The 109,643-nt window shown below is 70.4% G+C and carries 120 protein-coding genes (2 of these 120 only partly in view); 57 read left to right on the top strand and 63 right to left on the bottom strand.

Features of this window, described 5'->3' with window-relative positions; translation table 11 throughout:
- Together EL493_RS16600 and EL493_RS16595 are read right to left on the bottom strand one after the other, a co-directional pair.
- Positions 1-428 carry the 5' portion of a nuclear transport factor 2 family protein gene (locus EL493_RS16600; protein ID WP_019050508.1) on the bottom strand. It extends 55 nt beyond the left edge of the window, so the window shows 428 of its 483 coding nt (coding positions 1-428); the start codon lies at positions 426-428; the stop codon falls past the left edge of the window.
- Positions 429-477: 49 nt separating this feature from the next.
- Positions 478-849, bottom strand: coding sequence for a hypothetical protein (locus EL493_RS16595; protein ID WP_019050507.1), 372 nt, complete (start codon positions 847-849; stop codon positions 478-480).
- A 222-nt stretch (positions 850-1,071) separates the two neighbouring features.
- Here EL493_RS16595 and EL493_RS16590 point away from each other — a divergent pair, with 222 nt between their 5' ends.
- The gene (locus tag EL493_RS16590) at positions 1,072-1,470 is read left to right on the top strand and encodes a hypothetical protein (RefSeq protein WP_022565690.1); all 399 of its coding nucleotides are present in this window, start codon (positions 1,072-1,074) and stop codon (positions 1,468-1,470) included.
- 14 nt (positions 1,471-1,484) lie between these two features.
- On the opposite strand, the gene EL493_RS16585 is transcribed toward EL493_RS16590, so the two are convergent.
- The gene (locus EL493_RS16585) at positions 1,485-1,811 is read right to left on the bottom strand and encodes a DUF4333 domain-containing protein (protein WP_022565691.1); all 327 of its coding nucleotides are present in this window, start codon (positions 1,809-1,811) and stop codon (positions 1,485-1,487) included.
- Between the two features lie 185 nt (positions 1,812-1,996).
- Between EL493_RS16585 and EL493_RS16580 the strand changes: the two genes are divergently transcribed.
- Positions 1,997-3,049 carry a fatty acid desaturase family protein gene (locus EL493_RS16580; protein ID WP_019050504.1) on the top strand — a complete coding sequence of 351 codons (1,053 nt, stop codon included), beginning with the start codon at positions 1,997-1,999 and terminating at the stop codon, positions 3,047-3,049.
- Here EL493_RS16580 and EL493_RS16575 read toward each other — a convergent pair.
- Entirely contained in the window at positions 3,037-3,945 is a 909-nt protein-coding gene (locus EL493_RS16575) for a hypothetical protein (RefSeq protein WP_022565692.1), read from the bottom strand. The two genes, EL493_RS16580 and EL493_RS16575, sit on opposite strands and share 13 nt — an antisense overlap.
- 101 nt (positions 3,946-4,046) lie before the next feature.
- Positions 4,047-5,144, bottom strand: coding sequence for a mechanosensitive ion channel family protein (locus EL493_RS16570; protein WP_019050502.1), 1,098 nt, complete (start codon positions 5,142-5,144; stop codon positions 4,047-4,049).
- Between the two features lie 200 nt (positions 5,145-5,344).
- Here EL493_RS16570 and EL493_RS16565 point away from each other — a divergent pair, with 200 nt between their 5' ends.
- Positions 5,345-5,896 (top strand): TerD family protein, encoded by a 552-nt coding sequence (locus EL493_RS16565; RefSeq protein WP_019050501.1) that lies wholly within the window; start codon positions 5,345-5,347, stop codon positions 5,894-5,896.
- Between the two features lie 7 nt (positions 5,897-5,903).
- Here EL493_RS16565 and hpnE read toward each other — a convergent pair whose 3' ends face one another.
- Both hpnE and EL493_RS16555 read right to left on the bottom strand, forming a co-directional pair.
- Positions 5,904-7,268, bottom strand: a complete 1,365-nt coding sequence (gene hpnE, locus EL493_RS16560; protein ID WP_019050500.1) for a hydroxysqualene dehydroxylase HpnE — start codon at positions 7,266-7,268, stop codon at positions 5,904-5,906.
- Between the two features lie 24 nt (positions 7,269-7,292).
- The gene (locus EL493_RS16555; protein ID WP_232017240.1) at positions 7,293-8,156 is read right to left on the bottom strand and encodes a helix-turn-helix domain-containing protein; all 864 of its coding nucleotides are present in this window, start codon (positions 8,154-8,156) and stop codon (positions 7,293-7,295) included.
- Between the two features lie 151 nt (positions 8,157-8,307).
- Between EL493_RS16555 and EL493_RS16550 the strand changes: the two genes are divergently transcribed.
- Complete coding sequence (locus tag EL493_RS16550) at positions 8,308-8,835, top strand: hypothetical protein (protein ID WP_126405735.1); 528 nt, start codon at positions 8,308-8,310, stop codon at positions 8,833-8,835.
- A gap of 28 nt (positions 8,836-8,863) precedes the next feature.
- On the opposite strand, the gene EL493_RS16545 is transcribed toward EL493_RS16550, so the two are convergent.
- Positions 8,864-9,250, bottom strand: coding sequence for a beta-sandwich lipoprotein (locus EL493_RS16545; protein WP_019050497.1), 387 nt, complete (start codon positions 9,248-9,250; stop codon positions 8,864-8,866).
- A 96-nt stretch (positions 9,251-9,346) separates the two neighbouring features.
- On the opposite strand from EL493_RS16545, the gene EL493_RS16540 reads away from it, so the two are divergent.
- Positions 9,347-10,255, top strand: coding sequence for an oxidoreductase (locus tag EL493_RS16540; RefSeq protein ID WP_019050496.1), 909 nt, complete (start codon positions 9,347-9,349; stop codon positions 10,253-10,255).
- A gap of 26 nt (positions 10,256-10,281) precedes the next feature.
- Here the strand turns inward: EL493_RS16540 and EL493_RS16535 are convergent, their stop codons facing one another.
- Together EL493_RS16535 and EL493_RS16530 are read right to left on the bottom strand one after the other, a co-directional pair.
- Positions 10,282-10,470: a DUF1918 domain-containing protein gene (locus tag EL493_RS16535; protein WP_019050495.1), complete on the bottom strand. Its 189-nt coding sequence runs from the start codon at positions 10,468-10,470 to the stop codon at positions 10,282-10,284.
- A 197-nt stretch (positions 10,471-10,667) separates the two neighbouring features.
- Positions 10,668-11,282 carry a DUF2637 domain-containing protein gene (locus EL493_RS16530; RefSeq protein ID WP_022565694.1) on the bottom strand — a complete coding sequence of 205 codons (615 nt, stop codon included), beginning with the start codon at positions 11,280-11,282 and terminating at the stop codon, positions 10,668-10,670.
- A gap of 210 nt (positions 11,283-11,492) precedes the next feature.
- On the opposite strand from EL493_RS16530, the gene EL493_RS16525 reads away from it, so the two are divergent.
- The 6 genes from EL493_RS16525 to EL493_RS33880 all read left to right on the top strand — a co-directional run bounded on the left by EL493_RS16525 (position 11,493) and on the right by EL493_RS33880 (position 14,375).
- Positions 11,493-12,008 (top strand): hypothetical protein, encoded by a 516-nt coding sequence (locus EL493_RS16525; protein ID WP_019050493.1) that lies wholly within the window; start codon positions 11,493-11,495, stop codon positions 12,006-12,008.
- A 25-nt stretch (positions 12,009-12,033) separates the two neighbouring features.
- Entirely contained in the window at positions 12,034-12,591 is a 558-nt protein-coding gene (locus EL493_RS16520) for a TetR/AcrR family transcriptional regulator (RefSeq protein WP_019050492.1), read from the top strand.
- Positions 12,592-12,631: 40 nt separating this feature from the next.
- Positions 12,632-12,997, top strand: coding sequence for an ArsR/SmtB family transcription factor (locus EL493_RS16515; protein ID WP_019050491.1), 366 nt, complete (start codon positions 12,632-12,634; stop codon positions 12,995-12,997).
- Complete coding sequence (locus EL493_RS16510; RefSeq protein WP_019050490.1) at positions 12,994-13,521, top strand: SRPBCC family protein; 528 nt, start codon at positions 12,994-12,996, stop codon at positions 13,519-13,521. The genes EL493_RS16515 and EL493_RS16510 overlap by 4 nt, the downstream gene beginning before the upstream one ends.
- A gap of 40 nt (positions 13,522-13,561) precedes the next feature.
- Positions 13,562-13,930, top strand: coding sequence for a VOC family protein (locus EL493_RS16505; RefSeq protein WP_019050489.1), 369 nt, complete (start codon positions 13,562-13,564; stop codon positions 13,928-13,930).
- Between the two features lie 265 nt (positions 13,931-14,195).
- On the top strand, positions 14,196-14,375 hold the full coding sequence (locus EL493_RS33880; protein ID WP_030201970.1) for a hypothetical protein: 180 nt from the start codon (positions 14,196-14,198) through the stop codon (positions 14,373-14,375).
- 10 nt (positions 14,376-14,385) lie between these two features.
- Here EL493_RS33880 and EL493_RS16495 read toward each other — a convergent pair whose 3' ends face one another.
- Positions 14,386-15,222 carry an LLM class F420-dependent oxidoreductase gene (locus EL493_RS16495; protein ID WP_022565698.1) on the bottom strand — a complete coding sequence of 279 codons (837 nt, stop codon included), beginning with the start codon at positions 15,220-15,222 and terminating at the stop codon, positions 14,386-14,388.
- Positions 15,223-15,332: 110 nt separating this feature from the next.
- On the opposite strand from EL493_RS16495, the gene EL493_RS16490 reads away from it, so the two are divergent.
- A complete protein-coding gene (locus EL493_RS16490; RefSeq protein ID WP_019050486.1) occupies positions 15,333-15,953 on the top strand; it encodes a TetR/AcrR family transcriptional regulator in 621 nt (206 codons plus the stop codon).
- Here the strand turns inward: EL493_RS16490 and EL493_RS16485 are convergent.
- From EL493_RS16485 to EL493_RS16475, 3 genes are all read right to left on the bottom strand, one after another.
- Positions 15,946-17,010: a lipocalin-like domain-containing protein gene (locus EL493_RS16485; RefSeq protein ID WP_019050485.1), complete on the bottom strand. Its 1,065-nt coding sequence runs from the start codon at positions 17,008-17,010 to the stop codon at positions 15,946-15,948. The genes EL493_RS16490 and EL493_RS16485 overlap by 8 nt on opposite strands.
- Positions 17,011-17,027: 17 nt before the next feature.
- On the bottom strand, positions 17,028-18,266 hold the full coding sequence (locus EL493_RS16480) for an oxygenase MpaB family protein (RefSeq protein ID WP_019050484.1): 1,239 nt from the start codon (positions 18,264-18,266) through the stop codon (positions 17,028-17,030).
- A gap of 72 nt (positions 18,267-18,338) precedes the next feature.
- Positions 18,339-19,214, bottom strand: coding sequence for a helix-turn-helix domain-containing protein (locus EL493_RS16475; RefSeq protein ID WP_019050483.1), 876 nt, complete (start codon positions 19,212-19,214; stop codon positions 18,339-18,341).
- Positions 19,215-19,305: 91 nt separating this feature from the next.
- On the opposite strand from EL493_RS16475, the gene EL493_RS16470 reads away from it, so the two are divergent.
- From EL493_RS16470 to EL493_RS16460, 3 genes are all read left to right on the top strand, one after another.
- Positions 19,306-20,097: an SDR family oxidoreductase gene (locus tag EL493_RS16470; RefSeq protein ID WP_019050482.1), complete on the top strand. Its 792-nt coding sequence runs from the start codon at positions 19,306-19,308 to the stop codon at positions 20,095-20,097.
- Between the two features lie 11 nt (positions 20,098-20,108).
- A complete protein-coding gene (locus EL493_RS16465) occupies positions 20,109-21,209 on the top strand; it encodes an NAD(P)H-dependent amine dehydrogenase family protein (RefSeq protein WP_022565699.1) in 1,101 nt (366 codons plus the stop codon).
- Positions 21,210-21,343: 134 nt separating this feature from the next.
- Positions 21,344-22,000: a hypothetical protein gene (locus EL493_RS16460; RefSeq protein ID WP_019050480.1), complete on the top strand. Its 657-nt coding sequence runs from the start codon at positions 21,344-21,346 to the stop codon at positions 21,998-22,000.
- Between the two features lie 13 nt (positions 22,001-22,013).
- Here EL493_RS16460 and EL493_RS16455 read toward each other — a convergent pair whose 3' ends face one another.
- The 4 genes from EL493_RS16455 to EL493_RS16440 are packed head-to-tail and all read right to left on the bottom strand — an operon-like array spanning position 22,014 to position 26,234.
- On the bottom strand, positions 22,014-22,790 hold the full coding sequence (locus tag EL493_RS16455) for an acetoacetate decarboxylase family protein (RefSeq protein ID WP_019050479.1): 777 nt from the start codon (positions 22,788-22,790) through the stop codon (positions 22,014-22,016).
- Between the two features lies 1 nt (position 22,791).
- Positions 22,792-23,592 carry an SDR family NAD(P)-dependent oxidoreductase gene (locus tag EL493_RS16450; protein ID WP_019050478.1) on the bottom strand — a complete coding sequence of 267 codons (801 nt, stop codon included), beginning with the start codon at positions 23,590-23,592 and terminating at the stop codon, positions 22,792-22,794.
- Between the two features lie 20 nt (positions 23,593-23,612).
- Positions 23,613-24,860 carry an NADH:flavin oxidoreductase/NADH oxidase family protein gene (locus EL493_RS16445; RefSeq protein WP_019050477.1) on the bottom strand — a complete coding sequence of 416 codons (1,248 nt, stop codon included), beginning with the start codon at positions 24,858-24,860 and terminating at the stop codon, positions 23,613-23,615.
- Positions 24,861-24,875: 15 nt separating this feature from the next.
- Positions 24,876-26,234 (bottom strand): flavin-containing monooxygenase, encoded by a 1,359-nt coding sequence (locus EL493_RS16440; protein WP_019050476.1) that lies wholly within the window; start codon positions 26,232-26,234, stop codon positions 24,876-24,878.
- Positions 26,235-26,343: 109 nt separating this feature from the next.
- Here EL493_RS16440 and EL493_RS16435 point away from each other — a divergent pair, with 109 nt between their 5' ends.
- Together EL493_RS16435 and EL493_RS16430 are read left to right on the top strand one after the other, a co-directional pair.
- A complete protein-coding gene (locus EL493_RS16435; RefSeq protein ID WP_022565700.1) occupies positions 26,344-26,961 on the top strand; it encodes a TetR/AcrR family transcriptional regulator in 618 nt (205 codons plus the stop codon).
- 38 nt (positions 26,962-26,999) lie between these two features.
- Positions 27,000-27,689 carry a GNAT family N-acetyltransferase gene (locus EL493_RS16430; RefSeq protein ID WP_019050474.1) on the top strand — a complete coding sequence of 230 codons (690 nt, stop codon included), beginning with the start codon at positions 27,000-27,002 and terminating at the stop codon, positions 27,687-27,689.
- Positions 27,690-27,707: 18 nt separating this feature from the next.
- On the opposite strand, the gene EL493_RS16425 is transcribed toward EL493_RS16430, so the two are convergent.
- Positions 27,708-28,409, bottom strand: a complete 702-nt coding sequence (locus EL493_RS16425) for an LppU/SCO3897 family protein (RefSeq protein ID WP_126405728.1) — start codon at positions 28,407-28,409, stop codon at positions 27,708-27,710.
- A gap of 206 nt (positions 28,410-28,615) precedes the next feature.
- Here EL493_RS16425 and EL493_RS16420 point away from each other — a divergent pair, with 206 nt between their 5' ends.
- Positions 28,616-29,224 carry a hypothetical protein gene (locus EL493_RS16420; RefSeq protein WP_019050472.1) on the top strand — a complete coding sequence of 203 codons (609 nt, stop codon included), beginning with the start codon at positions 28,616-28,618 and terminating at the stop codon, positions 29,222-29,224.
- 6 nt (positions 29,225-29,230) lie between these two features.
- Here EL493_RS16420 and EL493_RS16415 read toward each other — a convergent pair whose 3' ends face one another.
- The 6 genes from EL493_RS16415 to EL493_RS16390 all read right to left on the bottom strand — a co-directional run bounded on the left by EL493_RS16415 (position 29,231) and on the right by EL493_RS16390 (position 34,896).
- Complete coding sequence (locus EL493_RS16415; RefSeq protein ID WP_022565702.1) at positions 29,231-30,298, bottom strand: zinc-dependent alcohol dehydrogenase; 1,068 nt, start codon at positions 30,296-30,298, stop codon at positions 29,231-29,233.
- Positions 30,299-30,338: 40 nt separating this feature from the next.
- Positions 30,339-31,556 (bottom strand): MFS transporter, encoded by a 1,218-nt coding sequence (locus EL493_RS16410; RefSeq protein ID WP_019050470.1) that lies wholly within the window; start codon positions 31,554-31,556, stop codon positions 30,339-30,341.
- A 106-nt stretch (positions 31,557-31,662) separates the two neighbouring features.
- Positions 31,663-32,547 carry an intradiol ring-cleavage dioxygenase gene (locus EL493_RS16405; RefSeq protein WP_019050469.1) on the bottom strand — a complete coding sequence of 295 codons (885 nt, stop codon included), beginning with the start codon at positions 32,545-32,547 and terminating at the stop codon, positions 31,663-31,665.
- Positions 32,544-33,611: a maleylacetate reductase gene (locus EL493_RS16400; RefSeq protein WP_019050468.1), complete on the bottom strand. Its 1,068-nt coding sequence runs from the start codon at positions 33,609-33,611 to the stop codon at positions 32,544-32,546. Before EL493_RS16400 ends, EL493_RS16405 begins: the two co-directional genes overlap by 4 nt.
- Positions 33,608-34,012, bottom strand: coding sequence for a nuclear transport factor 2 family protein (locus EL493_RS16395; protein ID WP_019050467.1), 405 nt, complete (start codon positions 34,010-34,012; stop codon positions 33,608-33,610). The genes EL493_RS16400 and EL493_RS16395 overlap by 4 nt, the downstream gene beginning before the upstream one ends.
- Positions 34,009-34,896 (bottom strand): NAD(P)-dependent oxidoreductase, encoded by an 888-nt coding sequence (locus EL493_RS16390; protein WP_019050466.1) that lies wholly within the window; start codon positions 34,894-34,896, stop codon positions 34,009-34,011. The genes EL493_RS16395 and EL493_RS16390 overlap by 4 nt, the downstream gene beginning before the upstream one ends.
- A gap of 381 nt (positions 34,897-35,277) precedes the next feature.
- Here EL493_RS16390 and EL493_RS16385 point away from each other — a divergent pair, with 381 nt between their 5' ends.
- Complete coding sequence (locus tag EL493_RS16385; protein WP_022565703.1) at positions 35,278-35,997, top strand: helix-turn-helix domain-containing protein; 720 nt, start codon at positions 35,278-35,280, stop codon at positions 35,995-35,997.
- Positions 35,998-36,018: 21 nt separating this feature from the next.
- Here EL493_RS16385 and EL493_RS16380 read toward each other — a convergent pair whose 3' ends face one another.
- Entirely contained in the window at positions 36,019-37,227 is a 1,209-nt protein-coding gene (locus EL493_RS16380) for an acetyl-CoA C-acetyltransferase (RefSeq protein WP_019050464.1), read from the bottom strand.
- 18 nt (positions 37,228-37,245) lie between these two features.
- A complete protein-coding gene (locus EL493_RS16375; RefSeq protein WP_019050463.1) occupies positions 37,246-38,025 on the bottom strand; it encodes an IclR family transcriptional regulator domain-containing protein in 780 nt (259 codons plus the stop codon).
- A gap of 254 nt (positions 38,026-38,279) precedes the next feature.
- On the opposite strand from EL493_RS16375, the gene EL493_RS16370 reads away from it, so the two are divergent.
- On the top strand, positions 38,280-39,026 hold the full coding sequence (locus EL493_RS16370; protein WP_019050462.1) for a CoA transferase subunit A: 747 nt from the start codon (positions 38,280-38,282) through the stop codon (positions 39,024-39,026).
- Positions 39,023-39,673, top strand: coding sequence for a CoA transferase subunit B (locus tag EL493_RS16365; RefSeq protein WP_019050461.1), 651 nt, complete (start codon positions 39,023-39,025; stop codon positions 39,671-39,673). Before EL493_RS16370 ends, EL493_RS16365 begins: the two co-directional genes overlap by 4 nt.
- A gap of 129 nt (positions 39,674-39,802) precedes the next feature.
- On the opposite strand, the gene EL493_RS16360 is transcribed toward EL493_RS16365, so the two are convergent.
- Entirely contained in the window at positions 39,803-40,684 is an 882-nt protein-coding gene (locus EL493_RS16360; RefSeq protein ID WP_126405726.1) for a hypothetical protein, read from the bottom strand.
- Positions 40,685-40,856: 172 nt separating this feature from the next.
- On the opposite strand from EL493_RS16360, the gene EL493_RS16355 reads away from it, so the two are divergent.
- Positions 40,857-41,642, top strand: coding sequence for a hypothetical protein (locus tag EL493_RS16355; protein ID WP_019050459.1), 786 nt, complete (start codon positions 40,857-40,859; stop codon positions 41,640-41,642).
- Positions 41,643-41,652: 10 nt separating this feature from the next.
- Here EL493_RS16355 and EL493_RS16350 read toward each other — a convergent pair whose 3' ends face one another.
- The 4 genes from EL493_RS16350 to EL493_RS16335 all read right to left on the bottom strand — a co-directional run bounded on the left by EL493_RS16350 (position 41,653) and on the right by EL493_RS16335 (position 44,117).
- Positions 41,653-42,624, bottom strand: coding sequence for an Acg family FMN-binding oxidoreductase (locus tag EL493_RS16350; RefSeq protein ID WP_019050458.1), 972 nt, complete (start codon positions 42,622-42,624; stop codon positions 41,653-41,655).
- A 229-nt stretch (positions 42,625-42,853) separates the two neighbouring features.
- The gene (locus tag EL493_RS16345) at positions 42,854-43,147 is read right to left on the bottom strand and encodes a hypothetical protein (protein WP_019050457.1); all 294 of its coding nucleotides are present in this window, start codon (positions 43,145-43,147) and stop codon (positions 42,854-42,856) included.
- 8 nt (positions 43,148-43,155) lie between these two features.
- The gene (locus EL493_RS16340; protein WP_022565705.1) at positions 43,156-43,425 is read right to left on the bottom strand and encodes a hypothetical protein; all 270 of its coding nucleotides are present in this window, start codon (positions 43,423-43,425) and stop codon (positions 43,156-43,158) included.
- 143 nt (positions 43,426-43,568) lie between these two features.
- Positions 43,569-44,117, bottom strand: a complete 549-nt coding sequence (locus tag EL493_RS16335) for a DUF402 domain-containing protein (protein WP_019050455.1) — start codon at positions 44,115-44,117, stop codon at positions 43,569-43,571.
- A gap of 135 nt (positions 44,118-44,252) precedes the next feature.
- Here EL493_RS16335 and EL493_RS16330 point away from each other — a divergent pair, with 135 nt between their 5' ends.
- Positions 44,253-44,669, top strand: coding sequence for a hypothetical protein (locus EL493_RS16330; RefSeq protein WP_019050454.1), 417 nt, complete (start codon positions 44,253-44,255; stop codon positions 44,667-44,669).
- A gap of 246 nt (positions 44,670-44,915) precedes the next feature.
- Positions 44,916-46,046, top strand: a complete 1,131-nt coding sequence (locus tag EL493_RS16325; protein ID WP_126405724.1) for a GGDEF domain-containing protein — start codon at positions 44,916-44,918, stop codon at positions 46,044-46,046.
- A gap of 18 nt (positions 46,047-46,064) precedes the next feature.
- Here EL493_RS16325 and EL493_RS16320 read toward each other — a convergent pair whose 3' ends face one another.
- On the bottom strand, positions 46,065-46,550 hold the full coding sequence (locus EL493_RS16320) for a DinB family protein (RefSeq protein ID WP_019050452.1): 486 nt from the start codon (positions 46,548-46,550) through the stop codon (positions 46,065-46,067).
- Positions 46,551-46,879: 329 nt separating this feature from the next.
- Between EL493_RS16320 and EL493_RS16315 the strand changes: the two genes are divergently transcribed.
- Positions 46,880-47,149, top strand: a complete 270-nt coding sequence (locus EL493_RS16315; protein WP_019050451.1) for a hypothetical protein — start codon at positions 46,880-46,882, stop codon at positions 47,147-47,149.
- On the opposite strand, the gene EL493_RS16310 is transcribed toward EL493_RS16315, so the two are convergent.
- Complete coding sequence (locus EL493_RS16310; protein WP_019050450.1) at positions 47,146-48,273, bottom strand: NADH:flavin oxidoreductase; 1,128 nt, start codon at positions 48,271-48,273, stop codon at positions 47,146-47,148. The two genes, EL493_RS16315 and EL493_RS16310, sit on opposite strands and share 4 nt — an antisense overlap.
- Positions 48,274-48,386: 113 nt before the next feature.
- On the opposite strand from EL493_RS16310, the gene EL493_RS16305 reads away from it, so the two are divergent.
- Positions 48,387-48,818, top strand: a complete 432-nt coding sequence (locus EL493_RS16305; RefSeq protein ID WP_022565708.1) for a MarR family winged helix-turn-helix transcriptional regulator — start codon at positions 48,387-48,389, stop codon at positions 48,816-48,818.
- A gap of 24 nt (positions 48,819-48,842) precedes the next feature.
- On the opposite strand, the gene EL493_RS33570 is transcribed toward EL493_RS16305, so the two are convergent.
- Positions 48,843-48,974, bottom strand: a complete 132-nt coding sequence (locus EL493_RS33570; RefSeq protein ID WP_267890430.1) for a hypothetical protein — start codon at positions 48,972-48,974, stop codon at positions 48,843-48,845.
- A 159-nt stretch (positions 48,975-49,133) separates the two neighbouring features.
- Between EL493_RS33570 and EL493_RS16300 the strand changes: the two genes are divergently transcribed.
- The 5 genes from EL493_RS16300 (at position 49,134) to EL493_RS16275 (ending at position 54,796) form a co-directional block, all read left to right on the top strand.
- Positions 49,134-49,406: a hypothetical protein gene (locus tag EL493_RS16300; protein ID WP_030203072.1), complete on the top strand. Its 273-nt coding sequence runs from the start codon at positions 49,134-49,136 to the stop codon at positions 49,404-49,406.
- 171 nt (positions 49,407-49,577) lie between these two features.
- Entirely contained in the window at positions 49,578-52,934 is a 3,357-nt protein-coding gene (locus tag EL493_RS16290; protein ID WP_019050447.1) for a DUF4185 domain-containing protein, read from the top strand.
- A complete protein-coding gene (locus EL493_RS16285) occupies positions 52,931-53,806 on the top strand; it encodes a hypothetical protein (RefSeq protein WP_019050446.1) in 876 nt (291 codons plus the stop codon). The genes EL493_RS16290 and EL493_RS16285 overlap by 4 nt, the downstream gene beginning before the upstream one ends.
- A gap of 198 nt (positions 53,807-54,004) precedes the next feature.
- Positions 54,005-54,478 carry a DinB family protein gene (locus tag EL493_RS16280; protein ID WP_019050445.1) on the top strand — a complete coding sequence of 158 codons (474 nt, stop codon included), beginning with the start codon at positions 54,005-54,007 and terminating at the stop codon, positions 54,476-54,478.
- 90 nt (positions 54,479-54,568) lie between these two features.
- The gene (locus EL493_RS16275) at positions 54,569-54,796 is read left to right on the top strand and encodes a hypothetical protein (RefSeq protein ID WP_019050444.1); all 228 of its coding nucleotides are present in this window, start codon (positions 54,569-54,571) and stop codon (positions 54,794-54,796) included.
- A 69-nt stretch (positions 54,797-54,865) separates the two neighbouring features.
- On the opposite strand, the gene EL493_RS16270 is transcribed toward EL493_RS16275, so the two are convergent.
- Positions 54,866-56,101, bottom strand: a complete 1,236-nt coding sequence (locus EL493_RS16270; RefSeq protein ID WP_198041075.1) for a YncE family protein — start codon at positions 56,099-56,101, stop codon at positions 54,866-54,868.
- A gap of 236 nt (positions 56,102-56,337) precedes the next feature.
- Between EL493_RS16270 and EL493_RS16265 the strand changes: the two genes are divergently transcribed.
- The 3 genes from EL493_RS16265 (at position 56,338) to EL493_RS16255 (ending at position 60,839) form a co-directional block, all read left to right on the top strand.
- The gene (locus EL493_RS16265) at positions 56,338-57,705 is read left to right on the top strand and encodes a flavin-containing monooxygenase (RefSeq protein WP_022565712.1); all 1,368 of its coding nucleotides are present in this window, start codon (positions 56,338-56,340) and stop codon (positions 57,703-57,705) included.
- Entirely contained in the window at positions 57,702-58,685 is a 984-nt protein-coding gene (locus EL493_RS16260; RefSeq protein WP_019050441.1) for an NAD-dependent epimerase/dehydratase family protein, read from the top strand. The genes EL493_RS16265 and EL493_RS16260 overlap by 4 nt, the downstream gene beginning before the upstream one ends.
- 78 nt (positions 58,686-58,763) lie before the next feature.
- Complete coding sequence (locus tag EL493_RS16255; RefSeq protein WP_019050440.1) at positions 58,764-60,839, top strand: neutral/alkaline ceramidase; 2,076 nt, start codon at positions 58,764-58,766, stop codon at positions 60,837-60,839.
- Here EL493_RS16255 and EL493_RS16250 read toward each other — a convergent pair.
- Positions 60,826-61,866: an AraC family transcriptional regulator gene (locus EL493_RS16250; protein ID WP_030203089.1), complete on the bottom strand. Its 1,041-nt coding sequence runs from the start codon at positions 61,864-61,866 to the stop codon at positions 60,826-60,828. The genes EL493_RS16255 and EL493_RS16250 overlap by 14 nt on opposite strands.
- A gap of 223 nt (positions 61,867-62,089) precedes the next feature.
- On the opposite strand from EL493_RS16250, the gene EL493_RS16245 reads away from it, so the two are divergent.
- Entirely contained in the window at positions 62,090-62,545 is a 456-nt protein-coding gene (locus EL493_RS16245; protein ID WP_022565714.1) for a hypothetical protein, read from the top strand.
- Between the two features lie 12 nt (positions 62,546-62,557).
- Here EL493_RS16245 and EL493_RS16240 read toward each other — a convergent pair whose 3' ends face one another.
- A complete protein-coding gene (locus tag EL493_RS16240) occupies positions 62,558-63,862 on the bottom strand; it encodes a DUF1254 domain-containing protein (protein WP_022565715.1) in 1,305 nt (434 codons plus the stop codon).
- A gap of 140 nt (positions 63,863-64,002) precedes the next feature.
- On the opposite strand from EL493_RS16240, the gene EL493_RS16235 reads away from it, so the two are divergent.
- The gene (locus EL493_RS16235; protein WP_030203092.1) at positions 64,003-64,491 is read left to right on the top strand and encodes a nitroreductase family deazaflavin-dependent oxidoreductase; all 489 of its coding nucleotides are present in this window, start codon (positions 64,003-64,005) and stop codon (positions 64,489-64,491) included.
- A gap of 1 nt (position 64,492) precedes the next feature.
- On the opposite strand, the gene EL493_RS16230 is transcribed toward EL493_RS16235, so the two are convergent.
- Both EL493_RS16230 and EL493_RS16225 read right to left on the bottom strand, forming a co-directional pair.
- Entirely contained in the window at positions 64,493-64,792 is a 300-nt protein-coding gene (locus EL493_RS16230) for a DUF1905 domain-containing protein (protein WP_019050435.1), read from the bottom strand.
- 42 nt (positions 64,793-64,834) lie between these two features.
- A complete protein-coding gene (locus EL493_RS16225; RefSeq protein WP_030203095.1) occupies positions 64,835-66,190 on the bottom strand; it encodes a flavin monoamine oxidase family protein in 1,356 nt (451 codons plus the stop codon).
- Between the two features lie 108 nt (positions 66,191-66,298).
- On the opposite strand from EL493_RS16225, the gene EL493_RS16220 reads away from it, so the two are divergent.
- The 5 genes from EL493_RS16220 to EL493_RS16200 all read left to right on the top strand — a co-directional run bounded on the left by EL493_RS16220 (position 66,299) and on the right by EL493_RS16200 (position 73,059).
- On the top strand, positions 66,299-66,940 hold the full coding sequence (locus EL493_RS16220) for a TetR/AcrR family transcriptional regulator (RefSeq protein WP_019050433.1): 642 nt from the start codon (positions 66,299-66,301) through the stop codon (positions 66,938-66,940).
- Positions 66,941-67,076: 136 nt separating this feature from the next.
- Positions 67,077-68,411: a flavin monoamine oxidase family protein gene (locus tag EL493_RS16215; RefSeq protein WP_019050432.1), complete on the top strand. Its 1,335-nt coding sequence runs from the start codon at positions 67,077-67,079 to the stop codon at positions 68,409-68,411.
- Positions 68,412-68,500: 89 nt separating this feature from the next.
- Positions 68,501-70,378: a TetR/AcrR family transcriptional regulator gene (locus EL493_RS16210; RefSeq protein ID WP_019050431.1), complete on the top strand. Its 1,878-nt coding sequence runs from the start codon at positions 68,501-68,503 to the stop codon at positions 70,376-70,378.
- Between the two features lie 189 nt (positions 70,379-70,567).
- The gene (locus EL493_RS16205; protein ID WP_019050430.1) at positions 70,568-72,394 is read left to right on the top strand and encodes an acyl-CoA dehydrogenase; all 1,827 of its coding nucleotides are present in this window, start codon (positions 70,568-70,570) and stop codon (positions 72,392-72,394) included.
- 38 nt (positions 72,395-72,432) lie between these two features.
- On the top strand, positions 72,433-73,059 hold the full coding sequence (locus EL493_RS16200) for a TetR/AcrR family transcriptional regulator (protein WP_019050429.1): 627 nt from the start codon (positions 72,433-72,435) through the stop codon (positions 73,057-73,059).
- A 30-nt stretch (positions 73,060-73,089) separates the two neighbouring features.
- On the opposite strand, the gene EL493_RS16195 is transcribed toward EL493_RS16200, so the two are convergent.
- Positions 73,090-73,713: a hypothetical protein gene (locus EL493_RS16195; RefSeq protein ID WP_019050428.1), complete on the bottom strand. Its 624-nt coding sequence runs from the start codon at positions 73,711-73,713 to the stop codon at positions 73,090-73,092.
- Between the two features lie 499 nt (positions 73,714-74,212).
- Here EL493_RS16195 and EL493_RS16190 point away from each other — a divergent pair, with 499 nt between their 5' ends.
- A complete protein-coding gene (locus EL493_RS16190) occupies positions 74,213-74,974 on the top strand; it encodes a 3-hydroxyacyl-CoA dehydrogenase (protein WP_019050427.1) in 762 nt (253 codons plus the stop codon).
- Positions 74,975-75,028: 54 nt separating this feature from the next.
- Here EL493_RS16190 and EL493_RS16185 read toward each other — a convergent pair whose 3' ends face one another.
- The 5 genes from EL493_RS16185 to EL493_RS16165 form a co-directional block, all read right to left on the bottom strand.
- Positions 75,029-76,702, bottom strand: a complete 1,674-nt coding sequence (locus EL493_RS16185) for a bifunctional 3'-5' exonuclease/DNA polymerase (protein WP_019050426.1) — start codon at positions 76,700-76,702, stop codon at positions 75,029-75,031.
- A 90-nt stretch (positions 76,703-76,792) separates the two neighbouring features.
- The gene (locus EL493_RS16180) at positions 76,793-77,023 is read right to left on the bottom strand and encodes a hypothetical protein (RefSeq protein ID WP_022565718.1); all 231 of its coding nucleotides are present in this window, start codon (positions 77,021-77,023) and stop codon (positions 76,793-76,795) included.
- A 71-nt stretch (positions 77,024-77,094) separates the two neighbouring features.
- A complete protein-coding gene (locus tag EL493_RS16175; protein ID WP_019050424.1) occupies positions 77,095-77,739 on the bottom strand; it encodes a site-specific integrase in 645 nt (214 codons plus the stop codon).
- A complete protein-coding gene (locus EL493_RS16170; protein ID WP_019050423.1) occupies positions 77,739-78,116 on the bottom strand; it encodes a low affinity iron permease family protein in 378 nt (125 codons plus the stop codon). The genes EL493_RS16175 and EL493_RS16170 overlap by 1 nt, the downstream gene beginning before the upstream one ends.
- Positions 78,117-78,124: 8 nt before the next feature.
- Positions 78,125-78,364, bottom strand: a complete 240-nt coding sequence (locus EL493_RS16165) for a hypothetical protein (protein ID WP_019050422.1) — start codon at positions 78,362-78,364, stop codon at positions 78,125-78,127.
- Between the two features lie 316 nt (positions 78,365-78,680).
- On the opposite strand from EL493_RS16165, the gene EL493_RS16160 reads away from it, so the two are divergent.
- Positions 78,681-79,184 (top strand): DUF6328 family protein, encoded by a 504-nt coding sequence (locus EL493_RS16160; protein WP_019050421.1) that lies wholly within the window; start codon positions 78,681-78,683, stop codon positions 79,182-79,184.
- Positions 79,185-79,193: 9 nt separating this feature from the next.
- On the opposite strand, the gene EL493_RS16155 is transcribed toward EL493_RS16160, so the two are convergent.
- From EL493_RS16155 to EL493_RS16135, 5 genes are all read right to left on the bottom strand, one after another.
- Complete coding sequence (locus tag EL493_RS16155; protein WP_030203110.1) at positions 79,194-80,333, bottom strand: MFS transporter; 1,140 nt, start codon at positions 80,331-80,333, stop codon at positions 79,194-79,196.
- A gap of 228 nt (positions 80,334-80,561) precedes the next feature.
- The gene (locus tag EL493_RS16150) at positions 80,562-81,017 is read right to left on the bottom strand and encodes a MaoC family dehydratase (protein ID WP_019050419.1); all 456 of its coding nucleotides are present in this window, start codon (positions 81,015-81,017) and stop codon (positions 80,562-80,564) included.
- Positions 81,014-81,769, bottom strand: coding sequence for an SDR family oxidoreductase (locus EL493_RS16145; RefSeq protein ID WP_019050418.1), 756 nt, complete (start codon positions 81,767-81,769; stop codon positions 81,014-81,016). Before EL493_RS16145 ends, EL493_RS16150 begins: the two co-directional genes overlap by 4 nt.
- Entirely contained in the window at positions 81,766-82,524 is a 759-nt protein-coding gene (locus tag EL493_RS16140) for an SDR family oxidoreductase (protein WP_019050417.1), read from the bottom strand. Before EL493_RS16140 ends, EL493_RS16145 begins: the two co-directional genes overlap by 4 nt.
- Positions 82,524-83,747 carry an acetyl-CoA C-acetyltransferase gene (locus EL493_RS16135; RefSeq protein ID WP_019050416.1) on the bottom strand — a complete coding sequence of 408 codons (1,224 nt, stop codon included), beginning with the start codon at positions 83,745-83,747 and terminating at the stop codon, positions 82,524-82,526. Before EL493_RS16135 ends, EL493_RS16140 begins: the two co-directional genes overlap by 1 nt.
- A 112-nt stretch (positions 83,748-83,859) precedes the next feature.
- Here EL493_RS16135 and EL493_RS16130 point away from each other — a divergent pair, with 112 nt between their 5' ends.
- A complete protein-coding gene (locus EL493_RS16130) occupies positions 83,860-84,489 on the top strand; it encodes a TetR/AcrR family transcriptional regulator (protein ID WP_030203113.1) in 630 nt (209 codons plus the stop codon).
- Between the two features lie 42 nt (positions 84,490-84,531).
- Here EL493_RS16130 and EL493_RS16125 read toward each other — a convergent pair whose 3' ends face one another.
- On the bottom strand, positions 84,532-85,320 hold the full coding sequence (locus EL493_RS16125) for an SDR family NAD(P)-dependent oxidoreductase (protein WP_030203116.1): 789 nt from the start codon (positions 85,318-85,320) through the stop codon (positions 84,532-84,534).
- A 91-nt stretch (positions 85,321-85,411) separates the two neighbouring features.
- Positions 85,412-86,749: an oxygenase MpaB family protein gene (locus EL493_RS16120; RefSeq protein WP_019050413.1), complete on the bottom strand. Its 1,338-nt coding sequence runs from the start codon at positions 86,747-86,749 to the stop codon at positions 85,412-85,414.
- A gap of 93 nt (positions 86,750-86,842) precedes the next feature.
- Here EL493_RS16120 and EL493_RS16115 point away from each other — a divergent pair, with 93 nt between their 5' ends.
- Entirely contained in the window at positions 86,843-87,412 is a 570-nt protein-coding gene (locus EL493_RS16115) for a TetR/AcrR family transcriptional regulator (protein WP_019050412.1), read from the top strand.
- Between the two features lie 9 nt (positions 87,413-87,421).
- Here the strand turns inward: EL493_RS16115 and EL493_RS33565 are convergent, their stop codons facing one another.
- The 3 genes from EL493_RS33565 to sigJ form a co-directional block, all read right to left on the bottom strand.
- Positions 87,422-90,508 (bottom strand): protein kinase domain-containing protein, encoded by a 3,087-nt coding sequence (locus EL493_RS33565; RefSeq protein ID WP_019050411.1) that lies wholly within the window; start codon positions 90,506-90,508, stop codon positions 87,422-87,424.
- Between the two features lie 82 nt (positions 90,509-90,590).
- Positions 90,591-93,194, bottom strand: a complete 2,604-nt coding sequence (rph, locus tag EL493_RS16105) for a rifamycin-inactivating phosphotransferase (protein ID WP_019050410.1) — start codon at positions 93,192-93,194, stop codon at positions 90,591-90,593.
- A 111-nt stretch (positions 93,195-93,305) separates the two neighbouring features.
- The gene (gene sigJ, locus EL493_RS16100; RefSeq protein ID WP_019050409.1) at positions 93,306-94,199 is read right to left on the bottom strand and encodes an RNA polymerase sigma factor SigJ; all 894 of its coding nucleotides are present in this window, start codon (positions 94,197-94,199) and stop codon (positions 93,306-93,308) included.
- Positions 94,200-94,299: 100 nt separating this feature from the next.
- On the opposite strand from sigJ, the gene EL493_RS33745 reads away from it, so the two are divergent.
- The gene (locus tag EL493_RS33745) at positions 94,300-95,295 is read left to right on the top strand and encodes an NAD(P)H-dependent oxidoreductase (protein WP_019050408.1); all 996 of its coding nucleotides are present in this window, start codon (positions 94,300-94,302) and stop codon (positions 95,293-95,295) included.
- A 7-nt stretch (positions 95,296-95,302) separates the two neighbouring features.
- Here the strand turns inward: EL493_RS33745 and EL493_RS16090 are convergent, their stop codons facing one another.
- From EL493_RS16090 to EL493_RS16085, 3 genes are all read right to left on the bottom strand, one after another.
- The gene (locus tag EL493_RS16090) at positions 95,303-96,481 is read right to left on the bottom strand and encodes a PucR family transcriptional regulator (protein ID WP_019050407.1); all 1,179 of its coding nucleotides are present in this window, start codon (positions 96,479-96,481) and stop codon (positions 95,303-95,305) included.
- 294 nt (positions 96,482-96,775) lie between these two features.
- On the bottom strand, positions 96,776-96,943 hold the full coding sequence (locus tag EL493_RS32375; RefSeq protein ID WP_019050406.1) for a hypothetical protein: 168 nt from the start codon (positions 96,941-96,943) through the stop codon (positions 96,776-96,778).
- Between the two features lie 153 nt (positions 96,944-97,096).
- Positions 97,097-98,005, bottom strand: a complete 909-nt coding sequence (locus tag EL493_RS16085) for a DNA/RNA non-specific endonuclease (protein WP_019050405.1) — start codon at positions 98,003-98,005, stop codon at positions 97,097-97,099.
- 305 nt (positions 98,006-98,310) lie between these two features.
- On the opposite strand from EL493_RS16085, the gene EL493_RS16080 reads away from it, so the two are divergent.
- Positions 98,311-98,598 (top strand): hypothetical protein, encoded by a 288-nt coding sequence (locus EL493_RS16080; protein WP_019050404.1) that lies wholly within the window; start codon positions 98,311-98,313, stop codon positions 98,596-98,598.
- 144 nt (positions 98,599-98,742) lie between these two features.
- On the opposite strand, the gene EL493_RS16075 is transcribed toward EL493_RS16080, so the two are convergent.
- The 4 genes from EL493_RS16075 to EL493_RS16060 form a co-directional block, all read right to left on the bottom strand.
- Positions 98,743-99,366, bottom strand: coding sequence for a LysE family translocator (locus EL493_RS16075; RefSeq protein ID WP_019050403.1), 624 nt, complete (start codon positions 99,364-99,366; stop codon positions 98,743-98,745).
- A 34-nt stretch (positions 99,367-99,400) separates the two neighbouring features.
- Positions 99,401-99,859 (bottom strand): SRPBCC family protein, encoded by a 459-nt coding sequence (locus EL493_RS16070; RefSeq protein WP_019050402.1) that lies wholly within the window; start codon positions 99,857-99,859, stop codon positions 99,401-99,403.
- Positions 99,860-100,029: 170 nt separating this feature from the next.
- A complete protein-coding gene (locus EL493_RS16065; protein WP_019050401.1) occupies positions 100,030-100,416 on the bottom strand; it encodes a VOC family protein in 387 nt (128 codons plus the stop codon).
- A gap of 41 nt (positions 100,417-100,457) precedes the next feature.
- Complete coding sequence (locus tag EL493_RS16060; RefSeq protein WP_019050400.1) at positions 100,458-101,090, bottom strand: TetR/AcrR family transcriptional regulator; 633 nt, start codon at positions 101,088-101,090, stop codon at positions 100,458-100,460.
- Between the two features lie 88 nt (positions 101,091-101,178).
- On the opposite strand from EL493_RS16060, the gene EL493_RS16055 reads away from it, so the two are divergent.
- The 10 genes from EL493_RS16055 to EL493_RS16010 form a co-directional block, all read left to right on the top strand.
- A complete protein-coding gene (locus EL493_RS16055; RefSeq protein WP_022565722.1) occupies positions 101,179-102,849 on the top strand; it encodes an FAD-binding dehydrogenase in 1,671 nt (556 codons plus the stop codon).
- A gap of 147 nt (positions 102,850-102,996) precedes the next feature.
- Positions 102,997-103,227: a hypothetical protein gene (locus EL493_RS16050; RefSeq protein ID WP_019050398.1), complete on the top strand. Its 231-nt coding sequence runs from the start codon at positions 102,997-102,999 to the stop codon at positions 103,225-103,227.
- 137 nt (positions 103,228-103,364) lie between these two features.
- Positions 103,365-103,667, top strand: coding sequence for a hypothetical protein (locus EL493_RS16045; RefSeq protein ID WP_051719559.1), 303 nt, complete (start codon positions 103,365-103,367; stop codon positions 103,665-103,667).
- 189 nt (positions 103,668-103,856) lie between these two features.
- A complete protein-coding gene (locus tag EL493_RS16040) occupies positions 103,857-104,267 on the top strand; it encodes a nuclear transport factor 2 family protein (RefSeq protein ID WP_019050395.1) in 411 nt (136 codons plus the stop codon).
- Entirely contained in the window at positions 104,264-105,751 is a 1,488-nt protein-coding gene (locus tag EL493_RS16035) for a phytoene desaturase family protein (protein ID WP_019050394.1), read from the top strand. Before EL493_RS16040 ends, EL493_RS16035 begins: the two co-directional genes overlap by 4 nt.
- Before the next feature lie 12 nt (positions 105,752-105,763).
- The gene (locus EL493_RS16030) at positions 105,764-106,900 is read left to right on the top strand and encodes an FAD-binding oxidoreductase (protein WP_019050393.1); all 1,137 of its coding nucleotides are present in this window, start codon (positions 105,764-105,766) and stop codon (positions 106,898-106,900) included.
- Positions 106,897-107,679, top strand: coding sequence for an SGNH/GDSL hydrolase family protein (locus tag EL493_RS16025; RefSeq protein WP_019050392.1), 783 nt, complete (start codon positions 106,897-106,899; stop codon positions 107,677-107,679). Before EL493_RS16030 ends, EL493_RS16025 begins: the two co-directional genes overlap by 4 nt.
- Before the next feature lie 187 nt (positions 107,680-107,866).
- Entirely contained in the window at positions 107,867-108,040 is a 174-nt protein-coding gene (locus EL493_RS16020) for a CsbD family protein (RefSeq protein WP_019050391.1), read from the top strand.
- A 142-nt stretch (positions 108,041-108,182) separates the two neighbouring features.
- The gene (locus tag EL493_RS16015) at positions 108,183-109,250 is read left to right on the top strand and encodes an NAD-dependent epimerase/dehydratase family protein (protein ID WP_019050390.1); all 1,068 of its coding nucleotides are present in this window, start codon (positions 108,183-108,185) and stop codon (positions 109,248-109,250) included.
- A gap of 32 nt (positions 109,251-109,282) precedes the next feature.
- A protein-coding gene (locus EL493_RS16010; protein ID WP_019050389.1) for a hypothetical protein crosses the window boundary here: on the top strand, positions 109,283-109,643 show its 5' portion. The gene runs 47 nt beyond the window's last position; only the first 361 of its 408 coding nucleotides appear in the window; it begins with the start codon at positions 109,283-109,285; its stop codon lies off the right edge, out of view.

Genomic DNA, 109,643 nt, shown 5'->3' with positions numbered 1-109,643 from the left:
TCCGCCAGGGAGGTCACCGCTTCGTAGATGCGCTCGTAGCGGGTCGAGGAGATGCGCCACACGCCGTCGGCGTCCCGGCGATAGGTGTCGGAATAGTATCCGCCACCCCGGATCTGGAGCTGGGCGGCCGGGACCAGCACGGTGTCCTCGAAGGCCCACGATCCGGTCGCGGTCTCGCCGTCGACCTCGATCTCGGGATGGTTGGCGATGTGCACCGTGACGATCCCGGACCCGAGGTTCTGCTCCATGAACGCGACGACATCGGCGCGGTTGTCGTAATGCAGCGGCTTGTCCATGGCCTGGGTGCCGTAGCGCGCGGAGATGTCCTCGGCGAGACAGTCCGCGAACTCGTCCCACAGCTTCAGATCGAGCGTGCGGAAATAGCGATGTTTGAGGCGCTTGATCTCCTCGATCGCGACAAGGTCCATCGCCGCAGTGTAGAACGCGTTCTAGATTCGGTGGGGCTATTCCGCCCGGTCAGGCGCCGAGCAAGCGGATGTCGGTGTCGAGCAACGCCGCCGTCTCGGTGAGCTTGCGGTCGTCGGCCGGTGAGCCGACGCGGTCGAGCAGGTCGGCACGGGTGATGACGAGCAGCCCGCCACCGGCGTAGTCGGTGCCGGAATGGACGCCAACCTTGCCTTCCGACAGCACCAGTCGCGCGTCGGCGGCGGTGGCGTCGAGCAGGGCCCGCAGGTCGTCCTCGGTGACGGTCGCGGCCGACCCGGCGCCGGTTTCCCGCAGCGCGGTCGCCAATTCCCCGCGTAGCCGTGCCACGGTCGCTTCGTCGCCGGCGTCGCCCGCGGTGGTGATGTCCTGCCGCAATTGCGCGATGATGTCCTGCGAACCCATGAAGTCCTCCTCTGTTCCGGCAAGTCCGTTCTCTCGTGGCGGTACCGCCGATCGCGGTTTCTAAACAGTATCGCCCGCGCAGCGACGCGTCACGCGATCGTGCGCGGTGTTGACCGGCTCGGCCGAGGAGCGGACACTTGATGCCGGTATTCGGCGTTCGAAACACCGCAGCCCGATTTCGGGGCGCAGCATCACACCATTCCCATTCCCGGAGGAGTGACAATGCACGCGAGTACTGGGCGGATCGCCGCCGTTCTCACCCCCTTTGTCGCGGTAGGTGTCAGCCTGGGCGCCGGACCTTCGGTCGCCGCGACACCGCCGACGATCTCGGTCACCCTGGAGGGTTCCGACAGCTGGAATATTTCCTGGGACGGATCGCCGGCCATGAATTGCACCCTGTTCGTGAACAATGTGCCCAATCCCGACGCGAATCCCGCGCCCGCGGTGTTCACCGCCTTGGTGATCCCGTCGATTCCGCCGGGATCGTACGCGGTGCGGGTGGAATGTCCGCTGGCGAGCGGAAACACCAGCAATACGGTGACGTTCTACACCCCGCGCAATGCCGTCAACGACGCCAGGACGCAATTCAGCAATGCCACCCAGGGCGCGACCGGAAGCTGATCGGTGGCGGTGTCCTAGTTGGGCGCGTCGGCGACCTCGATATCGAATTTCACATTGTCGTCGTCGTCGACCGAGGTGACCGTCACCTTCACGTCGTAGGTGGCGCCCTGTTCGGTCAGGGTGCAGGTGATGGTGGCGCCCTGCTCGGCTTTCAGGTCCTCGGGGCAGGTGACCTCGTCGGGAGTTTCCCCGACTTGGGCGGCGAGCTGGGTGCTGATCTGGTCGGCCACCTTCTCCTTGTCGACAGTATCGGTGCCGATCGAGACCGAACATCCGGCGGCGGCGAAACCCAGCGACACGAGCGCGGCGAGCACGGCGGGAGTGGTGCGGAGAGTCCTCATGATCGAACCTCACTATCGAGGGAACAAGGGCGTGCCGTCTGCAAATTTACTCCGCGATACGGCGGCGGACGCCGAAAACCACACCCCAGTCCTATTCGGGGTCATACCAGAGGATTACGAGCGACGAGAAATCCGCCGTTAGCGTCGGATGTCGACACCACGCCCCTCCGCTGTCAGGACGAGCTATGCCGACTTCCTCCCTGGTTCCCGAATCATCGCCGCCACGGCGCGGCGCGGACGGTGACTACGCCCGCCTGTTGCGCCGGGTCTCCGCCGCCGGACTGCTGAACCGGCGGCCCGGTTACTACGCGGTCCGGCTCGGCCTGGTCGGGGCCGCGTTCGTGGCGGGCTGGGCGGCGTTCGTGGTCGTCGGCGATTCGTGGTGGACCTTGCTGGTCGCCGCGTTCCTGGCGGTCACTTTCGCGCAGATCGCCCTGGTCATGCACGATGTGGCCCATCGTCAGGTCTTCCGGCTGCGCCGGCCGACGGAACTGGTGGGACGGCTGGTCGGCAACGGGGGGATCGGTCTGGGCTACGGCTGGTGGCAGGACAAGCACACCCGCCACCACGCCAATCCGAATCACGAGGACCTCGATCCCGATGTCGCCCCGGATATTCTGCTCTGGTCCCAGCGGCAGGCACGGTCCAGCCGTGGTCTGCCGCGACTGCTGGGACAGGCTCAGGCATACCTGTTCTTTCCCCTGCTGTTGCTGGAGGGCCTGAATCTGCACGTGGCCGGCGTGCGCGCGCTGCGGCAGGCGAAGCTGAAATATCGCGCCTGGGAAGGCGCGCTGCTGTTCAGCCATTTCGCGCTGTATCTGGCCGCTGTGTTCGCCGTGCTGCCCGCGGGCAAGGCCCTCGCCTTCTTCGCGGTCCATCAGGGCCTGTTCGGCCTGTACATGGGCTGCATCTTCGCCCCGAACCACAAGGGCATGCCGACGCTGACCGGCGACGACCGTCCCGACTATCTCCGCCGCCAGGTCCTGACCTCGCGAAATGTGCGCGGCGGCACGATGATCGATCTCGCCCTGGGCGGTCTGAACTATCAGATCGAGCACCATCTGTTCCCGAGCATGCCCACGCCGAACCTGCGCCACGCCCAGGTCATCGTCCGTGACCATTGCCGGGAAATCGGTGTGCCGTACCACGAGACGGGGCTGATCGCGTCCTATCGCGAGGCGCTGACGCACCTGCATCACGTCGGCGCACCGCTGCGCGCGGCCGCTCAGCCGAAGTAGTCCGCGTACTCGCGGTACGGCACCTGACCGGTGGGGCTGGCCGCGATGGCGTCGGCCACCGGCGGCGGGATGGGCGTCCAGTAGGCGGGCATGCCCGCCGCGAGGGTGGGATTCAGGACGTAGATCAGCGCGAAGTTCACGATCCACAGCGGTGGCGCCATCGACATGCCGACCCGGGTGCTCACCCCGCCCTTGGTATTGGTGACCAGCTGCGCGGTCCCCGACATCTGCTGTGCCGCGAACCCGTACACCGCCTGGACGGTGTAGGCGGAACGGTAGAGCGCGACCAGCGTGTGCGCGGCGCCGTTGTCCCGCAACCAGTTCCCGACATACCCGCCGGGCGCGATCAGGGTGTTCACCTGCCGGGTCGGCGCGGCCGCGTTGGCCGGGCTCTGCAGCAGCCCGGCCGGATCGACGTACAAGCCGTAACTGGCCAGCACCGTCGACAGCGGCTGCCCGTCGGCCCTGGAAGTCAGGGGGTTTCCGACCGTATTGGTGAGGATCTCCACGCACGCGACGATCACGTCGGCCGCCGCGCGGTCGCCGCCGACGCCGCCGCCGGTGGTGAGATCGACGTACTGCTGCTCGGTGAGCGCGTCGGCGCGGCTGAGCCCCACCTGTCCCGCGATCGCGTCGGCCCATTCCTGGCCGAGTGGCTGATTGAGCTGGTCCGGCCCGGTCAGCTGGGTCGGTGCCACGTGTTCGTAGGTGGGCGCACCGGCGAAGGGGATCGCGAACCCGCTCTCACCGGTGTTCGCTATGGGCTGTCCGGCGACCGGCTGGGCGGATGCCAGGGCGAGCAGGCACGCGCCGAGCACGGCCAGGACCGAGAGGGCACCGCGGCGGGCGGTCGATGCACGCCGACGCCGCGGGGCCGCGTACCGCGTGCCACGCATCGTCTACCTCTCAGAGCGCTGTCGGAGGAGGTAACACCTGCTTCCCAGTCAGTCAAAGCCGCGATCGGCACGGTGTCAACCCCCGTTTCCGCCACCCGCGCTCACCGGGCGTGGACCTGCTGCTTCGACTGCGGCGCGGGGCTGTCGAAAAACTCCGCCGCACTGTCGGATTCGGTGATCGTCGCGGGGATCTTGGGCAGGGCGTGCGCGTGATGGCGGCCGAGCCAGGTCAGCAGTTCCTCGCGGACCGCGCAGCGCAGGTCCCAGACGTCGTCGGCGTTCGCGGCCGACATCGTCGCCCGCACGACGATGCTGGTCGGCGTGCTGTCGGTGACGACCAGATTCCCGCTGCGCCCGTCCCATTCCGGGCGGTCGCGCAGGTACTCGTGCAGGTGCGCGCGCAGCGCGGGCACCGGCGTGCTGTGGTCCAGGTGCAGGAACACCGTGCCGGTGACCTCCGATCCGCCCCGCGACCAGTTCTCGTACGGCTTGCTGTTGAAGTAGGACACCGGCATGGTCAGCCGCCGGTCGTCCCAGATCCGCACGGTGAGGAAGGCCAGGGTGATCTCCTCGACGGTCCCCCACTCCCCTTCCACGACGACGGTGTCGCCGATCTTCACCGAGTCACCGAACGCGATCTGTAGGCCGGCGATCAGATTGCTCAGCGTCGACTGCGCCGCGACGCCCGCGATGATGCCGATGACGCCGGCCGACGCCAGCATCGAGGTGCCCAGTGTGCGCAGGCTCGGGAACAGCAGCAGGATGGCAACCGCGGCGGTGGTCACGACCAGGACCGAGGTGACGATGCGGCGCACCAGCCCCAGCTGGGTGCGCAACTGCCGCACCCGGGAGACGTCGCTGGTGCGGCGCGCGTACCGGTGCAGCAGATTCTCGGCGACGGCGTCGACGATCCGGATGATCGCCCACACCGCGGCGATGACGGCGGCCGAGGCCAGCACGTTGCGGACGACGGTGTCCCGGCGCAGGTCCAGTTCCGCCAGCGGATAGGCCGCGCGCAGGGTCACCGCGCCGACCAGCAGCTGCAACGGCAGCTGGACCCGGCGCAGCAGCAGCGGCAATCGGGTATCTGGCCTGCGGCGTGCGATGTAGCGCAACACCCGGTCGACCAGCAGGCCCGTCGTCACCGTGACCGCGATCGTGGCCAGCACGACGATGAGGGGTCGCAAGAGACCTTCCACGAGATCGAACTCCTCTCGGTGTCAGTTGCGGCGCTCCGACGCCGGAGCGCCTCCCCGGCGCATACCCAGGATCGGCCGCGATCGACATGACGGTTCGATGGCGATCGGCGCGGTGACCGATCGGATGCGGTGGAACGGGCACCCGGGTGACAGCGGGCGCCGGGCTCGACGCCCGCTTTCGTTCTACCCTGAGGATTTTCATGGCACCGACCATCCCCACTACCGCTGATCACACGCTCGAACTCGTCCGGCTCGGCTTGGGCTGGGCGCCCGGCGACGACGTCGAATCCCTGGCACCGCGCACGAACCGCATCGATCTCAACGCCGCCGCCCTGTCGTTCGCCGGCACGGCGTTCGTCGACGCCGTCTTCCACGAACGACTCATCTCCCACGACGGCGCCCTGCGCCACCTCGGCGACAGCGTCACCGGGGAGGGCGCGGGTGACAACGAGGTGATCGTCGGGGACCTGACCCGGGTGCACCCGTCGGTCACCAGCATCGTCTTCCTCGTCACCTGCTACACCGGGCAGCGATTCGACACGATCCACCACGGCTTCTGCCGGGTGGTCGACGCCGTCGCGGGCACCGAACTGGTGCGCGTCGACCTCGACCACGTGGGCGCGGCCACCGGCCTGGTCTTCGGCGCGCTGCACCGCGGCCCCGACGGCTGGCGCTTCACCCTGATCGGCGATCCGATCGAGGCCGAGCACGCCGCCGACGCCGTCCCCCTTCTCGCCCGGTATCTGCGCTGAGCGCGGCCTACTCCGGCTGGTCGAGCAGCGCGGCGACGGCGCGTTCGGCGCTCTGGACGGCGCTTTCCATCGTGGCCGACCAGTCGGTGCGGGTCCAGTCGCCCGCCAGCATCAGGTTGGGAACCGAGGTGCGCTGGCCGGGACGCAGGTTGTCGGTGCCGAGCACCTGGGAGAAGGTCGCTTTCGGCATCTTCACCACGTGCCCGGTCACGAGCTTCGCGTCGGCGGCTTCGGGATAGTAGCGGCGGATCAGCGCCATCTGCTCGGCGAGGATCTCGTCGTTGCTCCGGTGGATCTGCTCGTAGGCGCCGCTGGTGGTCAGGCAGTACAGCCAGGTGCCGTCGGGAGTGCGGCCGTGCATGCGCTGCCGGTCGAAGACCTCGTCGATCACGCCGGTGCCGCCGATCAGCGCCTCCATGGCGGACCTGGTCCGCAGCGGCCGGTCCAGGTAGAGGTTGGTGCTCACGATCGGGGTGACGCCCAGTTTGTCGGCGGCGGCATAGATTTCGGCATGTTCGGGCAGGTCGTCGAGGAGCCCGCCGATGTTCGAGTTCGGGACCGCGCAGATCACCGCGTCCGCGTCGATCAGCGAGCCGTCGGCCAGCTCGACGCCGCTGGCCCGCCCGTCGGTGACGACGATCTTGCGCGCCACCGCGCGATAGCGCACGTCGACCCCGTGGCGCTCGAACACCCGCTGGGCGCCGGCGATGAAGAGAGTGTCCAGATCCACGGTGGGGTAACCGATCGTGACCGCCGCGCGATCGCGGACACCGATGCGCACGCCGGTGGCCAGAACGTCGGCGAACACCTTCGCCGATTCCCGGTCCACCGGCTCCGCCGCGATTCCCAGCGCGAGCCAATCCCACAGCGCCTCACGCGCTTTCGCCGGCATTCCGACGCGCTGGAACCACTGTTCGGTGGTGATGTCGGCCAGGTCCCGCGGCTGCCACAGCGCCTGCCCGACCAGCAGCAGCGTGGACCGCAGCGCCCGCAGCCGCTCCAGCGGACCGGCGTCGGGATGCGCGCCCAGCAGTGTGCGCAACGCGCCGAATCCCTTGGTGTACAACATGACCGCGCGACCACCCGGCCAGCGCAGACTGCCCGCACCGGGAAACGTCACGTACTGCCGGGTGCCGACGCTGTCCAGATACCGCCACAGGCTGTGGTATCCGCTGGCCACCACGTGCTGGCCGTTGTCGGGGAGGTCGTCCACCTCGGGGACCCGCATCGCCTGGGTGCGTCCGCCCAGCCGGGCGCGCCGCTCCAGCAGCGTCACCTGTTTACCGGCCTCCGCCAGCCACACCGCGGCGGCCAGGCCGGCCAGGCCACCTCCGATGACGACGAACCGGCGTGAATCGCGTGTGCCCACCATTGAGACAATGTAACGCCGTTTCTCTCAATCTCCCACCGGTATCGGCGAAGTCCTCCCCCAGGCGTGGTACCGCTGCCGGGCGATGGCGGGCAGATAGTGCGCGCGCAGCGCGCCCGGCGTATGGGCGGCGAAGCGGGACACGTCCCGGCACAGATGTGCCTGATCGGCGTAGCCGCAGTCCATCGCCACGTCGGCGGCCGGGCGGCCCGCCAGCAGTTCGTCGACCGCGGACCGGAACCGGATCAGCATCGCCGCCCGCTTGGGCGTGAGCCCGATCTGGGATTCGAACCGCGCCCACAGCCGTTTGTGACTCCAGCCGAGGGATTCGGCCAGCGCGCCGACCTTCGCCCGGCCACCGGTGGCCACGATCCGCTCCCAGGCCGCGAGCACCTCCGGGTCGGGCACACGCGGGGACCGGTCGCCCTGTGCCAGAAACGATCTCGTCAGCGCGAACCGCTCGTCCCAGGTCGGCGCGGACGCGAGCTGTTCACGCAGGCGCAGCGCCCGCGGACCCCACAGCTCCTCCAGCGCGACCGCGCCCCGCCCCAGCTGGGCCGGGTCGATCCCCAGCAGCGAATAGGCCCGCGTCGGCGACAGACGAACCTCGACGCACTCCGCCCGCTCGGCCCGAATCCGCATGGCCTCCAGCGGAAGCCCGGCCACGAACCCCCCGAGCGACCGCCGCCCCTCGGCGTCGTCGACCGTCACCCCACCCGCCCCGAACGCCACCACCACGGTGACCACCCCCGCCCCCGCCACCCGCAGATCCAGCCCCACCCCACCCACATCCCGATACCCGATCACCCCGACCCCCGCCGGCATCCCCACCCCCGGCCCCGCGAAATCCCACCCCACCTCGACCCCTCGACCACCCTCCACAGCTCCCACCCCGACCAGCCTACGGAAGGGCCCGGGACATCGTCGCAGTCCGACAAACGGCGTCCACAGCCGACGTGACTCCTGCTCACCCTTGAACGCTCAGGACGCAGCGTCATCGCCCCAGGCCGGATAGACTCTTCTCGCCGTTGGAGCTATAAGGGTGGGTGAAAGTTCCATGATTCCAGCAATATTGGCGACGCTGACGGCAATCCTGGGCATCGCCATCGGTCGCCTCTGGGATTCCCGAGCCGAGTCGGCCCGATGGCGTCGCGACCAGAAGACAGCCAGCTATCAGCGCTATGCGGAAGAATTCCAATCCTCCTACGGGCTGATCCGCTCCATCGCGCTGGCAGACCGCGCGAGTGATGCCTTCACCGAGTCCCTGGCCCGGGCGAAGGGGGATGGATTCCAGTCGTCCGACACCGCGTTCATTGCCGTGTGGCTACACGGGTCGTCGTCGATCGTCGAAGCTGCCACCGAAGTGGAGCATGCGTTGACCGATCTGTACGAGCAGGCGCAGGCGGGCGTCGTGTCCGCCGAAGAGTGGCGGCAGATGGCCGGCCCTACCCGCCGGGCATTCGACGGGTTCCTCCGCGCGATGCGCGCCGAACTGAGCCTGCCCGATGTTTCCACGACGTTCTTCCGGGGCGGACGACAACAGCTCGAGGCGCCCCTGCCGCACGATTGAGTTCCAGCCCTACGCTTTTCGGGATGACTCACGGGTGGTCGACGTCGGCGATGATGGTTTCGGGTTTGAAGATGACTTTGTAGTGGTAGGGGCTGACGTTGGCGCCTTCGAGTTGTTCCACGAAGTAGCTGACGTTGTCCGAGAGGCCGAGGAAGTGCTTCTTGTATTCGTCGTCGCCGGTTCTGCAGGTGACCTCGAGCTGGTTGTTCTCGTCCTTGATCGAGCATTTGCCCTCGATGGAGAGCAGGTACTTGTCGGTGATGCCGTTGAAGAACACCACGCGGCGGTCGATCTTGAACTGATCGGATTCCTTGGACAGGTTCTTCGACACCACATCGGCGTCACTGGAACATCCGGTCACCGCGACGGTACCGGCGAACAGGGCCGCGACCGCGGCGATGAGCTTCTTCCCCATTCCCCATCCTAACCGTGGTGCGGGCGGCACGGCTCGGCCTAGAGTCGAAACCGGCAGCGGGACGATCGATTTCGCTCATCGACTACAGGGGGAACCATGCCGAGGTGGACTGTCGAGGACATCGCCGACCAATCGGGACGCACCGCGATCGTGACCGGCGCGAACTCCGGTCTCGGTTTCGAGACCGCCGCCGCGCTCGCGGCCGCGGGGGCGCGGGTGGTGCTGGCCGTGCGAAATCCGGAGCGGGGCAAGGATGCCGTCGACCGGATTCACGCGCGAGTGCCCGCCGCCGAGCTCGAACTCCAGCTACTCGATCTGAGCTCCCAGGCCGACGTCCGGGACGCGGCGGCGAAGCTGAAGGCCACGCATCCCCGGATCGACCTGCTGATCAACAATGCCGGGGTGATGTATCCACCTCGGCAGGTCACGGCCGACGGTTTCGAGCTGCAGTTCGGCACCAACCATCTCGGCCACTTCGCCTTCACCGGACTGCTGCTGGAATGTCTTCTGCCCGTGCCGAACTCACGAGTGGTGACGGTGAGCAGCTTCGGGCACCGGGTGCGGGCCGACATCCGGTTCGACGATCTGCAGTTCAGCCGCGGCTACGACCGGGTGGCCGCGTACGGCCAGTCCAAACTGGCCAATCTGCTCTTCGCCTACGAACTGCAGCGCCGGTTGCCGACCGCACCCGGAGCCACCATCTCGGTGGCCGCGCATCCCGGTGCGGCCGACACCGACCTGATGCGGCACCTGCCCGCCGTGCTGCGCGGCCCCGCGACCGGCCTGGCCTTCCAGTCCGCGGCGATGGGCGCCCTGCCGACGCTGCGCGCGGCCACGGACCCCGTGGTGCAGGGCGGCCGGTACTACGGGCCCGGCGGACCGTTGGGCCTGCGCGGTTACCCCGAACTCGCCACCTCGAGCAGGAATTCGCACGACCCGGCGCTCGCCCGGCGGCTCTGGCAGGTGTCGGAGAAGCTGACCGGCGTGAGCTATCCCTTCCTCTGACCACGAAGGCGGTGGGCCGGACGGCGTCAGGCCTCCTGCGGCACGACCACACAGTCCGGCCCGGGGAACATCAACCCCTCGTGCCCGTCCTGGAACCGCACCACATAGGGCGGCGCGCCGTCGCTGCCGCGCACTTCGAGGATCTCGCCGGACTGGTCACCGCGACCCACCGTCTGGCTGTGCACCAGGATCCGGTCTCCCACCTTGGCTTGCATCGAGCAACCTCCCTCTGGCCGGTGATCCGGCCGCGTCGGTCGAGCAGTCCCGCCCAGTATGCGACCGAAACGCAGCTCACCGGGGGTGAATGCGCAAGCTAGCCGGTCACGGTGGCGGCGGCGGCCAGGGTCGCGCCGATCGCGGCGAGGATGCCGCGAGCGTCACCACACCCTGGACCGCCGGGATGCCCGGTCGCTCAGGAGCGGGTGCGCGGCGCCGTCGGGGTGGACGGCGGGGTCCTCGCCTCGCTGCGGTACTGATCCCACCAGCCGTCGTGGTGCGCGGGGTTCGCGTCCTTCGCCTGCGCGGAGGCGCCGGGGATGCCGAGAACCCGTAGCCGCCAGTCGTCCTCGCGGATCGCGGCCACGATGCGGACCGGGACGACGGCCGCGAGCAACAGGTAGTTGCCGACACAGATCATCAGGCACAGCGGCGGGACGGACACCACGGTCGCGATCTCGAGGATGCCCATCTCGATCGGGTCGCGGGAGATGGCGAGCACATTGCCGAAGATGCTGATCAGCACGGCGGCGACGAGTAGCAGCTCGTAGACCCGGACCAGCGAGGTCGTCTTGTCGTCACGGATCCCCACCAGCGTGATGAAGGTACAGGCGACCAGCGCGACGGTGAGGCCGACCACCACCGGCCATAGCCAGGTCAGGTTGTCGGGGACGCCCGCGGTGCGGGCGAGGGTGGAGGTGAAGGTGAACGAGGCGATCGCCGCAGCAACAGCCAGTGTCGCCCCTAAGCCCACGAGCAGCTTCGGGACCGTGAACGGAACAGGGCGAGGGAAAGGGTCCGTGTGGTCCATCGGGCTCCATCCTACGGGCTACGGCCACCAAACATGCAGACACTCAACAGGGTACGGGCATCCGGACCCTTCGACGATCGACGGGCGCCGCCTGCCTGGCGCCGGGCGTCCGCGCGACGGTCGAACAGTCACCCTTCTCCGGTCGACCAACGTTTGTGTACATAATGTATGTACAGTGTGTCTACAACGCTCGAATGCTGGAGGTCGACGATGCGCGCGGCGACACTTGTCCTGACGATCCCGGTCGTCGTGCTGCTGACCCAGCCACTGTGGGCGCCCGAGTGGGGCGCGGGCATCCTCGGCGAGGTCGCGGCGGTCGGCCCGATCGCGGGTGGCCTCACCGTCGCGGTGTTCTTCGGCGCCGTGGCGCTGTATTACCTTGCGCTGCAACGTCTTCTGGCTCAGGTTCCGGAGAGCGCGCGCCACCGCTCGACGCGTTCGGTCTGGCTGATGTTCGCCCTGCCGTTCAATTTCGTGGAGGACTTCTTCATCGTCGGCGCGATCGACCGCAGCCTCGCGGCCGACGGGCGCACCCCACCGAACGCCCGGCGACTCTGGGCGGCAACGGGTCTCGCCTGGTGCACGCTGCAGATCGCCTCGCTCCTGCCCGGCCCGATCGGCGTCGGGACCGGCGCACTGGCCCTGCTCGTGTGGGCCGGACACTGGATCCACACCGTGCTGCTGCGGCGCCGTCTCGCGGCGGCCACGTCGGCGGTTCCGGCGTAGCCGGACGGCTACACTCGACCGCGCCATGCCGCTGCCCCGATTCGAGCGCCTGCCGGCGCAGAAGCGTTCCGAGATCCTCGCGATCGCCCGTCGCCATTTCGCGGAGCAGGGACGCGAGGGCGCCGCGCTGCTCACCGTCGCCCAGGACGCCGGACTGTCCCGGGCCGCCTTCTACAACTATTTCGACGGCAAGGACGACCTGTTCGAGACGGTGCGGGTCGAGACGATCACCCGCGTCGGCCGGGCACTCGGCCCGTGGACGCCACAGCGGAGCACCGCCGCCTTCTGGACCGCCTTCGCCGACGCCCAGCGGCGGCTCGAAGCCGCCCTCGCCGAACATCCCGACGACCGCGCGGTCCTGGCCACCGCCCGCGGCGGCGTCGAGGCCGACGACTGGACCCGGGCGGTCTTCGACAACGCCGTGGCCCTCGGACTCGTCGACACCACCGTCGGCGCGCCGCTGCTCGCGGCGATCACCGCGGCCACCCTCGTCGCCGCCGACGGGATCGAACTGGCCCAGCCGGGATCGGTCCCGGCGGACACGCTGCGCGCGGTCCTCGAACGCCTCTGGGGCACCCGCTAGACCCTTGACTATCGGTAACCCATGGGTTACCAATAGGAGGGTGGACGTGTTCGAGGCCTTGGCCGACCCCGTACGCCGCGCCCTGCTCGAGCGACTCGCCGCCGCACCGGCCCGGGTCGTCGACCTGGCCGCGGACTACCCCATCAGCCGACCGGCGATCAGCAAGCACCTGCGGGTGCTCACCGAGGCCGGTCTCGTCCACGCCGAACCGCACGGCCGCGAGCGGCACTACCGGCTCGCATCGGACGGGCTCGCGCCCCTGCGGGCCTATCTGGAACAGCTGCAACCGTCCCGGCCGCCGATTCCGGAACACGCGCTCGACGGCCTGGACCTCGAGGTCCGCCGCACCACCCGGGAACGCCGGGCCACCACCGGCACCGAGACCGACAAGGAGCAGACAGCATGACCACTCCCACCGCGACCGGCCACCGCCGCGACCTCAGCGACGGCACCTACTGCGCATGGACCCGCACCTTCCACGCGCCGATCGAGGACGTCTGGGCCGCCGTCACCGAACCGGAACGGCTCGCCCGCTGGATCGGCACCTGGACCGGCGACCCGGCGAGCGGGGAGGTGAAGTTCCAGATGCTGTTCGAGGACGAGGTTCCGGCCGAGCGGTTCCGGATCGACGAGTGCGACGCTCCGCGCCTGCTCCGGATCACCACCTCCTCGCCGCACGACGGCGAGAATCCCGAGCACTGGCAGCTGCGCCTCGACCTGACCGAGGACAACGGCGTCACCACCCTGACCTTCGCCCAGAACGTGCCCGACCCCACGATGGCGCAGGGCGTCGGACCGGGCTGGGAGTACTACCTGGATCGCATGGTCGCCGCCGAGGCGGGGGCCGACCCGGCCACCGTGCGGTTCGAGGACTACTACCCGGCCCTGTCGGCGTACTACCTGGCGGAATTCGGCGGCGCCGCCGGCTGAGGCCGCCACGTTGTCGGTGGGCGGGGCTACTGTCGCGACCGTGTCCGACACCATCGCCTTCGGCGGCGTAACCATCGACAGCAACGATCCCGCCCAGCTGGCCGAATTCTGGAAATCGGCCCTCGGCTACGACATCCTCGCCGATTCCGGCGACTACGTGATGATCGCGCCGCCCGGCGTGGGCTTCGGCGAGGGCCGGTATCTGGCGTTCCAGCTGGTCCCGGAGCTCAAGACGACCAAGAACCGCGTCCACATCGACTTCCAGACCACCGACCGTCCCGCCGAGGTCGCGCGGCTGACGGCGCTGGGCGCCGAGGTGCTGGACGAGCACTCCCTGCCCGGTTTCGCCTGGACCGTGCTGCGAGACCCGCAGGGCAACGAGTTCTGCGTGGTCGCGGCGGATCACTGACCGATCGGTCCGGGCGGTGGGGTGAGTTCGCGCGCCCCCGTTGACTGCGCGGTCCCCGGGCCGCACAGTTGACGGACTGACCGCGCACGTGTCAGGGGTATCCACGGAGTTGGCGTAGTTCGCACGAGGTACGAGCGTGATGATCGCACACGGGAAGGATGCGATGACAATGCGCGACCGACGGAATCGACGCTCTCGTGAGATTCGCGAAGTAGTCCAGGCCCAGCCACCCCATCAAACCGCCAAGCGGGTGCTCTCGCTGCTGATGTTGCTGTGGCTGGGCGCCGGACTCATCGCGGCCCATCAACGAGGCCACTTCACGAACCCGCCGGTCGAATGCGGCGCCTGGGGCACCATCGCGCTCACGGTCGTGGCGGGTCCGCTCAACTATCTCGGGGTCAATCCGAAGGTCTCGGATTGCGAACTGCCCGAACCGAGTCAGTGACCCCGCGGCGTCACCGGCGGACCGGCAGCACCGCGGCCAGCGCGCGCAGCGCGGCGAGGTAGTCCTCGTCCAGCGCCTGGATCGCGACGTGATCGGCCCCGGCCTCCAGATGGGCCACCAGTCCGGCGACGACCTCGGCGGGCGTGCCGTGCAGGGCCAGGGCATCGATCAGCCGGTCGCTGCCCGGTGCGGTGAGGTCCTCCGCCGAGAAACCCAGCCGGCGCAGGTTGCTGACGTAGTTGACCAGTCCCAGGTACATGGGGACCATGCGGCGGGCGACTTCGCGCGCGCGGTCGGGGTCGTCGTCCACGACCACCTTCTGCTCCGCGACGAGCAACGCCCCGGCGCCGACGGTCTCACGGGCGAGTGCGGTGTGCTCCGGCGGAGCGAGGTAGGGCAGCGCGCCCGCGGTCCGGTCGCGGGCCAGCGTCAGGACGCGCGGTCCGAGCGCCGCCAGCGCCCGGCGCTCCCGGGGCACGCCCGCCGCGTCGAGTTCGTCCAGGTACGCCACGAGCGCGTCGTAGGGCTTCACCGCGTCCGCGCCGTCGGCCTCACGGTGACCGGCGCCGATGCCGAGCAGGAAACGTCCGGGGAACCGCTGGTCGATCCGGTGGAAGGACTGCGCGACCTGCGCGGCCGGGGCGGTCCAGATGTTCACGATGCTGGTGCCGACCGTCAGCGATTCCGTGGCCGCCAGCAGGGATTCGGCCACCTCCAGATCCGCGGGCGGGGAGCCGCCGAGCCACAGCGCGCGATAGCCGAGTTCTTCGATTTCGCGGGCCGCGTCCGCGGTGAAACCCTTGAAATGGCGCCACACGCCGAATGTTCCGAGATCGTCTCTGCTCATGCCGAAGGCAACTTCGGGTACCCGGCGACTATTCCGGACCGACCCATACCCTTTGGTAGGTTCGACCGTACGGCCCGGTACGGTCCGCGGGTACCGGGAGGAAGGCGACCATGACCGAGAACGCGCGACCCGCCGCGCCGGTGTCGCGGCGCAAAGCGGCGGCGCGCGGCGCGGGCCGCAGGCTCGGGGTCGAGGACTGGACCGCCGCGGCCCTGCGGATCCTGCTGCGCGAGGGCGTCGCCGCGATCACCATCGCCAAGGTGTGCGACGAACTCGGGGTCACCAAGGGCAGCTTCTACTGGCATTTCGACGGCGTGGACCAGCTGCTCGAGACCACGGCGCAGTTCTGGTGCGCCGATCACAACGACGCGGCCCGCGGTTTCCAGGATCTCGACGACCTGCCCCCGCAGCAGCGGCTGGCCCGGATGGGCGAGCTGCTCACCGGGGAGCGGGTGTGGCAGGTCGAGCTGGCGGTGCGGGACTGGGCACGCACCAACGCCAAGGTGGCCGAGGCGGTGAAAGCCTTGGACCAGAGGATCTTTCACACCCTCGCCGCCACTCTCGTGGACATGGGGTTCGCCAGCGAGCAAGCCGAGATGCGCGCGGGCCTGATGTGCTTCGCCGGTATCGGTTTCGTCCACGGGAATCAGAACCTGCCGGTGCCCACCGAGGCGCAGCGGCGGGCGTTCTTCGCGTTCGTCACCGCGCCGCAGACGCCGCCGGTCAGGTGAGTGCGACGAGTTCGTGCAGGGTCGTGCCGCTGCGCTTCTCGGTTCCGGTGGCGGTGTGCACGGTGAGTTCGAAGGTGGAGGCGAACCGGAAATAGCCGGGATGCCCGATCAGGCGGCGCACCAGCGGTTTGATCGGGCGGGAGCGCACCACCGGCAGGTCGTCGAGCAGATCGTGGGCGTGGATCACCCGGTCCACCTCCAGCCGGAGTTCGAGTTCGCCGGGCACGCGCAGCTCGATCCAGGTGGGATAGGCCCGCCCCGCGGTCGCGTCGAATCGTTCGGGCCCCTCGGTGAGCACGGTCTCGCCGGTGGAGAGGACGACCTCGGCGTGCCGCGCGAGCATCAGCGGGTTGATCTCGTGCCCGCCCCGGCGCCGCTGGGTCAGCACGGAGGCGAACAGCAGGGAATAGTCCGCCACGTACAGCCTGCCCCAGTGCCAGCGTTCGATGATCTTCTTCATGTCACCGACGCCCCAGTTGTGATCGTGATAGCCGCGCCCGGTGACCTCGTGCCTGATCCCGTCGAGCTCGATCGAACCGGTCACCCGGGCGCGGGGAGCGCCGACCACCCAGCCGAAGGAATCCCTTGTCCCGAAACGGGTCTCGCCCCTGCCGGGCATCCAGCTGGGTAGCTCGTTGTGGAACGTCAGGTCGAAGACGATGCCGTCCTCGGCCATCCGCAGGTGATGGCTGGGCAGGCCGTCGGCCCGGATTTCGGTGCGGGCGGTGTTGGCGCCGATGCGGACATCACAGGCGTCGGGTGCGAACGCGGTCGCCGACCGCGGATAGCGGCGCGCGGCCTGACGGCGCGTGCCGTCGGGGTTGTAGACGATCAACTCGACCCAGGGCCGCGACATGGGCAGATCCTCGGGCCTGCGCTTGATCAGGAACCCGATCACCACGTGACCGGTGTCGAGGTGGGCGTCGAAATACCAGTGTTCGAAGGCGAGCGCGCTCGCGGCGGCGTGCAATCCGTTGTGGTGCGGCTGGACCGGGGTCAGGACCGCGTCGCGGCGGCCGGGGCCGTTCCACGCTTCGACGATGTCGGTGGTGTTCATGGCTGCTTTCGGTGGGGTCATCGGCGCAGGGCGCCGCTGGCGTCGAAGGCCGCTTCGCGCCCGCGCATCTGGGCTCGGTACCAGTTCTCGCGGTGGGCGAGCATGACCTTCTCGTGGGCCCGCGCGAACGGCGGGCAGATCCGGCGGGTGAGCTCCATGGCGGTGATCAGCGGGAACCGCAGGATCGGCACGAGGATCCACGGGAACGCCGGTGGCATGGTGTAGCGGCGGCGGGTGCCGGGGGCCATGTACATCGCGGAGTACACGGAATTGATGCGGTAGTTGTAGATCTCGCGCAGCCGGGTGAGGCCGCGATGCCCGTCGCGCGGGGCGAAGGCCGCCGGATAGGACTCGATCAGTTCGCTGCCGTGCCTGCCGGAGTCGTAGGAGCGCGACGCGATGGTCATCGCCAGCACCCGCAGCCCGTCCACCACCGTCTCCGGATACCAGCGCAGCCGCACGCCCAGCAGGTGCCCCATGTACTTCTGGAAATGCAGCAGCGCACGGATTTCCGACGGTGTCGTCTGATAGCCCAGCGCCCACAGGCCGAGCCCGGGCGTCACGCTGCCCGCGAGCAGGGTGAGCATCTGGTAGGTCTGGCTGATCGGCAGACCCCACCGTTCGACATCCCATTCCGGATGCTCGGCGACCCTGGCCCGCACCGAGACATGCATGACCCGCACCTTCAGCGCGGTGGCCCGGCCCGCCGAGCCGGGGGTGAGCAGCGCGTGGGGCGCCGAGACATCCATCCAGAACCGGGTGGTCTCCAGGAACCGCCGCAACGCGCTGTCGCCGGCGTAGCCGCCCGCCAGCGAGAGCGGCGTGGCGACCGCGGCCTCGGTGTACATCTCCAGTGTCTCGGCGCCGGCGAAGCTGAACAGCATGGTCCCCCAGCGCCGCCAGATCGCCGCGCCCTGTTCCACCAGCTCGGGCACCACCCAGTCGGGCACCGTCTCGAACTCGGCGAACAGCGCGCGCATGGACTCCGGCGCGTCCGGGACGGCCTCGATACCCCCGGCCAGGGCCGTCTCCAGCATCCGGCGCCCGGCTTTCGGCCCGATCTCGCCGTGCATCACCTCGGCGACGAAACGTTCGGCCACCGGATCGCCGCTGAACAGGTCCGCGCACAGCGCCGCGGCCTGCTCGTCGGTCGGGAACAGCCGCTGCCCGGTCACCGTCGTGAACAGGCGTTCGACCCGGCGTACGGCCGGGGTACTGCGGGCCTCCCAGTAGCGGAAGGCGGTGGGGCACTTCACCAGCGGCTCCTGACGGTCACTGCACCAACGGCGATCGCCCCGACCATACTCTCCGGAACAGTGTTCCGTACCTCAAAGTACGGAAAGCGCCGCGGACAGTGCCTCGGCGCCCGCCCGGATCGTCGCGACGTAGTGCGCGCGCTCGCTCGTGCTCACCGTGGACCGCAGCGGACCGATCTGCACCTCGTACGGCGCCGCGGCGCCGCCGAACACCGGCGCCGACAGGTAGCTCACCGGCATCGGCTCCGCACTGTCCAGGTCGGCGTCCCGATAGGGCCGGGCGGTCAGGCGGGCCAGCTGACGCAGCACCCGGGCGCGCAGCTCCGGCTGCACCACCTCGGCACCGACCGCTCCCAGCAGCTCCGCGAGCACCTCCACCAGACCGGCGTCGTCGGAATCGGGGCGGAACATCGCGCACCCGTGGGTGGTGACGAACCGCAGCAGCGCGGGCGCGCCCCGCCGCGCCGGACCGGTCGCGGTGGCCAGCCAGGCGCGCCGTTCGGCCTCGGTCCGCCACGGCATCACCGCGGCGCCGGCGGGATAGCCGAGCGGAATGGACTGTCCCACGGCGAGTCCCGGCACGATCCGACCGCCGGGCGCGTATTCCTTGGCCACCACGGTGAGCCGGCCGTCGGCGATCCGGCTCAGCGTGACGCCACAGTGCGCGGCGACGGCGAGTTCCTTCAGCGCGGCGAGCACCGCCGCGCCCGGCGTCTCGAGGCCGGCCGGGCGCAAGCTCGCGAGCGCCGGCCCCGGACCGAAACGCCGGTCGCGGTCGCGCCGGAGCCAGCCCGCGTCGGTGAGCTCGGCGAGCACGGCGGTGACCGTGGCGCGGGCCAGGCCCAGCGCCGCGGCGACCTCCGACGCGGTCAGCGCCCGTTCGGTCCGCGTCAGCAACTCCATCACCTCGACGACCCGGCGGGTCGGCGGCGAGGCGGATTCCGGCATGACGACCCCTTGTCCACGGGCTCGGCCCGCCCTACACTGCTTCGACTATTCGCCACATATTAGTCGAGTATTCGACACACAAGGTGGGACCATGATTCTCGACCAATTTCGCCTGGACGACCGGGTCGCCGTCGTCACCGGAGCGGGACGCGGGCTCGGCGCCGCGATCGCCGTCGGTTTCGCGCAGGCGGGTGCCGACGTGGTGATCGCCGCGCGCACCGAGTCCGACCTGCGGCAGGTCGCCGACGAGGTGGCGGCGGCGGGCCGGCGCGCGCACGTCGTCGTCGCCGATCTCGCCGACCCCGACGCCGTCGCCGGTCTCGCCGGGACCGCGGTGGAGCAGTTCGGGCGGCTGGACATCGTCGTCAACAATGTGGGCGGGGCGCTGCCGCGGCCGCTGCTGGACACCTCCCCCGACGATCTCGCCGAGGCGTTCTCGTTCAATGTCGGGACCGCGCACGCGCTGATGCGGGCCGCCGTTCCGCAGATGCTCGCGACGGCGGGCACCGGTTCGGTTATCAACATCACCTCGACCATGGGCAGGCTGCCCGGGCGCGCGTTCGCCGCGTACGCGACGGCCAAGGCCGCGCTGGCGCACTACACCCGCACCGCGGCCATGGATCTGAGCCCCCGCATCCGCGTCAACGCCATCGCCCCCGGCTCGATCCTGACCTCGGCGCTGGCCGTCGTCGCGGGCAACGACGAGATGCGGACGCAGATGGAGCGGGCCACCCCGCTGGGCCGCCTCGGCGAGCCCGCCGACATCGCCCATGCCGCGCTGTTCCTCGCCTCGCCCGCCGGGTCGTTCCTCACGGGGAAGGTACTCGAGGTCGACGGCGGTCTCATCGCGCCCAACCTGGCCATTCCCCTTCCCGATCTGTGAGGACGACGACCATGATTCATCGCGTAGTGCACTGGGGCACCGGCAATGTCGGGCGGCACGCACTGGCGGGCGTGCTCGCCGATCCCCGGCTCGACCTGGTCGGCGTCCAGGTCTCGGGCCCCGACAAGGTGGGTCGCGACGCGGCCGAGCTCGCCGGAACAACCACCGCCACCGGCATTCTCGCGACCACCGACACGGCGCGGATCCTGGCGCTGCGCCCCGACTGCGTGGTCTACACGGCCATGACCGACAACCGGCTGGTGGAGGCCCTGGCCGACCTGCGCATGCTGCTGGCGGCCGGGATCAATGTCGTGGCCAGCGCCCCGGTGTTCCTGCAGTACCCCTGGGACGTATTGCCCGCGGACCTGCTCGAGCCGGTGGAACAGGCGGCCGCGCAGGGCAACGCGTCGCTGTTCGTCAACGGGATCGACCCGGGCTTCGCCAACGACCTGCTGCCGCTGGCACTGCTGGGCACGTGCCGCAGCGTCGAGCAGGTGCGTTGCCTCGAGATCGTCGACTATTCGACCTACGACAACCCCGCGGTCATGTTCGACATCATGGGCTTCGGCCGTCCGATGACCGAGACTCCGTTGCTGCTGCAACCCGGCGTGCTGTCCCTGGCCTGGGGCAGCGTGGTGCGCCAGCTCGCGGAGGGCCTGGGCGTCGAACTCGATTCCGTCACCCAGGATTTCGAGCGCCTGCCCGCGCCGGAGACCTTCGACATCGACTCGGGCACCATCCCCGAGGGGACCGCGGCGGCGCTGCGGTTCGAAGTCCGCGGCATGGTCGGCGACCGTGCGGTCACGGTGCTCGAACACGTCACCCGGTTGCGCGCCGACCTCGCGCCCGACTGGCCACAGCCCGCGCGTACCGGCGGGTCCTACCGGGTCGAGGTCACCGGCGAACCGCACTACACGCTCGACCTGGCCATGTTCAGCGACCACGGCGACCACAACCACGCGAGTCTCGTCGGCACCGCCATGCGCCTGGTCAATGCCATCCCGGCCGTCGTGGCCGCCCCGCCCGGTATCCGCACCACCCTCGATCTCCCCCTGATCACCGGCACCGGCCTCGCCGACCCGACCCGAAGAGTTCCGGACCCGACACACTGAAACACTAATAGTTCAAAAGCTCTGCTAAGTAACAGGTTTCGTTGCTACCGTCGCGCCACCGGGCCGCCACGTCCGGTGCATCACGCGGATCGTTCCGCGAAATGCGTTCTCCTGCTTGACGAATCGAGACCGCCATGACCTACACCCTGCGCCGCGCCATCGCCGCGATCACGCTGGCCGTTCCGATGGCTGCCACGCTCACCGCGACCGCACCCGCCCACGCGGGCACCACCACATGGACGGTCGTCAACCCCAACGGGGACGGCGCGTTCTCCGCGGTGTCGGGTCAGCTGACCGTGAAGAACAAGAGCGGGGCGACGGTGTTCACCTGCGCGGGACTGTCCTCGACCGGCTCTCTACCCTCCGGGACCCGGACCACGTCCGGACTGGGCACGATCAAGGGCACGAGCCCGGTGACCTGCACCGGCCCCGACGGCACCGCGTGGCAGGGCATGTCCACCGTGGCGGCGGGCCCGTCGAACCTGACCGCAGGCTCGTACAACGCCGCCACCGGAACCACCTCGATCGTCAACGGCGACCAGTTCAATTCCATCAACATGGTGTTCCGCACCGCCGTCGGCTACTCGTGCGGGTTCTTCACCCATCACACCGCCATGACTTACACCAATGCCACCGCCACGCTGAAGACGACCACGGCCGTGGTCAAGGTGGCCACCGGCGAAAATGGCGGCACGCTGTGCCAGGGGATCCTGACGCAGGGCGAGACGATCACCTTCGCCACCGAGTACAAGGTGACCCCGGGAATCAAGATCACGGCGACTGTCAGCTGAGACCCCCGGCGCCCTACAGCGTGCGCGGTCGGAGCCGGGTCGCGGTGAACAGAGGGGTGTAGGGGCGGATCGGGAGAGGCGGGATTCTTCCGGCGTACAGATCCACTCGGTGCAGGCGGGCTTCGACGACGCGACCGATGCCCATCTGGTCGAGTGGATCTCGTTCGGAACCCGCGAGATCCAGCTGGAAGTCCTCGATCCGGCGCACCTCGATCACCTCTTCGCGCGGGGTGAAGGCCAGCAGGAAGGCGGGGAACAGGCCGGACAGTCCGACGACATTGCGGTGCGGGCGCGACAGGATCGGTGGCGGGTTGTCGATCACCGCGCCGAGCCGCCCCCGCATCGTGAACAGCTGTGCCCCACGCCGGGTCGCGGCGGCGTGGATCTCGGAATCAGTGAGCCGCCATTCTATCTCGCCCAGCTTCTTGGGGTAGCCGAGCAGTTCACGGCCCATGACGAGGGCGACGTCGTCGTCGAGAATCATCCAGGGACAGTGGATTCCGGTGCCCTGGACCGTCCTGACATGCACGAACAACCCGGCCTCGTGATACACCGACCCGTAGTTGCAGTCCGGGAAGAACGCGATGAACAGGTCCGCGCGCGGCCGCGCGGTGAGGCGCACTCCGGCGGGCAGCCACTGGGCCATCCGCTCCGGGTCGATCTCGACGGTGGCGCTGAAGTAGTGGGCGTCGCGGTAGAGGCTGCCGCGCGGATCAGCGAGCGCGAAGGCCCGGCGCAGATCGCCGCCGAAGGTCCGGCCCGGTGTGCGGACCGCGGGTTCCCAGCTCATCTCACCGCAGCCTTCCGTAGACGGTGCGCATGACCGGACCGATCAGCGCCCGCGGGGTGTACCGGCCGCCGACGGTCTGCACCTTGGCGAAGATCCCGGGCACCACGCGACGCCGCCCGGCGGCCGTACCGGCGAGCGCCGCTTCGGCGGCGTCCTGGGCACTCACCCAGAGCGGGGCTGGGACGAGGGCGTCGAGATTGGAAACGCCTGCGGCCTCGGCGTATTCCGTGCGGACCGGGCCCGGCGCCAGCAGCGTGCACACCACTGCGGTGCCGGCCAGTTCCGCGTGCAGGGATTCGGCGAGGGTGTTCGCGAAGGCCTTGGTCGCGGCATAGGTGCTGTTGCGTGGGCCGGGCTGGTTGCCCGCGGTGGACCCGGTGATCAGGATCGCCCCGCTGTTCCGGGCGACCATGCCCGGCAGCACGGCCAGCGTGAGATCGTGCACGGCAACGCAATTCAGCTCGACCTCGCGGCGTTCCCGCTCGGGGTCCGCGGTGGCGAGTTCGCCGTAGGTGGCGTAGCCGGCGTTGTTGCACAGCACCGTGACGGTCGTGCCCGCGAGCTCGTCGCACAGCGTCGCCCGCGCGTCGCGGTCGGCGAGGTCAACCGCGCGGACGTCCACCTCGACGCCGTGCGTGGTCCGCAACCGGGCGGCGAGGTCGTCGAGACGATCCTTGCGGCGGGCCACCAGGATCAGGGCGTGGCCGCGCCGGGCGAGGCCGTCGGCGAGCGCGGCGCCGATGCCCGACGACGCGCCGGTGACGACGGCACGGCTACCGGGGGTGGGAGTGGGCAGGCTCATGGCTGGGTGCTCCTTCGACGTCATGGCTGGGTGAGGGCGTGGGCGGTGACGCTGAGCCCGGCTCCGAGCAGGGTGCGCGCCGCGCCGGGCCCCGTCACCACGGCGGCACCCCCGGCGAGGGCACGGAAGTTCCGAGCGTGCCACGCCAACTGAAGATAGGAGTTCACCGGCGCCATCCCGGGCCAGGCCGGTAGCTGCGGCGCGCCGGGCAGCGTCGCCGGTTCCGACGCACCGGCCAGCAGCCGGTGGGCCACATCGGGACGCAGGGCGAAGGGACGAGCCATGCCGACCACGTCGATCGAGCCTGCGCCGAGGACGTCGTTCATGAATCGGGCGGTCCGCAGTCCACCGGTGAGCATGAGCGGCAGCGTGGTGGTCCGGGCCCGCAGTCGCAGCGCGTAGTCGAGGAAATAGGCCTCGCGGGCGCGGGTGCGGTCCGCCACCACCCCCGTCATCGCGGGCGCTTCGTAGTTGCCGCCGGAGATCTCGAGCAGATCGACGCCCGCCCGTTCCAGCGCGAGCGCGATGTCGAGGGACTCGTCGATGTCGAGGCCGCCCTCCTGGAAGTCGGCCGAGTTCAGCTTGACCGACACCAGCGCGTGCGGACCGATCGCCGCCCGGACGTCCGCGACGACCTCGAGCAGCAGCCGGCTGCGCCCGTCCGGGCCGCCGCCGTAGCCGTCGGTGCGGCGGTTGGCGATCGGCGACAGGAACTGCGAGAGCAGGTAGCCGTGGGCGGCATGGATCTGCACCCCGGCGAATCCCGCCCGCACGGCCAGTTCCGCCGTCCGGACGTAGCGGCAGCGCAGGTCCGCGATATCGGCCACCGTCAGTTCGCGGGGTTTGCGCAGGTTGTATCCGGGCACCGCGGGCCGCACGGCCGACGGTCCGACCGGCTTGCGGTGCAGCGGGCCCACCGCGACCCGGCCGGGGTGATTGATCTGCATGACCATCACCGCCCCGTCGCGGCCGCCCGCGCGCGCCCAGTTGCCGAAATCCTCCAGATGACGGTCGTCTTCGAGGGTGACATTGCGTGGCTCGACGTAGGCCCGGCGGTCGATCATCACATTTCCGGTGATGAGCAGTCCGGCGCCGCCGCGCCCCCAGGCGCTGTAGAGGCGGACCAGGGTCGGGGACGGCGCCCCGGCGATGGTGCCGAGTTGTTCGCTCATCGCGGCCTTGGCGAGGCGGTTGGGCAGGGCGATACCGCACGGCAGGCGCAGCGGGCTGCCCACGGTGACGGTGCCGGGTGTGCGGGTGGATGACATGGTGGTTCTCCTGGATCAGTGGCTGTGGTCGAAAGCGGTACGCGCACGCGGAGTTCGGTCGGCCGGGCGTGGCGCGGCCGGCGGACGCGGCGCCGGGCGGCCGGTGACGAGTGCGCCGAGGGTGGTGAGCCGATCCAGCGCGCGGATCAGCATCCGGCCGCGCAGGATCTCCCACCGCAGTTCCTGTCCACCGGCGAGAATCCGTGCCGACGGCTCGGCGACCAGCGCCGACAGCGCGCTGACGGGGCGTTCCACGCGTTGCTGCAGGAGCGCCGCCTCGGCGAGCAACCGCGACGAATTGGTCAGCAGCGCACCGGCTCCCGAGCGCGGCGCGACCAGACCGGCGAAATACAGATTCGCCAATCCCGGGGCGAAGGTGTGCGCCGACAGACGGGGCTGACCGTTGTCCCACTCGAGCAGTCCCTCACGGAGGAACGGGATGGTGGTCTTGAAGCCGGTGGCCCAGACGATGGTGTCGTACTCGCCGCTGGATCCGTCGGTGAACCGCACGGTCGTGCCGTCGAACCGGGCGATCTCCGGCCGGATCCGGATGCGGCCGTGCTTGAGGAAGTACGGCAGCTGCTGATTGACGACCAGGTCCTGGTCGAAGATGCGGTGGGTGGGCTTGTCCAGCCCGAAACTGGCGAAGGCTCCCATACCCAGCGCCACGATGGTCCGGAACACGATCTCCTGCACGAACTTCGGGGTGGGAATCGATCCGACGTCGAAGGCCCCCGACGGGATGCCGAAGACGTACTTCGGGATGAACCAGTAGGGACGGCGCAGTGACAGCTCCGCGGTACCGAAGGTGAGAGCGGCCTCGACCGCCAGGTCACAGCCCGAGTTGCCCGCGCCCACCACGAGCACGCGGTCACCGGCCAGGTCCGCGGGCCGCTTGTAGTCCTTGGAATGGATCTGCGTGCCCGTGAACGTGCCCGGATAGGTGGGCACGTGGGTGTCCCAGTAGTGCCCGTTGGCGACCACCACCCCGGTGTACTCGCGAACCTCCCCGTCGCCGAAGGTCACTCGCCACCCGGTGGAGCCGGTGGGGTCCCGCGGGGCCACGTCGGTGACGAGGGTGTCGAAGCGGATGCGGCGGTCGAGCCCGAACTCGGCGGCGAACGAGCGCAGGTAGTCGCGCATCTGCGCGGCGCTCGGGAAGTCGGGATAGGAGGCGGGCATGGGATGGTCCGGATACTCGGTGACCGACTTGGAACTGATCAGGTGGGTCGAGTCGTAGACGCCGTGCGACCAGTTTCCGCCGATGGCGGCGGTGGCCTCGACGTGGTCGTAGTCCAGACCCAGGTCCGTGTATGCCTTCGCCACGGCCAGGCCGGTGTATCCCGCCCCGATGATGCAGTACCGATGCGTCATGAGCCCTCCTGTCAAAGCTACAGTCTCTGTAGCTACACAGGGTGTAGTATTTGCGGGGCCGGCGATGATTGTCAAGACGGGCCGGTCGACCGGAGGAGGCGGGACAGCGATGGCGAGAGCGGCATACGCGGCACGGATGGCGCCGGAGCAGCGCCGCGAACAGTTGCTCGACGCGGTCCTGCAGGTCATCGTCGAGCAGGGCGTGCACAAGGTCTCCATCGACACCGTGGCCCGCACCGCCGGCGTCAGCAGGCCGGTCGTCTACGGGCAGTTCGACGATTCCGAGCAACTGCTGCGCGCCTCGCTCGACCGCGAAGAAGCCGCCGCCCTTCAGGAAGTGGCCGACGCCGTGCCCGACGCTGCCGCCGCGGATCCGGTCGAAGCCGTGCTCGCGGCGCTGGAGTCGTTCCTGGACGCGGTGCACTCGGCGCCGCGGCGCTGGCAGGCGGTCTTCGCCCTCGTCGACAGCAGCACCCCCGCGTTCCGCCGCAGGCTCGACCGTGGCCGCCGCGCGTTGATCGTGGCGTTGGAGCAGTTCGTCGACAGCGCGGTCTCCGCCGAGCGGCGTGCGGAGATCGATGTCGAGCTGTGCGCCCGCGCCCTCTACTCCCTGTTCTGGGACAGTGGCCGACTCATCCTCGCCGAGCCCGAAACCTTTCCGCGGCAACGGGTACTGACCTTCGCGCGCACCGTGGTCCAGGCGCTGCCGGTGTTCGCCCGAAAATGACGGTGCGGGCGGCCGGGCAGCCCACATAGGATCCGGACGTGCCCCAGGATGCCCTCGCCGACGTGAATCGCTTCGAGCCCGTGGCGGATCCGCGCCCCGACGACGAGCCGTGGCCGGATCTGATCTGGCCCGTTCCCGTCGGTACCGAACTCGTCGGCGAGACCGTTCGGCTCACGCCGGTGGATCCCGCGGCCGATGCCGCCGAGCTGTTCCGGGTGCTCGACCACGACGCGGTCTGGGCGCACATCCCGTTTCGGCCACGCGATCTGCGAGCGTTCGACGAGTTCCTCACCAGCTGGCAGGCCATGCCCGAACGCCACCTGTGGGTGGTCCGAACGGTCAGGCCCCTGGCGGGCTTCGCATCCGGCGCGGTCATCGGCATGACCTCCTACCTGGAGACCAGCCCCCGCGACGCCCGGCTGGAGATCGGCGCCACCCTCTACACTCCCGCGGTCTGGGCGAGCGCGGTCAACCCCGAAGCCAAGTTCCTGCTGCTGCGCTACGCGTTCGAGACGCTGCGCGCCGGTCGCGTGCAATTCAAGACCGACACCCGGAACCACCGCTCCCAGCAGGCGATCGCCCGCCTCGGCGCCCGCTACGAAGGCACCCTGCGCCGCCACTTCAAACGCGTCGACGGCACCGTCCGCGACAGTGTCCAGTTCGCCGTCACCGCCGAGGACTGGCCCGATGTCCGGGCGCGCCTGACCGCCCGGCTCGGCCGCGAATGACAGTCCGGGCGCCGCGGTTCAGCGGGAGCTGACGCAGACCACGTAGCGGCGCTCGCCGTAGACGACGCCGCGGTCACCCGCCGTGCACACGTTCACGTCCGTGGTGTCGTGCCGGATCTCGAGCACCCGGACCCGGCCGGGGACGGCGGCAGCGCAGTCCACGTGCTCGACGCCGCCACCCGCCAGGTTCAGGCAGGCGCCGACGGTCCAATCGATGTCCAGGCACACGGTTTCGGACACGCCGCCGGGCAGCGTGCGGGCATGCGAGCGGTCGGCGTCGGCGGGGCACGCCCCACCGCCGGCGGCCAATTCGGCGACCCGGTACCGGGAGTTCGCGCTGCCACAGGCGGCGGGCTGAATTTCGGCCGCGCCCACATTCACACAATCGCCGACATTCAGATCGACGCGAGGCATCTTGGTCGCGGATTTGCTCATTGTGGACGCAATTCCGCCGGCGAGATCGAGAATATTACCCAGTGGCTGGGTCGCTGAAACCTCGATCATCGATGCCGTTGCGGCGGCTCCGGTCTCGGGTTCGGACGACATCCGGTCCCCGATGCCGGCGGCCAGCGAAAGCGCGACGTAGAACGATCCCGCCAGGCTCAGAATCGCCACCACCGAGACGCCGACCAGGGCAAAGTTCTTCCGACGCGCCATCAATCGTGCCCCGCTCATCCCGCTGGACGTCCCGACTAACGCCCGACTCGCTGGACAGTTCATACACGGCCGCGCGCGACGATGTCGAATTGTGAATTCGCTCTGTTTTACAGCGGAAAGCTGGTCCGCTGCCCAATTTGATCAGGTATCTATTCGATAACGAAGACGCGCAGGGTCTGGTCAATCCCGGTGGCGGACCACAAAAGTTCGTGCTCGGTGTCGATCGGCTATGGTCGCACTGTTTCCCCTCGTGCACAAAGGAATTCCTGATGAAACTCGGTCTCTTCCCTGCCACCGCACTGCTGGTCGGTACCGCCGTGTGGGTCACCGCGGGGGCCGCCACCGCCGCACCGGTGGACACGGCCGACAAGAAGACCGTCTCGGGGACCGAACAATCCGTGACCTACGAGGCCGAGCTCACCGAGTTCTCCCGCGTCCTCACCACCACCGTCGCCGACGGCACCTTCACCGCCGCCGCGGACATCTCCGAGGTGACGCTGACTTCCGACGCCGGGGAGGTCGTCACCCGGATTCCGCTCACCTACCGGATCGGGGACGCGACGGTCCGGGTGGCGCACACCATCTCCGACAGCGGCAGGCGCCTGGTCCTGACGCCGCAGGCCAGTGCCGCCGAGATCGGCGAGATGCAGACCATCAGCCCCATGTCGCAGCTGACCAACGAGATCAACCGCAATGTGGTGGGAGTGGTCGTCGGCGGCCTGCTCGGCGGCCTCATCGGCACGATCATCGGCCTCGGCTTCCTGAGCATCGTCACCGGCCCGGTCGGCCTGGTCCTCGGCGCGATCGCCGGTGGCTACGCGATGGGCGGTCGGCCCTTCCTGGACGCCGTCACCGCCGTGGTGACCGGTCAGCCCTGATCGCGCTCAGCGCACGCCGGGGTCGATGAGGACCTTGCCCTCCACCCGTCCCTCCGCGAGCCGGTCCAGCGCGGCGGGCAACTGTGCCAGGCCGATCGGTTTCTCGGCGAATTCGGTTCCCAGCACAGGGTTTTCGGACAGTGTCCGCAGCGCCGCGGGCAGGTCGGTGTCGCAGACGTGGGCGAGGGTGGTCTCGAGCGTGAGCTCGCGGAAGATCATCGAGTGCAGGTCCAGTTCCGGTGGCCGCGAGGGGATACCGACCGCTTCCACCCGGCCGCCGTCGGCGACCAGCTCCAGTGCCATCGCCAGCTGTCCCGGCGCGCCGCTGGCCTCGATGACGATCTCGGGGCGGTGGCCGTCGAGGGCGCCGGTGACGGCATCGGCGAGCGACGGTGTCGCGAGCAGCGTGCGGTCCGCGCCGAGGCGTTCGGCGCGGGCGAGCCGGGCGGCGGCGATGTCGACCACGGTGATGTCGTAGTCGCCGAGATGGCGCAATCCGGCCAGGACGAACGAGCCGATCGCGCCCGCCCCGACGATGACGATCCGGTCGCCGTCCCGCGCGCCGGCGCGGCGGGCCGCGTGGATACCGACCGCGAGGGGCTGGGCCAGGGCCGCGTGGTCGTCGGTGAGGCCGGTGGGCAGCGGCCGCAGCGTTCGCGTCGGGACCGCGACGTATTCGGCCATGCCGCCGTGCACGTTGAGCCCGAGGGTCCGGTAGCGCACGCATTTGTTGGTGCGCCCGGCCGCACAGCGACGGCACTCGCCGCACCAGATCCCGGCGCCGCTGGCGACCCGCGTGCCGGCGTGGAACCCGGAGCCGGGTTCGGCCTCCACCACCTCGCCGACGAACTCGTGACCGGGAATGATCGGCCCGAGGTGGCCGCTGTGCGGGTGCTGGTGGTGTACGGGAAAGGTTTTCGGGCCCGTGGTCCATTCGGCGGCGTCGGTCCCGCAGATCCCCGACCGCGACACCCGGACCAGGACTTCCCCCGGGGCGGGGACCGGAACGGCGACGTCTTCGAGGCGGATGTCGCGGGGGCCGTGGTAGACGGCGGCCCGCATCGTCGATGGCACAGCATGTCTCCTCGGGGAGGGGGCGGAAGCGGTCACCGGGTCACACCCGGGCAGGCGCGTCGTCACGGGGATCGGCGATCGGCGGGGTGACGTCGTCGGCGCGGGGCAGCAACAGCGCCACCAAGGCGGCGAGGCCGAAGAACCCCGCGCACACGAGCAGCCCGCCCCGGAAGCCGATACCGCCGGCCAGTCCGGCCAGGATGAACGGGGCCAGCGCCGAGACGCCGCGGCCGACGTTGAAGCAGAAGCCGGCGCCGGTGGCGCGGGCCCTGGTCGGGAACAGTTCGCCCAGATAGGAACCGAACAGGCCGAAGAAGGCGGTGAACGCGCCGAACAGCGGTCCCAGCCACAGCAGCGCGGTCTGGTGGGTGGTCATCGCGTAGATCGGCAGGGTCAGCGCGACGCCCAGCAGGGTGAGCACGATCGTGCGGTGACGGCCGATGTGGTCGGCGAGGTAGCCGAAACCGTTGTAACCGGCGAACATTCCCAGATTCACGATCGTGACGAAGAGTGCGACCGAGGTCGAGGGCAGGCCGCGCTCGGTGGTCAGGTAGGTGGGCAGCCAGGTCATCGCGCCCCAGTAGCCGAACAGCGCCAGCGCGGCCATGAGGGTGCCGAGCAGGGTCCGGCGGCGCAGCGTGGGACCCAGCACGTCGCGCACGGAGACGACCTCGTCGGCGTGGCCGGCCTTCTGCGCCGCCCAGGTGGCGGATTCGGTGAAGAAGACGGCCACGACGACGATCGGCAGGATCACCGCGGTCCCGGCGACCAGGAACATCAGCCGCCAGTCCGGCAGGAACCAGCCGGAGATGGTGGCGGCCATCGCGCCGCCCGCGGGGAAGGCGCTGATCACGAACGCGGCGGCGCGACCACGGCTGCGCTCGGGCCAGGACTCCACCACATACGCCGACACCACGCTCCACACCGCGCCGAGACCGATCCCGGCCAGGAACCGCAGCAGCAGGAACGCCGCGAAGCTCGGCACGACCGCGGTCGCCGCGGTGAAGACACCGAAGGTGGCCAGTGAGGCGAGCAGGGCCTTCTTGCGGCCGAAGTTGTCGGCGACGTAGCCGCCCAGCACGCTGCTGACGCCGATGCCGACCAGCGTGGCGGTGGCCAGCAGGCCGCCCTGGGTGATGGTCAGCCCCAGGTCGGCGCGGATGGTGGGCAGCGCCATGGACAGCAGCACGATTTCCAGGGCGTCGAACAGGTAGGCGAGGAAACACCCGCCGAGCACGATCCAACGGTTCCGTCGCATCGTCGTACCTCCAGTGTGAGCCGCCGGGTCGAGCCCGGGCAGCGGTGATCGTCGAATCGCGGGGCGGCGAACGTCGCCCCGCACGGTGATGTCGCGGGCGCCGGCCTCAGCGATCGGCGGGGGCGAGCACGATGTCGAAATCGACACCGGCCCAGCCACTCCGCGGGAGCGTCCCGTCGGGAGCGTGCGTGCCCGGTCCGTGGTGTGCCACGTCGACGACGAGGCTGTCCTTCACGCCGAACACGGCGTCGTGGTCCAGATAGGGATCGTTCGCGACGAAGATGTGGGTGATCAGCCGCCGGTAACCCGGGGCGGTGACCAGGAAGTGCAGGTGCGCGGGCCGCATGGGGCCGCGGCCGGTCGCGGTCAGCAGATCGCCGACCGGTCCGTCGTGCGGGATCGGGTAGGGCGCGGGAAGGACGGACCAGAACCGGTATTCGCCCTCGGCGCCGGAGCGCAGCCAGCCGCGCCCGGCCGTTCGGCCGTCGGGATATTGGACGTCGTAGTAGCCGTCGTCGTCGGCCTCCCACACCTCGATCCGGGCGCCCGCGATCGGCTCCCCCGTCACGGAACGGACCCGGCCCGACACATGACAGGCGGTGCCGGAGGCGCCCTGCGCGATGTCACCACCCAGCGGGATCTCGGGGGCGTCGTCGACGAAGAACGGGCCGAACACCGTGGATTCGGTGACGCCCGGCTGCGCGGGGGCGTTGATCGCCACGGTCAGCATGGACAGTCCGAGCACATCGGAGAGCAGGATGAACTCCTGGCGCCGCGCGTCGGTGATATGGCCTGCGCGAGTCAGGAATTCGATCGCGGCCGCCCATTCCGCCTCGGTGAGCCGGATCTCGCGGGCGAAGGCGTGCAGGTGCCGGACGAGGCCGGTCATGATCGCCCGCAGCCGGGCGTCGGGGGTGGTGGCGAAGCTGGCCAGCACCTCGGCGGTGACGGCGGACTCGCGGTCCGTGGCCACGGTGTCGTCGATGCTCACGGCGCGGACCTCGCGGGGTCGGTGCCGGCCCAGGCGCCGTGCAGGAGAGTGCGCAGGCCATCCGGAGTGACCGGGGTGGGGTTGTCGGCGGGGGCGATCGCGAGGATGTCCGCGAGCACCGCGTCGACGCCGGATTCGGTCATTCCGAGGTCGCGTAGCCCCGCGGGGACGCCGAGTCCGGTGCCGAGATCACGCAAGGCCGCGACGATGTCGGCGCGGTCGAGGGCACGGGCGATTCGGTCGGCGGCCGCGCCCGCGTGCGGCGCGTTGTAGGCCAGCACGTGCGGCAGCACGATGGCGTGGGTCTGCGCGTGTGGCAGGTCGAAGGCGCCGCCGAGTACGTGACAGATCTTGTGGTGCAGACCCGAACCGGCGACGGCGAAGGCCGAACCGGCGAGGTAGGCGCCCAGCAGCAGGTCCTCGCGGCTGCCGGGATCCGTCGCGCCGGTCCGCAGGCCGCGCACCAGGTGGCGGATGCCGTCCTCGGCCACCGCGCTCGCGACCGGGCTGCGGCGCGGGGCCCAGAACGCCTCCACGCAGTGGGCTGTCGCGTTGAGGCCGCTGGCCACCGACAGCTCCACCGGCAGCGAGGCGGTCAGTTCCGGGTCGTAGATCACGGTCTTCGGCAGCACCCGCCGGTCGGTACCGGTGGTCTTGCGGCCGTCCTCGGTCATTCCCCACACCGGGGTCACCTCGGACCCGGCGTAGGTGGTGGGCACGGCGAGGACGGGCAGCCCGGTCGTCAGCGCGACGGCTTTGGCTGTGCCGGTGGTGGATCCACCGCCCACCGAGAGCACCACATCGGCGTCGGCCTCGGCGGCTGCCTTGCGCGCGAGTTCGGCGACCTCCACGGGCACGTGCGGGCGGACCCCGGTGAAGGTCGCGGCCACCCGGTCGGTGAACGGCGCGCACAGCCGGGTGGCGGTGCCGTGCTCGGCGTCGGTGGCGATGAGCAGGATGCGTTGCGCGCCGAGCAGACCCAGTTCGGCGGCCAGGTGCGTGCGGGCGGTGCCCGCGCCGAAGACGATGCGGCCCGGCAGGCCGTCGTAGGTGAACGCGGTCATCGGCTCTCCCCCGGGATGACGGTGGGCCAGTACGCCAGCAGCAGCCACTGACCGCCCTCTCGCACCCACACGGCCACCGCCCGATTGGCCAGGCGCTTGCGGACCCCGCCCGCGGTGATGTCGGCGTGCATCTCCCCCGTGACCACCGCCGTGTCGCCGACGACGGCGATCCGGGCGATCGGGTGATCGATGCGGTGGTAGACGTAATGGCCCGCGCGGAGTTTGCCGAGGTAGCTGTCGAGCGTGTCGACCTCGGCGTTGGAATGGGTATAGGCGAGTTCGGGGTGCGCGAGGGCCGCGAAGGTGTCGATGTCACCGGCCAGGACCGCGGCATAGCGGGCGTCCTCGAGCGCGCGGATGGTCGCGGCGATGTCGGTACTGGCGAGGGTGTCGCCGGTCATGAGAGTGCTCCTGTCGGTGTGGCGGAGGGGGTTTCGTGCGTCCGTGGCGGGTTGCGGCGCCGCAGCGCGGTGAGGATCTGCGCCATGTCGGCCGGACCGAGGCCGTCGGCGACGGCGTCGTCGAGCACGGTGAGCGCGGCGAGCGCGCCCGGCAGGTGCAGCCGGTGGCGGTGGGCCAGTTCCATGGCCAGGCCGAGGTCCTTGCGGATCAGCGACACCGGCGCGGCGACCGGGGTCGATTCCGGCGCGAGGTAGGCCTGCCGCTTGTAGCCGACATACGGCGCGCCCGCCGCGCTGTGGCTGAGGATGTCGTAGAAGACGGCGGGGTCCAGCTCCCCCGCTTCGGCGAGCAGAATCCCTTCGGCGACAGCCTGACTCAACCCGGCGAGCACGGCGTTGACGGCGAGCTTGGCGGTGGAGCCCGACCCGGCCGGGCCCGCGTGGAACTGGGCGGCGGTCATGGCGGCCAGCACCGGCCGGACCCGGTCGAACTGCGCGGCCGTCGCCCCGACCATCGTGGTGATCGACGCGGTCTCGGCCATCGACACGCTGCCCGACACCGGCGCGTCGAGCACCTCCACCCAGGAGAGCGCGGCCAGCTCGCGCACGATGACGGGTCCGACCGTCCCCATCACGATGTGCAGGTGGCCGGGCGCGACGGCGGCCAGCCCCTCGACGATCAGGGCGCGGGTGGCGGCGCCGTCGGGCAGCATGCTGATCGACAGTTCGGTGGCGGCCAGCGCGCCGGCGGTGTCGACGAGCGTCACCGAGGCGGGCGCCTCCGCGACCATCGGGTCGTAGGCGAGGACGGTGTGTCCGGCGGCCGCCAGGTGCGCGGCCATCGGGCGGCCCATCCGGCCCAGCCCGGCGAATCCGATCAGCACGACGATCCCTGCGCCGGTGCGGGATTCGCGGTCGCGTGGCGAGTGGTCGGGGGCGAGCAGGTCGACCGAAGTCGCGCAATCGTGGAAGACACGGGTCTCCTTCGTCGTCGATGACGGGGAACGGGGCGAGAGCCACCGGGAATGTGTTCAGTATCATTGAACACATGGCGAGTGATGTCAACCACTGCGCAACAAACGGCCGCCGCCCACTTCGGTCACCGCGTCGCCTCGCACCCGGCGAAATTTCGCTTTCCAGCCCCTCACCAGTGCCGCGACGCTCCAGCCCTGCCACCCGGCGGGTTCACAGGCACCGTTCGTTCAGAGTGAACAAGTAGTGTTCACTGATAGTTGATGTTCGGCGAGTGGACGAGAGGTGCGCTGATGCAGGACAGGATCGGCCCGGCCCTGAAGCAGGCGCGTCTGGCCCGCGGGTCGAGCCTGCGCGGTGTGGCCGCGGCGGCGGGGATCTCGGCCAGCCAGCTCTCCCAGATCGAGAACAGCAAGTCCCAGCCGTCGGTGAGCACCCTCTACGCACTGGTCAACCACCTCGAAGTCTCCCTCGACGAGTTGCTGGGCATCCGGCACGGCCGCACCGGCGAACCGCCGGCCGCCGCGACGGGGCGGGCCGGAGTGGTGCAACGCGCCGCGGACAACCCGGTACTGGAGATGGCCAACGGGGTGCGGTGGGAGAAGCTCGCCGTCGACCCGGACGCGGGCACCGACGCCCTCCTGGTCACCTACGAGCCGGGTGCCGCCAGCTCGATCGACCGAATGCCGATGCGGCACTCCGGCACCGAATACGCCTACCTGTTCGCCGGCGAGCTGACGCTGCTGCTCGATTTCGACCGGTACACGATCTCCGCGGGAGATTCGCTGTGCTTCGACTCCACCCGCCCGCACATGTACGTCAACCAGTCCGAGCAGCCGGCCCGCGGCGTGTGGTTCGTCTCGGGCCGCCACGAGACCGGTCCGTCGCGGGAATGGGTCGCCGCCCAGCTCGGCGAATCCGGGGCCGAGCCCGCAGCCCGGGTGACGAACGCGGTCGACGCGCTGGCCCTGCTTGACGCCGCGAGCCCGGCGCGGACCGGCCGCGACAGCTAGCCGCGGCGGGCCCGATCGCGCTCAGAGACGTTCGAACACGGCCGCGAGGCCCTGCCCGCCGCCGATGCACATCGTCTCCAGCCCGTATCGCCCTTCCCGGCGCGACAGTTCGTGCAGCAGGGTGGCCAGGATCCGGGCGCCGGTCGCGCCGACCGGATGCCCCAGCGAGATGCCCGATCCGTTCGGGTTGACGCGCGGGTCGTCGGGTTCGATCCGCCAGGTCCGCAGCACGGCCAGGGCCTGCGCGGCGAACGCTTCGTTGAGCTCGATCACGGCCATGTCGTCGAGGGTGAGATCCAGTCGCGCGAGCGCCTTCTCGGTCGCGGGGACCGGCCCGATACCCATGGTGGCCGGCGGCACGCCCGCCACTGCCCAGGAGGCGAGCCGGGCCATGGGGCGCAGTCCGAGCGCCCGCGCTCGCTGCGGCGTCGTCACGACACAGAGGGCCGCGCCGTCGTTCTGGCCGCTGGAGTTGCCCGCGGTGACGGTGGCGTCGGGGTCGGCGCCCAGGCGGATCGGCCGCAGCCGCCCGAGCGACTCGATATCGGTGTCGGCCCGTGGGTGTTCGTCGGTGCGCACCAGCAGCGGATCGCCCTTGCGCCGCGGCACCGTGACGGTCACCAGCTCCGCCTCGAATCGCCCCTCCCGTTGCGCGGCGACCGCGCGCCGGTGTGACTGCACCGCCAGCGCGTCCTGGTCGGTGCGGCTGATCCGGAACTGCTTGCGCAGATTCTCCGCCGTCTCGATCATCCCGCCTGGCACCGGAAAGTCCTTGCCGCCCGCGGTGATCCGCGCCCTGGCGAGCCGGTCGTGCAGGACCGGGCCGTCGCCGCGGACGCCCCAGCGGATGTCGGTGGCGTAGAACTCGGTGCGGCTCATGGATTCCACGCCGCCCGCCAGGACCAGATCACTGCCCCCGGACTGCACCTGCATGCAAGCCTGCAGCACCGCCTGCAGGCCGGATCCACACCGCCGGTCGACCTGGACGCCGGGCACGCCGATGCCGAGACCCGCGTCCAGCGCGGCGATGCGCCCGATCGCCGGCGCCTCGCCGTTGGGCGAGGACTGGCCGAGTATCACGTCGTCGATGTGTCCGCCGTCGAGTCCGGTACGCGCGATCAGTTCGGTGATCACCGTCGCCGCCAGTTCCTGCGGGGCAACGGCTTCGAATACGCCGCCGAACCGGCCGACGGGCGTGCGCAGAGGTTCGCAGATGACAGCTTCGGGCATGGATCGTCCTTGGTGGGGTCAGGTGTTGGAGCGGATCTGGGTGAGGTCGTGTTCGATCGCGGCGCTGGTCGCGAGCAGTGCGGGGATCAGCGAGTCGTGGACGTCGCGCAGCGTGTAGCGGGCGGCGTGGGTGGAGATGTTCACCGCGGCCACGACGGTGCCGTGCCGGTCGCGGATCGGGGCGGCCATCGAGCGCAGGCCGTGTTCGAGTTCCTGGTCGACGACGCAGAAGCCGTCGGCGCGGACCTGGGCGAGTTCGGCGCGCAGCTGCCGTTTCGTGGTCACGGTCGTGTCGGTGAGCGGGGTCAGTTCGAGCCGGTCGAGGTGGTCGCCGAGGGCGACGTCGTCGAGGTCGGCGAGCAGGACCCGGCCCATGGAGGTGGCGTAGGCGGGAAACCGGGTGCCGATATTGATCGAGACGGTCATGATCCGGCTCACCGGAACCCGGGCGACGTAGACGATGTCGTGGCCGTCGAGGATCGACACCGAGGTCGACTCCCTGACCTTCTCGGCCAGCGCCTCGAGGTGCGGGCCCGCGAGATCGGGCAGCGACAGGCTGGACAGGAAGCTGTAGCCGAGTTCGAGTACCCGTGGCGTGAGCCAGAACTGGGTGCCGTCGGTGCGCATGTAGCCGAGTTCGACCAGGGTGTGCAGGAAGCGCCGCGCGGTGGCCCGCGTCAGGTCGGTGGCGGTGGCGACCTCACTGAGGGTGCGGCGGGGATGCTCGGCGTCGAACGACCGGATGACGGCCAGGCCGCGCCCGAGGGACTGCACGTGATCCGGCGACGGTTCTGTCATGGCTGCCGTAACTCCTTCTCCCGGTGGGCGCGATGACGGCCGCCCCGCGGCGGCCATCGACTCATCGCGCCGCGCCCGAGGCTACGTCGCGCGGGCGAAACCCGGAGCGCGGCATGCGCGGTAGTCGCGCGTTCGCATCACGAACATTCATCCGCATAGCGAACAAGGTACGTCCACTACGGCCACCCCCGCAAGCGTTCGGCATACGAACATCCGTGCGCGATACGAACCACTCCGCTAGCATCGCCGCTGTGATGGACAAAGTCATTGCGACGGCAGCCGACGCCGTCGCCGATATCCACGACGGCGCGTCGTTCGCGGTCGGCGGTTTCGGCCTGGTCGGCGTGCCCCAGATACTCATCGACGCGGTACTCGCCCACGGCGCGAGCGAGCTCGAGGTGGTCAGCAACAACTGCGGTACCGCGGGCTCCGGCCTCGGCGTACTCCTGGAGGCGCACCGGATCCGGCGCACCACCAGCTCCTACGTCGGGTCCAACGCCGAGTTCGCGCGCCAGTTCCTCGCCGGTGAACTCGAGGTGGAGCTGACACCGCAGGGCACCCTCGCCGAACGGATGCGCGCGGGCGGCGCCGGCATTCCGGCGTTCTACACCCCCGCCGGGGTGGGGACCCAGGTGGCCGACGGTGGGCTGCCGTTGCGCTACGACGGCGACGGCGGCATCGCGCTGGCGAGCCCCGCCAAGGAAACCCGCGTCTTCGACGGGGTGACCTATGTGCTCGAGCGCGCCATCGTCACCGACTTCGCGCTGGTCCACGCGTGGAAAGGCGACCGGCACGGCAATCTCGTCTACCGGCGCAGCGCCCGCAACTTCAATCCCCCGGCGGCCGCGGCGGGCCGGGTGACCATCGCCCAGGTCGAGGAACTGCTCGAACCGGGCGAGCTGGACCCGGACGAGGTACACACCCCGGGCATCCACGTGCAGCGTGTGGTGCACGTCGGCAAGGTCGAGGTCGGTATCGAGAACAGGACGGTCCGCGCATGACCCGCACCCGCCAGGAACTGGCCGCCCGCGTCGCCGCCGAACTCCGCGACGGGCAGTACGTCAACCTCGGCATCGGCATGCCGACACTGGTGCCCAACCACCTCCCCGCCGATGTCGCCGTGGTCCTGCATTCGGAGAACGGCGTCCTCGGCGTCGGCCCCTATCCCGGCGCGGACGAGGTGGATCCGGAACTGATCAACGCGGGCAAGGAGACGATCACCGTGTTGCCCGGTGCCTCCTACTTCGACTCCGCCGCCTCGTTCGGGATGATCCGCGGCGGCTGCGTCGATGTCGCGGTGCTGGGCGCCATGCAGGTCAGCGCCCGGGGCGACCTGGCGAACTGGATGATCCCGGGCAAGATGGTCAAGGGCATGGGCGGCGCGATGGATCTGGTGCACGGCGCGCGGCGCGTGATCGTGATGATGGAACACCGTTCCCGCGCCGGCGAACCCAAGATCGTCGACCGGTGCACGCTGCCCGTGACCGGCCTGCGCTGCGTGCACCGCGTCATCACCGATCTGGCCGTCTTCGACATCGGCCCCGACGGCCTGGTCCTCGTCGAGACCGCGCCGGGAGTCGACGTATCCGAGATCCGGGCCGCCACGGCGGCCGATTTCACGGTGGCCCTGGACGCGGCCGGGGTCTGACGCCGCCTCCCCCTCGGCGACGAACGTCCCCCGGCCCGCTCGCGCGGACCGGGGGACCTCCGGGTCACTCGTCGACGGCACGGTCCAGCGCTACTCGGCCATGGGTTTTCCTGACCGGTCTCGCGGGACTCACACAGTCCGCAGGTAGGCCGAGATCCAGTTGCCGAATTCGCACGCCAGGTGCCACTGATGTTCGGCGATGTAGAGGCCCGGCAGCGCCGCGGGGAAGGCGACCTTCGGCCGACTGCGGAACCCGCCGCCGGGCTCGTCCCGGAACTGGTGGCGCACTCCACCGATGACGAAGCCGTCGGCCAGTGACGCCACGCCTGCCACGGTGAGCGGGTAGGCCGGATCGGCGGGGACCATCACGCCCGCCCGGTCGGTGTAGTCGACGAAGAACTGGCTGGCCAGCATCGCGCCGCCGGTCACCTCGACGACTTCCTGACGGCCGTCGGGCAGGGTCGCGATGATGTAGTGGTCCGGGCACGCGTCGGTCCACACCGCGCGATCGTCGGTCACCCGGGCGCGGTCGAACCAGTCCAGGAAGCCCTGCGCGGTGCCGCGATCACTGACGATCTCGGTGCTCGCGTACTGCCAGCGACCGTCCGACGCCGCGATGCCGGTCCTGGCGGCGGCGTCGGAGGCGACAAGCTCACCGGCCAGCAGTTCCCGCAGCCCGGTCGGGCCGATCGCCAGCCGCGCGTCGGCCAGGGCCGCCCGGGCGGTGGGGATGTCGTCGACGGTGACCTCCAGGCGAGCAAGCAGTGAATCGAGTTCGCCTGCCAGCAGCCCCACGTAATCCTTGCGCAGCCGCGCCGCGGCCACCGACAGCCGCCGCCGCTCCCACTCGACGACCTTCGCCGGATCGACGAGGGCGCCGTCGATGAAGGTCCGCAACCCGGTGCCGGTCGACGGCGTCGCGAAGGCGGTCCCGGTACCGAGCCCGACGGCCGCGGTCGCGACCGCCGCGGTCCCGGCCGCGCGGATCATGAAGCTTCTCCTGGTCAGCATCGACCAATTCCTCTCTGGCAGGCGCTCTTTCGCGGCGGGTCGCCGTCAATTCGCGAGCGCGATTGTTAACGCCATTATCAATAGCGTTAAGGAAGCTTGCCATCGATCGAGATCGCGTGCATTCTTAATGCAAGTTTCACTTGCTTTAATTGTGAGGAAGGCAGGACCGGAGATGGTCGATCCGATCGATATCCGTGCGATCGTCGGCGCGCGGGAGGTCACGCGAGCGCAGGTGCTGGAGTGGGAATCACGGCGGGCCGACGCGGTGCTGACCAAGTTCGCCGCCCGGCTCGGGACGCTCGGGTTCGCCGAGATCCTGCCGGGCACCGGCATCGACCAGCTGCGCCGGGCACCGCTGTCGGTGCGTCGATCGGCGCTGGCCACGCTGCGGACCGAGCTGGGTCACGCCGGTGTCTACGCCATGCTCAGGCGTGAACTCGCACTGTCGGAACGGATGACCAGAGCAGGCGTCGCGATGAGCCGGGGGCGGGTCGAGTACGCGGTCACCCGGCTGCGGGCGCCGGGACTGTCGGCCGAACGTTTCGCCGCGTGGTTCGACAACCTCGTCGTGGTCGACGACGAGGACGCCATGAACGCGGCGTGCCCGGACCACTACCTGCTGCGCGGGCTGCCCGACGGACGTCAGGAGGTCGTCGAGACCACCGGCGGCTCGCCGGCCGCAACCCGATTCCTGGTCGACTACCGGCGCACCGAGGCGGTCACCGTCCCGGTCGACCCCGGCTACCCGGTCCAGATCGCCGGCACCGCGCTACTCGACGACGGCCTGGCCATCGGCGGTGTACGTCATCAGTTCCGCGACCGCGACGGCACCCTCGAGGCCCTGCTCACCGTACAGTTCCCCGCCGCGGTGCCCGCCAGGAACATCCGAGAGCACCAATGGCATCTGGCGTGCGAGTTCGGCAACTGGCTGACCGCCTCGGCGGCCGTCGCCGGCTGAGAGCTTCGGCTCAGGCGACGTCGAGCACCTCGGCGACCGGACGGCGAGGTGTCGATTCCAGCGGCGCCGCGGCGTAGGGCATGGCGCCCACCCGAAGCATCACATGCGGGAAGGCGCACTGCTGCAGCACGGTGTCGCGGATCTCGGCACGCAGGTCCAGCATGCCCAGCGGCTCGGACTGCAGGCTGGTGGCCAGGCCGCGGGCGGTGGCTTCCAGGAGCATCGCGCTGGTCGCCTCGCCCGCGCGCAGCTGCGCGAGCCGGTCGTCCCGGGTGGTGCAGACGACGAGCCAGTGTGCCGAGTCGGGAGATTCGGTGAATTCGGCCAGCTCGGTGCCGGCGAAGGCGCGCACCGGCATGTCGTCCGAGGGCCGGGCGGGCGGCACATTCCGGGCGGGCACGCCGGTGGTGGTGCCGTGGCAGCCGCTCCACTCGGCGAGTTCGCTGAGGTAGTCGGTGTCGACCGCGTGCCGGGCGGCGGCTCGGCGCATCGGCGCGGCGAGCCCGGGCAACAGGCGGTCGGGGACGTGGCGTGCCGCCGCGCCGTGGTGGGCCGCGCAGCGGGAGACCGCGCGCAGGTCACCGGCACCGACGGGCGGTCCGGGATAGCGCCGCCGATCCGATTGACGCAGCAGAATGGCTGCGGCGAGCCGGATGTCGGCCGCCGACGCGGGACGCGGAGTGAAGCCGATGGTGGCCAGATGCTCGGGATCGCCGGGGTCGGGCAGCCGCTCGATCTCGGCTCGCCAGCCGAGCATGGCGAACGCGACGTCGAGATGGTGCAGCGCGGCGCCACAGCTCACCATGAGCGCGCGTGCCAGTGGATCGGTCGCCGTCAGCTTGCGCCCGACATCGGCGAACAGATCCACCCGGTCCGTGCGGACCCGCCACCGCCAGGGTTGGCTGTTGTGCACCGACGGCGCTCGCACGGCCAGTTCTATCGCGTCCCGGCACACCTCGTACCCGGGTCCCACAGCCCGCATCCCCTCGCTCCTTCCGACTCCCCTTTCGGCTTTCGACGGTCGTTACCGTAAGAAACGAAGCTGAGCATTTGCCCAGGACTGCCGGTTCGATACACAGGAAATTCTCAGGCTCGAGACACCCGACGCCGTAGATCGCACGGCCCGATCGCCCACTGTGAGAACACTCACCGGTGGAGCCCCGCCCGACGCCGGGTGCGCCGGCGTCGGGCGGGGCCGGTGCGAGGCCGGATCAGCCCAGCGAGCCGCTGGCCGTCGCCAGATCCAGCAGTGCCTGACACAGCGGATTGTGGTCATCGCCGGGCCCGTCGGCGAAGCACGCGCCGAACAGGATGAACCCGAGCGGAAAGGCCAGCAGCGTCTCGGCGGACCCCGTCACGGAGGATCCCGGCTCACTCTCGGCCACCGGCCGCACCTCGGCCGGGGCCCCCTGTGCCGGCGCCAGACCCATACCCGCCAGTCCGGCGGTGAGTGCCACCACGGCAACGGATTTGCCGAGCGTCCGGCTCGAGATCGACTTCATCATGGCGCGCCTCACTCCGATTCGCTACTGCCGCTGCCGATCTCGTAGATCAGCGCACATATCGGCCCGTTCGGCTCGGCGTCACAGAGCACGATGTAGAGGGCACCGAGCGGAACGGTGAGCAGCGGAGCCAAGGAGGAACCGGAATCACCGGACCCCGACAGCGACCCCTCGATCGGAGCCGCCCCGACCGGCGCAGCCTGCGCGGGCCCCAGCGCGGCGACAGTTAGCGCACCCGAAAGAGCAACAGTGGCAAAGGTTTTGACGAAGAGACTAGTCATGGATACCTCCTATGAATGTGTCCGCCGACACTAACTCAGCTCCACAAATCTGAAATACCCAAGTTTTACTGTCTGTCGCCACCCTCCCCCACCATGAGAACGTGCGAAAACCCTTGTGTCACGCCAGAGAAGCGAACCTCCGACTACCGCTCCGGAGGGAGCAGGCCAGGTTGCCAATCCCGCCACCGCGGTGTCCACCAGCAGGTGTCCCGCTCCAAGTCGATCGCCACCCTTTCTGCCACACGCCACACCGCGGCCGCCTCCTCGGTCGTGAGCCGGCCACCGGCAACCTGTTCCGCGACGTCGTCGCGGTCCTTCCACTCCCAGCCGCCACTCCTGACGACGATGTCCAGCCCGTGATCGACGGTGTCGAAGAAGTCCTGGCCGCGTGAGTGTGGCCGCTCGAAATTGATGTACCAGCAGTCGCGCACACCGCGCTCGAAGAACGCCCAGACCGAATAGGCATCGCCGGGTCGGTAGAGCTGGAGCACGTCGGCGCCGGTCCAGCGCTGTCGACCCGACCAGGGATGTGAACCGAAAGGATGCGACGGAAAGACGAAAGGCGTGCCGTCTGCCACCCAGACGGCGAGGATGTCGTCGGCGGCGACGACCCGGACCGGCATGGTCATCCAGACTCTCTCGTGCAGTACTTCGCGCCGCAGAACCGTCGAGCCGACCGCGAACCTGGACACCGAACCAGGCTAGTCGCCGAAGGAACGACGATGGGGCCACATGACTGTTTGTCCGGTGTGATCCGGGGTAGTGCGAGGCGGCACCACCCCGCAGCATCTGTCGGGGCGAACTCGCAGTTCAGGGAAGGACATGGCATGACCGAACCCGACCAGACCTACGATCCGCCGCAGGACACCGGCGCCCCCGACGCGGTGGAAACGGACCCGGCGGCGCTCAACAGCAGTGAGGACATCGATGAGGATCGCTTGCGTCAGGATCCGCTCGAGGAAGGGATGGATCCGCCGGAACACTGGACGGGCGTGACCAAATACGGGATGACGCCAGCCGAGGAAGCCCGGCCCCGCGGGCTGGGCGAGCGCTTGGCCGAGGAGGAGCCCGACGTCGTTCCCGGTTCAGCTCCCCAGGCTGCCGGGGAGGCGCCGACCGACCTCGACGACGAAGGCAACGAGGTCGCGCCCGGTCCCGCTTATGAGGAGGAACTGGGCATATCCGCCGACGTGGCAGGCGGTTCTGTCCCGCGCGAGATCCGGCAGCCGCCGCCGGCGGACTGACGGCACCGCGTCGCTCGTCCGCCCCGGCAGCCGCTGACACCGGGCTGCCGGCGCACCATGCGTCCCACCCGATCCGGCGTGACCTCGAGCGCGAGGTCCGGGGCAGCCGCATCTCGCGTGTCCCGCCCGCCCGGCGACGTAGTGCGGCGTCCGGGCCGGGCGGCGCCGGAGTCGGCCTACACTACTGCCGGTGACCCGGCGACAATCCCCCGAACTCCTGCTCTCGCAGGTGCGACGGTCGGAGGTGTGGCCAGTGCCGGGGGTGTGTCGATGACCGCGGGCAAGACGCTGCGTGCCTGGTGGAACGACCCGGTCGACTACTGCTGGCTGGTGCGGACGCTGGGCGCGCGCTCGGCGCTGACGCCCTTGAAGGTGCTCCTCGGTCTGGCAGGCGCGGCGATCGCGGCGATGGGCGCGGTGATCGCCGGGACGCCGGTCGGGCCGCCCGGCGATCCCGGTCTGGCGTCCACGATCGGCGTGCTGTCCGGCACGCTGTGGGCGCTGCGCTGGTGGCTGCTGCCCTGGCCGAGCCGGACCGAGTCGCTGGTGCTGGTCGGCTGTGCCGATGTGCTGTTCACCGTGGAGTTCCTGCAACTGCCCGACCCGCTGTTCGGGGCGATGGGCGCGGTACTGCTCCTGGTCAACGGCAGTTATCTGAGCTTCTTCCACGGCGCGCGGGCGCTGGCGGCGCATTCGGCCTGGTCGCTGCTGTCGGCGCTGGTGCTGTCGATGCGGATCGTCACCCGCGGCGGGGATGTCCGGCTGGCGGTGGCGGTCGCGCTGCTGCTCGCCTCGGTGGTCAGCGCGATGCCCGCGTTCCAGATCCTGTCCTGGCTGCTGCGCACCGAGTCGCTGTCGGACCCGCTCACCGGCCTGCTGAACCGCCGCGGCCTCGAGAACCGGTTGCCGCAGCTGATGGAGCGGCACCCGTCGATCGGGGTGATCTGCTTCGACCTGGACCGGTTCAAGAGCGTCAACGACACCTGGGGCCACCAGGTCGGCGACATCGTCCTGGTGCGGACCGCGCGACGGCTCCGTGCGGCCGCCGGGGAATCGGCGGTCGTGGCACGCACCGGCGGCGAGGAGTTCGTGGTGGCCACCCCCATCCCGCTCGCCGCCGTGCGCGCGGAGGCCGAGCGGATGTGCCGCGTGGTGGCCGAACCCTCGCAGACCGCGGTGGTGGTCACCGCCAGCGTCGGTGTCGCGGCCTTCGACGCCGACGCCTGCCCCCACTGCCCGCGTCCCACTCCGGACCGCTTGCTCCAATCCGCCGACGCCGCCATGTACCGGGCCAAGCAATCCGGCGGAAACCTGGTGGTGGTCGACGACCTCACCCCACCCCCGACCCACCGGCATGTCCCGGATCGCCCGCGCTAGCCGGGAGGATGCTCGCGGTCAGCGGCCGGTGGAGCCGTCGATCAGTTCGCGGACGATGTCGGCGTGGCCCGCGTGCCGGCCGGTCTCCTCGATCATGTGCGTGAGCGCCCATCGCACGCTGGGGGCGGGGCGGCCCGGGCGCGGCAGGGGTGCGGCGGGATCGGTACAGCCGTCGAGGAGCGCGTCGGCGCGAGCGATCGCCTCGCGGTAGGCGGTGACGACATCGGTCACCGTTTCGGTCGGCGCGGCTCGGAAAGTGTCCTGCCAGTGGGTGACCCGATCACCGAGGAAGGTCGCTCGTTCTACGAAGGTCAGGTGGCGGAGCAGTCCGAGCAGGTTGGTTCCCGACGGCACCATCGCCGTCCGCACCTGCGGTTCCGGCGCGCCCTCGACCTTCGCGGCGATCGAGGATCGCAGATAGTCGAGGAAGCCGCGCAGCACCGCCAACTCGCTGTTACCGGTTCGCGGCGGCGGAGTGTCCTTGCGGCGCGAGGTCTTCGGCACGGGGTCTCCTTCTGTCGCACGGAACCCCAGTGTCGTGCGGCGCACCACGATCTGGCACGCGAAATTGCCGTTCCGGCAAAGCGTGGGCGAGTGAGCCACATCGGCCGAGAGGCCGGGTTCGACGGGTTGCGGGTCCACGCCACCCGCGGCTACCGCAGCAAACCGGAGTGCGCGGCGACGAGTATCGAGATTTTCGGTTACCGGGCCGATCCCAGCCGTCCGCGTCTCCGAATTCGTGACAGGTCAGCAACTCCGCAGCACCCCTTCGGGAGCCGAACGGTGATCGCCGGCCCCCTCCCGCTGACCCGCATCGCTCGTGAGTAGGACACATGGTCACCGATCCCAGCTCCGACATTCCCGCGCCCGAACCCGCAGCAGTGCCGGACCCGCCCGGGTGGGCGGCGCCGGCACTGCTACTGGCCCTGTTGATGCTCGGTGTGGACATCGTGGCGCTGATGCCGCTGGGCGGCTGGATGCGCGACTACGGGATCGGCCCGGTCTGCGCGATCTACCTGATCCATGTCCTGGCCTCGACCGGCCTCGCCGCGTGGACGATCGGCAAGCTGCACGTGTTCGAGTGGGACGCCGACGCCGGTTAGCTCAGCGTCTTCAGCGCGGCGGCGTCGTACGGCTTCAGTTCGTCGACCCGGCCCGCCAGGATCTTGGCGGCCCACTCCGGATCCTGCAGCAGCGCGCGACCGACGGCGACCATGTCGAACTCGTCGCGCTCGAGCCGGTCCAGCAGGTTGTCGAGGCTGCCGAGTTCGGCACCCTGGCCGCGGAAGGCGTGCAGGAAGTCGCCGTCGAGGCCGACCGAACCGACCGTGATGGTGGGCTTGCCGGTGAGCTTCTTGGTCCAGCCGGCCAGGTTCAGGTCCGAGTCGTCGAACTCGGGCAGCCAGTACCGGCGGGTGGAGGCGTGGAAGGCGTCGACTCCGGCCGCGGCCAGCGGGGCCAGGATCGCCTCCAGCTCCTGCGGGGTCTGCGCCAGCCGCGCGTCGTAGGCCTCCTGCTTCCACTGCGAGTAGCGCAGGATCACCGGGAATTCCGGTGAGACCACCGAGCGCACGGCCGCGACGATCTCGGCGACGAACCGGGTGCGGGCCACCGCGTCGCCGCCGTAGCCGTCGTCGCGGCGGTTGGTGCGCTCCCACAGGAACTGGTCGAGCAGGTAGCCGTGGGCGCCGTGCAGTTCGACGCCGTCGAAGCCGATGCGCTCGGCGGCCGCGGCGGACTCGGCGAAGGCGCCGATGACCTCGTCCAGGTCACGCTGGGTCATCGCCTTGCCCGCGCCCTCGGTGCCGTCGACGCGGATACCGGACGGGCCGACGGGCGGCGCGTCCACGAACGGCTGCTCGCCCTCGTTGCGGACCATGCCGATGTGCCACAGCTGCGGCACGATCGTGCCGCCCGCCGCGTGCACGTCCGCGGCGACCCGCGCCCAGCCCGCGAGCTGCTCCTCGCCGTGGAAGCGCGGCACCCGGTCGCTCTGCCCGGCCGATTCGTGGCCGACGTAGGTGCCCTCGGTGACGATCAGGCCGACACCCGCCGCGGCGCGGCGCGCGTAGTAGGACCGCACATCGTCGCCGGGCACCCCGCCGGGCGAGAACATGCGCGTCATGGGCGCCATCACGATGCGGTTCGGGACGGTCAGGCCGTTGAGCGTGACGGGCCGGGACAGGACCTCGGCGGTGCGCGAGGCGTCGGACGCGGTGACGATCACTGAGAACTCCTCATGGTTACTTGCCCATGTCGATGGTTGAGAACTTCAAGTATTGCCGCCACGCTAGAGGGAGATATTTGAGATAGTCAAGTTTCTGCGGCTAGGGTGTTCCCATGGCAGCAGCTCAGCACGACGATCCGGCCCAGCTCATGGAGCTGCTGTCGGTGTCGCTGGGCGTGTACTACCGGGACTTCACCGTCGCGGCGGCGAGCGAGAACCTCACCGCCAGCCAGGGCAAGACCCTGACGGTGCTGCGCCGCGGTCCGATCGCGATGCGCACGATGGCCGACTACCTGGCCTGCGACGCGTCCAATGTCACCGGCATCGTCAACCGGCTGGAGAAGCGCGGCCTGGTCCGCCGCGAGGCCAGCGCCTCCGACCGGCGCGTCACGCACCTGGTCATCACCCCCGAGGGCGAACGTGTCACCGACGCGATCCGCGCGAAGATGCACATCACCCACGACGGCTTGAACCGCCTCGACGAGGCGGACCGGGATCGCCTGAAAGAGTTGCTGGAGCGAGTCTTTCTCACCCGCTCCGAGTAACCCCGGCGATCGCCGGCCCATCCCTTACTCGACCGGTTCCGGCTGCTCGTCGCCCCATCCGGGTGGATCCAGCACGGTCGGCGCCACCGCGACCGGCCATGTCGTCCACGCGGCCGCCGCCGCGTGCTCCGCTACCTGTTCTCCCCAGCTCCACATCGTCTCGCTCCTCCCCTGAGCTGATCCGCGGGTGATTTCACGGTAAACGGGGATTCTTGCGATACGCCAATGATTTTCGGTGCCATGGACGAGCATCCGGGCCCGGTGACATGGTTCTCGCTGCCCGGGCGACCGCGCGGAGTCGGCTACGCTCGGGAGATGCCCGCACCCGAGGCTCCGCCACCGCGCAACGGCGCGGGACTCGCGGCGCTGGTACTCGGGATCGTGGCGTGCGCGTTCTCCTTCGTGCCCGGGTTCGGGGAGCTGGTCGCGGCGCCCGCGGCGGTCGCGTCGGTGGCGACGGCCTTCGTGGGGTGGGACCGGATCGAGCGGGGTGTCGCCACGAACCGGATGGACACCGTGGTGGGCGGGGTGCTCGGGGCTTTCGCGCTCGGGTCGACGCTGCTCGTCTACCTCGCCACGCACGGATAACGCGCGTAGCCGCGGGGTTGCCCGGGCGGCCTGGCACGGTGGAAGTCGAGTAGTCGAGTACGCATGTGCCCGTGGGTGCGGGGCGCCGACGATCGAGGGACTCGAACGCCATCAGCCCGTCTGCCGTCGACGACTCGAACCTCCAGCGGGCACAAGCGAGGAGGCCTCGCCATGACCATCCGGCCGGTGCACAGCTCATTCCCGGTTTCGTCGGGTTTCCGGACCCCTGATCGTCCCGATCACGAGGGTATCGATATCGCCGCGCCGATCGGTACACCGATCCTCGCGCCGGTCGACGCCGTCGTCGTCGAGGGCGCGGACCGGCCGCCGGGCGCGGTGAGCGGATTCGGTAACTGGGTGTGGCTCGATGCCCAGGACGGGCACGGCGTCGACCTCATCTTCGGGCACATGCGGCACGCGAGCATCCTGGTTAAGCACGGTGACCGGGTCCGGGCGGGCGAACAGATCGCGAGCGTGGGGTCCGAAGGCGAATCCACCGGCCCGCACCTGCATTTCGAGGTGTGGGGCCCGCCTGGACGCGTCGGCGGGCAGGCGCGCAATCCGCAGGGATTCCTCGCGGGCGCCGTCGATCCCGGCGCCCAGGTCGACACCGGCACCGAGACCGGCGACGACGCGTTCCCGCTGCCGCGCGGGTTCTACTTCGGCCCGCTGGAGGGGCCGGCCTCCTCGATCTCGGGACTGCACGGCAGCGAACGGCCCGAATGGATCGCGGGATTGAAGCGCTGGCAGCGCGCCCAGCGGGTGGCCGAGACCGGCGTCTACGACGACGCGACCGCCGACGCGGCGCGCGCGGTGCAGTTCGCGCACGGTTTCGTCCCGGACGGGCTGATCGGTCCGGCGACCTGGCAGGCCGGCCTCACCGGCGACACGGCGGGCACCACCACCGGAGCGCGCCCGCGGACGCTGCACCTGGTCGACCACGCCGCCGCGCGTCCCGGAGCCAGGGCGGTCCGCGCCGACGGCTATCACGGCGCGGTGCGCTACCTGGTGGACTCCCCCGAGCGCGGCCTGATCAACAAGAAGCTGCTGCCCGAGGAAGCCGCCGGCTATCTCGAGCTGGACATGCCGCTGGTCAGCAACTGGCAGAAGGGAAAGAACGCCACCGCCGACTGGCGTCGCGGCTTCGACGGCGGCGTCGCCGACGCCAGGGCCGCCGACGACTGGCACCGGCACTGCGGTGGACCGGCGGGGGCGCCGATCTTCTTCTCCATCGACGACGATCTGTCGCTGGCGGAATGGAACAGCATGGCCAGCCACTACCTGCGAGGCGCCGCGTCGGTGCTGGGCAAACAGCGGGTGGGCGCCTACTGCAAGTTCCTCGCGTGCGAGTGGGCGGTGCAGGACGACGTCGTGGGCACCTGCCGCGACGGCAGCGGCAAACGCTTTCTGTGGCAACCGAACACGTGGCTCAACGGCCGCCCACTGGGTACGGTCTCCGAGCACGCCTGCCTGTTCCAGCGCCTCATCCACCCGCGTGATCATGTGACGGTCGCGGGGATCAATGTCGATGTCAACGACACCCTGACCGCCGACTTCGGGCAGTGGCAGTTCGCCGCGGAACCGGTGGTCCCGGAGCCCGAACCCGTCGTGCCCGACCGGATCTCGGTGCGGGAACCGGAGGGCTACGAGATCGCCTGGCATCCCGGTCCCGGCTCGCGTGCGGGCCACGGCCCGTACAAGCGGATCTACCTGCACACCACCGAGAATCAGGACTGGATCGGCCGCGCCGAGAACGTTGCCGACGGGCAGGCCGTCCGGCGGGACGGGTCGTATCACTACATCGTCGACGACAACCACATCATCCAGACGGTCACCACCAAGAACGCCGCCTGGGGTGTGCCGGTACGCGGCGTGGACGACGGCAACCACGACTCGGTGCACATCGCCATGGTCGGCACCTCCGGCGCGATTCCGCGGTGGACCGGGGAGAACCCCAACCGGGAGACGAATCCGAAAACGCGGCAGGGGTGGCTCGAGCACGACAAGATGCTCGACATGGTGGCCTTCACCGTCGCCACCGTGTCCACCGAGCACGGCATCCCGATCGAGCGGGTCGACATCGCCGGCGTCGGCGACGACCGGCACGGGGTGTCCAGTCACAACAACTACACCTTCGGGTCGGTGCGGCTGAAGGGTTTCAAGGACGGCACGCACTGGGATGTGCCCGACTCTTTCCCCTACGACGTCGTCCTCGCCGCGGCGAAGCAGTACGCGGCGCTGCCGGTGGATCCGGACCGGTTCCCGCTGCCGAGCGGGCACTACTGGGGTCCGCTGTCGGGACCGGCCGAGTCGTGGTCGAACCGGTTCGGCAACGAACCGCAGGCCTCGATCGACGGGCTGCGCCGCTGGCAGACCCTCCTCGGTATCCCGCCGACCGCTGTCTACGACGACGCCACCCGCGACGCGGCGATCGCGATGCAGCAGGCCAAGGGCTGGCCGGTGAGTGGTCACGTCTTCGCGGGCGAGTGGTACGGCGTGGTCAAGGACGGCTGGCGACTCGACGCCCCGCGCCGGTTCGCTCCGAGCGCGCGCAAGGTCACCGACGCCACCGGGCCCGGCCACACCGACCGTTTCGGTATGGCCGCCACCGATCTGGGCGTGATGACCCGCACGCCGTCGGGCCGGATCCTGGCCGTCTTCGGCGACACCTTCCGCGACCCGATGGTCGGCGGCGACGACTGGCGCGCACCGGTCGCCCTGTACTCCGACACCACCCGCCTCGACGACGGCATCGTCTGGCACGAGGCCGCAGGCGCGGATTCGAACTATGCCCGGCAGCTGTGGCCCTACGAGCACACCGACGGCCGGACCGTGCTGCCCTCCGACGTGATCACCATCGGGCCCGACATCTTCCTGCACGTGATGATCAACCAGGGCCTGGGCAACGTCGTGCGCACCGAGATCTGGCGGTCCGGTGACGACGGGAAGTCGTGGCAGCCCACCGGTGCCCGCTTCGACGCCGGTCTGCACGGCGGCTTCGCGCAACTGTGGACCTGGGAACGCGACGACGACGGCTGGGTCTATGTGTTCTCCACCGGATTCCAGCGCGACAAGGGACTCATCCTGCGCCGCGTGCGCGAGGACCGCATCACCGACCCGGGCGCCTACGAAGGGTGGGGCTGGCGCGACGGCCGTTGGGGCTGGGGCAATCCGCCGACACCGGTCCTCGAACGCGAACCCTCCGCGGAGAAGTTCGGTGAGCTGTGCCTGCGCAAGATCCAGAACAAGTGGGTGCTGGTGAATTTCGACGCCTCCACCACCGGCGGCTACGACATCGACCTGCGCCTGCTCGACTCCCCCACCGACAATCTCTACCTGGCCCGCAAGACCACCCCGCTGCGTGGTTCGGCCTGGGGCGACGAGGGCAACGACCGCATCGCCCAGCTCTACGGACCCAGCATCGTTCCCGGTTCCACCCTCGACAACCTGCACCTGCTGGTCTCGCAGTGGAACACCGCCGCCGGATGGCCTTACCGCGCCATGCAATTCGAGATCCCGAGGCCATGAGAACCCGCGCAGCCCGGTGGGCGGCCGCGATCGTGACGATCGCGGCCGTCACCGCCGGGTGCGCGGTCGCGCAGTCGCCGGATCCGGACTTCTCAGTGTCGATGCCGGCGTCCGCGCGAGTCACCACGCCGCCGGCCCGAGGCGACCGTGGCGAGATGGGTGTGCTGCCCGGACCACGCACCGAACCCAGGGAAACCGGAAATCCGTTCACCGGTTTCGATCGGGTCGACGCCCGGACCCGGGAATTCGTCGAGGTCGCCGCCACCTGGCACGCGCCACCATCGCTGAATGTGGACGAAACACGGCACATAGCACTGACCCTCGGCAGTGGGAACGCCCTACAGACCCAGGTCGCGGACGCGCTGGAAGGCACCGCACCGACCAGTGCGGGCACCCTCGCCGTAGGGTCGGCGGTCCGGGTCACGCTGCTGGTGAACGAATCCGACGCCGAGGTCACCCCGGACGGCGCGGTCGACGCGTCGACCGGCACCGAGGTCGACATGCGCTGGATGTGGCAGCTCCGGCCGAAGCATCCGGCCTCGGCGCTGTTGCTGACGGCGCATGTCGAGATCCCGCTCGGGGACGAGCATGTCATCAGCAGCTATCTCGGGCTGCGGCTGCCGGTGCATCGCACCTTCGGCTACACGGCGGGTCAGGTCTTCACGAATTGGGCGACCTGGTCGGCCATCGTCGTCAGCGTGTTCGCCGCATCCGGCTGGCTCCTGCACCGACGCTTCACGCCCACCGATCAGGCTCCGGTGCCGCGGCCGTCGGCAATCGCCGGGTCCGATCCGCGTAGGCGTACCGGTCCGCTGACCCGCAGGCGTCCTACCGGCGTGAGCGGCCGAGGCCGTCGCCCCGGACGACGGTGAGTGGTAGATTCGGTATCGGCTCGCCGCGCCCGCTTCTCACGCGGGCAGCACTGTTCCAGCGGCCGACATTCAGGATTCGACGATCGCGGACGTCCGCGATCCCCGGCGACCGTTCCACACGGCGAACCGATCCGAACCAGACCCAGCACAGCGGCCGGTCCGGCGTGGGTCGGGGCGGCCGCGGAAGGAGCGACTCCGATGACTGCTCAGACCGGCACCGAGCGAGAACTGCTCGAGACCATGATCGACCAGGCGCGCGCCGACCTCATCGGCACGGTGCGCGGCCTGTCCGAAACCGACGCCCGGCGACGGCTCGTGCCGTCGCTGACCACCCCGATCACCCTGATCAAACACGCCGCGTACGCCGAGCGCATGTGGTTCCAGCGCACCCTCGGCGGGCTCACCGACGAGGAGTGCGACGGGCCGCTGTGGGCGCACGGCGGTTTCCACGTCGACGACGACGAGACCGTGGCGGCGGTGATCGCCGAATTCGAACGTGCCAGTGCCCGAGCACGATCCGTCGCGGCGGGCATTCCCCTCGACGCCACGCGCGAGCACCCGCGGATGGGTGTGGTCAGCCTGCGCTGGATCTATCAGTTCATGGCCGCCGAGTTCGCCCGGCACGCGGGCCACGGCGACATCCTGCGCGAACAGATCGAAGCGGGCGGCTGACGACCACGGATCGGCTCCCGCACCGGGGACGCGGCAGCTTCTTCCGGGTGTTCGACAACCGTGCCGGCGCGCCCGCGATAGGACGGCGCCGTGCTTCCCGAGGAACAGGGCATGATCGATCTGGCGCTGGTGTGGGAGCCGTTCGGCGGACCGCCGAGCGAGGAACTCCTGGTCCGGTTCGGCATCTCCCCCGCGGAGTTCCGTACCCGGGTGTGCCGCATCCTGAACTCCCGGGGCAGCCAGGTCGACGCGCCGTTGCGCCGGCACGCGCGCTGGGCGCTGCGCTCCTACCACCTGGCGCCACAGCCCCGCCGCTGATTTTCCACCCAGATCCCTTTGCCCGGTGGCATCGCCGGGCGAAGGGACTTCCCGACCCGGTCGGCGGATTCACCCCGCTGCGGGCGGCTGCCAGGTCGCGGGGAGCACGCCCACGCGGATACGCTGCGGATGGTCGCCGACCGGCGTCGAGGTGATCTTCTGCCCGGTCGCGAAATCGATGGCCGTCACCACGTCGGCATTGCTCTCGGAGATGACGCAGGCCTTGCCGTCGCCGCTCACCGTCGCCCAGTAGGGCTTGGCCGCGGGCACCAGCGGGCCCTCCCGCAGGGTGTCGACGTCGACCACGGTGGCGTACTCGTCCATGGTTCCGGCGATGCACAGCTTGTCCCCGGACGGCTGCATCGCCATGCCGTGGTGGCGGGAGTCGTTGACGAAAGTCAGCCGGTCCGAACTCGTTTCGGGATTCTTCGGCAGTTCCTTCAGCCGGGTGATGCGGTCGGACTCGATGTCGTATTCGAGAAAGCCGTTGAAGAACGACACCTGGAAGTACAGCATGGACTCGTCGGGACTGAAGGCCACCGGACGAACCGCGTCGGACAGGTCGCGGCGGCCGAACGCGTCCAGCCGCTCCCGCATGTCGATGACCTTGATCGGCCGGTAGGTCCGGGCGTCGACGACGGTGATCTTGCGGTCGCCCTTGGTGGCGTCGAGTTCCGGGCTGTCCAGCGGGGTGTTCACCTCACCGATGGCCATGTTCCAGATCTGGCCGTTCGCGGTGAAGACGTTCTCGTGCGGCTTGTCGCCTGTACCGAATCTGCCCAACTCCGTGCCGGTTTCGATGTCCAGCACGTGCACGGTGTTGCTCGTGGACGCCGAGACCGCGACGCGCGTACCGTCCGGGGACACCGCCATATGGTCGGCGCGGTTGCCCGAGACCGGGAATCGCCACTTCAGCGCCCCGGTCGCGGTGTCGATCGCGGCGACATCGGCGAAACTCGGCCGGGAGACAACGATCTCGGCGCCGTCGGACGTGGTGTACATGTCGTCGACGTATTGGTCGCGGCCCTCACCGACGGTGATCCGGATGCCGAGGAAGAAGCCCAGGCGCAGCGGATCGCGGTAGATCTCGCGCAGGCGCTCTTCCTTGTCGGGAACCAGGTCGATCCGGCCGAGCTCGGCGAAGTCGCCGGTGGACCGGATGACGGCGGCGGTACCTTCCCAGTTGTTGCCGACCAGCATGATCTGCTGCAGACCGGCGGCGGACGCGGTGTCGCCCATCTCGACGGCGAACGTCGCGCACAGGGCGGTGGCGAGGACAGCCGAGGTGAGGCTACGGCAAGACATCCAGGGGGACATGGGATTCCTTTCGAGAACTTCGCAGGAATATATTCGCGATGCGGTGCCGCGGCCATGGCCCCGGACGGAACGGCCGGAAATCCCCCGTTCACTGTCCGCTTCCGCCCCGGCGGCGTCGCGTCGAAGATGTCCGGTTTCACCCCCCTACCATTCCGGTCGTGCCCTTATCACTCCCGTGTCGAGCCGGTTGAATTCCGTCGGTATTCGCAGTGAACGGAGGGTTCATGGTCACGAAAGAAACAGCGACGGCACCGAATCGGGTGTGCGTGATCGGCGCGGGGCCGGCGGGACTGTCCGCGGCACGGGCGCTCCAGCGGCTCGGAATCCCCTACGACCAGTTCGAGCGGCACTCGGACGTGGGTGGGATCTGGGACCTGGACAACCCCGGCACCCCGATGTATGAGTCCGCTCATTTCATCTCCTCGCGCAAAACCTCGGGGTTCTTCGACTTCCCGATGCCGGACAGCTATCCGGACTATCCCGGGAACCGCCAGATCCTGGCCTACACGCGGTCGTTCGCCGACGCGTACGGGTTGCGGGATTCCATCCAGTTCTCGCGGGCGGTCCGCGAGGTCCGGCAGGCGGAGACCGGCTGGCGGGTCGTGCTCGACGACGGCACCGAACACGCCTACCGGGCGGTGATCTGCGCGACCGGGGTCACCTGGGCGCCCCGGATGCCCCGGCACCCCGGTGAGTTCGCCGGGGAGATCCGCCATTCCTCGTCCTATCGCAGCGCGCTCGAATTCCGGGGCAAACGCGTGCTGATCATCGGCCTGGGCAATTCCGGCGCCGATATCGCCTGTGACGCGGCCGCCAACGCCGAGGCCGCCTTCGTCAGTGTCCGGCGCGGCTACCATCTCATCCCCAAGCACCTGTTCGGCGTTCCCACCGACCAACTCGCCAACGAGGGTCCCGCGTTGCCGCTGCGTTTCGAGCGGCCGTTCTTCCGGGCGCTGCTGCGGCTGATGCAGGGCGACCTGACCCGATACGGACTTCCGAGACCGGACCACAAACTGTTCGAATCGCATCCGCTGCTCAACAGTCAGCTGGTGCATCACCTGCAGCACGGCGATGTCGCGATCCGGCCCGATATCGACCGGTTCGAGGGCGACACGGTCCATTTCACCGACGGCAGCAGCGAAGAGGTGGACCTGATCCTCTACGCGACCGGTTACGACTGGGAAATCCCCTACGCCGAAGGATATTTCGACTGGGCCGACGGACGCCCGGATCTCTACCTGTCCGTCTTCAATCGCGAGTACCGGAATCTGTTCGGCCTGGGCTATATCGAGATCAACTCGAGCGCCTACACACTGTTCGATCACCTCAGCAATATCGTCGCGCAATACCTGCACGACCAGGACCACGCACCGCGGCGCGCGGCCGAATTCGACGAACTCATCCGGACCGATCGGCCGAAGCTCGACGGCGGGATCAGGTTCCTGGCCTCGCCCCGCCACCGTGCCTATGTCGACGCGCACGCCTACCACGCCTATCTGCGCACGGTGCGGGACCGGATGGGCTGGCAGCACCTGGTTCCCGGAATCTTCGCCGACGTCCGGCGGCGCGCACTCGCGGCGGTGCGGGGATGAGGTGCCTGGTCACCGGCGCGACCGGATTCGTCGGCGCCAATCTGGTCCGCGAGCTCCTCGCGGCCGGACACGAGGTCACCGCGACGGGCATGCCCGGCTCACCGACCCGGTGGCTGGACGATCTCCCGGTGACCATCGACCTGGCCGACCTCACCGCGGCCGGTACCGCGCGACGGCTCGTCGAGGGCCAGGACTGGGTTCTGCACGTGGCGGGCGATACCTCTACCTGGTCCGGGCTGGCCGAGCGGCGGCGGTTGGTCAACTCGGTCGTCCCCGCGGTACTGGCCGATGCCGCCCTGGCTGCGGGAGTGCGGCGGTTCCTGCACACGAGCACCACCGACGTCCTCGGCTATTTCCCCGACGGCAGCCCGGTCGACGAGGACGGCGGCTCGCACCTGTTCACCGGCATCGGATACCACTACGCCGACACCAAACTCGCCGGGGAGGTCGCGGTGCGGCGGCGGCTGGACCGCGGTCTCGATCTGGTCGTCGTCTATCCGGGATTCATGATCGGGCCGTTCGACTTCACCTTGCAGATCGGCCGGGTCATCCGGGCGATGCAGCGGGGCGAGCGCTACCCCTGTCCGCCGGGCACGACCTCCTGGTGCGATGTCCGGTCGGTCGCGCGCGGCATGGTCGCCGCGGTGGAGTCCGGAAACACGGGCGAGAGTTACATCCTCGCCGGTGTCAACAGCAGCTACCACGAGGTGTTCACCCGCATCGCCACCCTCGTCGGCGCGCGCAAGACGCCGATGCGGCTGCACCGGCACCTGCTCTCGGCGGCGGGCGCCGTCGGCGACCTGACCGGCCTGCTCACCCGTTCAGCGCCCGGGATCGACTCCGGGCTGGCGCGGTACCTGTCGCTGCCGCAGGCCGCGTCCAGCGTCAAAGCCACCCGGGAAATCGGCTACCACCCCGGCGAGATCACGGCCGCGATCAGCGATGCCGCGCGGTGGTACGAGCTGAACATGCCGGCCTGACCCAGGCTTCCCCACCGACCCCGCACGCGCTCGGGTCGGCACGTAGTCGTCCTAGTCCTATGAAAGCAGTTGCAGCCCATGGCCATACGCCACCAGGAATTCACGCGCAGATCTCTGCTGACCGGAGCCGCCACCGTTACCGCGGCGGCCGGTCTCACGGTGGCGGTCGGGCGCGGAGCCGGCGCCGATCCGGTCGACCCCGGCGCGTATCTCGTCGGTTGCGGCATCGCCGACGCCACGGGCGCGGTCGCCGGACAGGGGACCATGGGCTATTCCGACCCCGAGATCGTCGCCGAGGGTCTGCTCATGCGGACCTGGGTGCGCGCCTTCATCATCGTCGACCAGGCCACCGGCGGGCGGGTCGCGTTCGTGACCGCCGATATCGCGTGCGTGTTCCAATCCGTGCATCTGGCCGTGATGCAGCGCCTCGCCCAGCGCTTCGGTGACCTCTACACCGAACGCAACGTAAATCTCAACGCCACCCACAACCACAGCTCGTGTGGCGGCACGGCGCGCGAATACGCGCACTCGCTCGCCGCCTACGGTTTCCAGCGGAATTCACACGAGGCCGAGGTCGCCGGTTTCGTGGCGGCGATCGCCGCCGCCCACGAGAACCTGGCTCCCGGTGCGCTGCTGCTGGGCCGCGGCGAACTGCACGACGCGAGCGCCAACCGGGCCCGCGTGGCGTTCGACCTGAATCCGCCCGAGGACAAGGCCTGTTTCCCCGGAGCGAACGACCCCGCGGTCACGGTGCTGCGGCTGCAGCAGGGCGGCCGGGACGTCGGTGCGATCTCCTGGTTCGCCACGCACGGCACGTCGCTGACCGACCGGTTCCGGCTCATCGCCGGAGAGAACAAGGGCTTCGCCAGTTATCGCTGGGAACATGACGAGCACGGCGTCCGGCCCGGCGAGCGGCGGCCGGGTTTCGTCGCGGCGTTCCCCCAGACCAATGCCGGGGACATGACGCCCAATCTGCACCTGACCCCGTGGCGGCCGTCCGGCCCCACCGACGACAATGTGCTCAATTGCGCGATCATCGGCGAACGGCAATATCAGGCCGCACGGACCGCGTTCGACGGGGCGCGGCCCATGCTGACCTCCGGCGTGGATGCCGCCGTCCGGTATCTCGACCTGGGCGATACGCGGATCGACGGCGCCTACACCCCGGACGGCCTGCCCGCCCGGACCACGCCCGCGATGATGGGAATCACGCTGGCGGCCAACAAGTCCACCGACAACTACCACCACATCGTGCCCGTGCTCGAAGAGGGCGTGACCAACCCGCTGGTCGACACACTCGGCGGGATGGACGCGCCGATCATGCAGTGGATGCGGGACGCGCAGGCGCCGAAGCTGATACTGGTCCCGCTCGGCCTGCTCCCGCCGCGCCCCTGGGTACCCGGTGTCGTCGCGGTCCAGGTGTTGCGCATCGGCGACCTGGTGCTCGCGGCAGGACCCGCGGAGTTCACCATCGTGGCCGGGCTCCGGATCCGGCGCGTGGTGGCCAGGGCGCTGGGGACCGCCGTGGAGAACGTACTCGTGCAGGGTTACGCGAACGGGTACACGGGCTACGCCGTGACGCCCGAGGAGTACGACTCGCAGCAATACGAGGGCGGCCATACCCTCTACGGCCGGTACACCCTCCCGGCCTACATGCAGGAATTCGACCGGCTCGCACGGGCATTGGCGTCGCGGACCGCCCTGGGCCGCGGACCCGCGCCGCTGGACTGGACCTCGGGACCGCAGCCGAATCTGCTGCCGCCGGTGCCGGCCGACGAGCCGATCGCGGGCCGGGCCTTCGGTGACGTCCGGGTCGCGCCACCGGACAGCGTGAGCGCGGGTGACGACGTCGTCGTCGAATTCGTCGGTGCCCATCCGGCCAACGATTTCCACACCGGGGGAACATATTTCGAGATCCAGCGGGACGCTGGTGGGTCCTGGCCGACAGTCTTCGACGACAACGACTGGTGTACCCGGTTCACCTGGTCCCGGCCCGAGGGGCAGCAGGCCGCCTCGGTGATCCGCGTGCACTGGTCGGTGCCGGAGTCGACCGAACGGGGCCGCTACCGTGTGGTCTATCACGGAGACAGCAAGGACGCGGCGGGCCGGCTGACACCGTTCACGGGCACCTCACCCGAGTTCAGCGTCCGGTGAGCGGACCCCGGTCTCGATCGGCGGCGCGACGGGCAGCGCTCGGTGGGTGACCGGTCCACCGGATGTAGGCGCGGCGGAATTCCCGGAGGTCGCTGTAGCCGACCTCCTGGGCGATCCCCCCGATGGTGAGGTCGGATTCCTGGAGCAGGAAGCGTGCGCGCCGTTCCCGCACCCGGTCGCGCAGATCGCTGAAACTCGCGTCCTCGGTGGCGAGTTGCCTGCGCAGCGTGCGTTCGGTGACATGCAGGTGCGCGGCCACCTGCGCCATGGTGAGGCCGGAGCGCAGGTCGCGTTCCAGGACGGTCTCGACCGCGGTGGTGATCGTCGGCCCCTGCCTGCCGATGTCGAGCAGGCGGCGGCAGGCCTCCACGGCGATGGTTCGGGTCTGCTCGCTGCGGGTGGGAAAGGGCAGCGCCAGCTCGGCGGCGGGCAGCACCAGGCGGCTGGCGCTCGCCGAGAACACGATCGGGCACCGGAAGAAGCCGTAGTACTGCTTCACATAGGGGGGTGGCGCGTAGGCCAGGTCGACCCGCAGCGGCGACCATTCGCGCCCGAAGACGGACCGCAGGAACACCACGGTGCTCGCGATGGCCTCCTCGCACAGGAACCGGAGCAGCCGTGGCTCCGGCCATCGTTCGCGCATGCGCAGCGCCACCTCCCGGCCCAGGTTCTCGACCTCGAGATCCATCAGGCTGCCCGATGCCTCGTGCAGTTCCAGGCCCACCGCCAGCGCCTCGGCCACGGTGGCGCAGGAGCGCATCGCGACACCGAGCATGCCCATCGACAGCAGCATGTCGCGGCCGCCGACCTGCATCCCCAGGGATCGGTCGGGCATGTCGTCGAGGGCGCGCCGCAGGACGTCGGCGGCCTGGCGGAACGAGACCTTGACCGTGGCCGCGGTCAGCAGCTGCGTCACGTCGAGACCGGTGCCGGCGAACCATGCCGCGGTGTCGCGGCCCTCCCGCTGCCCGATCTCGACGACACCGGTCAGCACCGCGGGCGGAATCGTCGGGGAATCCAATCTCATACTCATCGCATCCCCATCGTGGTGGTCGCGGGCGACCGGCTTGCAGCGCTGGGCCGACCGGTCGGCATTTCGGACCACTTCTGGCCGGTTTCGCCCCTGACCTGCGGGCATGATACCGGCCATCCGGCCACCCGCGGCGAGTTTCGGCCGCCGGTCGCGGCCCGGACTCCCCGGCGCCGGTCCGCTGGTTTACGGTGCGGTCGATCGGGACGATGATCTGCACATGAGCACACTGTGGTTCGTCGTCGTCCTGGTCGCCGGGATTCTCGCGGTGCTGGTGGTCGCCATGATTCCGGTCGTCGTGTGGCTGCGGCGCCGTGGTGACCGGATCACCGCGGACATGGCCGACGACCTACGTCACGAGACGGTGCTGCGCGCGCCGGAGCGGGCGCTCTACCGTGGCGCGACCGCGCCGGGGTTTCCGGCGGTCAAGGGTAACGGGGTGCTGGCCCTGACTACCTCGGCGGTGCACTTCCGGCCTTATGCCGGAACGGCTTTCGTGATCCCGGTGGCCGAGGTTCGGTCCACCCGCGAAGCGAAGGTGTTCCGGGGTGCGGTGACCGGTGGGCGGACACATCTTGTCGTCGGGACACGAGCGGGCGAGGTCGCGTTCTTCGTCGCCGACACCGCGGCATGGTTGCGGGACGTCGAGGAGGTGGCGGCCGCGGCGGGATCGTGAGTGCCGTCCGGGTCACCGGGCGCGGTGGACCGGCGGTGGGGTCCACGCGCCGGTGAGGGCCTGCGGTTTCGGGGCGTAGAGGCGCAGGGTGATGCCGAGGGGGCCGATGGGGGCCGGGAGCCAGTTGGACCGGCCGTCGGGGCCGGGGTCGGTGTGGGAGACGAGGATGTCCAGGGAGCCGTCGGGGTTCGGGCGCAGGTCGTCACGATCGCCGATCGCGAAGCGGTTCAGCGCGTTCGGGGTCTGGAAGCCTTCGGCGTCGTACATCGTCACCGACCAGAATCCGTCCACGGGCGGGAGGGCGTCGGCGTCGAAGTGCAGGGTGTAGTCGTTGTCGCCGACCAGCGGTTTGCCTTCGGAATCGGCGACCAGCAGCGGGTAGATGGCGTCCTCGGGTGGGTTGGCGCCGAGCCCGACCTGGGTGACCATCGCGCGCCGCAGGTAGTCGTTGCCGTACACGCCGGTGGCGATGCGCACCCAACCGTCGACCGGCGTGGTGAGTGTCGTGGGCGCGGCGGCGATGGTGGCGCGAGCGTCGGCGACACCGGCCTCGAGCTGCGCGCGCTCGGCGGGCGAGAACCGGGCGGCGTCGAAAGGTCGGCCGGGCACGATGCCCAGGTGCGCGATCCGCGCGAGCTGGGAGAAATCGGTGAGGTGGGGCGGGTTCTGCGCGAGTGCGGCGGCGCCGCGGACGAAGAAGTCGATCGGCTCCAGACCGTCCACCAGACGCAACGGCTCCACCGTGGTGTCCACGCCGGGATCCGGTTCGAACGGTGCGCGCGGACCGATCTCGACGATCTCGAGCCCGTCCTGGAAGGCGTTGACCGCGGCGTAGTCGGCGGGACCGTTCGTCTGCGGGCGCCCGATGATCCAGACATGCGGCGTCGGGGCCTGGATGACCGGCAGCCCGGCCGGAACGTCGCCCGTGTACCCGGGGCCGACCAGTAGGTAGTCCTGGGCCGCCGTGCCGGTGGTACGTGCTCCCGGATTCGCGAACACATCGGTCCACGCGTCGAGGATGGGCAGCATGTAGTAGCGCCCGCCGCTGTCGGGAATGTGGATCCGGACCGGGCCGTCGACGAGGTCGATCCACGCGCTGGAGTACAGCGTGTCGAAGTTGGGGCGCACGACCGCGCGGAACTCGGCATCCGGGAAGGTCCGGATGTGATGGAACCGGTTCGGCGGACCGAATCCGGGTTTGTCCGCCGCCGAGCCGTTGATCTGCTGACGCCGGGTGGCATCCATCGTCACCAGCGGATACAGGTACACATACGCTTCGCGGCTCAGCGTTCGCAGATCGTCGGACAATATGGACATGGCCCCTCCATCACGGTGGATTGTGGCGATCCGAGCACCGGTTCCGACGGTAGGGCGAGGACCGGCCGGCGGACCTCATCCGTTTCGGATGAAGCAAACCTCACCATACAAACTATGAGCAGAATGTATGGTTACAGTTCATGACCGCTACACCGCCGCGCCCGAAGCACCTCGATTCGCCGATGCTGCCGAAGATCTTCAAGCTCATGAGCACGGTGCAGGTGTGGGTGTTCCGGCGCACCGGCGGGCGGATCGGCGGGACATGGCGGGTGGGCGCGGGATTCCGGAAGCCGGTACCCACCCTGCTGCTCGAGCATCGCGGCCGGCGGTCGGGGGCCGAGTACACCACCCCGCTGCTGTTTCTCGCCGACGGCGCCGACACGGTCGTGGTGGCGTCGCAGGGCGGGTTGTCCACGCATCCGCAGTGGTACCGCAATCTGTGCGCCACGCCCGACACCTTCGTGCAGATCGGCCGCGAGCGAATCGCGGTCCGCGCGGTGACCGCCGATCCGGCGCAGCGCGCGCGGTTGTGGCCGATCCTGGTCGAGCTCTACGCCGACTTCGAGGCGTATCAGGCCTGGGCCGACCGGGAGATCCCGGTGGTGATCCTGCGCCCGCGCGCGGCCTGAGTCAGCGACCGGTCCGCAGCCGGACCCCGGCGCGGTCTCCGGCCTCGAGCCCCTCGGCCCGCAGCACCGGCTTCTTCATCGGCAGCACGTAGGTGCCGCGCGCCTTGTCCGGGAACAGCGAGGTCGACCAGGTGGTGCCGCCGACCGTCACGGTCACCGGGACCGCGCCGAAGCCCGGCCCGCTGCGCGGGTGACGGTCGGCGATCTCGTCGGCGACCGGCTCGGGTAGCGCGACGAAGTGCCAGGTTCCCGCCGGGGCCTGCCACACCTCGGCGGTGAACTCGAACTCCTGCGAACTCATGGCGGGCAGCGTAGCGCCGGGGTCCGACGCGAATCGGTTCCCTCAGGAATCCAGGCGGGCGAGCACCTCGGCGGCAGCGCGGTGACCCGATCGGACGGCGCCGTCCATGTAGCCGTTCCAGACGTCGGCGGTTTCCGCGCCCGCCCAGTGGATGCGGCCGACCGGTTCGGCCAGGGCCGCCCCGAACTGGGTCCACACCCCGGCGCCCAGCCTGCCGCCGTAACAGCCGCGCGTGTATTCCTCGTCCATCCAGTTCATTTCGACGTAGTCGATCGGCGCGGCGGCCGCGGGACCGAACAGCTTCGTCAGCGCCGCGACGGCGGCGGCCCGGCGTTCGTCCGCGCTCCACTGCGCCGCGACGCGCGCGTGCGCGCCTTCGAAGAAGCCGACGAGCACGCCGCAGGAGCCGTCCGGCGGGGAGTTGTCGACGGTGACGCACAGCGCGTCGTCGAAGTCGAAGGCGAATCCGCTGAGGCCGTCGGCCCGCCAGAACGGGGTCGGATAGGCGACCTGGATCTTGATCACCGAACCCATCGGGATCTGCTGGGTGAGCCCGTCGCGCGCCGCGGGCATCGCCGGCTGGTATCGCAGCCGGCCCGCCAGCGTCGGCGGGATCGCGACGACCACCCGCTCGGCGGTGACCGTGCCGCCGTCGTAGGACACACGCACCCCCTGAGCGTCCTGGGCGATCGTGTGCACGGGGGCGTCGAGGGTGACCACCTCGGGACCGAGCTCGGCGGCGAGCCGCTCCGAGATCTGGTGTGTGCCACCGACGATCCGCAGTTCCTGCGCGCCGCCGGTGACGCCGACGAGGATGTCGAGCATGCCCGCGGACTTGATGTAGAACAGGAAATGCAGCAGCGACAGCTCCGCGGACTCCGCCGAGAACAGCGCGGGCACCACCGCCGCCCAGAACGCCAGCGCCTCGGCATTCGTGGTGTTCGCGCGCAGCCACTCGTCGAGCGTGCCGCGGTCCAGTTCGGCGGCCCGCGGTGAGGCCCAGGGCGCCGACAGCGACACCGTCTCGGCGATCGCCTCCAATTCGGCCTGCAGCCTGCCCACCTCCATGGCCGCCGACTCCGAGAGGCCGAAGGTCTCGTCGCCGTAGCGGGTGACGGCGCCGTTGTACAGCGTCACCGATTCGCCGGTGTCGTACGTCGGGAACGTCTCGAGGCCGAGTTCGGTGACCAGTTTCAGCACCTCGGTCTGGGTCTGCCCGATCCACTGGCCGCCGAGTTCCACCGGCACGCCGTTCGACAACGTGCCCCCATGATTGCGGCCGGCGACCCGGTCCCTGGCCTCGAGCACCCGCACGCTGCGCCCGGCGGCGCGCAGCGTGCGCGCCGCGGTCAACCCGGCGAGCCCGGCACCTACCACCACTACATCGACATCAGTCATGATCCCTCGCAAATCTCGGTCGGCTGTCCGACTGTAAGATAGGTCACGACAGTGAGGTGTGCAAGAGTTGTCGGGAATTTCGCGTACCGGTCAGACGAGGAGCAACCCGTGGTTTACGTCAAGGCGTCCGAGCGTGAGGCGCAGATCGTCGCCGCCGCCGTCAAGGTCCTCGGCGAGATCGGCGTGCCCGCCACCACGCTGCGAGCAGTGGCCGCCGAGGCGGGAATTCCGCTGGGCACGTTGCACTATGTGTTCCCCACCAAGGACCAGTTGTTGCGTGCGGTGATCGCGGCCGTCATCGCCGACATCTCCGCGACGCTGCGGTCCCAGCTCGAGCTGGATCAGGGCATGGCGCACGCGTTGCGCCGTGGGGTCACCGGGTTCTGGGACCAGCTGGTCGAGCATCGGATCGGCCTGCAGATCATGCAGTACGAGCTCATGACGTACTCGCTGCGCAGCGACGCCGCGGGGCATCTGGCCCAGCTGCAGTACGAGCGCTACAGCTCGGTGGTCACCGAGTTCTGCGAGCGGGCCGCCCAGGCCGCGGGCGAACGGTGCGCCGTCGGCTTCGACACGCTGGGGCGCCTGGCGCTGGCGCAGATCGACGGGCTGATCCTGCAGTACGCGGCCCGGCCGGACGCCGAACGCGCGCGCCGCGACCTGGACCAGGCCCTGGACATGCTGATCCTGTTCGCCGATCCGCAGCAGGTCGCGCGCGGCACCGCGCGCCGGTCGGACGCTTCGGCCTGACCCGCCCCGGCCCGGGTATTGCGTCGTGGGTCACACTCGTTCTATCGTAACTCGTACGGCTGTCCGACTTAGTATGGCTTCCGTCGCACGCACGGAGGTCTCGGCAGGCCCGCGCACCCCCTTGGAGTGAGACGACATGACCCAGCAGAAATCCGACGGCCCCGAACTCCCCCGCACGGCGACCGTGGCGGTGATCGGCGCGGGCATGGCCGGCCTCGTCGCGGCCAGGGAGTTGCGCGGGCAGGGCATCGACGTGGTCGTCCTGGAGTCGGCGAGCAGGCCGGGCGGGCGGGTGCTGGCGGAGACGACCGCGCTCGGCTCGCGCGTCGACCTCGGCGGTCAGTGGATCGGGCACGGCCACCACCGATTCGCCGCGCTGGCCGCCGAACTCGGCCTCCCCGTCTTCGCGATGCGCACCCCCGCCAGGCCGACCGTCGTCGACGGTGCCGGTGAGCTGAGGAACCCGGTGCCCGCCGTCGCGACGCTGCTGGTCCTGGAGATCCTGTCGCGGCTCGGCGTGCCCGGGTCGTGGCGTTCCCGGAGCATGCGGGAGTGGCTGCGCCGGGTGCCGGGGCGTCGTACCCGGCGCCTGCTGGAGGTGATCCTGGCGGTGTCGTCCACCGCCGATCTCGACCGCTTCTCCGTGCCCGCACTCCTCGCGCTGGTGCGCTACCAGGGCGGGCTCCCCGGGATGCTGTCCACCGCGGGCGGCGCCCAGGACAGCCTGGTCGTCGACGGGGCGGGGACGCTGGCCGAGCGGATCGCCACCGACCTGGGCGACCGTGTCGTCTACGACAGCCGGGTCACCGCCGTCCACCGCGACGCCGCCGGTGTCACGATCCACACCGTGTCCGGCGAGTTCCGGGCCGACAAGGCCGTCGTGACGGTGCCGGCGCCGGTCGCCGCCACCGTCGCGCACCACCCGCCGCTACCGGCGGACCGAATCCGCTTGCAGGACAACACCTACATGGGCTCGGTCTACAAGGCGATCGCGGTCTACGAACGCCCGTTCTGGCGGGACCGCGGCCACGCGGAGATGCTCGTGCTGACCGAACCCGGCCTGGCGGTGTTCGACACCTCCCCGCCGCAAGGCCCCGGCCACCTCTGCGTGCTCGTCGCCGGCGCCGACGCCCGCACCCTGGACACGCTCGACGACGAGGCCCGGCGTACGACGATCCTCGGCCCCCTCGCCGAGCGTTTCGGCGCCGACATCCTCACCCCGGCAGGCTGGCACGACAAACTGTGGCACCGGGACGAGCACGTCGGAGGCGGGTACACCGCGCTGCCGATCCTCGGTCACGACGAGGGCTACTTCCCCCACCCCAGCGCACCCGTCGGCAATCTGCACTGGGCGGGCAGCGAGACCGCGAGCGAACACGCCGGGTACATCGAGGGCGCCATCGAGTCCGGTGAGCGGGTGGCCCGTGAGGTCGCCGCCGCCCTCGCGAACAGGGCCGACAGCCGGAGCTGAGCGCTCGGCACCAACGCCGGGACCCGATCCCGTACTCTGAACACAGCGGTATCCACAGTGGCTGCCGCCGTGTCAGGAGGACGAGGACGATGGCCAGAGTCGCATCGGCGACAGGGCGGTACGGCGGCCGGTCGGCGAGCGAACGGCAGGCCGAACGCCGGGCCCGGTTCCGCGAGGCCGGGCTGGAGGCCTTCGGCGCGGGCCCCGGATACCGGCAGACCCGGCTGGCCGACCTGTGCCAGGCCGCCGGCCTGTCGACGCGGCAGTTCTACCAGGAGTACGACACCCTCGAAGACCTGCTCGCCGAGCTGCACCTGCACCTCGACAGCATCGTCGAACAGCACGTCCTCGACGAGGTCGCCCGGGTCGACGACCTGCCGCTGGCCGGTCGCGCGGGCGCCATGGTGCGCGCGTACCTGTCCTACGTCACCCGGGATCCGCGCTGCGCCAGAATCGCGTTCGTCGAGATCGCTGGCGTCAGCGCGCGGATGGAGGAACAGCGCCGACAGAGCCGGGCCCGCTGGGTCGATCTGATGTGCGCGCTGTTCGACAGTTTCGCCGGTCGTGGCGAACTCGCGCGCCGCGACCACCGGCTGACCGCGGCCACCTTCGTCGGCGCGGTCGACGGCCTGATGCGGGACTGGACCGCGGGCTGGGTGGACGCCACCGTCGACCAGCTCACCGACGAACTGCTGCGCATGCTGCTGGGCGGCCTCGGCGCCACCGACGCCCGGGCGACCACGGAACCGGCCACGCCCACGGAGCCACCGGTCCGCCGCAGGCCCCGCGACCGCAGGGCGACGATCCTGCGCGCCGCCAGCGACGCCTTCGCCGAACACGGCTACCACCGCACGTCCATGGCCGACATCGCCACCGCCGTCGGCATCACCAGCGGCGCCCTGTACCGGCACTTCCGCACCAAGCAGGAACTGCTGGGATCCTGCCTGCGCGAAGGGCTCGACCTGATCCTGGAGCGGGTGGAGACCGCGTGCGCCGACGGCGCGCCCGCCGACGCCTCACTGCCCGCGCTGGTACGGGTCTCGCTCGAGACCCGGGGCCTGGCCCGGCTGTGGCAGCTCGAGTTCCGCAGCCTGACCCCGGTCGACCGGATGGGCGTGCTGGCCCGATCCGTGCGGCTGACCCACCGGATCGGCGCCGCCGTCCAGGCGCGCCGCCCCGGCATCACCGCCGCCGACCGTGACGCGCTCGGCTGGGTGGTGCTCTCGGTGGTGACCAGCCCGTCCAACCATCGCACCCGGCTGCCCGACGACGCCTTCGCGCGGGTGCTCGACGCCGCCGTGGACGCCGTGATCGACGCCGGAGTCTCGCGGGGTGCGGCGGTCATCGGCGCCACCGGGTCCGGCGACGGGCCCGCCGACCCGGATTCCGAGCTGCGGACCGAGCAGCTGATCGCCGCCGCCGCCCAGCTGTTCAGCGAACGCGGGTTCGCCGCGGTCAGCATCGAGGACATCGGCACGTCGGTCGGGGTGCGCGGGCCCGCACTCTACCACCACTTCGAGAGCAAGTCCGATCTGCTCGACGAGATCATCGACCGCAACAACCGGTGGATCCAGCAGTACACCGAGCGCGCGCTCGCCGAGGGCGGCGATCCCCGGGATTCGCTGCGCCTGCTGCTGCGGTACTACGTCCATTTCGCCATGGACAGAACCGATCTCGTTGGCACCGCGGTCAGCGAGGCGCGGAATCTGCCCGCCGCCGCCGCGGCCAGGTACCGGCGCATCCACCGCGAGGGCATCATCGGCTGGGCCCGGTTGCTGCAGTCGGTGCGGCCCGAGCTGAGCATGCCGACCGCGCGGGTGCTGATCCACGCCGTCACCACGGTGGTCAACGACGCGGTGCGCAATCCCCGGCTGACCCGGCGCCCCGATCTGGTCGGCGAGCTGTGCGCGCTCGGCGAGCGGATCGCCCTGGCCGAACTGCCCGGCAACCACCTTAACCACCGATGACTTAGAACCCGTTCCTCGGCGATCACCCCAGTGTTACGGCTGGATTATGTCCGTAACTCGGCTTATCAGCGAGTTACTTATGGTTGCGCGGCGCGAGTTTGTGCGCAATCATGGCTCCCGCGGCGCGTATCGCGCACGGTTCAGCACCCGCCCCGGTCGGGGCGGGTCCAGTCGAGAGGTGACGGTCCGGTGGGCCACTACAAGAGCAACGTTCGCGACCTGGAGTTCAACCTGTTCGAGGTCTACGGCCTCGATACCGTCCTCGCCGCAGGCGAGTTCGGCGATCTCGACGCCGAGACCGTGCGGACCATGCTGGGCGAGGCGGCCCGGCTCGCCGAGGGCCCGGTGGCCGAGCCCTTCGCCGAAACCGACCGCACCCCACCGGTATTCGATCCGGCCACGCACTCGGTCCAGCTGCCCGCGCCGTTCAAGAAGGCGGTCCGCGCCTGGCTCGACGCCGAGTGGCCGCGGCTGGGCAAGTCCGAGGAACTCGGTGGCGTGCCCGCGCCGTCGATGGTGAGCTGGGCGGTCAACGAGTTCGTGCTCGGCGCGCAGCCCGCCGCCTACATGTACTCCACCGGCGCCATGATCGCCGCGGTGCTCGCCGAGGTCGGCACCGAGGAGCAGCGGCAGTGGGCCGTGCAGATGGTGGAGCGCGACTGGGGCGCCACCATGGTCCTCACCGAGCCCGACGCCGGTTCCGATGTCGGCGCCGGCCGCACCAAGGCCGCCCGGCAGGAGGACGGCAGCTGGCACATCGAGGGCGTCAAGCGGTTCATCACCTCCGCCGACTCCGACGACCTGTTCGCCAACATCGTCCATCTGGTCCTGGCCCGCCCCGAAGGCGCCGGTCCGGGCACCAAGGGGTTGAGCCTGTTCGTCGTGCCGAAGTTCCACTTCGACCACGAGACCTTCGAACTCGGCGACCGCAACGGCGTCTTCGTCACCAATGTCGAGCACAAGATGGGGCTCAAGGCCTCGGCCACCTGTGAACTCACCTTCGGCGGCCACGGTGTGCCCGCCGTCGGCTACCTCGTCGGGGAGGTGCACAACGGCATCGCGCAGATGTTCAAGGTGATCGAGGAAGCCCGGATGATGGTGGGCACCAAGGCCATCGCGACGCTGTCCACCGGCTACCTCAACGCCCTCGACTACGCGAAGTCCCGGGTCCAGGGCGCGGACCTGACGCAGGCCTCGGACAAGACCGCCCCCAAGGTCTCCATCATCCACCACCCCGACGTGCGCCGGTCGCTGCTCATGCAGAAGGCCTACGCCGAGGGCCTGCGCGCGGTCTACCTCTACACCGCCGGGCATCAGGATCCCGCTGTCGCCCAGCATATTTCGGGCGCCGATGCCGCGCTGGCCGCGCGCGTCAACGACCTGCTGCTCCCGATCGTCAAGGGTGTCGGCTCCGAGCGCGCCTACCAGTACCTGACCGACTCGCTGCAGACCTTCGGCGGCTCCGGCTTCCTACAGGACTACCCGATCGAGCAGTACATCCGCGACGCGAAGATCGACTCGCTCTACGAGGGCACCACCGCCATCCAGGCCCAGGACTTCTTCTTCCGCAAGATCGCCCGCGATCGCGGGGTCGCGCTGGCCCACCTGCTGGGCCAGGTCAAGGCCACGGCCCGCTCCGATGCCGACGGTGGCCGGCTCAAGACCGAGAAGGTCCTGCTCGCCTGCGCGGTCGAGGACGTCGAGGAGATGGTGGCCACGCTCACCGGGCACCTGATCGGAGCGAGCGAACAGCCCACGCAGCTGTACCGCATCGGGCTCAACGCCGTGCGCTTCCTGCTCGCCGTCGGCGACCTGCTGGTGGCCTGGCGGCTGATCGTGGCCGCCGAAATCGCCCTGACCGCACTGGAATCCGGCCGGGACGAGGAGTTCTACCGGGGCAAGCTCGCCGTCGCGTCGTTCTTCGCGAACACGGCGCTGCCCCACGTGACCGCCGAACGCGCCGTGCTCATCGCGACCGACCTGGGCGCGATGGAGCTCGACGAAACCGGGTTCTGACCGAAGCGATGTCACCTGCCCGACGGCCGCGGCACACCGTGGACCTCCCCCCATCGGAACGGCGCCGCGCGCGGCGCGACCAGTTCATCGATATCGCCCAGGGCGTGTTCGCGGGCCGCGGCTACCACGGGGTCACGATGCAGATGGTGAGCGAATCCGCGGGAATCACCAAACCCATTCTGTATCAGTACTTCACGGGAAAGCTGGATCTGTATCTGGCGGTCGTGCAGCGATACCTCGACCAGCTCTCGACCGCGGTGCGGGAGGTCGTGGCCGCACCGCGGTCCGACTACGACACGGTGCGCGGCACGGTCACGGCGTTCTTCGACCTGGTCGAGCGCGACGCGGCGGGCACGCACATCCTGGTCTTCGAGTCGGCGGTGCCGAGCGAGCCGTCGGTGCGGTGGCGGGTGCAGACGGCCAAGGCCGACTGCACCGCCACGGTCGCCGCCGCGCTGCACCGCCGCGGCGAGATCCCTTGGCGCGCACACCTGCTCGCGTCATGGCTGGTGGGCGCGGGTATCGCCGCGGCGGGGCAATGGCACCGGACCGGTCGCCCGATCCCCAAGCACCAGGCCGTGGAGACCACCACCCAGCTCTGCTGGGCCGGACTCCAGAGCGCGGGCTCGGTGCCGGGCACCGCCGCACGGGCGGCGGTCGCCTGACCCGTCAGGCCACCGCGGTGCCCACGAGCCTCAGACCATTTCGGGCAGGCGCAGATGCGCGAAGCCCAGCCGGAACTCCGCGACCTCGAGAATGCGCACGCCCACGCGCCCGGTGGCCGCGGTCCGCAACCGGGTCGCCTGGTCGCGGCTGTGCTCGAGTTCCTCGAGGCTCGACCACACGGTGGACCCGACCGCGCGGCCGGACTCCCGGTCGACGAACAGGCTGGCGCTGCGGAACCCCTCGATCTTCTCGAACTCCGGCAGCAGACCGAACTTGAACGTGTCGATCATCTGCTCGATCTCCTCGGGACTGCCCTGCACCCAGGTGCACCGGGTGCACGCGCGGGCGCCGGCCAGATGATCGCGGTGCATGACCGCGACTTCCCACTCCTCCACCTTCTCCGTCGCCCCACCCAGCGACCGGGCCAGACCGTCGCGCAGCGGCTGCACCCGCTGCCTGCTCATCTGCATGCTCTCTTCGGTATCCCACGCGGTCGTGGCGATGCAGCGCCCCGTCGCCCTGTCGACCATCAGCGACATGCCGACCCATCCGTCGATCTCGGGCAAACTCGGCATCACCTCGTTGCGGAGGTACGCGATCCCGCCGTCGATCGACGACGACTGGGCCGCGATCGTGCTCGAACGTGCGTACACAGGCCACCTCCTGCTCCAGAAGGGTGGCGCCCCGGTGGCGCCACCGGACATACCCACTGTCCTCCTCGGCGCCCGCCCGCACAATGCGCTATCTCGCGGCAAATCGGGTATTGACAGCGCGGGAATTCGGAGCAGACTGGATACATACCGGAACACCGGAAGAAGGCCATACCGCCGAGAAAGACGTTTCTCGACCGTGATGACGTTGTTCCAGGATCTGGCTAAGCCCCCGGCAAGTCAGTCGGATACCGGAGTTGTCAGCGACGACTGGAACTCATGGATTCGATGCAGACTACCGGGGACTGTTCTGTTCAGGGCCTGATCGGCTGCCGGATCACCGCGCCGATGTCCACCTCTCCCCTCCCTCGCCGGACCGGCGGGGCTCCTGTTACCGCCGAGTAGACCTTCCGGCGCCGCCGCCTGCCGCGCACCGACATCATCGGGGGTGGCGCGCGGGGCGAGCAGCCGTCGCGCAGTCGATACGACAGGAGAAGAAGATATGGACTTCACCAATGCCTCCGCGGTGGTCACCGGTGGTGCCTCGGGTCTCGGCCTGGCCACCGTGCGGGAACTGCACGCGGCCGGCGCGAAGGTCGTCATCATCGACCTCGCCTCCTCCAACGGTGCCGCCATCGCCGAGGAGCTCGGTGACGGGGCGGCCTTCGCCCCCGCCGACGTCACCGACGAAGCGGCCGTCGCCGCGGCGCTCGATGTCGCGGAATCCCTTGCGCCGCTGCGCATCGCGGTGAACTGCGCCGGTATCGGCAACGCGATCAAGACGGTCGGCAAGAGCGGCGCGTTCCCGCTCGCGGCGTTCACCAAGGTGATCAACGTGAACCTGATCGGCACCTTCAACGTGATCCGCCTCGCCGCCGAGCGCATGGCCGCCACCGAGGTCGTCGGCGAGGAGCGCGGCGTCATCGTCAACACCGCTTCGGTCGCGGCCTACGACGGCCAGATCGGCCAGGCCGCCTACTCGGCGTCCAAGGGCGGCATCGTCGGCATGACCCTGCCGATCGCCCGCGACCTGTCCGGGCTCAAGATCCGCGTGAACACCATCGCGCCGGGCCTGTTCCGCACCCCGCTGTTCGAGACGCTGCCCGAGGAGGCGATCGACTCGCTCGGCGCGCAGGTGCCGCACCCCTCGCGGCTGGGTCATCCCACCGAGTTCGCGGCGCTGGCCCGCCACATCGTGGAGAACCCGATGCTCAACGGCGAGACCATCCGTCTCGACGGCGCCATCCGCATGGCGCCGCGCTGAGCGGTGCCCGAGCAGCGGCCCGCCGTCACGACCGTGGCGGCGGGCCGTCGTCGTTCATTTGGCGTCGCCGTAGCACTCGACCACGGCGGTGGTGAACGGGAACCGGACCGGGGTCGGCCCGAAGGCGATGCGACCCGCCTCGGCCGCCGCGCCGGCGATCATGTCGACGACGCGCGGCGCCTCCTCGGTGGGGCAGTGCACGATCACCTCGTCGTGTTGGAAGAAGACCAGCTCGGCGCGGAGCCCGGCCACGGTGATCGCCTGCCGGATCCCGGCCAGTAGCAGCAACGCCCAGTCGGCGGCGCTGCCCTGGACGACGAAGTTGCGGGTGAAGCGGCCGCGGGCGCGCGCCGCGGAGGTGCCGGTGAAGCCGGTGAGCGTCTCCTCCGGCGGGTCGGTGTGCCCCGGCGCCTGCACCGACAGCGGGGTGCAGGTGCGGCCCAGCCAGGTCCGCACCAGGCGGCCCTCCTCCCCCGCCCGCGCCGCGTCGTCGACGTAGGCGACCGCGGCCGGATAGCGCCGGCGCAGGGCCGCCATGTGGGTGAGGGCGTCACCGGAGGTCTGACCGTAGATGGCGCCCAGCAGGGCGAGTTTGGCCTGGTCACGATCGCCGCCGAGGCCACGCGCCGCCAGATCCGCGTACAGGTCCGCGCCGCGACCGGCCACCTCCATCAACGCCGGATCGCGCGACACCGCGGCCAGGATGCGCGGCTCCATCTGAGCGGCGTCGGCGACGACCAGCGACCAGCCGGGATCGGCGCGGATCGCCCGGCGGATGATCTTCGGGATCTGCAGCGCGCCGCCGCCATTGGTGGTCCAGCGGCCGGAAACCGTTCCGCCGGGGAGATATTCGGGCCGGAAACGGCCGCCGTGTACCCACTGCTCGAGCCAGGACCAGCCGTGCGCGGTGTGCACCCGATACAGCGACTTGTACGCCAGCAGCGGGGCGACGGCGGGATGGTCGATCCGTTGCAGCTCCCACTTCCGGGTGGACGACACCACGATGCCCGCGCGGGCGAACGCCCGGACGATGTCGTTGGGCAGGTCGGGCCGGACGCGCACGTCGCCGCCGAACGCGCGGTTCACCTCGTCGGCCAGTTCCGCCATCCGGCGCGGCTCCAGCCCGCCCGGAAAGCGTTCGCCCAGCATCGAATCCAGCAGTTCGCGGTGGATGTCGGCACGCCACGGGATACCGGCGCGCGACATCTCCGCGGCGACCAGCATGCCCGCCGATTCGGCGGCCAGCAGCAGGCGCATGCGGTCGGGGTGCTCGGCGCGCGCGGTCCGGGCGAGCTGCCCGGCGTACACCTCGAGCAGCGCGGTGAACTCGTCGGTCCCCGGCGGCAGCGGCACCGGGGCGGAGTCGAACAGCAACGGCTGCGTCTCGGCGGCGCGCACCGGCGCGTCCGGCGGCACCGGTAGGTGGTGCAGCCGGGCCCACGCGGCGGCGAGCGAGCGCGCCTGCCCCGCCTGCCCCTGTTCGTGCCCGATCAGCAGCGCCTCGGCCGCCTGCACGTCGTAGCAGCGGTCGACCCGCACCCCCGCCGCCAGCAGCGGCCGGTAGATCTCGGCGGTCGACCGCCAGACCCAGCGCTCGACCGCGGGCCGCGCGCGCACCGCCTCGATGAGCGACGGCTCGTCCACGATCGGCCCCGCGGGCCTGCCGTCCCGGTCGAGCGGACACAGCCGGGCGCCACCGTCGCCCGTCTCCGCCACCGCCCATCGCATCCCGTGAGCATGGCATCGAGGTCCGACAAAGCCGCGCAGCGACAGCGACGTCCGCCCGGCGCGCGGCCGGGCGGACGTCGGGACGGGCGGTCAGTGCAGGCGGCCGGCGAGCAGCTGCTTGGCCTGTTCGGCGCCCTTGCGGCTCTCACCCTGGGCGCGCCGGAAGAATTCGGCGAGTTCGGAATCACCGGCTCGCTCGGCGTCGTTGCAGTACACCTCCATGCGCAGCGCGTTGCTCAGCGCCGCTTCGGCGAACCAGATGAGGTCGTAGTCCTTGTCACGGGTGCCCGTGACCTGTCCGGTTTCCTGATCGAGGGCCACTGTCGTCTCCTTTCGGATCGTCACCGCGAACGCGGCCACAGGGTCGCCCTACCCGGGACCGCCGCCGTCAATCACCGGCGCCGCAGCAACCGGATGACCGCGCGGTCGACGAGCTGCCTGCGTTCCTCGTCGGAGCCTGCCCGCGCGGCCCGCGCCACCGCCCTGGCCACCGTCTCGCCGTCGGCGAACGCCTCGATCACGCGCGGGTCGATGTAGGAGCCGCGGGCGACAGCCGGGGTGTTGCCCAGGGCCGCGGCGACCTCGGCCGCCACCTCGCGTCCGGCGGCTGCCGCCGCGCGGCGTGAGCTCGGCGGGTCGCGCTGCGCGAACCCCTCGGCGGCCGGCACGGTGGCCTGCCAGGTGCGCAGGTCCTTGGCGCTGCACTCGCAGTCGGCGAGCTCCTGGAAGCGGGCGTTGATATCGGCGGCGTGCAGCTCCCGGTACTCGCCGCCCCTGCGGTAGACCAGCAGACGTCGCGAGGTCGCGTGGCTGCGCAGCAGGCCGCGGACCGCGGCCGCGAGCAGTTCGTCGCCGATCCGGACGCGTCGCCGGGCGCCGCCCTTGGCCCGGTAGTCGAACCACAGTTCCTCGCCCGTCACCCGCACGTGGGTGCGCAGCAGGGTCGCGACGCCGCGGGTGCCGGTGTAGGAGAACCCGCGACCACGCGCCCGGCGGCGGATTCCCGGCCCGGACACCACGCTGCGGCGCAGGCGCACTATTGCTCCTCGGGCACGGCGGTGCTCGGGTCGGCGATCAATCGATCGTGCAGTGCTTCCTGTTCGTGGACCTGCCGGTCCTCGAGGTCGAGAAAGTCCGCGCGGGCGCCGGTGGTCGCGCGGACGAGTTCGTCGAGTTTGATCAGCACCGCGTGATTGGCCCTATTGGTGGTGTGCTGCAGCAGGAACAGCATGACGACGCTGATCAGCCCGGCGCTGGTGTAGACGGTGGTCTGCCACCAGAGCGGGAAGCTCGTCACGACACCGATCACCACCGCGGCCATCGCCAGGACCAGTACGAGAATCCAGCTCCAGCGGGTGCCCGCCCAGTGCGTGGCGGCATCCGGGACGGCGGTGGCCAGGCGGTGGACTCGCATGCCGGCCCTCAGGCGTGATCGACCAGTGCGTCGTGGCCGGAATGACGGGCGCAGCTGGCGCAGCAGTACACGGTGCCCTCGGTCTCCACGCCGTGGCCGAGCACACGGCACCCACAGTGCGCGCAGCTGGGCGCCAGCGTCGTGGCGGCGCATTCGATGCTGTCGAAGGTCCAGCTCTGGCCGTCCCGGCTCACGGTGAAGGCGCGGGCATAGTCGTTGCCACAGGTATCGCAGACAGTCACGATCATCACCTCTCGTCGATGGATCCGACTTCGGTTACACCTCGCGGTTACCCGGCGGCTCCGGCCTGAATCGCGCACGGTGGGGAGATGTCGCGCTCGCGCAGCCGCGCCCGCTGTTCGGCGCACAGACCGGCCCGGCAGTTCGTCCTCCTCGGCGACCGTCCTACCGTGGGAACCGGTCACGGACCTGGGTGAGGCAGCGATGCCGGCGAACTGTCGGCACGTTTCCGCCGCACGGAACGGGGCATGTCCCCTGTGCAGCGGAAGGAGCCGACGATGACGACGGCAAGCGACCGGGCAGCAACCCGCCGCGAGGCCTGACATGGACGACGCGGCATGGGACCAGCGGGTACGCGGTGAGAACGAGACCCAGCGGCTGGACCGGAACTGGTCCGGACTGCTCCAGGAACTGCGCGTCGTGCAGACCGGCGTGCAACTGCTCACCGGGTTCCTGCTGACCCTGCCGTTCCAGGCGCGGTTCGAGATGCTCGGGCCCTCGATGCGGGTGGTGTATCTGGGGACCGTCGTCGCCTCCGTCGCGGCGACGGTCCTGCTGGTGGCACCGGTCGCCACCCACCGCCTGTTGTTCCGCAGGCACCAGCTGGCCGATCTCGTCACCGCGACCCACCATTACGCGCTGATCGGCATCATCCTGCTCGGCGTGGCGTTGACCGGGGTGACCGTGCTGATCTTCGACACGGTCTCCGGGTTGCCCTCCGCCATCGTCGCGGGCGCGCTGTTCGCGCTCCTGTTCAGCAGTGTGTGGGTGATCGGCCCGCTGCGCCGGCGCAGGCGCGAACCGAACCCGCCGCGCGAGCAATCCTGATCCTCCTGATCACGCCCGGGCCAGCAGGAGCAGGGCGGCGAGGGCGAAACCGGCGGCGAGCGGTGGCAACACGGCGCTGCTCCCGACGCTCATGGCGAGGCCGCCGCAGAGACCGCCCAGCGCGACCCCGAGGTAGGTGCCGGAGGTGTTGAGCGCCAGCGCCTGCGGGGCCAGCGGGCCGGACAGCAGGGCCAGTCTGGCCTGGATGGCGGGTGAGTTCCAGAAGGCGGCGCCGCCCCAGAACGCGAGCACCGGGAGCAGGGCAGCCGACGGGACCGGGCGCAGCACCCACATCAGCGACAGGTACGCCATCGAACCCGCGATGGCGCCGATTCCCGCGGACAGCGCGCGATCCGGGCCCCAGCGGTCGGTCGCGACGCCACCGGCCCACATGCCCAGCATGCCCGCCACACCGGCCAGCCCGAACGAGACCGCGCGGGCGTCCACTCCCGGCCCGGCGACCTCGGCGAGGTACGGCGCCAGGTAGGTGAGCATCATCATCGAACCGGTCATGAGCGAGGTGTTCGCCAGCAGGCCGCAGCTCACCGGACGCCGGGACAGGCTGCGCAGCTGGGCTTTCCAGTCCGGGACGGCGGTCTCGGCGGGCTCCCTTGGCAGGGCCGCCAGCAGCCCGGCGAGCGCGATCACCCCGCCCACCGCCATCGCGGCGAAGGTCGCGCGCCAGCCGAACACGCCACCGATCCAGGTGCCGACGGGCACGCCGACGGCGATCGACCCGGTGACGCCGAGCGCCACCACCGCCACCGACCGCCCGACGCGATCCGCGGGGGCGCGCCGCACCGCCGTCGCGAACAGCGACGGTGTCGCGACCGCGGCGGCGGCCGCGGCCACCACCCGCACCACCAGCAGCGCACCGAACGACGGCGTCAGCGCCGCACCGATATTGGCGGCCACGAACACGCACACGCCGGTCGCGAGCAGCGACCGGCGTGGCACGCGCGCGAACACCACACCCGCGACCGGCGCCACCAGCGCGACGGTCACGGCGAAGATCGTGACGAGCTGGCCCGCCGCGGCCTGACTCACCCCGAGATCACCGGCGATCTCGGGCAGGACACCGGCGATCACATAGTCGTCGGTATAGAAGACGAACGCGGCGACGAACAACGCCACCAACCACTTAGGCACAGGGAACTCCCACTGGTCACCGAGCTGAACGCGCGCGTCCCGGCAGCGGGGACGCGGCGCGACGGACAGACAGCGGTCGAACCGGGGCATCCGGGCGCACCACGAGAGACCGTGTCCGGTCGGCACGGTGTGGTTCGCACGGGGCAGCCACCGGCGGACCGGTGGCTAGAGTCTGTCCGCCTCGGTAGCAGTGGTCACGATTCCCAACCTAACCCACCGCGCAACCGGTTATCCGCCGAGATACCGGGCCAATGTCCGTGCGACGCAGACGGGTTTGCCGGACCGGTCGCACTCGACGGTGACATCGATCGCGACCTGCACACCCCCGGGCACCTCGTCGACCGAGGCCAGCCGCCCGGACCCGCGAACCCGCGACCCGGCCGGCACCGGCGCGGGGAAGCGCACCTTGTCCAGCCCGTAGTTGACCGCCGCGCGCACGCCGTCCACCCGCAGCAGATCGGTCAGGAACGCCGACAGCAGCGACAGCGTGAGATACCCGTGCGCGATGGGCGCGCCGAACGGGCCGTCCGCCGCGCGCACCGGATCGATGTGGATCCACTGCCGGTCCTCGGTGCAGTCGGCGAAGGTGTCGATCCGGTCCTGAGTGACCTCGACCCAGTCGCTGACACCCAGGTCGGCCCCGACCGCGGCTCGCAACTCGTCGAGGGAGGCGAAGGTCGTCATCGGATCCCGCCCCCGAGGGTGAGCCCGCCGTCCACGACCAAGGTCTGCCCGGTGATCCAGGCGGCGTCGCCGGAGGCGAGGAACGCCACCGCGGCCGCGACATCGGCGGGCTCGCCCAGCCGCGCGAGCGGGTATTCCGCGCGCACCTGCTGTTCCTTGCCTTCGAACAGGGCGGTCGCGAACCTGGTGCGCACCACCGCGGGCGCCACCGCGTTCACCCGGATCGCCGGACTGAGTTCCTGCGCCAGCTGCGTGGTCAGCCCGATCAGCGCCGACTTGCTCACGCCGTAGACGCCGATGTCGGCGGCGGGACGCAGGCCGGCGACCGAGGCGAGATTGACCACGGCCTTGGCCCGGTCCCCGGCCCGGTCACGGAAGGCCCGGGTCCAGCCGATCGCCCCGAATACGTTCACCTCCATGGTCTTTCGCGCGGCACCGAGATCGGTGTCGAGCACCGGGCCCGCCACCGGATTGATGCCGGTGTTGTTGACCAGCACGTCGACACCGCCGAAGGTCTGCGCCGCCTCGGCCAGTGTCGCCACCTGATGCTCGGGGTCGTCGGCCTTGCCCGCGACCGCGAGCGCGACCGTCGGCCCGCCGAGTTCGGCGACGGCGGCGTCGAGCGCTTCCTCGGTGCGGGCGGTGAGCACGACCCGCGCGCCTTCCTCGACCAGGCGCCGGGCGATCGCCAGACCGATCCCCCGGCTGGCTCCGGTGACGACGGCGACCTGTCCGTCGAACCGGCCCGTCATATCGAGATCCCGCCGTCGACGGGCAGCACGGTGCCGGTGATGTAGCCGGCTTCGGCCGAGGCGAGAAAGGCCACGGCGGAGGCCATTTCGCTGGGCTCGGCGAAGCGGCCCATCGGGATCTGGCCGGTGAGCTCGGCCTTCTTGTCGTCGGGGATGGAGGCGATCATCCGTGTCTCGGCATTGGGTGAGATGGCGTTCACGGTTACCCCGAAGCGGGCCAGTTCCTTGGCCGCGGTCTTGGTGAAGCCGATGATCCCGGCCTTGGCCATGGCGTAGTTCGACTGACCGGGGTTGCCGCGCAGACCGGTATAGGAGGTGACGTTGACGACCCGGCCGTAGCCGCGTTCGCGGAAGTACGGCACGCACGCGCGGGTGAACCGGAAGGTGCCGCCGGCGTGCACCGCCATGACCTGCTCGTAGTCGTCGTCGGTGAGCTTCCAGAGCAGCCGGTCCCGCAGGATGCCCGCGTTGTTGACCAGCACGTCGATCCGGCCGGTCTCGGCGTGCACCTGCTCGACCACGGCCCGCACCGACGCGCTGTCGGCCACATCGGCCACCGCGTACCGGCAGCCCACCTCGGCTGCCGCGTCGGCGACCACGGCCGCGTCGAAGTCGACGAGGTAGACCACCGCGCCCGCGGTGTGGAAGGCCCGGCCCAGTTCGAGGCCGATGCCGCGGCCGCCGCCGGTGACGATGACCGACTGCCCGGCGAAGTCGAAGCTCAGGTTCGACGTCGGTGTCTGCGTGCGCGTCATCAGCTCAGCCTCTCGAAGATGATCGCCATGCCCTGACCGCCGCCGATGCACATGGTCTCCAGCCCGAACTGCAGGTCGCGTTCAGCCAGCGAATGCAGCAGCGTGGTGGTGATGCGGGCGCCGGTGGCACCGAACGGGTGACCCAGCGCGATGCCGCCGCCGTTGACGTTCAGCTTGTCGAGATCGATGCCGAGGTCGCGGTAGGACGGGATGACCTGCGCCGCGAACGCCTCGTTGATCTCGGCCAGGTCGATGTCGCCGATCGACAAGCCGGCCTTGGCCAGCGCGCGTCGCGAGGCCGCCACCGGGCCCAAGCCCATGATCTCCGGCGACAGCCCGCTCACCGCGGTGGACACGACCCGCGCCAGCGGGATCAGGCCCAGCTCCCTGGCCTTGGTGTCGCTCATCACGACCAGGGCGGCGGCTCCGTCGTTGAGGGGACAGGCATTGCCCGCGGTGACGGTGCCGTCGGCGCGAAAGACCGTGCGCAGACCCGACAGTCCCTCGACGGTGGTGCCCGCGCGCGGTCCGTCGTCGGTGGTGACGACGGTGCCGTCGGGCAGGGTCACCGGGGTGATCTCGCGGGCGAAGAAGCCGTCGGCGATCGCCTTCTCGGCCAATTGCTGTGAGCGCGCCGCGAATTCGTCCTGTTCGGCGCGGCTGATGCCGCGGTGGGTGGCGACGTTCTCGGCGGTCTGTCCCATGGTGATGTAGACATCGGGCAGGGCGCCCTCGGCCCGGGGGTCGGTCCAGGTCTCGTTCGTCTCGGCCAGCCGCGCGGTCCGCGCCTGCGCGTCGGCGAACAGCGGGTTCTGGAACGCGAGGTCGCCCGCGCCGACGCCGTTCTGCCGCGGATAGCGCGAAACACACTCCACGCCACCGGAGATGAAGACCTCACCGTCGCCCGCCTTGATCGCGTTCACCGCCATGCGGGTGGTCTGCACACTCGACGCGCAGGCCCGGTTCACGGTGACGGCGGGCACGGCGTCCAGGCCCAGCTGGACCGCCACCCGGCGGGCGATGTTCTCGGCCTGCTCGCCGGTGTGCTCCCAGGCGCCCAGGTACAGGTCGTCCACCGTGTTCGGGTCCAGCCCCGGCACCTGCGCCAGCGCGGCGGCGATCACCTGTGCGGCGAGGTCGTCCGGCCGCAGGCTGATCAGCGAGCCCTTGCCCGCCCGCCCGATCGGCGACCGCGCGGTGGCGACGATTACTGCTTCGGTCATAGTGCTCTCCCTATCCACCTGGCTAAGCGTTCGCTTAGTATGTGGAGCGGGTGTGAGAAAGTCAATGGGTGACCACCGGCGCCGGGCCGGTCCGGACCGAAGGACGCGACGCATGCCAGCACAGACATCGACGGGACCGGCCGGATCCACGGCGAGCGAGCGACCAATCGTGGAGGCCGAACTGCGGCTGCTCGACGCGGCCCGCGACGCGTTCGCGAAGAAGGGCTATCACGGCACCAGCACGCGCGAGATCGCCGCGGGCGCGGGGATGAGCCCGGCCGCGATGTACATCCACTTCCGTAGCAAGCAGGAGGTACTGGCCCGGCTCAGCACGTCCGGGCACGCGGCGGCGCTGGCCGCTCTGCGCGCCGGCGCCGACGTGCCGGGAAACGCCACGAAACGCCTGCGTGCGGCCGTGTACGCGTTCGCCTACTGGCACGCCGAGCACACCACGGCGGGCCGCGTGGTGCAGTACGAACTCGGCGCGCTCGACCCGGACCATCACGCCACGGTGGTACGGCTGCGCCGCGACATCGTCGACACGCTGCGGGCGATCGTGGCCGAGGGTGTCCGGACCGGCGAGTTCGGCGTGCCCGATATCGACACGGTGACCCTCGCGGTGTTGTCGCTGTGCATCGACACGCTGCGCTGGTATCCGTCGCGCGAGCTGCACAGCCCTGAGGCGGTAGGAGCCGCCTACGCCGAACTCGCCGCGCGCATGGTCGGCGCCGTCGAGCGATAGCCGTCGGCGGTTCTAAGCGGTCGCTTAGAACCGCGGGGGCCGCTAGGGCAGGATCGCGTCGACGTAGCCGCCGTCGACCCGCAGCGCCCCGCCCGTGGTCGCCGAGGCCAGGGGCGAACTCAGGTAGACCACCATGTTGGCGATCTCGGCCGGCTCGATCAGCCGCTGGATCAGCGACTGCGGCCGGTGCTCGCGCATGAACTCGCGCTGGGCCTGCTCCCACGGCAGCGAGCGGTCCACGAGCTGATAGACGAAGTCCTCCACGCCCGCCGTGTGGGTAGGGCCCGCGATGACCGAATTGACCGTGACACCGGTCCCCGCGGCATCTTTGGCGAAGCCGCGGGTCACCGCGAGCAGCGCGGTCTTGGACGCGCCGTAGTGGATCATCTCCTGCGGCGTGACCACGGCCGAGTCGCTGGCGATCTGGACGGCGCGTCCCCAGCCCCGCTCGATCATGCCGGGCAGATAGGACCGGATGAGCCGGACCGCCGCGAGCACATTGACCTCGAAGAAGTCGCGCCACTGCGCGTCGGTGATCTCCCGCGCGGGCACCGCCTCGAAGATGCCCAGATTGTTGACGAGGATGTCGACGGTGGGCAGCGCGGCGAGCAGGGCCGCGGCGCCGTCCGCGGTGGCGACATCGGCCGTGACGCCGACGACATCGCCGCCCGCGCCACGCAATTCGGCCACTGCGGCGTCGACGCGCCCGGCCGTGCGGCCGTTGATCGCGACTCTGGCGCCGCTGCGCGCCAAACCCTCGGCGATGGCCAGCCCGATCCCCTGCGTCGAGCCGGTGACCAGGGCCGTCTTACCCGTCAGATCGATCTGCACGCGCATCACTCCTCCACCGCGGTCCGGCGGCCGAGACGACGGCCACCGGCACTCCGACACGAAAGAACGCCCGCCCCAGCCTACCGGCGGTTCACGGGTGTTCCGGTGTGGCGGACGCGGCCGCGGGATAGTCACCGGCGTCGGTGGTGAAGTCGGGCGTGCCGTATTCGGCGAGGCGGCGCGCGAGGACCCGGTCGGTGTAGCGCTCGACCGCGGCCCGCAGCCGGGGTCTGCGGCCCGCGAGGACCACCACGAGGAACCGGCCGAGGACGAACGGCGCGGTGAGCGCGACCCGGACACCGTCACCGACGCCGAAATCGACGCTCATCGCGGCCGCCGCCGCGCGGTCGCCACCGCAGAAACCGAGGAAGAACGCCCGGCTCCAGCTGCGCTCCACCGCGTCGGCGGCCCGGTCGTAGCGGGTACGGCCGGGGCGCAGGTAGGCGGCCATCGTGGAGCGGACGAGCGCACCGCAGGTGGCGTCGTCGAAGTCGCGGCGCAGCAGGGCGGCGCGCCCGTGGAACACCTCGAGGATCCCGGGCACCGTCGTGGGCAGCAGTTCCTCGGGGAGGCCGAGCAGAAAGCACCGGTACCGGCTGAATTCGAGGATCGCCCGCTCGCGCGGGGTGAAGACGATGCGGCCGCGGCGGTGCGCGAAGGTGGCCAGCAGGTACATGTTGATCAGCCCGGCGGGCATCTGGTCGACCTGGGGCACCGGGATGCCGTAGATCGCCGGATCCCACTGTCCGGACCGGGCCAGCGCGTTGCAGCGCACCATCGAGTGCATCAGCCGCACCATGGCGGCCGACTCGAAGCCGGGTCCGTGCCGCTCCAGCGCGCCCCGCACGGTGGTGACGGCGAAGAAGCTCGCCGTCTCGTGCACGCGGCGCGCCGCGCGACGGCCGGAGAGGGCCCCGGTGAGCGTCATCGGCAGCGCCGCATAGGTGTTGAGGAAAGTCGCGAGGAAGGCGCCGCGGATCAGGAACGGCGACAGGAACGCCGCGGCGGCCCTGGACTGGCGCGCGCCCTCTTCGACCAGCGCCATGTCGACCCAGTCCGGGGTGGCCTCCATGGCGGCGAGGAAGGCCCGCAGTTCGGCGGGGGCCGCGGGCACGGCGTCGACGCCGCTCCGGCAGGCCTGCCGGAGCATGCCGACCAGACCGCGGACACCATAGGTCCCCGCCAGCGCCGCGTAGGGGTCGGCGACGGCGTCGCCGAGCATGGTCGCCGTGCGCATCAGCTCGACGACCCGCTCGTCGCGCAGCAGGGGCGCGCGGTCGGCGACCCAGCCGGGCAGCGAGGATTCGACCGCGGGGTCGGCGGTGAAGCGGTGAGGCGTCGCGTCGAAGTCGACCGCGCCGTAGAGACCGGGCTGCAACTCGCGCTGACTGCGCACCCGCCGGGCCAGTTCCGGATAGTGGAGCGTCATGAGATTCCTTAACTTTCACCTTGTCAGTTAGACACTGACAGGTTGTAAGTTACCCTGTCAAGGGTGACGACGACGCCGCCCGCGCGCAAGCGCATGACCGCGCAGGATCGGCGCGAGCAGATTCTCGACAGCACGCACGCCATCGTGACCGCCGAGGGTTTCCACGCCGCGACGCCGAACCGGATCGCGACGGCGGCCGGCATCACCCGCCCGGTCCTGTATCAGCAGTTCGGCGATCTGCCCGGCCTGTTCGTCGCGTTGATCGACCGCGAGCAGCAGCGCGCGGGCCGCCAGTTCGCCGAGGCGATCGCCCAGCACGCCGATCCGGACGAGACCGATCGCTTCGTCAACGCCTTCACCGCCATGCTGCACGCGGTGGACGCGTATCCGAACACCTGGCGGCTGTTCCTGTTTCCGCCCGAGGGCGCGCCGCCGGAGTTGTCCCAGCGGCTGGCCGAATCACAGGAGATCGTGCAGCGGTTCTTCCGGGCCGAACTCGAACAGGCCTTTCCCGATCTCCCCGATCCGGAGTACACCGCGCGCATCGTGCAGGCTGCCATCCGGGAACTGCTCCAGCTGCGGCTCAGCGACCCGGAACACGCGACGGTGGCACGGCTCGGCGCGCTGATCCGGCAGATCCGGGCGCGAGTCGTGCCCGGCTGACCGGGGCCGTCAGGTCGGGGTCGGACGATGCGCGCGGTCGGCGTCGACGGGTTCGTCCGTGCCCAGCGCGTAACCGACCGCGGTGTCGAAATCCATTGCGCCCCCGGCTCTTCGGGCCGCGGCATAGGCCTGCTCGTCGAGTGCCCGGCGGGCGCGGCGCTCGCAGTCGGCCAGGTGGACCCGCACGCTCGGGTCGATCATCGGGGCCATCCCGACCGACCCGCCGACCCGCTCGGCGGCCGCGGTCAGGACCACCGCGCGCTCGGTGTCACCGTGCTCGGCGGCGATCCAGGCCATGGCGTGCAGGCACATGCAGACGCTCATCTTGTCGGCCACCGCGTGGCTGGCGCGCAGCGCCGCGGCCAGCAGCTCCATCGCCTGGGCGGCATAGCCCTGGCGCCATTCGGTGACCGCGAGCGACCACAGCACATACGAGCGGTACATGGTCTCGCCGTGCTCGTCGGTGATCTCGAGTGCCCGCCGGTAGACCTCGGTGGCCCGGTCGTGGTCGTGCTCGAGCTCGTAGGCGAGGCCGAGCGTGGTCAGGGCGTCGACCTGGAACAAGACGTTGCCTCGCTCGGCGTACACCGCGATCGCCTGACCGAGCACGCGCCGCGCCAGCGTGGGATCGCCGCGCAGCACCGCCAGGGTGCCCTCGGCGAAATCGACGTGGGCGCGGCAGAGCCGGTCGGTGTCCGGGCCGATCATGGCCCTGGCCTCGCCGACCCTGGCCGTCACCGCGGGCAGGTCGGCCTGGACCGCGGCCAGCAGGCAGTCGGCGTAGACGACCGTGGCGCGCCCGACCGTGAGCGGTCCACGATCCGCGGCCAGCAGCCGGTCCAGCCAGCGGCGGCCCTCGTCGAGCGAGCCGCCGCAGAACCAGAACGGCCACACCGCGGCGGCGATGCGGATCCCGGATTCGGGGCTGTCGCGGAGGCAGAATTCCAGCGCCTGCCGCAGATTCGGTTCCTCCCTGGTCATGGCGAGGACCCAGCCGAGCTGTCGCGGCCCCACCCAGTCGGCGTTCGCGTCGACCACCAGCTGCTCGTACCAGCGCCGGTGCCTGCGGCACAGCTCGACGTAGCCGCCCGTGCGACGGGCGGTGTCGCGGCCGAAATCGCGCACGGTGTCGAGCATCCGGAAGCGGACTTCGCCCGGGCCGGGCACCCGCATCAGGATCGACTTGTCGACCAGCAGCGACAGGACATACAGCAGCTCGGCCTCGGACCGGCCCTCGCCGCACACGGCCAGCGCCGCGTCGAGATCGAAACTGCCCGCGAACACCGACAATTCGGCCCACAGTCGCTGTTCGTCCGGCGTGCACAGCTCATAGCTCCAGTCCATACACAGCCGCAGGGTCTGTTGCCGGGGCGGTGAGCTGCGGGGGCTGCGGGTGAGCAGGGTGAACCGGTCGGAGAGCCGCTGCGCGAGCTGGTCGGGGGTCATCGAACGCAGCCAGACCGTGGCGAGTTCGATCGCCAGCGGCAGTCCGTCGAGCCTGCGGCAGATGCGGGCGATGACGGCCCGGTTGTCGTCGGTGAGCTCGAACCCGGCCACCGCGACCGCGGCGCGTTCGGCGAACAGCAGCATGGCGATGGTCGCCTGGGCGAGCGCGCCGTCGGGATCGGGGACGGCCAGCGGCGGGATCGGCACCACCGCTTCCCCGTCCACACCGATCGGCTCGCGGCTCGTCGCGAGAATCCGCAATGCGGGACAGGCCCGCAGCAGAGCCGCCGCGAACTCGGCCACCGCGGCCACCAGGTGCTCGCAGTTGTCCAGCACCAGCAGCAGATTCCGGTCGCCGAGGTAGTCGGTGAGCAGTTCCGGCAGCGGCAGCGCCGCGCGGCCGCGCACGCCCAGCGCGCTCGCCACCGCGCCGGTCAGCTGGGATCGGTCGCTGAGCTCGCCCAGCGGCACGAACGCCACACCGTCGGCGTACTGGTCCTTGGCGTCGGCGGCGACGCGCACGGCCACCCGGGTCTTGCCGACACCGCCGATGCCGGTGAGGGTCACCACGCGCGCGCCGGACAGCGCCCGGTGGACGGCGGCGAGTTCGGTCCGCCTGCCGACGAAACTGTTCAGCTCCACCGGCAACTCGACCCGCCGCGTCGTGCGCGCGGCGGGCCGGAGTTGTCGCGGTCCGGTGACCCGGACCAGCGGCACCTCGGCGGGCGGCGGGGCCGCCCCGGTCTCGGGCACCGGCGAGGACACCATCTCGTCGACCGCGAAGCCGTGCCGGTGCTCGGCGGCCTGCAGACGCTCCCCCAGTGCGGCCGCCGACGGGCGGTCGCCGGGTTCGCCCGCCATGGCGTCGCCGATGGCGGCGGCGACATCGGCCGGGATGTCGTCGGAACTCAGATCCGGTCCCGGCGCGGACGTGATGCGGAGGAACTGCGCGACGAGCTGTTCGCCGCTGCGGCGTTCGAAGGCGGCGTGCCCGGTGAGCGCGGCGAACAGGGTCGCGCCCAGTGCGTAGACATCGGCCGCGGCGCTCGCCTGCGCCCCGGAGAGCACCTCGGGCGCGGTGAAAGCCGGTGTCCCGGTGACGATGCCGGTGTCGGTGACGAACGCGCCCGCCACGTGCGCGATGCCGAAGTCGACCAGGATCGGCTCGTCGTAGCCGGTGAGCAGGATGTTCGCCGGTTTCACGTCGCGGTGCAGGATGCCCGCGCGGTGCGCGGTGTCCAGCGCGCCCGCCATCTTGACGCCGAGGCGCAGCGCGTCGGGCAGCGGCACCGGTCCGCTGTCCCGGATCCGCACGGCCAGCGAGCCGCGCGGGAAGTAGGGCATCACCAGGTAGGGCCGTCCGTTGCCGGTGGTGCCCGCGTGCAGGATGTGCACGATGTTCGGGTGGCCGGTGAGTTTGCCCGCGGCGCGTTGCTCGCGCAGGAACCGGGCGCGGTTGTCCTCGTCGAGGTCGGCGGTGAGCACCTTCACCGCCACCACCCGGTCCAGCAGCGACTGGGAACAGCGGTAGACGATGCCGAAGCCGCCACGGCCGATCTCGACGGCATCGGCGAACCCGGCCGCGGCCAGTTCCGCCACGACCGAGCCCGACGCGTCCGGTTGCGTCGTGAACGGGTCGGCGCCGGTCATCGACCGCGCCGCCGATTGTCGCCTGAGCTCACAGCTCACCTCTCGATGACTCGAGAATATCGCCGTGCCGGGCCCGCGGGTACTACGACAGCACCTCGATGTAGCCGTCCGAGCCGTGCACGCGGATGCGCTGCCCGTCGCGGATCAGGCTCGTCGCCCGTTCCACGCCGACGACGGCGGGCAGCCCGTACTCGCGGGCGATCACCGCGCCGTGCGTCATCAGCCCGCCCACCTCGGTGACCAGGCCCGCGACGGCCACGAACAGCGGGGTCCAGCTCGGGTCGGTGAAGGCGGTGACCAGGATGTCGCCCGGCGCCAGGTCGGCCTGCCCGAGGTCGGTGACGACGCGGGCCCGCCCCTCGACGACACCGGCGGAGACCGGCATGCCGGGCAGCGCGCCCGCGGGCAGGCCGTCGCGCCGGTAGGTGCCGGTGATCATCTCGCCGTCGGAGGTGAGCACCCGGGGCGGGGTGAGGGCCTGGTAGGCGCGGAACTCGTCCTTGCGTGCGCGCAGCAGGTCGTCGCGACGCTCGTGGGTGCGCACGAGCTCGTCGAGTTCGTCGAAGGTCAGGTAGTAGATGTCCTGGGGATCGTCCACGACGCCCGCGGCGACCAGGCGCGCGGCTTCGCGCAGCAGGGCCTGCTTGTAGACGAAATACCGGTTCACCATCCCGTATTTCGGATATTCGCGGTAGCCGGTGAACACCCGGATGCGCTCGATCGCCCGCTCGGTCTCCTCGGCCTTGCGCGCCCCGTCCGGTAGCCCGCGCACCCGTTCCACCAGATCGCGGGCTTGCTCGAGCGCGTGGCGCCGGCCGTCCTCGAAGCGGCGCGCGGCCTCGCCCGGCGCGAAGTGGCGGATGTTGCCGAGGATGGTCGGCACCAGGGTGGCGGGCTCTTCGCTCCAGCGGGGCCGGGTGATGTCGATCTCGCCCGCGCAGCGCATGCCGTACCGGTCGAGGAAGGTCTCGAGGGCGGCGCGCGCGGCCGGGCCGCCCGGCCGGTCGGCGAGTTCGTCGAGGAAATGCGCGGTGTCGCCGGTGTCCTCGACCCGGCGCAGGTAGGCCACCACCTCCGGGTGCGGCCGGATGGCGTCGGCCACGTCGAGCAGTGCCAGTCCCATCTCCGAGGTGACATTGTGCGGCACCGACTGGGTGAGCGCGTCGGCCGCGTTGCGCACGCCGAGCCAGGCGCCGAGGATGTCGTCGATCCAGAACGCGGCGTCCATCCCCGAGGTGATCGCCTGGAGGCTGCGCGGCGCGAACAGCACCCGGCGGAACTCGCCCTGGATATCGGTGCGGAGGAAGTCGAGCAGGGCCGGACCGGTCACGGTCTCGATGTCGTGTCGCAGGGTGGCCAGGGACTTCTCGCTGTCGGCGATCAGCGTGGCGACGAGGTCGGGATCGGCCGCGAGCGGGGCGGGCGCCGGCGCGGCCGGTGCGGCGCCGGCCGCCGGATCCGGCACCGTGCGGACGAAGCCGTCCCGGTCCAGGACGGTCCGCAGCGCGTCGCCGATCAGCGGATCGGACTTGCCGAGCGCGCCCACCACCTGGTCCCGGCCCGACGGTGTGGACAGCATCGCGGTGACGTCGACGAACAACCGGCCACCCGCGGTGCGCATGGGCGCGCGGCTGGTCAGCTGCCAGACCGAGATGCCCAGCGGGGTCATGGCGTCGGTCATCATCTGCTGGTGGCCGACCGAGACGTAGACGCGATTCTCGGTGTCCGCGGCCTCCGGGATCGGGAACAGCGTGGTGATCGGCCTGCTCTGGACGATCCGGAAATCCGCGCCGTCCAGGCACCATTCGATGTCCTGCGGTGAGCCGAAGTGCGCCTCGATGCGCCGTCCCAGCGCGGCGAGCCGCAGCACCTGCTCGTCGGTGAGCACCCGCTCGTTCCGGCGCTCCGGGTCGATTTCCCGGGTCTCGGTGCCGCCGGAGGCCAGCGGTTCGACGGCCAGCTTCTTGGTGGCGACGGCGCGGTCGGTGATCGCTCCGTGCCGGACCCGGTAGACGTCGGCGTTCACCAGCCCGGACACCAGGGCCTCGCCCAGGCCGAAGCTCGCGTCCACGGACACCACCGTGCGGTCGCCGGTGAGCGGGTCGGCCGTCACCAGCACACCGGCCGCCTGCGGGAACACCATCCGCTGCACCACCACGCCCATGCGAATCCGCCTGTGCCCGAACCCATTCCGCATCCGGTAGCCGACGGCACGGTCGGTGAACAGCGAGGCGAGGCACCGGCGCACGTGCGCGAGGATCCGCTCGGCGCCGACGACGTTGAGATAGGTGTCCTGCTGACCGGCGAAGGACGCGGTCGGCAGGTCCTCGGCGGTCGCGCTGGAGCGCACCGCGTAGGCGGCGTCCGCGCCGAGGCGGGCGTGCGCGGCGCGGATCGCGGCGGCCACGTCGTCCGGAAGCGCTGTGTCCTCGATCGCGCGCCGGACCCGGGCGCTCACGGCGGCGACGGCGGTCAGGTCCTCGGGGGCGAGCTGGGACAGCTCGCCGAGCAGGTCACCGATCGCCGCCTTCTCGACGACCCGGGCGTAGGCGTCGGTGGTCACACAGAAACCGGCGGGCACCGGCACGCCGTCGATCCGCGACAGCTCACCGAGGTTGGCGCCCTTGCCCCCGACGGCCGCGATCCGCGTCCGGTCGATCTCGTCGAAATCCAGCACATAGCCCATGCGGACCGCTCCTCACCCGGTGGTTTCGGCATTTCGCGAGCGATTATGGGCCAGTTCCGGGTTCCTCATGAGGGCCCGGAATCGTGTATACAGTGGAAGGGGGAAGCCGAACTACGGCGTGGCCGTCCACGGTCGCAATTTCTCGGGATTCCGGATGGCCCAGATGCGGGTGATGCGGCCGTCGGCGATGTCGAACGCGTAGACCGACACGATCGTTCCGTCCAGTTCCGCCACCAGCCCGGGCTGGCCGTTCACGCTCCGCTCGACCAGGGTGACCGCGGGACCGCGCGCCGCGATCTCGACCCAGGCGCGGGCGATCCGCTCGCCGCCGCTGATCGGTTCCAGGAACGCCGGCGCCAGGCCGCCGCTGTCGGCCGTCGCGGTGGCCCGGGGATCGAGCAGGCCAATGAGCGCGTCGATGTCGCGGGCCTCCCAGGCCCGCCGGAAATCGCGTACCACCTCCGCCTGTCCGCCGCCGGGCAGCGCCCGCGCGGTGCGGACCCGGCGCCGCGCCGAGGAGGCCAGCTGGCGGCAGGCCGCCGGGGTGCGTCCGACGATCTCGGCGATCTCGGCGAAGGAGTAGCGGAACACGTCGTGCAGGACGAACGCCACCCGCTCGGCCGGGGTCATCGCGTCCAGCACCACCAGGAACGCCATCCCGATCGATTCGTCGAGGGTGACCCGATCGGCCGGATCGGCGGGCAGGGTCGCGCCCCGCCATTCGGTCCGGTCCGGGATCGGTTCGGGAATCCACTCCCCCACATAGCGTTCCCGGCGGGCACGGGCCGAGCCGAGCAGGTCCAGGCAGAGGCGCCCGGCCACGGTCGTCAGCCAGGCGGCGGGTACCGTCACCGCGCGCCGCTGCGCCTCGGTCAGGTGGTACCAGCGCAGGTAGGTCTCCTGCACCACGTCCTCGGCCTCGGCCAGCGAGCCGAGCAACCGGTAGGCGAGGTTGATCAGGCGCCGGCGTTCACTGATCACCGCGTTCAGGTCTGGGTCGGTCACGGGTCGGCTCCTTCGGTCGATGCGGCCCTCCTGGAGTCGACGACGCAGCCCCCGCGAATGTGAGGCCTGACGTTCCGGCGGGCTGCGTCGTCACCACGGCATGACACCTTCCATCGGCATCATCCTCGGCAGCACCCGCCCCCAGCGCAACGGCCCGCAGGTGGCCCGCTGGGTCCTCGACACCGCGGCCGGACGTGGCGACGCGCACTTCACCCTGATCGACCTGCTCGACCATCCGCTGCCGCACCTCGACGAGGCGGTGGCACCGATGTTCGGCCCGTCCGCGCATCCGCACACCAGGGACTGGGCCGCCACCATCGCCCGCTTCGACGGTTTCGTCGTGGTGACGCCGGAATACAACCACGGCGCGCCCGGCGTGCTGAAGAACGCCATCGATCACCTGTTCGCCGAATGGGCCGACAAGGCAGTGGGTTTCGTCTCCTACGGCGCCGGCGGCGGGATCCGCGCCGTCGAGCAGCTGCGGGCCGTGTGCGGTGCGCTCGGCCTGGCCGATGTGCGGGCCCAGGTGGCCATCTCGGTGCTCACCGACTTCGTCGACTACACCCGGTTCACCCCGGCCGAGCACCACACCACGGCCCTGCACACCCTGCTCGACCAGGTGGTCGCGTGGAGCGGCGCGCTGGCCCCGCTGCGAGCGGACGACCGGAAACCGAACGGCCAGGACGGGATTCGCCGGACGATCGACGCGCTCGTCGCGGGCATCCACGCCCAGGATCTCGACGCGTTGCGGCCGCTCTACGCCACCGACGTGGTGTCCTTCGATGTCGAGCCGCCGCTGCAGCACGTGGGCGTGGCGGCGAAGCTGGCGAACTGGGCCAAGGTGTTCACCGTCTTCGACGAGGTGCGCTACGAGGTCCGCGACCTCACGATCACCAGGGGACGCGACATTGCCTTCGGGCACTGCTTCGGCCGGCTGGGCGGCGTCCTGCACACCGGCCAGGAGACCGAGGGCATGTGGGTGCGGGTCACCTTCTGCTTCCGGCAGATCGACGGCGCCTGGCAGATCGTGCACGACCAGGCCTCGGTGCCGTTCGACGTCCTGCGTGGCACGCCGACCGCGGATCTGCACCCCTGACGACGGGTCAGCCCGCGCGCGACCTGGTCTCCTCGGCCGCGCGCAGGATCTCCTGCCTGCCGCGCCCGCGATGGGCGCGGATCAGCAATGCCGCACGCAGATAACACAATCCGGTGACGTCGTTGAGGTCGAAGCCGGTGAGCTGGCCGATCCGTTTGAGCCGGTAGTCGACGGTGTTGGTGTGGATGAACAGTTCCCGGGCCGTCTGGGTGCGGCGCAGGTTGGTGGCGATGTACACCTCGAGCGTGTGCAGCAGTTCCGGATGCGCTTCGAGGGCGTCCACGACCGAGCTCAGATAGTCGCGGGCCGGGCCCTGCCTGGTCAGCTGATACTCCAGCGCCAGCTCGTGCGGGCGGTAGACCTTGCTGTCGCCGCCGAGCCGGTCCACGATCTCGACCAGTTCGTGGACCTGTTCGGCGGCCTGCGGGATCTCCGCAGGGGTCGCGGCGGTGACCACCGCGCGCACCGGAACCTGTGCGGCCGTGGCCAATCCGACGATCAGGTCGTCGAGGTCGGCGTCGGCGAACTCGTCGATCGGCAGCAGCAGGGTGCCGCCGTCGACGCTGAGCAGCGACAGCACCTTGCCCACGCACCGGTTGGCCAGTTCGGCCTGCACGCGGCGCAGCTTGCGGCGGGCCACGACATTGCCGTCGAGGGCGGGATTGTGTTCCTCGGTGTGCGGCGGCAGCGCGATGGCCATGACGTGGTAGCGCTCGGCGATCTCGATCCCGCACTCCCTGGCCATGGTCGAGGTGCTCTGCCCGCCCAGCAGCGCCGAGGTGAGGGTGTGTACGGCGGTGTGGTGTTCGCCCACCACGGAACGCAATTCGCGCACATAGGCGGTCGACACCGCCGAGGTGATCATGTTCTGCACCTCGGTCAGGCGCCGCGCCACACCCACCACGGTGTCGTGGTCGTGACTGGTGACATGGGCGATCACGAGGTCGAAGCCGAGCTTGAAGCCTTCGTGCACGGCGGTGTGGATGGTGTCGATCGGAATGCCCTCGCGCGCCCAGTCGGCGGCCGCGGCCTGGATGCGCTCGAGCCGGCCGGGCAGATCGCGGCCGTCGAGCATGCCCCTGGTCAGTTCCAGGCACACGCGGGTGACCGTGGTGACGTCACCGTCGAGCACTTCGCCGGGCAACGTCGCGCACGGCACGACGTTTTCGATGAAGTGGCCGACCATCTGGCGGGATATCGTCCGCACATCCTTCAAAGGCGTAGAAACCGGACGTCCCGCAGCGGTCAAGAACGGCGCGATGGATGTTGAGACAGCCATGATGAATCCTTCCCACCCAGTTCACCGGGCAAGTTCTCAACTTACCGTGAACAGCAAATCGCCGTCCCACGTTCGCTTGTGACCGAGCGCAACGGATCGCGGGATTCTTCGGGGATTCCGACAAATCCGCGGCGGACACCGCGGGTGTGACGCGGCCTGGCTCGACGGCCACCCCACACCCGCGGGTACCTGCTCAGCTGGTCACAGACAGAAGCTCAGCTCGAGCGGGCCGACCGGGATCGGCAGGCAGACCTCCACCGAACCGGCGACGGGCGCCGGGGCCGCCGCGGTGGCGGTACCGACGCTCGCCGCGCCCGCGGACAACACGAACAGGGCGACGGCGAGCGGGCGGGTGATACTGGAATTCATAGGGGTACATCCTCGGTAGAAATTTCCGAAACATCCCTGAATCAGGGACATCTCGATCAGATCACGACCGGCTCCCGTTAGAACCCGTTATCCCCGCGGTTTTGACCTTTCCATGGGCCCCCGTTCCGAATCGTCGGACAAATCCACAACGGATCACCACGTGATGTCGGCCGTGGTTTCCAGGGGAATGTACTGTTCGGTCGACTCGGTGGTCGCGGCGCTGTCGGCCGCCCGCAACGGAGCCGGGAACCGCAGCCGGGCCCGCGCCTCGATGTCGCTCAGCGGGACCTGGAACACCCGGAACTCGTCGAGTTCGAGCGCCTCGAGCTGCTCGACGTGCTGGGTCAGCAGGAATGCCTTGGCCCTCAGCCGGTTTCGCTCGACGTAGCAGATGACCTTCCAGTACTCCCTGGGCAGGGCGACGTCGCGGTGCACGCGGTCGTCGGCGCGGAACACCGGCCCGCCGAACACGCTCACCTTCAGGTCGTCGATGTCGACGTCGGCGAACACCGCGTTCTCGAGCTCGCCCCACACACCGTGGCGGCTGCTCTGGTTGAAGTCGTCCATCTGCGGGGTGATGTTGGTGTAGAAGAACGAGTCGACATTGGCCTGCTCGGCCTCGCTCATGCTGCCCCACAACAGATCCGCGCGCCGGGCGAGGTGCCCGCGGTCGAGCCGGTTGCGCAGATACAGCTCGTTGCCCACCTGCGCGTCGGCGGGCAGCCGCGGATCCTTCACGAACTCGATACCGACCCTGGCGACGCGCTTCATCGCGGCGCCGTCGATGTTCCAGGCCACCCAGAAGGCGAACCGGCGCGAGCGGCTCAGCGCCAGCGAGAAGTGGGTGTAGTCGATCCTCGGGGAACCGTCGAGGCGGACGGCGTCGGTCTCGACGGCGGCGTCGAGTTCCGGTATGCCGATCCGGGTTCCGAGGAAGTCGGGGTCGTAGCCGCGGGCCACGATCGCCTCCGCCGCCGGGGCATCGACCCTCGGCGCGGTGGCGCGGTCGGCGGGCAACCGGTCCCGCGTGATCTGCGACTGTGTGTTCTGGCCGGCGGTCATGGGTACCCCTTCGGCGGGGGGCGATCCCGGAGGGAACCGCCGCGATGGGTGAACGCCACCCATCGTCGTCGCGGCGCCGGACCAGCTCACGCGTAGTCGACTACGCGCCTTTTCCGGCCGTGCCGCCCGGAACGCAGAACCGACAGGGCACGTGCGGCTTTCGGCGGGTAACCTGCGGAGGAACGGTTTTCGCCCTACCGCCGCCGCGGCTCCTACCAGGACTGTTGCCGGTACCGGCGTTACCGGATACTGTAGACCACGTCAGTGCACAACTGTTCACTCAATTAACCGGCGGGGTGGCGACAATGAAGTTGCTGGGGTCAACGGTAGTCGGCGCGTGGGTCGATCGCGCCACGGCGGACCTGCGGGCGGCCGGCGAGTTCGCCCAGGAGGTCAAGGCGGCCACGGCGGTCCGCCGGCGCAAGATCAGCCGGAAGGCGGCCGCGTCCGGGCGGGACATCGTGGGCGAGGGCCGGTCGCTGGTGGACGACATCACCGAGCTGGCCGACGCCGCCCGGCGGGCGCGCACCGATCGGTTGCGTGAGCAGCGTGAGCGCTCCGGCGCGCGGACGCGCTCCAAGAGGCCCTGGTGATGGGCACGGTACTGGCGGTGCTCGGCGCGGCGCTGGCGCTGGCCATCGGCGCCCTGCTGGCCGGTTACGCCGTCGTGCTGGTCGTCTACTGGATCGAACTGCATCGCCGCCCGTCACCGGCGCCGACGCCGGACGGCGCGGCTGCTACTCGGTCGCCAGCCGCACGCCGAAGCCGACCAGGACCAGCCCGGTGAGCGCGTCGATGCGGCGGCGGATGCGGGCGGTCTGCATCCAGGCCGAGATCGAGCCGGACGCCACCACCAGCGCCGCGCAGTAGAGCGCGGTCAGGGCGATGTAGACCGCCCCCAGTCCCAGCGTCGTCCACACCGGTGAGTAGCCCTCGGGCACGAAGCCGGGCAGGAAACTGACGAACAGCACGCCGATCTTGGGGTTCAGGATGTCGGTGAGGAATCCGGAGCCGAAGCTGCCCATCCGGTCCAGCGGCGCGGTGGAGGATCCGGCGGGTTCCACCGCCGCGACCGGCTGCCGCAGCGCTCGCAGCGACTGCACGCCGATCCACACCAGGTAGGCCGCGCCGACGATCTTCAGCACCTCGTAGCCGATCTCGCTGGCCCGCAACAGCGCCGACAGGCCGAGCACCGCGGCGACCACCCAGACACCGAGCCCGCACAGCACGCCCGCGGCGGTGCGGATACCGGCGGCGCGGCCACCGCGGACGAGACTGCGGACCACCACCAGGGTGTCCGGGCCCGGCAGCAGCACGAGCACCACCGAGGCGAGGGTGAAGGACAGGACCGCGGCGAGCATCGAACCATGGTAGACCTGCGCGGATCCGCTCGTGTCAGCCCTGGGGTGCCCCGCCGTGCTTGCGGCCCACCGCCAGATCGGCGAGCCGGCTCAGCGATTCCCGGTTGCGGGGCGTGAGCAGCGCCGCCTGCACCGCGTGCGGGAGCAGCTTGCCGGGACCGCGCACGGCGCGTTCGCCCATCACCACCTCACACGAGGCGGGCCCGGTGGCCCGCACCTCCAGATCGATGACGGCGGCGCCGAACGGCCAGAGGCGGGCGTCGAGTTCCAAGCGGTGCGGCGGGGCGACGGCGGTGACCTTGGTGACGTCCTGGATGGTCAGCGGCCAGGGGCCGACGCTGTGGTGGATCCGGGCCCCCACCGCGGGCCAGCCGTCGTCGACGCCACGAATGTGCGAGGCACCGACCACCCAGCCCGCGTAGGACCACCCGTCGGCGAGCACGGCGAACACCTCGCCCGCCGGGGCGGGGACGCTGTGAGTCACCCGGACCATGTCAGCCACCTCCGATGTCGCGGACGTCGGGGCGAAGAGCCGGCGAACGGTTCCCACGCTCGGCCATCACCCGCGGTCGTTGTCGGTCACGACGCGTGTACCCGCTCGATCGGTGCCGAATCGCCGATCGGCACCGATCAGCGGCGCAGCGCTCGGTCGCGGTCGTGCACTCAGCGCGGCAGGGGCTCGACGCGGCGGCGGAGGAGGCAGAATTCGTTGCCTTCGGGGTCGGCGAGGACGTGCCAGGATTCGGTGCCGGTCTGGCCGACGTCGGCGGGGCGGGCGCCCGCGGCGAGCAGGCGGTCGAGTTCGGCGTCCTGGTCGCGGTCGGTGGGGTTGACGTCGATGTGCAGGCGCAGTTTCACCGGTCTGGGATCGGAATTGGGGGCGAACAGGAGGGTGATGTGGGGACCGCCGGGGGCGGAGCCGGGCGGGCCGATCTCCACGGCGCCGTGGTCGCGGTCGACCTCGACGTAGCCCAGGACCTCACACCAGAAGTCCGCCAGCCGTGAGGGATCGGCACTGTCGATGACGAGTTCGGTGATCCGGCAAGCCATGTCACCGAGCCTACGTCGGATCGCCGTGACCCGCGGCCGGTCTAGGCGGTCACACCGAGCTGACGGACCAGCCGGGCCAGCCAGGCGCGGGCGGCCGCCTGGTCGCCGTCGAGCAGCAATTGCACAGTGACGCCGTCATAGGCCGCGACTACCGCCTTCGCCGCCTCCCCGATCGAACCCAGCTGCGGAGGCAGCGCGAATCCGCCGACGGTGAGCTTGTGCTCGATCGCGGTCCGCAACTGCGCGCGATGGGCGACGAGCCGGGCGGCGATCTCGGGCCTGCGCGCGGCGTGGGTGAGGAAGTCGGTCTTGACCAGCAGCCAGTCCCGGTCCAGCAGCAACGTGGCCGAGAGCCGGTCGACGAAGGCGGTGAGATCCGACGGGTCGTCGAGGGTGGCCAGCGCATCCCTGACCTGCTCGGTGATCAGCGTGGCGCGCTGATCGTAGAGGACGAAGAACAGCTCCTCGAGGCTGTCGAACTGCGAGTAGAACGCGCCGCGCGTGTACCCGGCGGCGCCGCACACGTCCTCGATGCGGACCAGGCCGAAGCCCTTCTCGGCGAACACCCGGAAGGCCGCGTCCAGCAGCCGCGCCCTGGTCTCGGCGCGCCTGCGGGTGACGCGCGGCGGTTTGGCGGCGGGCGGCGCGGAGTCGAGGGGCCGGGGCGAGTTCACGCAGACACCTTACCCAGCTGAATCAGATGCGATAACGTATCCGATGCAAATGCGAATCTTGCCGTGAGCGGAAGTGGAGGTCGTCCGAATGGATGCCGATGTCATCGTGGTGGGCGCGGGCCTGGCCGGTCTGGTCGCCACGCACGAGCTGACCAGCCGGGGCAAGCGCGTGCTCGTCGTCGACCAGGAGAACGCCGCCAACCTCGGTGGGCAGGCGTTCTGGTCCTTCGGTGGGCTCTTCCTCGTCGACAGCCCCGAGCAGCGCCGCCTCGGCGTCCACGATTCGTTCGACCTGGCCTGGAGCGACTGGACCGGCAGCGCGGGCTTCGACCGGCTCGCCGACGAGGACAGCTGGGCCCAGCGCTGGGCCCGCGCCTACGTCGAGTTCGCCGCGGGCGAGAAGCGCTCGTATCTGACCGAGCACGGGATCAGCTTCCTGCCCTCGGTGGGGTGGGCCGAACGCGGCGATCTGCGCGCCGACGGGCACGGCAATTCGGTGCCCCGATTCCACATCGCCTGGGGCACCGGCACCGGCGTGGTCGGCCCGTTCACCGATTCGGCCCTGCGCGCCGCCGACCGCGGCCTGGTGACCTTCCGCCACCGGCACCGCGTCGACGAGCTGGTCTTCACCGACGGCGCCGTCACCGGTATCCGGGGCGCGATACTGGCCGACGACGACGCCGAGCGCGGCGCACCGTCCAACCGCGATGTCACCGGCGAGTTCGAGTTCTCCGCCGCCGCCGTGGTGCTGGCCACCGGCGGCATCGGCGGCAACCACGACATCGTCCGCAGGCATTGGCCCGAACGCATGGGCACGCCCCCGGCGACCATGATCACCGGCGTGCCCGCCTATGTCGACGGCCGCATGCTCGACATCGCCGCCGACGCCGGTGTCCGCCTGGTCAACCGCGACCGCATGTGGCACTACACCGAGGGCATCCAGAACTGGAACCCGGTCTGGCCCGGCCACGCCATCCGGATCCTGCCCGGCCCGTCCTCGCTGTGGTTCGACGCCCTCGGCCGCCGCCTGCCCGCCCCCTACCTGCCCGGATACGACACCCTGGGCACTCTGCGCCACCTGCGCACCACCCCCGACCTAGTGCCGCACGACCATTCCTGGTTCATCACCACCCAGCGCGTCATCGCCAAGGAATTCGCGCTGTCGGGTTCGGAACAGAATCCCGACATCACCGCCCGCAACCGCAAGGCCATCGTGAAGGAACGGGTGCTGAGCAAGAAGGCGCCGGGCCCGGTGGAGGCGTTCAAACAGCACGGTGCCGACTTCGTCGTCGCCGACACCCTGGACGACCTCGTCGCGAAGATGAACGGCCTGACCGACCGGCCGCTGCTGGACCCGGCGAGCATCCGCGCGCAGATCGAGGCCCGTGACCTGCAGGTGGACAACCCCTACAGCAAGGACGCCCAGCTCCAGGGCATCCACAACTCCCGCCGCTACCTGGGCGACCGCCTCATGCGCACCACGGCCCCGCACCGCGTCCTCGATCCCGCCGCCGGACCGCTGATCGGCGTGAAACTGCATGTGCTGACCCGCAAGACCCTCGGCGGCATCCAGACCGACCTTGGCTCGCGTGCCCTCGACGCGAGCGGCGCGCCGATCCCCGGCCTGTTCGCGGCCGGTGAGGCGGCGGGCTTCGGCGGCGGTGGCGTGCACGGCTACAACTCCCTGGAGGGCACTTTCCTCGGCGGCTGCATCTTCTCCGGCCGCGCCGCCGGCCGCACCGCCGCCGACACCGTCTGACGCTGCCGGCTGTTTGACCTTGCCGGGGTGGGGCACTCGGCGTTGTGCCACGTCAACACCGCTCACCTCGTCGGTTCTGGTGCTCGGGCGGCCGATTCCATCGGTGGCACGGCGACACACCGCTCGGGGACACGCCCAGGAGGTAGCATGCCGCTCTTCGATTCCCCCCGGCCGCCCACCCCGCCCATCACCGACGGTGAGCCCGCCGCGGGTACCACCTCGGTCGTGCTGCACGACAACAGCCTGCTCGTGCGCTTGGCCGATCCGGGCCTGCGCAGGCTGTGCACGTGCGCGGCCGGGTTGTCGCCGCAGGCGCAATGGCGGCTGGAGGCGGTGGCCGAGGCCCTCCGCAACACCGAATACGCGGTCGACCGGTGATCCGGCGGGGTCGCCCGGAGGAGGAAACCATGGTTTCGCGGGATCTCATCGCGCAGTGGCGCCAGGACATCACGACCGCCGACGACGCCGGCGACGAAGCCACGGCGCGGCGCCTGCGTGGTGAACTGGCATCGGCGCTGGACGGCTCGGCCGATCGCAGCGCGGCGACCGTCGGCGGCGACGAAGCGGGCAGGCACACCGGCACCAAGGACAAGGACTACGACCTGATCTGGTTCGTCGAGACCTGCCTGCGCTCCGCATTGCGCATGGAGCACTTCGCACACGAGGCCGACCGCGCGGGCGACCCCGAGAAGGCCGAGTTCTTCCGCCGCGCCCAGCACGAGAGCCGCAAGGGCGCCGAACAGGGCAAGGTGCTGCTGCGCAGGCGGCTGATCGGCGACGCGGCCAACACCACACCGGAGCCACTCACCAATCCGTGAGGACGGGCACGGTCACACGAGGACGTCGACCCGGCGGTCGATGACCGACAGGGCGAAGTCGGCCCAGCGAATGGTCTCCCGCTCCGCATAAATAGTCAATTCGATGCTCTCCATATCCTGGACAACTGGGGAAATTCAGCGCTAGTGTTCCCTCCACCTAGTCAACTAGTTGTCTATGAGAGGTCGAGCATGCATCCCTTCCGAGCAGCTGTCGAAGCCCGCGACTCCGACGCCGTCGAGGCCCTGCTGGCCGACGATGTCGTCTTCACCAGCCCGGTGGCGTTCCAGCCGTATCCGGGCAAGGCCATCACCGCCGCCATCCTGCGCGCCGTGCTGCGCGTGTTCGAGGACTTCCGCTACGTGCGCGAGATCGCCGACGGCCGTGACCACGCGTTCGTCTTCGAGGCGACCGTGGACGGCAAGAAGATCACCGGGTGCGACTTCCTGCACTTCGACGAGGACGGGCGGATCGACGACTTCATGGTGATGGTGCGCCCGCTGTCGGGGGCCACGGCGCTCGCCACTCGCATGGGCGAGCAGTTCGAGCAGATCAAGGCCGAGGCCTTCGCCCAGGTCGAACGCGAGGCGGCGGGCGCGTGAGCGACTACGACGCGATCGTCGTCGGCGCGGGCAACGCGGGCCTCACCGCCGCGGCCACCCTGCAGCGCGCCGGGGTGCGAACCCTGCTGCTGGAGCGGCACAATGTGCCCGGCGGATGCGGAACCTCCTTCCGCCGTGGACGTTTCGAGTTCGAGGTGGCGCTGCACCAGCTGTCCGGCGTGGGTGTCGACGGGCAGCCGATGTCGCTGCGGGAGGGCCTGTTCACCCAGCTCGGGATCGCCGACAAACTGGACTTCGTGCGGGAACACGATCTCTATCGCGCGGTCGTCCCCGGCGAACTGGATCTGACCCTGCCCGCGGACTGGGACGGCGCGCTCGACGTGATCGAGGCCGAGTTCCCGGGGAGCCGGGATCGCGCGGCGCGCTTCTTCGAGCTGATCAAGACCGTGACCTTCTGGCAGATCGCCGCCATGCGCGGCATGCCCGCCGAGCAGCTCGACCCGGTGCTGTTCTCCTACGGATTGCGTTCCACCGCGGCGGTTCTCGACGAGTTCTTCGACGACGAACGGCTGAAGGTCGCACTCGGCATCTACTGGACCTACCTCGGCCAGCCGCCGTCGCGGCTGCCGTTCCAGGATCTCGCGCTCACCCTGTTCGCCTATTTCGAATTCAAGCCGTGGCATGTGCGCGGCGGTTCGCAGGCGATGTCGACGGCCGTGCTCGACAGCTTCCTGCGCGCGGGCGGCGAGGTGCGATTCAACACCGGCGTCACGGCCATCCTCGCCGCGGGCGGGCGCGCGTTCGGGGTGCGCCTGGACGACGGCACCGAGATCACCGCCGACGACGTGGTGTCCAATGCCTCGCTCCCGACGACCTACGGCATGCTGACCGGTGTCGACGTGCCCGCCGCGGTCCGGAAAGACCTGTCCACCAGGCGGATCGGCGTCTCCGGCTTCGTCCTGCACATGGGGCTGGACGCGACGCCCGCTGAGCTAGGGTTCACCACCAGCACCACCTTCGTCAACCGTGACACCGACAACGACCGCACCTTCGAGGCGTGGCGCACGCTGGAGCCGACGCGCGGGATCTGCGTGAGCTCCTACGATGTGGCGCCGATCGGTTTCGCGCCGCGCGGCGCCAACCACATCAGCCTGATGACGCTGCACTATGCCGACCTGTGGCAGAAACTCGCGCCCGCCGACTACGCGAGAACGAAATTCGCCTACGCCGACACACTGCTCGACCTGTGCGAGACCATCACTCCCGGCATCAGGGACGCCATCGAGGAAGTCGACGTCGCGACCCCGCTGACGATGATGCGCTACCTCGGCCATCCCGGCGGTGCCATCTACGGCTACGACCAGGACGCGACCGAGGGCTGGCTGTTCCGCGACAGCGAACGCGACACCGGGGTCCCCGGCCTGCACCTGGCGGGCTCCTGGTCCGGCATCGGCGGATTCCAGCCCACCCTCGAGGCCGGCGCGCGCGTCGCCCGCCGGCTGATGCGCCGCAAGGCCGCCTGAACGGAGACAGCTGTGCCCCATCCTCTCGCCCCTCGTTTCGACGGCGCCACCGCGATCCTGGCCGCCATCGACGACCGGGTCCCCGACCACCGCGACCATGTCGCCGATGTCCGCGCCACGGTCGAGAACTACCATCCCGCCCGGCTGTCGCTGGTGGTCACCGCGGTGATCGCCGAGACCGCGACCACGGCCACCTTCCGGCTCGAGGGCCGCGACCGGCTCGCCCTGCCGCCGTTCCACGCGGGCCAGTACGTGAACGTCTTCGTCGACGGCACCAGCCGCCCGTACGCCATCGCGTCGAGCCCCGCCCGGCTCGACCACTACGACCTGACCGTGCGCCGGGTGCCCGGTGGCCGCGTCAGCAACCTGCTGCTCGACACGGTGCGGGTCGGTACGGTGCTCACCACCACGGGCCCGATGGGCACCTTCCACCACAATCCGCTGTTCCACGGTGACGACCTGGTCTTCCTGGCGGGCGGCTCCGGCGTGGTGCCCGCGACGAGCATGCTGCGCGAGATCGCCGACCTCGGTCTGAACCGCACCTTCGCGCTGGTCTACGGCTCGCGACGGAACGACGACATCATCTTCCGCGCGGAACTGGACGCCCTCGCCGCCGCCCACCCCGGGATCCAGGTCGACCACGTGATCGCCGAACCGGAACCGGGCTGGACCGGGCCGGCGGGTTTCCTCACGGCCGAGACCATCACCGCGGCGGTGGGCGGGCTGGACGGCCGGATGGTCTATGTCTGTGGGCCGCAAGCGCTGTACCCGTACGCGCTGGAACAGCTCACCGCGCTGGGTCATCCGCGCAAACGGATCCGGTTCGAGGCCAACGGCGCGCCCGCCGACCCCACCGCGCAGCCACACTGGCCCGACGAGGCCGCGCCCGACGAGGAGGTCACGGTCACCGTCGGGGGCCGCTCGTTCCGCACGCCGCGACGACGCCCGCTGCTGGATGCCCTGGAGGACAACGGGATCCGGCCCGAAGCCGCCTGCCGTTCGGGTGAGTGCAGTCTGTGCCGCGTGCGGGTGTGCCGAGGCGAGGTCCACACCGCCGAGGAAGCGAAACTGCGGCTGTCCGACGAGACCTTCGGCTACACCCATTCCTGCGTGGCCTACCCGCTCACCGATGTGGAGATCGAGCTGTGACGAACCGCAGGGGCCGATTCACCCGGTACGTGGCGCTCGGGGACAGTCAGACCGAGGGGGTCGGCGACGGGGACGACAGCACCGGGCTGCGCGGACTGGCCGACCGGTTCGCCGAACGGCTGGCCGTGGCGGAACCCCGGGTGCGGTACGCGAATCTGGCGGTGCGGGGCAAGCTCGCGGCGCAGGTCAGGGCCGAACAGCTGGCGCCCGCCCTGGCCCTGGAACCGGATGTGGCGACCGTGGTCGCCGGGATGAACGACCTGCTGCGGCCGGGCTTCGACCTCGACGAGGTGATGCGGCATCTGGACGCGATGTTCGCCGGACTCGCCGCCTCGGGCGCCGTCGTGCTGACGGTGACCTATCCCGATGTCACCCGCCTGACGCCGCTGGCCCGGCCGCTGGCGGGCCGGGTCGGCGCGCTCAACGACCGGATCCGGGCCTCGGCCCGGCGCTACGGGGTGCTCGTCGCCGAGACGGCGGCGCACCCGGTGGTCACCGATCGGCGGCTGTGGGCCGCGGACCGGCTGCACGCGAGCCCGCTGGGTCACCAGCGCATCGCCGACGCGCTCGCCGAGGCACTGGGTCTGCCGGGCGCCGACGACGCCTGGACCCGGCCGTTGGATCCCGCCCTGCCGGTGTCGCACCCGCTGGTCACCGCCAGGGACGAACTCCGCTGGCTGGCAACCTTTCTCGGCCCATGGCTGAGCAGGCGGCTGACCGGCCGCTCGTCGGCGGACGGACGCTTCGCCAAGCGGCCGGAGCTGCTCGCGGTCCGGTGAGGGCGTCGCCGACCGGGCCCACGGTCGCCACACAATCGACATGACCGCAGGTGACACCGCGAAAACCGGGCGGTTTCGGGCGGGGTGCCTGTTTGGCCTCGCCGGACCCGGGTAGCACCGCGGTGGGTCCCCAGGACGGCCCACGGTCACGACGTGGCCGAGCGAACTGTCTGAAAGGAATGCCACCATGAGCTTGGCAGACAAGGCGAAGAACAAGGCCGAGGAGTTGGCGGGCAAGGCCAAGGAGGCCGCGGGCAAGACCGGCGACGACCGGGATCTCGAGCGCGAAGGACGCACCGACCAGGCCAAGGCGAACCTCAAGGACGCCGGCGAGAAGGTCAAGGACGCGTTCCGCGACTGACCGCCTCCCCGGGGGCCGGCGTGCGTGCACGCCGGCCCCCGGCGCGTTCCCCGGCCCGAAACGGTGGTGACCGTTTCGGCGGGTGGCGGCCGGGTAGTCGCCGGGCGTAGGACCGACCGGACCTTCGATCCGAGGAGCAGACATGCGGGTAGTCGTCGTCGGCGCGACCGGAAACATCGGCACCAGCCTGTTGGAGGCGCTCGCGGGGGATTCGCGGGTGGATTCCGTGGTGGGGATCGCGCGGCGGGTACCCGCCGAATCGCGGCCCGGCGTGCAGTGGGTGGGGGCCGACATCAGGACCGACGAACTCGAGACGTGGTTCCACGGTGCCGATGTGGTCGTCCACCTGGCATGGCTGTTCCAGCCGGCCCGGCAACCGCTGACCACCTGGCGCAACAATGTCGGCGGCACCGAACGGGTGCTGCGGGCGGTGTCGGCCGCCCAGGTGCCCGCGTTCGTCTACGCCTCCTCGGTGGGGGCCTACGCGCCGTGTGCCGACGACCGGATGGTGCCCGAGAGCTGGCCCACCGACGGCTGGCCCGCCGCGGGCTACATGCGCGAAAAGGCTTATGTCGAAAGGCTGCTCGATCGCTTCGAGGTAGAGGAACCGGAACGGCGGGTCGTCCGGATGCGTCCGGCGTTCAGCTTCCGGCGTGAGTCGGCGGGTCAGCAGCGCAGGCTGTTCCTCGGCCCGCTCATGCCGAACCGGCTCGTGCGGCCGGGTCTGCCGCCGATCCTGCCCATCCCCCGCGGGCTGCGATTCCAGGCGGTGCACAGCCGTGATGTGGGCGCCGCCTATGCCCTCGCGGTCACCTCGCAGGCCCGCGGGCCCTTCAACCTGGCCGCCGAACCGGTCGTCGACCCGGGCGTGCTCCGCACCGTCATGGGCGCGCGCACGGTGACCGTCCCGCCCCGGCTGGTCCGCACCGCGCTGTCCGCGGCGTGGCACAGCCACCTCGTGCCCGCGACCCCCGACCTGTTCGACGCGATGATGAACCTGCCCCTGATGGACACCGCCCGCGCCCGCGAGGACCTGGGCTGGATTCCGCGCTACAGCTCCGCGGCGGCGCTGCGCGAGATGCTGGACGGACTGCGCACCGGCGCCGGCGCGGGCACCCCGCCACTGGACCCCCACGCCGGTGGGCCATGGCGGATCCACGAATTCACCACCGGCGTCGGCAGCCGCGAAGAGGCCGAACTGCGGGTGTAACCCGGCGGCCCACGGCGAGCAAGGAGATTCCCATGACCCTGTCCCTCCCCCGTCCCGCCCGTATCCGGCGCACCGCGCTCGCGGTCGTCGCGATCGCCGCCGGGCTCACCGCTTGCGGCACGACCACCGATCCGGTGGGTCCCACGGTGCCGCCCGGGGCCGAATCACCCGAGATCAGCGACGAGGCGGCGACTCAGCTGTGCGACATGCTGCGGGCCGAGATCGGCCACTGGCAGCAGCAGGGCCCGGCCGTGGCGCGCGTGTCCTACAACGGCACGGTGCACAACTGGGCGCTGCGCAACGGCGCGGTCAACGCCGCCGTCACCCGCAACCGCGAGGCGATCGACACCACCGCCGTCGCGCACTGCCCCGACGTGCGCGACCAGGTGCTGG

Source organism: Nocardia asteroides (genome assembly GCF_900637185.1).
GTDB lineage: Bacteria > Actinomycetota > Actinomycetes > Mycobacteriales > Mycobacteriaceae > Nocardia > Nocardia asteroides.
The sequence above is the reverse complement of the archived record's forward strand: the minus strand, read 5'-3'. Positions and strand labels throughout refer to the sequence as shown.

Bases quoted from the DNA above. Each gene is read 5' to 3' on its own strand.
- EL493_RS16595 (WP_019050507.1), bottom strand. From the start codon at position 849: ATGGGTTCGCAGGACATCATCGCGCAATTGCGGCAGGACATCACCACC.
- EL493_RS16590 (WP_022565690.1), top strand. From the start codon at position 1,072: ATGCACGCGAGTACTGGGCGGATCGCCGCCGTTCTCACCCCCTTTGTC.
- EL493_RS16585 (WP_022565691.1), bottom strand. From the start codon at position 1,811: ATGAGGACTCTCCGCACCACTCCCGCCGTGCTCGCCGCGCTCGTGTCG.
- EL493_RS16580 (WP_019050504.1), top strand. From the start codon at position 1,997: ATGCCGACTTCCTCCCTGGTTCCCGAATCATCGCCGCCACGGCGCGGC.
- EL493_RS16575 (WP_022565692.1), bottom strand. From the start codon at position 3,945: ATGCGTGGCACGCGGTACGCGGCCCCGCGGCGTCGGCGTGCATCGACC.
- EL493_RS16565 (WP_019050501.1), top strand. From the start codon at position 5,345: ATGGCACCGACCATCCCCACTACCGCTGATCACACGCTCGAACTCGTC.
- hpnE (WP_019050500.1), bottom strand. From the start codon at position 7,268: ATGGTGGGCACACGCGATTCACGCCGGTTCGTCGTCATCGGAGGTGGC.
- EL493_RS16545 (WP_019050497.1), bottom strand. From the start codon at position 9,250: ATGGGGAAGAAGCTCATCGCCGCGGTCGCGGCCCTGTTCGCCGGTACC.
- EL493_RS16540 (WP_019050496.1), top strand. From the start codon at position 9,347: ATGCCGAGGTGGACTGTCGAGGACATCGCCGACCAATCGGGACGCACC.
- EL493_RS16535 (WP_019050495.1), bottom strand. From the start codon at position 10,470: ATGCAAGCCAAGGTGGGAGACCGGATCCTGGTGCACAGCCAGACGGTG.
- EL493_RS16530 (WP_022565694.1), bottom strand. From the start codon at position 11,282: ATGGACCACACGGACCCTTTCCCTCGCCCTGTTCCGTTCACGGTCCCG.
- EL493_RS16525 (WP_019050493.1), top strand. From the start codon at position 11,493: ATGCGCGCGGCGACACTTGTCCTGACGATCCCGGTCGTCGTGCTGCTG.
- EL493_RS16520 (WP_019050492.1), top strand. From the start codon at position 12,034: ATGCCGCTGCCCCGATTCGAGCGCCTGCCGGCGCAGAAGCGTTCCGAG.
- EL493_RS16510 (WP_019050490.1), top strand. From the start codon at position 12,994: ATGACCACTCCCACCGCGACCGGCCACCGCCGCGACCTCAGCGACGGC.
- EL493_RS33880 (WP_030201970.1), top strand. From the start codon at position 14,196: ATGTTGCTGTGGCTGGGCGCCGGACTCATCGCGGCCCATCAACGAGGC.
- EL493_RS16495 (WP_022565698.1), bottom strand. From the start codon at position 15,222: ATGAGCAGAGACGATCTCGGAACATTCGGCGTGTGGCGCCATTTCAAG.
- EL493_RS16490 (WP_019050486.1), top strand. From the start codon at position 15,333: ATGACCGAGAACGCGCGACCCGCCGCGCCGGTGTCGCGGCGCAAAGCG.
- EL493_RS16485 (WP_019050485.1), bottom strand. From the start codon at position 17,010: ATGAACACCACCGACATCGTCGAAGCGTGGAACGGCCCCGGCCGCCGC.
- EL493_RS16475 (WP_019050483.1), bottom strand. From the start codon at position 19,214: ATGCCGGAATCCGCCTCGCCGCCGACCCGCCGGGTCGTCGAGGTGATG.
- EL493_RS16470 (WP_019050482.1), top strand. From the start codon at position 19,306: ATGATTCTCGACCAATTTCGCCTGGACGACCGGGTCGCCGTCGTCACC.
- EL493_RS16465 (WP_022565699.1), top strand. From the start codon at position 20,109: ATGATTCATCGCGTAGTGCACTGGGGCACCGGCAATGTCGGGCGGCAC.
- EL493_RS16460 (WP_019050480.1), top strand. From the start codon at position 21,344: ATGACCTACACCCTGCGCCGCGCCATCGCCGCGATCACGCTGGCCGTT.
- EL493_RS16455 (WP_019050479.1), bottom strand. From the start codon at position 22,790: ATGAGCTGGGAACCCGCGGTCCGCACACCGGGCCGGACCTTCGGCGGC.
- EL493_RS16450 (WP_019050478.1), bottom strand. From the start codon at position 23,592: ATGAGCCTGCCCACTCCCACCCCCGGTAGCCGTGCCGTCGTCACCGGC.
- EL493_RS16445 (WP_019050477.1), bottom strand. From the start codon at position 24,860: ATGTCATCCACCCGCACACCCGGCACCGTCACCGTGGGCAGCCCGCTG.
- EL493_RS16440 (WP_019050476.1), bottom strand. From the start codon at position 26,234: ATGACGCATCGGTACTGCATCATCGGGGCGGGATACACCGGCCTGGCC.
- EL493_RS16435 (WP_022565700.1), top strand. From the start codon at position 26,344: ATGGCGAGAGCGGCATACGCGGCACGGATGGCGCCGGAGCAGCGCCGC.
- EL493_RS16425 (WP_126405728.1), bottom strand. From the start codon at position 28,409: ATGAACTGTCCAGCGAGTCGGGCGTTAGTCGGGACGTCCAGCGGGATG.
- EL493_RS16420 (WP_019050472.1), top strand. From the start codon at position 28,616: ATGAAACTCGGTCTCTTCCCTGCCACCGCACTGCTGGTCGGTACCGCC.
- EL493_RS16410 (WP_019050470.1), bottom strand. From the start codon at position 31,556: ATGCGACGGAACCGTTGGATCGTGCTCGGCGGGTGTTTCCTCGCCTAC.
- EL493_RS16400 (WP_019050468.1), bottom strand. From the start codon at position 33,611: ATGACCGCGTTCACCTACGACGGCCTGCCGGGCCGCATCGTCTTCGGC.
- EL493_RS16395 (WP_019050467.1), bottom strand. From the start codon at position 34,012: ATGACCGGCGACACCCTCGCCAGTACCGACATCGCCGCGACCATCCGC.
- EL493_RS16385 (WP_022565703.1), top strand. From the start codon at position 35,278: ATGCAGGACAGGATCGGCCCGGCCCTGAAGCAGGCGCGTCTGGCCCGC.
- EL493_RS16380 (WP_019050464.1), bottom strand. From the start codon at position 37,227: ATGCCCGAAGCTGTCATCTGCGAACCTCTGCGCACGCCCGTCGGCCGG.
- EL493_RS16375 (WP_019050463.1), bottom strand. From the start codon at position 38,025: ATGACAGAACCGTCGCCGGATCACGTGCAGTCCCTCGGGCGCGGCCTG.
- EL493_RS16370 (WP_019050462.1), top strand. From the start codon at position 38,280: ATGGACAAAGTCATTGCGACGGCAGCCGACGCCGTCGCCGATATCCAC.
- EL493_RS16365 (WP_019050461.1), top strand. From the start codon at position 39,023: ATGACCCGCACCCGCCAGGAACTGGCCGCCCGCGTCGCCGCCGAACTC.
- EL493_RS16360 (WP_126405726.1), bottom strand. From the start codon at position 40,684: ATGCTGACCAGGAGAAGCTTCATGATCCGCGCGGCCGGGACCGCGGCG.
- EL493_RS16355 (WP_019050459.1), top strand. From the start codon at position 40,857: ATGGTCGATCCGATCGATATCCGTGCGATCGTCGGCGCGCGGGAGGTC.
- EL493_RS16350 (WP_019050458.1), bottom strand. From the start codon at position 42,624: ATGCGGGCTGTGGGACCCGGGTACGAGGTGTGCCGGGACGCGATAGAA.
- EL493_RS16345 (WP_019050457.1), bottom strand. From the start codon at position 43,147: ATGATGAAGTCGATCTCGAGCCGGACGCTCGGCAAATCCGTTGCCGTG.
- EL493_RS16340 (WP_022565705.1), bottom strand. From the start codon at position 43,425: ATGACTAGTCTCTTCGTCAAAACCTTTGCCACTGTTGCTCTTTCGGGT.
- EL493_RS16330 (WP_019050454.1), top strand. From the start codon at position 44,253: ATGACCGAACCCGACCAGACCTACGATCCGCCGCAGGACACCGGCGCC.
- EL493_RS16315 (WP_019050451.1), top strand. From the start codon at position 46,880: ATGGTCACCGATCCCAGCTCCGACATTCCCGCGCCCGAACCCGCAGCA.
- EL493_RS16305 (WP_022565708.1), top strand. From the start codon at position 48,387: ATGGCAGCAGCTCAGCACGACGATCCGGCCCAGCTCATGGAGCTGCTG.
- EL493_RS33570 (WP_267890430.1), bottom strand. From the start codon at position 48,974: ATGTGGAGCTGGGGAGAACAGGTAGCGGAGCACGCGGCGGCGGCCGCG.
- EL493_RS16300 (WP_030203072.1), top strand. From the start codon at position 49,134: ATGCCCGCACCCGAGGCTCCGCCACCGCGCAACGGCGCGGGACTCGCG.
- EL493_RS16290 (WP_019050447.1), top strand. From the start codon at position 49,578: ATGACCATCCGGCCGGTGCACAGCTCATTCCCGGTTTCGTCGGGTTTC.
- EL493_RS16285 (WP_019050446.1), top strand. From the start codon at position 52,931: ATGAGAACCCGCGCAGCCCGGTGGGCGGCCGCGATCGTGACGATCGCG.
- EL493_RS16280 (WP_019050445.1), top strand. From the start codon at position 54,005: ATGACTGCTCAGACCGGCACCGAGCGAGAACTGCTCGAGACCATGATC.
- EL493_RS16270 (WP_198041075.1), bottom strand. From the start codon at position 56,101: ATGTCTTGCCGTAGCCTCACCTCGGCTGTCCTCGCCACCGCCCTGTGC.
- EL493_RS16265 (WP_022565712.1), top strand. From the start codon at position 56,338: ATGGTCACGAAAGAAACAGCGACGGCACCGAATCGGGTGTGCGTGATC.
- EL493_RS16260 (WP_019050441.1), top strand. From the start codon at position 57,702: ATGAGGTGCCTGGTCACCGGCGCGACCGGATTCGTCGGCGCCAATCTG.
- EL493_RS16255 (WP_019050440.1), top strand. From the start codon at position 58,764: ATGGCCATACGCCACCAGGAATTCACGCGCAGATCTCTGCTGACCGGA.
- EL493_RS16250 (WP_030203089.1), bottom strand. From the start codon at position 61,866: ATGAGATTGGATTCCCCGACGATTCCGCCCGCGGTGCTGACCGGTGTC.
- EL493_RS16245 (WP_022565714.1), top strand. From the start codon at position 62,090: ATGAGCACACTGTGGTTCGTCGTCGTCCTGGTCGCCGGGATTCTCGCG.
- EL493_RS16240 (WP_022565715.1), bottom strand. From the start codon at position 63,862: ATGTCCATATTGTCCGACGATCTGCGAACGCTGAGCCGCGAAGCGTAT.
- EL493_RS16235 (WP_030203092.1), top strand. From the start codon at position 64,003: ATGACCGCTACACCGCCGCGCCCGAAGCACCTCGATTCGCCGATGCTG.
- EL493_RS16230 (WP_019050435.1), bottom strand. From the start codon at position 64,792: ATGAGTTCGCAGGAGTTCGAGTTCACCGCCGAGGTGTGGCAGGCCCCG.
- EL493_RS16225 (WP_030203095.1), bottom strand. From the start codon at position 66,190: ATGACTGATGTCGATGTAGTGGTGGTAGGTGCCGGGCTCGCCGGGTTG.
- EL493_RS16215 (WP_019050432.1), top strand. From the start codon at position 67,077: ATGACCCAGCAGAAATCCGACGGCCCCGAACTCCCCCGCACGGCGACC.
- EL493_RS16210 (WP_019050431.1), top strand. From the start codon at position 68,501: ATGGCCAGAGTCGCATCGGCGACAGGGCGGTACGGCGGCCGGTCGGCG.
- EL493_RS16190 (WP_019050427.1), top strand. From the start codon at position 74,213: ATGGACTTCACCAATGCCTCCGCGGTGGTCACCGGTGGTGCCTCGGGT.
- EL493_RS16185 (WP_019050426.1), bottom strand. From the start codon at position 76,702: ATGCGATGGGCGGTGGCGGAGACGGGCGACGGTGGCGCCCGGCTGTGT.
- EL493_RS16170 (WP_019050423.1), bottom strand. From the start codon at position 78,116: ATGCGAGTCCACCGCCTGGCCACCGCCGTCCCGGATGCCGCCACGCAC.
- EL493_RS16165 (WP_019050422.1), bottom strand. From the start codon at position 78,364: ATGATCGTGACTGTCTGCGATACCTGTGGCAACGACTATGCCCGCGCC.
- EL493_RS16160 (WP_019050421.1), top strand. From the start codon at position 78,681: ATGGACGACGCGGCATGGGACCAGCGGGTACGCGGTGAGAACGAGACC.
- EL493_RS16150 (WP_019050419.1), bottom strand. From the start codon at position 81,017: ATGACGACCTTCGCCTCCCTCGACGAGTTGCGAGCCGCGGTCGGGGCC.
- EL493_RS16145 (WP_019050418.1), bottom strand. From the start codon at position 81,769: ATGACGGGCCGGTTCGACGGACAGGTCGCCGTCGTCACCGGAGCCAGC.
- EL493_RS16140 (WP_019050417.1), bottom strand. From the start codon at position 82,524: ATGACGCGCACGCAGACACCGACGTCGAACCTGAGCTTCGACTTCGCC.
- EL493_RS16135 (WP_019050416.1), bottom strand. From the start codon at position 83,747: ATGACCGAAGCAGTAATCGTCGCCACCGCGCGGTCGCCGATCGGGCGG.
- EL493_RS16130 (WP_030203113.1), top strand. From the start codon at position 83,860: ATGCCAGCACAGACATCGACGGGACCGGCCGGATCCACGGCGAGCGAG.
- EL493_RS16120 (WP_019050413.1), bottom strand. From the start codon at position 86,749: ATGACGCTCCACTATCCGGAACTGGCCCGGCGGGTGCGCAGTCAGCGC.
- EL493_RS16115 (WP_019050412.1), top strand. From the start codon at position 86,843: ATGACCGCGCAGGATCGGCGCGAGCAGATTCTCGACAGCACGCACGCC.
- EL493_RS33565 (WP_019050411.1), bottom strand. From the start codon at position 90,508: ATGACCGGCGCCGACCCGTTCACGACGCAACCGGACGCGTCGGGCTCG.
- rph (WP_019050410.1), bottom strand. From the start codon at position 93,194: ATGGGCTATGTGCTGGATTTCGACGAGATCGACCGGACGCGGATCGCG.
- EL493_RS33745 (WP_019050408.1), top strand. From the start codon at position 94,300: ATGACACCTTCCATCGGCATCATCCTCGGCAGCACCCGCCCCCAGCGC.
- EL493_RS16090 (WP_019050407.1), bottom strand. From the start codon at position 96,481: ATGGTCGGCCACTTCATCGAAAACGTCGTGCCGTGCGCGACGTTGCCC.
- EL493_RS32375 (WP_019050406.1), bottom strand. From the start codon at position 96,943: ATGAATTCCAGTATCACCCGCCCGCTCGCCGTCGCCCTGTTCGTGTTG.
- EL493_RS16085 (WP_019050405.1), bottom strand. From the start codon at position 98,005: ATGACCGCCGGCCAGAACACACAGTCGCAGATCACGCGGGACCGGTTG.
- EL493_RS16080 (WP_019050404.1), top strand. From the start codon at position 98,311: ATGAAGTTGCTGGGGTCAACGGTAGTCGGCGCGTGGGTCGATCGCGCC.
- EL493_RS16075 (WP_019050403.1), bottom strand. From the start codon at position 99,366: ATGCTCGCCGCGGTCCTGTCCTTCACCCTCGCCTCGGTGGTGCTCGTG.
- EL493_RS16070 (WP_019050402.1), bottom strand. From the start codon at position 99,859: ATGGTCCGGGTGACTCACAGCGTCCCCGCCCCGGCGGGCGAGGTGTTC.
- EL493_RS16065 (WP_019050401.1), bottom strand. From the start codon at position 100,416: ATGGCTTGCCGGATCACCGAACTCGTCATCGACAGTGCCGATCCCTCA.
- EL493_RS16055 (WP_022565722.1), top strand. From the start codon at position 101,179: ATGGATGCCGATGTCATCGTGGTGGGCGCGGGCCTGGCCGGTCTGGTC.
- EL493_RS16050 (WP_019050398.1), top strand. From the start codon at position 102,997: ATGCCGCTCTTCGATTCCCCCCGGCCGCCCACCCCGCCCATCACCGAC.
- EL493_RS16040 (WP_019050395.1), top strand. From the start codon at position 103,857: ATGCATCCCTTCCGAGCAGCTGTCGAAGCCCGCGACTCCGACGCCGTC.
- EL493_RS16020 (WP_019050391.1), top strand. From the start codon at position 107,867: ATGAGCTTGGCAGACAAGGCGAAGAACAAGGCCGAGGAGTTGGCGGGC.
- EL493_RS16015 (WP_019050390.1), top strand. From the start codon at position 108,183: ATGCGGGTAGTCGTCGTCGGCGCGACCGGAAACATCGGCACCAGCCTG.